General features: G+C 37.5%; 112 protein-coding genes and 2 tRNA genes (2 of these 114 running past the window's edge). 35 read left to right on the forward strand and 79 right to left on the reverse strand.

What is annotated here, in order from left to right; all coding sequences use genetic code 11:
• The 11 genes from AC58DT_RS07565 to porW form a co-directional block, all read right to left on the reverse strand.
• On the reverse strand, window positions 1-504 hold the 5' portion of the coding sequence (locus tag AC58DT_RS07565) for a hypothetical protein (protein WP_497216264.1). 9 nt of this gene lie to the left of the window's left edge; only the first 504 of its 513 coding nucleotides appear in the window; the start codon lies at window positions 502-504; the stop codon falls past the left edge of the window.
• Between the two features lie 106 nt (window positions 505-610).
• Window positions 611-1,486: an ATP synthase F1 subunit gamma gene (gene atpG, locus AC58DT_RS07570; protein WP_497216265.1), complete on the reverse strand. Its 876-nt coding sequence runs from the start codon at window positions 1,484-1,486 to the stop codon at window positions 611-613.
• 83 nt (window positions 1,487-1,569) lie between these two features.
• Entirely contained in the window at window positions 1,570-3,150 is a 1,581-nt protein-coding gene (atpA, locus tag AC58DT_RS07575) for a F0F1 ATP synthase subunit alpha (protein WP_497216266.1), read from the reverse strand.
• Between the two features lie 75 nt (window positions 3,151-3,225).
• Window positions 3,226-3,762 carry an ATP synthase F1 subunit delta gene (atpH, locus tag AC58DT_RS07580; protein ID WP_497216267.1) on the reverse strand — a complete coding sequence of 179 codons (537 nt, stop codon included), beginning with the start codon at window positions 3,760-3,762 and terminating at the stop codon, window positions 3,226-3,228.
• Window positions 3,763-3,768: 6 nt separating this feature from the next.
• Complete coding sequence (locus AC58DT_RS07585) at window positions 3,769-4,269, reverse strand: F0F1 ATP synthase subunit B (protein ID WP_497216268.1); 501 nt, start codon at window positions 4,267-4,269, stop codon at window positions 3,769-3,771.
• Between the two features lie 109 nt (window positions 4,270-4,378).
• Window positions 4,379-4,570: an ATP synthase F0 subunit C gene (atpE, locus tag AC58DT_RS07590; protein WP_034260124.1), complete on the reverse strand. Its 192-nt coding sequence runs from the start codon at window positions 4,568-4,570 to the stop codon at window positions 4,379-4,381.
• A gap of 78 nt (window positions 4,571-4,648) precedes the next feature.
• On the reverse strand, window positions 4,649-5,797 hold the full coding sequence (gene atpB, locus AC58DT_RS07595) for a F0F1 ATP synthase subunit A (RefSeq protein ID WP_497216269.1): 1,149 nt from the start codon (window positions 5,795-5,797) through the stop codon (window positions 4,649-4,651).
• A gap of 101 nt (window positions 5,798-5,898) precedes the next feature.
• The gene (locus AC58DT_RS07600; protein WP_497216270.1) at window positions 5,899-6,288 is read right to left on the reverse strand and encodes a DUF6168 family protein; all 390 of its coding nucleotides are present in this window, start codon (window positions 6,286-6,288) and stop codon (window positions 5,899-5,901) included.
• Between the two features lie 6 nt (window positions 6,289-6,294).
• Complete coding sequence (locus AC58DT_RS07605; RefSeq protein ID WP_497216271.1) at window positions 6,295-6,510, reverse strand: AtpZ/AtpI family protein; 216 nt, start codon at window positions 6,508-6,510, stop codon at window positions 6,295-6,297.
• Between the two features lie 12 nt (window positions 6,511-6,522).
• Window positions 6,523-6,999, reverse strand: a complete 477-nt coding sequence (locus AC58DT_RS07610; protein WP_497216272.1) for a bactofilin family protein — start codon at window positions 6,997-6,999, stop codon at window positions 6,523-6,525.
• Window positions 7,000-7,051: 52 nt separating this feature from the next.
• Window positions 7,052-9,601 (reverse strand): type IX secretion system periplasmic lipoprotein PorW/SprE, encoded by a 2,550-nt coding sequence (gene porW, locus AC58DT_RS07615; protein ID WP_497216273.1) that lies wholly within the window; start codon window positions 9,599-9,601, stop codon window positions 7,052-7,054.
• A gap of 192 nt (window positions 9,602-9,793) precedes the next feature.
• Between porW and AC58DT_RS07620 the strand changes: the two genes are divergently transcribed.
• Window positions 9,794-10,834, forward strand: a complete 1,041-nt coding sequence (locus AC58DT_RS07620) for a 2Fe-2S iron-sulfur cluster-binding protein (protein WP_497216274.1) — start codon at window positions 9,794-9,796, stop codon at window positions 10,832-10,834.
• Between the two features lie 490 nt (window positions 10,835-11,324).
• Here AC58DT_RS07620 and AC58DT_RS07625 read toward each other — a convergent pair whose 3' ends face one another.
• The 7 genes from AC58DT_RS07625 to AC58DT_RS07655 all read right to left on the reverse strand — a co-directional run bounded on the left by AC58DT_RS07625 (window position 11,325) and on the right by AC58DT_RS07655 (window position 16,466).
• Window positions 11,325-12,356 (reverse strand): glycosyltransferase family 9 protein, encoded by a 1,032-nt coding sequence (locus AC58DT_RS07625; RefSeq protein ID WP_497216275.1) that lies wholly within the window; start codon window positions 12,354-12,356, stop codon window positions 11,325-11,327.
• A 53-nt stretch (window positions 12,357-12,409) separates the two neighbouring features.
• Window positions 12,410-13,018 carry a DUF4254 domain-containing protein gene (locus AC58DT_RS07630; protein ID WP_497216276.1) on the reverse strand — a complete coding sequence of 203 codons (609 nt, stop codon included), beginning with the start codon at window positions 13,016-13,018 and terminating at the stop codon, window positions 12,410-12,412.
• Between the two features lie 74 nt (window positions 13,019-13,092).
• On the reverse strand, window positions 13,093-14,091 hold the full coding sequence (locus tag AC58DT_RS07635) for a DNA adenine methylase (protein WP_497216277.1): 999 nt from the start codon (window positions 14,089-14,091) through the stop codon (window positions 13,093-13,095).
• On the reverse strand, window positions 14,091-14,561 hold the full coding sequence (locus AC58DT_RS07640) for a PIN domain-containing protein (RefSeq protein ID WP_497216278.1): 471 nt from the start codon (window positions 14,559-14,561) through the stop codon (window positions 14,091-14,093). The genes AC58DT_RS07635 and AC58DT_RS07640 overlap by 1 nt, the downstream gene beginning before the upstream one ends.
• The gene (locus AC58DT_RS07645; protein WP_410006556.1) at window positions 14,545-14,772 is read right to left on the reverse strand and encodes a UPF0175 family protein; all 228 of its coding nucleotides are present in this window, start codon (window positions 14,770-14,772) and stop codon (window positions 14,545-14,547) included. The genes AC58DT_RS07640 and AC58DT_RS07645 overlap by 17 nt, the downstream gene beginning before the upstream one ends.
• A 102-nt stretch (window positions 14,773-14,874) precedes the next feature.
• Complete coding sequence (locus tag AC58DT_RS07650) at window positions 14,875-15,516, reverse strand: hypothetical protein (protein WP_497216279.1); 642 nt, start codon at window positions 15,514-15,516, stop codon at window positions 14,875-14,877.
• Entirely contained in the window at window positions 15,513-16,466 is a 954-nt protein-coding gene (locus tag AC58DT_RS07655) for a DUF6427 family protein (RefSeq protein ID WP_497216280.1), read from the reverse strand. The genes AC58DT_RS07650 and AC58DT_RS07655 overlap by 4 nt, the downstream gene beginning before the upstream one ends.
• Window positions 16,467-16,507: 41 nt before the next feature.
• Here AC58DT_RS07655 and AC58DT_RS07660 point away from each other — a divergent pair, with 41 nt between their 5' ends.
• Window positions 16,508-16,735 carry a DUF6341 family protein gene (locus AC58DT_RS07660; protein WP_497216281.1) on the forward strand — a complete coding sequence of 76 codons (228 nt, stop codon included), beginning with the start codon at window positions 16,508-16,510 and terminating at the stop codon, window positions 16,733-16,735.
• Between the two features lie 5 nt (window positions 16,736-16,740).
• On the opposite strand, the gene purD is transcribed toward AC58DT_RS07660, so the two are convergent.
• Window positions 16,741-18,012 (reverse strand): phosphoribosylamine--glycine ligase, encoded by a 1,272-nt coding sequence (gene purD / locus AC58DT_RS07665; RefSeq protein WP_497216282.1) that lies wholly within the window; start codon window positions 18,010-18,012, stop codon window positions 16,741-16,743.
• Window positions 18,013-18,131: 119 nt separating this feature from the next.
• Between purD and AC58DT_RS07670 the strand changes: the two genes are divergently transcribed.
• Window positions 18,132-19,442, forward strand: a complete 1,311-nt coding sequence (locus AC58DT_RS07670) for a phenylacetate--CoA ligase family protein (RefSeq protein ID WP_497216283.1) — start codon at window positions 18,132-18,134, stop codon at window positions 19,440-19,442.
• Window positions 19,443-19,455: 13 nt separating this feature from the next.
• Window positions 19,456-20,616, forward strand: coding sequence for a glycosyltransferase family 4 protein (locus AC58DT_RS07675; RefSeq protein ID WP_497216284.1), 1,161 nt, complete (start codon window positions 19,456-19,458; stop codon window positions 20,614-20,616).
• Here AC58DT_RS07675 and AC58DT_RS07680 read toward each other — a convergent pair.
• The 6 genes from AC58DT_RS07680 to AC58DT_RS07705 form a co-directional block, all read right to left on the reverse strand.
• Window positions 20,613-21,965 (reverse strand): exopolysaccharide biosynthesis polyprenyl glycosylphosphotransferase, encoded by a 1,353-nt coding sequence (locus AC58DT_RS07680; RefSeq protein ID WP_497216285.1) that lies wholly within the window; start codon window positions 21,963-21,965, stop codon window positions 20,613-20,615. The two genes, AC58DT_RS07675 and AC58DT_RS07680, sit on opposite strands and share 4 nt — an antisense overlap.
• 7 nt (window positions 21,966-21,972) lie before the next feature.
• The gene (locus tag AC58DT_RS07685) at window positions 21,973-22,962 is read right to left on the reverse strand and encodes a UDP-glucuronic acid decarboxylase family protein (RefSeq protein WP_497216286.1); all 990 of its coding nucleotides are present in this window, start codon (window positions 22,960-22,962) and stop codon (window positions 21,973-21,975) included.
• Window positions 22,959-24,272 carry a UDP-glucose dehydrogenase family protein gene (locus AC58DT_RS07690; RefSeq protein WP_497216287.1) on the reverse strand — a complete coding sequence of 438 codons (1,314 nt, stop codon included), beginning with the start codon at window positions 24,270-24,272 and terminating at the stop codon, window positions 22,959-22,961. Before AC58DT_RS07690 ends, AC58DT_RS07685 begins: the two co-directional genes overlap by 4 nt.
• Window positions 24,273-24,361: 89 nt before the next feature.
• A complete protein-coding gene (locus AC58DT_RS07695) occupies window positions 24,362-25,573 on the reverse strand; it encodes an O-antigen ligase family protein (RefSeq protein WP_497216288.1) in 1,212 nt (403 codons plus the stop codon).
• A 269-nt stretch (window positions 25,574-25,842) separates the two neighbouring features.
• Window positions 25,843-26,586 (reverse strand): WecB/TagA/CpsF family glycosyltransferase, encoded by a 744-nt coding sequence (locus AC58DT_RS07700; protein ID WP_497216289.1) that lies wholly within the window; start codon window positions 26,584-26,586, stop codon window positions 25,843-25,845.
• Entirely contained in the window at window positions 26,576-28,414 is a 1,839-nt protein-coding gene (locus AC58DT_RS07705; RefSeq protein ID WP_497216290.1) for a glycoside hydrolase family protein, read from the reverse strand. Before AC58DT_RS07705 ends, AC58DT_RS07700 begins: the two co-directional genes overlap by 11 nt.
• A 280-nt stretch (window positions 28,415-28,694) precedes the next feature.
• On the opposite strand from AC58DT_RS07705, the gene AC58DT_RS07710 reads away from it, so the two are divergent.
• Window positions 28,695-28,826 carry a hypothetical protein gene (locus AC58DT_RS07710; RefSeq protein ID WP_497216291.1) on the forward strand — a complete coding sequence of 44 codons (132 nt, stop codon included), beginning with the start codon at window positions 28,695-28,697 and terminating at the stop codon, window positions 28,824-28,826.
• Between the two features lie 170 nt (window positions 28,827-28,996).
• Here AC58DT_RS07710 and AC58DT_RS07715 read toward each other — a convergent pair whose 3' ends face one another.
• Window positions 28,997-31,144, reverse strand: coding sequence for a bi-domain-containing oxidoreductase (locus tag AC58DT_RS07715; protein ID WP_497216292.1), 2,148 nt, complete (start codon window positions 31,142-31,144; stop codon window positions 28,997-28,999).
• 351 nt (window positions 31,145-31,495) lie between these two features.
• Between AC58DT_RS07715 and AC58DT_RS07720 the strand changes: the two genes are divergently transcribed.
• A complete protein-coding gene (locus tag AC58DT_RS07720; protein ID WP_497216293.1) occupies window positions 31,496-33,031 on the forward strand; it encodes a T9SS type A sorting domain-containing protein in 1,536 nt (511 codons plus the stop codon).
• A gap of 58 nt (window positions 33,032-33,089) precedes the next feature.
• Here AC58DT_RS07720 and AC58DT_RS07725 read toward each other — a convergent pair whose 3' ends face one another.
• The 15 genes from AC58DT_RS07725 to AC58DT_RS07795 all read right to left on the reverse strand — a co-directional run bounded on the left by AC58DT_RS07725 (window position 33,090) and on the right by AC58DT_RS07795 (window position 49,479).
• Window positions 33,090-34,100: a glycosyltransferase gene (locus tag AC58DT_RS07725; RefSeq protein ID WP_497216294.1), complete on the reverse strand. Its 1,011-nt coding sequence runs from the start codon at window positions 34,098-34,100 to the stop codon at window positions 33,090-33,092.
• The gene (locus tag AC58DT_RS07730) at window positions 34,090-35,325 is read right to left on the reverse strand and encodes an O-antigen ligase family protein (protein WP_497216295.1); all 1,236 of its coding nucleotides are present in this window, start codon (window positions 35,323-35,325) and stop codon (window positions 34,090-34,092) included. The genes AC58DT_RS07725 and AC58DT_RS07730 overlap by 11 nt, the downstream gene beginning before the upstream one ends.
• A complete protein-coding gene (locus tag AC58DT_RS07735) occupies window positions 35,318-35,896 on the reverse strand; it encodes an acyltransferase (protein ID WP_497216296.1) in 579 nt (192 codons plus the stop codon). Before AC58DT_RS07735 ends, AC58DT_RS07730 begins: the two co-directional genes overlap by 8 nt.
• Window positions 35,889-37,097: a hypothetical protein gene (locus AC58DT_RS07740; RefSeq protein WP_497216297.1), complete on the reverse strand. Its 1,209-nt coding sequence runs from the start codon at window positions 37,095-37,097 to the stop codon at window positions 35,889-35,891. The genes AC58DT_RS07735 and AC58DT_RS07740 overlap by 8 nt, the downstream gene beginning before the upstream one ends.
• A gap of 75 nt (window positions 37,098-37,172) precedes the next feature.
• A complete protein-coding gene (locus tag AC58DT_RS07745) occupies window positions 37,173-38,495 on the reverse strand; it encodes an oligosaccharide flippase family protein (protein WP_497216298.1) in 1,323 nt (440 codons plus the stop codon).
• Between the two features lie 60 nt (window positions 38,496-38,555).
• On the reverse strand, window positions 38,556-39,764 hold the full coding sequence (gene wecC, locus AC58DT_RS07750; RefSeq protein WP_497216299.1) for a UDP-N-acetyl-D-mannosamine dehydrogenase: 1,209 nt from the start codon (window positions 39,762-39,764) through the stop codon (window positions 38,556-38,558).
• Between the two features lies 1 nt (window position 39,765).
• Window positions 39,766-40,890, reverse strand: coding sequence for a non-hydrolyzing UDP-N-acetylglucosamine 2-epimerase (gene wecB / locus AC58DT_RS07755; protein ID WP_497216300.1), 1,125 nt, complete (start codon window positions 40,888-40,890; stop codon window positions 39,766-39,768).
• Between the two features lie 44 nt (window positions 40,891-40,934).
• Window positions 40,935-41,903 (reverse strand): DUF2273 domain-containing protein, encoded by a 969-nt coding sequence (locus AC58DT_RS07760; protein WP_497216301.1) that lies wholly within the window; start codon window positions 41,901-41,903, stop codon window positions 40,935-40,937.
• 11 nt (window positions 41,904-41,914) lie between these two features.
• Window positions 41,915-42,778: a dTDP-4-dehydrorhamnose reductase gene (rfbD, locus tag AC58DT_RS07765; protein WP_497216302.1), complete on the reverse strand. Its 864-nt coding sequence runs from the start codon at window positions 42,776-42,778 to the stop codon at window positions 41,915-41,917.
• Between the two features lie 106 nt (window positions 42,779-42,884).
• The gene (gene rfbC, locus AC58DT_RS07770; protein WP_497216303.1) at window positions 42,885-43,448 is read right to left on the reverse strand and encodes a dTDP-4-dehydrorhamnose 3,5-epimerase; all 564 of its coding nucleotides are present in this window, start codon (window positions 43,446-43,448) and stop codon (window positions 42,885-42,887) included.
• Window positions 43,449-43,450: 2 nt separating this feature from the next.
• Window positions 43,451-44,308, reverse strand: a complete 858-nt coding sequence (gene rfbA, locus AC58DT_RS07775) for a glucose-1-phosphate thymidylyltransferase RfbA (RefSeq protein ID WP_497216304.1) — start codon at window positions 44,306-44,308, stop codon at window positions 43,451-43,453.
• 67 nt (window positions 44,309-44,375) lie between these two features.
• Window positions 44,376-45,386, reverse strand: coding sequence for a dTDP-glucose 4,6-dehydratase (gene rfbB, locus AC58DT_RS07780; RefSeq protein ID WP_497216305.1), 1,011 nt, complete (start codon window positions 45,384-45,386; stop codon window positions 44,376-44,378).
• A gap of 2 nt (window positions 45,387-45,388) precedes the next feature.
• Window positions 45,389-47,089, reverse strand: coding sequence for a DUF6909 family protein (locus AC58DT_RS07785; RefSeq protein ID WP_497216306.1), 1,701 nt, complete (start codon window positions 47,087-47,089; stop codon window positions 45,389-45,391).
• A 17-nt stretch (window positions 47,090-47,106) separates the two neighbouring features.
• Window positions 47,107-48,609: a GH3 auxin-responsive promoter family protein gene (locus AC58DT_RS07790; protein ID WP_497216307.1), complete on the reverse strand. Its 1,503-nt coding sequence runs from the start codon at window positions 48,607-48,609 to the stop codon at window positions 47,107-47,109.
• 6 nt (window positions 48,610-48,615) lie between these two features.
• Window positions 48,616-49,479, reverse strand: coding sequence for a M23 family metallopeptidase (locus AC58DT_RS07795; RefSeq protein ID WP_497216308.1), 864 nt, complete (start codon window positions 49,477-49,479; stop codon window positions 48,616-48,618).
• A 119-nt stretch (window positions 49,480-49,598) separates the two neighbouring features.
• Here AC58DT_RS07795 and tatA point away from each other — a divergent pair, with 119 nt between their 5' ends.
• Window positions 49,599-49,790, forward strand: a complete 192-nt coding sequence (gene tatA, locus AC58DT_RS07800) for a twin-arginine translocase TatA/TatE family subunit (RefSeq protein ID WP_497216309.1) — start codon at window positions 49,599-49,601, stop codon at window positions 49,788-49,790.
• 76 nt (window positions 49,791-49,866) lie between these two features.
• Here tatA and AC58DT_RS07805 read toward each other — a convergent pair whose 3' ends face one another.
• The 3 genes from AC58DT_RS07805 to AC58DT_RS07815 all read right to left on the reverse strand — a co-directional run bounded on the left by AC58DT_RS07805 (window position 49,867) and on the right by AC58DT_RS07815 (window position 53,806).
• Complete coding sequence (locus AC58DT_RS07805; RefSeq protein WP_497216310.1) at window positions 49,867-50,844, reverse strand: DUF4837 family protein; 978 nt, start codon at window positions 50,842-50,844, stop codon at window positions 49,867-49,869.
• 19 nt (window positions 50,845-50,863) lie between these two features.
• Window positions 50,864-52,432: a LysM peptidoglycan-binding domain-containing protein gene (locus AC58DT_RS07810; RefSeq protein WP_497216311.1), complete on the reverse strand. Its 1,569-nt coding sequence runs from the start codon at window positions 52,430-52,432 to the stop codon at window positions 50,864-50,866.
• Window positions 52,433-52,621: 189 nt separating this feature from the next.
• The gene (locus AC58DT_RS07815; RefSeq protein ID WP_497216312.1) at window positions 52,622-53,806 is read right to left on the reverse strand and encodes a phosphoglycerate kinase; all 1,185 of its coding nucleotides are present in this window, start codon (window positions 53,804-53,806) and stop codon (window positions 52,622-52,624) included.
• Window positions 53,807-53,958: 152 nt separating this feature from the next.
• On the opposite strand from AC58DT_RS07815, the gene AC58DT_RS07820 reads away from it, so the two are divergent.
• Complete coding sequence (locus tag AC58DT_RS07820) at window positions 53,959-55,113, forward strand: DNA polymerase III subunit (RefSeq protein ID WP_497216313.1); 1,155 nt, start codon at window positions 53,959-53,961, stop codon at window positions 55,111-55,113.
• A gap of 143 nt (window positions 55,114-55,256) precedes the next feature.
• On the opposite strand, the gene AC58DT_RS07825 is transcribed toward AC58DT_RS07820, so the two are convergent.
• The 4 genes from AC58DT_RS07825 to AC58DT_RS07840 all read right to left on the reverse strand — a co-directional run bounded on the left by AC58DT_RS07825 (window position 55,257) and on the right by AC58DT_RS07840 (window position 61,910).
• Complete coding sequence (locus AC58DT_RS07825) at window positions 55,257-55,895, reverse strand: class I SAM-dependent methyltransferase (RefSeq protein WP_497216314.1); 639 nt, start codon at window positions 55,893-55,895, stop codon at window positions 55,257-55,259.
• Window positions 55,896-56,132: 237 nt separating this feature from the next.
• Window positions 56,133-58,004 carry a tRNA uridine-5-carboxymethylaminomethyl(34) synthesis enzyme MnmG gene (gene mnmG / locus AC58DT_RS07830; protein WP_497216315.1) on the reverse strand — a complete coding sequence of 624 codons (1,872 nt, stop codon included), beginning with the start codon at window positions 58,002-58,004 and terminating at the stop codon, window positions 56,133-56,135.
• 104 nt (window positions 58,005-58,108) lie between these two features.
• Window positions 58,109-58,528, reverse strand: coding sequence for an rRNA maturation RNase YbeY (gene ybeY / locus AC58DT_RS07835; RefSeq protein WP_497216316.1), 420 nt, complete (start codon window positions 58,526-58,528; stop codon window positions 58,109-58,111).
• The gene (locus AC58DT_RS07840) at window positions 58,521-61,910 is read right to left on the reverse strand and encodes a hypothetical protein (protein ID WP_497216317.1); all 3,390 of its coding nucleotides are present in this window, start codon (window positions 61,908-61,910) and stop codon (window positions 58,521-58,523) included. The genes ybeY and AC58DT_RS07840 overlap by 8 nt, the downstream gene beginning before the upstream one ends.
• 162 nt (window positions 61,911-62,072) lie before the next feature.
• Here AC58DT_RS07840 and gltX point away from each other — a divergent pair, with 162 nt between their 5' ends.
• Window positions 62,073-63,590 (forward strand): glutamate--tRNA ligase, encoded by a 1,518-nt coding sequence (gene gltX, locus AC58DT_RS07845; RefSeq protein WP_497216318.1) that lies wholly within the window; start codon window positions 62,073-62,075, stop codon window positions 63,588-63,590.
• Here gltX and AC58DT_RS07850 read toward each other — a convergent pair.
• Window positions 63,581-64,237, reverse strand: a complete 657-nt coding sequence (locus AC58DT_RS07850) for a hypothetical protein (RefSeq protein ID WP_497216319.1) — start codon at window positions 64,235-64,237, stop codon at window positions 63,581-63,583. The two genes, gltX and AC58DT_RS07850, sit on opposite strands and share 10 nt — an antisense overlap.
• Window positions 64,238-64,321: 84 nt before the next feature.
• Here AC58DT_RS07850 and AC58DT_RS07855 point away from each other — a divergent pair, with 84 nt between their 5' ends.
• Window positions 64,322-65,314 (forward strand): SPFH domain-containing protein, encoded by a 993-nt coding sequence (locus AC58DT_RS07855; protein WP_497216320.1) that lies wholly within the window; start codon window positions 64,322-64,324, stop codon window positions 65,312-65,314.
• A gap of 94 nt (window positions 65,315-65,408) precedes the next feature.
• On the opposite strand, the gene AC58DT_RS07860 is transcribed toward AC58DT_RS07855, so the two are convergent.
• From AC58DT_RS07860 to AC58DT_RS07875, 4 genes are all read right to left on the reverse strand, one after another.
• The gene (locus AC58DT_RS07860; protein ID WP_045080550.1) at window positions 65,409-65,660 is read right to left on the reverse strand and encodes a DUF6327 family protein; all 252 of its coding nucleotides are present in this window, start codon (window positions 65,658-65,660) and stop codon (window positions 65,409-65,411) included.
• Between the two features lie 5 nt (window positions 65,661-65,665).
• A complete protein-coding gene (locus tag AC58DT_RS07865; protein ID WP_497216321.1) occupies window positions 65,666-66,112 on the reverse strand; it encodes a phage holin family protein in 447 nt (148 codons plus the stop codon).
• Between the two features lies 1 nt (window position 66,113).
• A complete protein-coding gene (locus AC58DT_RS07870; protein ID WP_497216322.1) occupies window positions 66,114-66,491 on the reverse strand; it encodes a YtxH domain-containing protein in 378 nt (125 codons plus the stop codon).
• A 168-nt stretch (window positions 66,492-66,659) separates the two neighbouring features.
• The gene (locus AC58DT_RS07875; RefSeq protein WP_497216323.1) at window positions 66,660-68,339 is read right to left on the reverse strand and encodes a glutamine--tRNA ligase/YqeY domain fusion protein; all 1,680 of its coding nucleotides are present in this window, start codon (window positions 68,337-68,339) and stop codon (window positions 66,660-66,662) included.
• A gap of 120 nt (window positions 68,340-68,459) precedes the next feature.
• Between AC58DT_RS07875 and folB the strand changes: the two genes are divergently transcribed.
• The 3 genes from folB to AC58DT_RS07890 all read left to right on the forward strand — a co-directional run bounded on the left by folB (window position 68,460) and on the right by AC58DT_RS07890 (window position 69,428).
• Window positions 68,460-68,816 (forward strand): dihydroneopterin aldolase, encoded by a 357-nt coding sequence (folB, locus tag AC58DT_RS07880; RefSeq protein ID WP_497216324.1) that lies wholly within the window; start codon window positions 68,460-68,462, stop codon window positions 68,814-68,816.
• A gap of 58 nt (window positions 68,817-68,874) precedes the next feature.
• Window positions 68,875-68,945: transfer RNA gene (locus tag AC58DT_RS07885), tRNA-Cys, on the forward strand.
• 54 nt (window positions 68,946-68,999) lie between these two features.
• Complete coding sequence (locus AC58DT_RS07890; protein WP_497216325.1) at window positions 69,000-69,428, forward strand: hypothetical protein; 429 nt, start codon at window positions 69,000-69,002, stop codon at window positions 69,426-69,428.
• A 2-nt stretch (window positions 69,429-69,430) separates the two neighbouring features.
• On the opposite strand, the gene AC58DT_RS07895 is transcribed toward AC58DT_RS07890, so the two are convergent.
• Genes AC58DT_RS07895 through rnr form a run of 3 tightly spaced genes read right to left on the reverse strand, consistent with a single transcriptional unit; the run spans window position 69,431 to window position 73,088 of the window.
• Window positions 69,431-70,144: a LysE family translocator gene (locus AC58DT_RS07895; RefSeq protein ID WP_497216326.1), complete on the reverse strand. Its 714-nt coding sequence runs from the start codon at window positions 70,142-70,144 to the stop codon at window positions 69,431-69,433.
• 46 nt (window positions 70,145-70,190) lie between these two features.
• Window positions 70,191-70,868 (reverse strand): head GIN domain-containing protein, encoded by a 678-nt coding sequence (locus tag AC58DT_RS07900; RefSeq protein ID WP_497216327.1) that lies wholly within the window; start codon window positions 70,866-70,868, stop codon window positions 70,191-70,193.
• A 12-nt stretch (window positions 70,869-70,880) separates the two neighbouring features.
• Entirely contained in the window at window positions 70,881-73,088 is a 2,208-nt protein-coding gene (rnr, locus tag AC58DT_RS07905; RefSeq protein ID WP_497216328.1) for a ribonuclease R, read from the reverse strand.
• A 269-nt stretch (window positions 73,089-73,357) separates the two neighbouring features.
• Here rnr and AC58DT_RS07910 point away from each other — a divergent pair, with 269 nt between their 5' ends.
• From AC58DT_RS07910 to AC58DT_RS07925, 4 genes are all read left to right on the forward strand, one after another.
• On the forward strand, window positions 73,358-73,489 hold the full coding sequence (locus AC58DT_RS07910) for a hypothetical protein (protein ID WP_497216329.1): 132 nt from the start codon (window positions 73,358-73,360) through the stop codon (window positions 73,487-73,489).
• Window positions 73,490-74,072: 583 nt separating this feature from the next.
• The gene (gene rpiB / locus AC58DT_RS07915; RefSeq protein WP_497216330.1) at window positions 74,073-74,504 is read left to right on the forward strand and encodes a ribose 5-phosphate isomerase B; all 432 of its coding nucleotides are present in this window, start codon (window positions 74,073-74,075) and stop codon (window positions 74,502-74,504) included.
• 9 nt (window positions 74,505-74,513) lie between these two features.
• Window positions 74,514-75,443: a cation diffusion facilitator family transporter gene (locus tag AC58DT_RS07920; protein ID WP_497216331.1), complete on the forward strand. Its 930-nt coding sequence runs from the start codon at window positions 74,514-74,516 to the stop codon at window positions 75,441-75,443.
• A gap of 16 nt (window positions 75,444-75,459) precedes the next feature.
• Window positions 75,460-75,900 carry a GNAT family N-acetyltransferase gene (locus tag AC58DT_RS07925; protein ID WP_497216332.1) on the forward strand — a complete coding sequence of 147 codons (441 nt, stop codon included), beginning with the start codon at window positions 75,460-75,462 and terminating at the stop codon, window positions 75,898-75,900.
• On the opposite strand, the gene AC58DT_RS07930 is transcribed toward AC58DT_RS07925, so the two are convergent.
• The 8 genes from AC58DT_RS07930 to AC58DT_RS07965 all read right to left on the reverse strand — a co-directional run bounded on the left by AC58DT_RS07930 (window position 75,890) and on the right by AC58DT_RS07965 (window position 84,213).
• Window positions 75,890-76,261 carry a hypothetical protein gene (locus tag AC58DT_RS07930; RefSeq protein ID WP_497216333.1) on the reverse strand — a complete coding sequence of 124 codons (372 nt, stop codon included), beginning with the start codon at window positions 76,259-76,261 and terminating at the stop codon, window positions 75,890-75,892. The genes AC58DT_RS07925 and AC58DT_RS07930 overlap by 11 nt on opposite strands.
• A 167-nt stretch (window positions 76,262-76,428) precedes the next feature.
• Entirely contained in the window at window positions 76,429-76,875 is a 447-nt protein-coding gene (locus AC58DT_RS07935; RefSeq protein WP_497216334.1) for a hypothetical protein, read from the reverse strand.
• A gap of 15 nt (window positions 76,876-76,890) precedes the next feature.
• Window positions 76,891-78,513 carry a S41 family peptidase gene (locus tag AC58DT_RS07940; RefSeq protein WP_497216335.1) on the reverse strand — a complete coding sequence of 541 codons (1,623 nt, stop codon included), beginning with the start codon at window positions 78,511-78,513 and terminating at the stop codon, window positions 76,891-76,893.
• Between the two features lie 84 nt (window positions 78,514-78,597).
• Window positions 78,598-79,413, reverse strand: a complete 816-nt coding sequence (locus tag AC58DT_RS07945) for a DUF4349 domain-containing protein (protein ID WP_497216336.1) — start codon at window positions 79,411-79,413, stop codon at window positions 78,598-78,600.
• Window positions 79,400-79,765 (reverse strand): ribonuclease P protein component, encoded by a 366-nt coding sequence (gene rnpA, locus AC58DT_RS07950; RefSeq protein WP_497216337.1) that lies wholly within the window; start codon window positions 79,763-79,765, stop codon window positions 79,400-79,402. Before rnpA ends, AC58DT_RS07945 begins: the two co-directional genes overlap by 14 nt.
• Before the next feature lie 72 nt (window positions 79,766-79,837).
• Entirely contained in the window at window positions 79,838-81,670 is a 1,833-nt protein-coding gene (locus AC58DT_RS07955; protein ID WP_497216338.1) for a M1 family metallopeptidase, read from the reverse strand.
• Complete coding sequence (locus tag AC58DT_RS07960; RefSeq protein ID WP_497216339.1) at window positions 81,667-83,337, reverse strand: S8 family peptidase; 1,671 nt, start codon at window positions 83,335-83,337, stop codon at window positions 81,667-81,669. The genes AC58DT_RS07955 and AC58DT_RS07960 overlap by 4 nt, the downstream gene beginning before the upstream one ends.
• Before the next feature lie 15 nt (window positions 83,338-83,352).
• Entirely contained in the window at window positions 83,353-84,213 is an 861-nt protein-coding gene (locus AC58DT_RS07965; RefSeq protein WP_497216340.1) for an MBL fold metallo-hydrolase, read from the reverse strand.
• Between the two features lie 139 nt (window positions 84,214-84,352).
• Here AC58DT_RS07965 and AC58DT_RS07970 point away from each other — a divergent pair, with 139 nt between their 5' ends.
• Window positions 84,353-86,221 carry a cation:proton antiporter gene (locus tag AC58DT_RS07970; protein ID WP_497216341.1) on the forward strand — a complete coding sequence of 623 codons (1,869 nt, stop codon included), beginning with the start codon at window positions 84,353-84,355 and terminating at the stop codon, window positions 86,219-86,221.
• A 36-nt stretch (window positions 86,222-86,257) separates the two neighbouring features.
• Window positions 86,258-86,485 (forward strand): hypothetical protein, encoded by a 228-nt coding sequence (locus tag AC58DT_RS07975; RefSeq protein WP_497216342.1) that lies wholly within the window; start codon window positions 86,258-86,260, stop codon window positions 86,483-86,485.
• Window positions 86,486-86,490: 5 nt separating this feature from the next.
• On the opposite strand, the gene lepA is transcribed toward AC58DT_RS07975, so the two are convergent.
• Window positions 86,491-88,287 (reverse strand): translation elongation factor 4, encoded by a 1,797-nt coding sequence (gene lepA / locus AC58DT_RS07980; protein WP_497216343.1) that lies wholly within the window; start codon window positions 88,285-88,287, stop codon window positions 86,491-86,493.
• A 220-nt stretch (window positions 88,288-88,507) separates the two neighbouring features.
• Between lepA and AC58DT_RS07985 the strand changes: the two genes are divergently transcribed.
• Genes AC58DT_RS07985 through AC58DT_RS07995 form a run of 3 tightly spaced genes read left to right on the forward strand, consistent with a single transcriptional unit; the run spans window position 88,508 to window position 92,684 of the window.
• Window positions 88,508-90,925, forward strand: a complete 2,418-nt coding sequence (locus tag AC58DT_RS07985; RefSeq protein WP_497216344.1) for a TonB-dependent receptor — start codon at window positions 88,508-88,510, stop codon at window positions 90,923-90,925.
• A gap of 60 nt (window positions 90,926-90,985) precedes the next feature.
• On the forward strand, window positions 90,986-91,978 hold the full coding sequence (dusB, locus tag AC58DT_RS07990) for a tRNA dihydrouridine synthase DusB (RefSeq protein ID WP_497216345.1): 993 nt from the start codon (window positions 90,986-90,988) through the stop codon (window positions 91,976-91,978).
• A 49-nt stretch (window positions 91,979-92,027) separates the two neighbouring features.
• The gene (locus AC58DT_RS07995) at window positions 92,028-92,684 is read left to right on the forward strand and encodes an FAD-binding oxidoreductase (protein WP_497216346.1); all 657 of its coding nucleotides are present in this window, start codon (window positions 92,028-92,030) and stop codon (window positions 92,682-92,684) included.
• A 38-nt stretch (window positions 92,685-92,722) separates the two neighbouring features.
• Here the strand turns inward: AC58DT_RS07995 and AC58DT_RS08000 are convergent, their stop codons facing one another.
• Window positions 92,723-93,928 (reverse strand): ABC transporter permease, encoded by a 1,206-nt coding sequence (locus AC58DT_RS08000; protein ID WP_497216347.1) that lies wholly within the window; start codon window positions 93,926-93,928, stop codon window positions 92,723-92,725.
• A 1-nt stretch (window position 93,929) separates the two neighbouring features.
• Window positions 93,930-94,343 carry a 30S ribosome-binding factor RbfA gene (gene rbfA / locus AC58DT_RS08005; protein WP_497216348.1) on the reverse strand — a complete coding sequence of 138 codons (414 nt, stop codon included), beginning with the start codon at window positions 94,341-94,343 and terminating at the stop codon, window positions 93,930-93,932.
• 87 nt (window positions 94,344-94,430) lie between these two features.
• Between rbfA and mce the strand changes: the two genes are divergently transcribed.
• Window positions 94,431-94,838, forward strand: coding sequence for a methylmalonyl-CoA epimerase (gene mce, locus AC58DT_RS08010; protein WP_497216349.1), 408 nt, complete (start codon window positions 94,431-94,433; stop codon window positions 94,836-94,838).
• 51 nt (window positions 94,839-94,889) lie between these two features.
• Window positions 94,890-94,963, forward strand: a tRNA-Ile gene (locus AC58DT_RS08015).
• Window positions 94,964-95,311: 348 nt separating this feature from the next.
• Here AC58DT_RS08015 and AC58DT_RS08020 read toward each other — a convergent pair.
• Window positions 95,312-95,899: a riboflavin synthase gene (locus tag AC58DT_RS08020; protein WP_497216350.1), complete on the reverse strand. Its 588-nt coding sequence runs from the start codon at window positions 95,897-95,899 to the stop codon at window positions 95,312-95,314.
• A gap of 56 nt (window positions 95,900-95,955) precedes the next feature.
• Here AC58DT_RS08020 and pdxA point away from each other — a divergent pair, with 56 nt between their 5' ends.
• The 9 genes from pdxA (at window position 95,956) to AC58DT_RS08065 (ending at window position 103,347) form a co-directional block, all read left to right on the forward strand.
• Complete coding sequence (gene pdxA / locus AC58DT_RS08025) at window positions 95,956-97,017, forward strand: 4-hydroxythreonine-4-phosphate dehydrogenase PdxA (protein ID WP_497216351.1); 1,062 nt, start codon at window positions 95,956-95,958, stop codon at window positions 97,015-97,017.
• Window positions 97,018-97,097: 80 nt separating this feature from the next.
• On the forward strand, window positions 97,098-97,643 hold the full coding sequence (locus tag AC58DT_RS08030) for a YceD family protein (protein WP_497216352.1): 546 nt from the start codon (window positions 97,098-97,100) through the stop codon (window positions 97,641-97,643).
• Between the two features lie 9 nt (window positions 97,644-97,652).
• Complete coding sequence (gene rpmF, locus AC58DT_RS08035; protein WP_062620449.1) at window positions 97,653-97,850, forward strand: 50S ribosomal protein L32; 198 nt, start codon at window positions 97,653-97,655, stop codon at window positions 97,848-97,850.
• Window positions 97,851-98,021: 171 nt separating this feature from the next.
• A complete protein-coding gene (locus AC58DT_RS08040) occupies window positions 98,022-99,020 on the forward strand; it encodes a beta-ketoacyl-ACP synthase III (RefSeq protein ID WP_497216353.1) in 999 nt (332 codons plus the stop codon).
• Window positions 99,021-99,054: 34 nt separating this feature from the next.
• The gene (accB, locus tag AC58DT_RS08045) at window positions 99,055-99,546 is read left to right on the forward strand and encodes an acetyl-CoA carboxylase biotin carboxyl carrier protein (RefSeq protein ID WP_497216354.1); all 492 of its coding nucleotides are present in this window, start codon (window positions 99,055-99,057) and stop codon (window positions 99,544-99,546) included.
• 75 nt (window positions 99,547-99,621) lie between these two features.
• Window positions 99,622-100,974 (forward strand): acetyl-CoA carboxylase biotin carboxylase subunit, encoded by a 1,353-nt coding sequence (accC, locus tag AC58DT_RS08050; protein WP_497216355.1) that lies wholly within the window; start codon window positions 99,622-99,624, stop codon window positions 100,972-100,974.
• A gap of 87 nt (window positions 100,975-101,061) precedes the next feature.
• Complete coding sequence (locus AC58DT_RS08055) at window positions 101,062-102,180, forward strand: NAD(P)/FAD-dependent oxidoreductase (protein ID WP_497216356.1); 1,119 nt, start codon at window positions 101,062-101,064, stop codon at window positions 102,178-102,180.
• Window positions 102,173-102,892, forward strand: a complete 720-nt coding sequence (gene mtgA / locus AC58DT_RS08060; RefSeq protein WP_497216357.1) for a monofunctional biosynthetic peptidoglycan transglycosylase — start codon at window positions 102,173-102,175, stop codon at window positions 102,890-102,892. The genes AC58DT_RS08055 and mtgA overlap by 8 nt, the downstream gene beginning before the upstream one ends.
• Entirely contained in the window at window positions 102,889-103,347 is a 459-nt protein-coding gene (locus AC58DT_RS08065) for a 3-oxoacyl-ACP synthase (protein WP_497216358.1), read from the forward strand. The genes mtgA and AC58DT_RS08065 overlap by 4 nt, the downstream gene beginning before the upstream one ends.
• On the opposite strand, the gene AC58DT_RS08070 is transcribed toward AC58DT_RS08065, so the two are convergent.
• Both AC58DT_RS08070 and AC58DT_RS08075 read right to left on the reverse strand, forming a co-directional pair.
• On the reverse strand, window positions 103,331-103,828 hold the full coding sequence (locus AC58DT_RS08070) for a hypothetical protein (protein WP_497216359.1): 498 nt from the start codon (window positions 103,826-103,828) through the stop codon (window positions 103,331-103,333). The genes AC58DT_RS08065 and AC58DT_RS08070 overlap by 17 nt on opposite strands.
• 32 nt (window positions 103,829-103,860) lie before the next feature.
• The gene (locus tag AC58DT_RS08075; RefSeq protein WP_497216360.1) at window positions 103,861-106,095 is read right to left on the reverse strand and encodes an FUSC family protein; all 2,235 of its coding nucleotides are present in this window, start codon (window positions 106,093-106,095) and stop codon (window positions 103,861-103,863) included.
• A gap of 164 nt (window positions 106,096-106,259) precedes the next feature.
• On the opposite strand from AC58DT_RS08075, the gene AC58DT_RS08080 reads away from it, so the two are divergent.
• On the forward strand, window positions 106,260-107,255 hold the full coding sequence (locus tag AC58DT_RS08080; RefSeq protein ID WP_497216361.1) for an NADP-dependent oxidoreductase: 996 nt from the start codon (window positions 106,260-106,262) through the stop codon (window positions 107,253-107,255).
• Here AC58DT_RS08080 and AC58DT_RS08085 read toward each other — a convergent pair.
• Genes AC58DT_RS08085 through AC58DT_RS08105 form a run of 5 tightly spaced genes read right to left on the reverse strand, consistent with a single transcriptional unit; the run spans window position 107,252 to window position 110,229 of the window.
• Window positions 107,252-108,205 (reverse strand): ABC transporter ATP-binding protein, encoded by a 954-nt coding sequence (locus tag AC58DT_RS08085; RefSeq protein ID WP_497216362.1) that lies wholly within the window; start codon window positions 108,203-108,205, stop codon window positions 107,252-107,254. The two genes, AC58DT_RS08080 and AC58DT_RS08085, sit on opposite strands and share 4 nt — an antisense overlap.
• 11 nt (window positions 108,206-108,216) lie before the next feature.
• Window positions 108,217-108,612 carry a hypothetical protein gene (locus AC58DT_RS08090; protein WP_497216363.1) on the reverse strand — a complete coding sequence of 132 codons (396 nt, stop codon included), beginning with the start codon at window positions 108,610-108,612 and terminating at the stop codon, window positions 108,217-108,219.
• A 2-nt stretch (window positions 108,613-108,614) separates the two neighbouring features.
• Window positions 108,615-108,779, reverse strand: coding sequence for a hypothetical protein (locus AC58DT_RS08095; RefSeq protein WP_497216364.1), 165 nt, complete (start codon window positions 108,777-108,779; stop codon window positions 108,615-108,617).
• Window positions 108,780-108,829: 50 nt separating this feature from the next.
• A complete protein-coding gene (gene pheS / locus AC58DT_RS08100) occupies window positions 108,830-109,849 on the reverse strand; it encodes a phenylalanine--tRNA ligase subunit alpha (protein ID WP_497216365.1) in 1,020 nt (339 codons plus the stop codon).
• A 23-nt stretch (window positions 109,850-109,872) separates the two neighbouring features.
• Window positions 109,873-110,229: a hypothetical protein gene (locus tag AC58DT_RS08105; RefSeq protein WP_497216366.1), complete on the reverse strand. Its 357-nt coding sequence runs from the start codon at window positions 110,227-110,229 to the stop codon at window positions 109,873-109,875.
• A gap of 137 nt (window positions 110,230-110,366) precedes the next feature.
• On the opposite strand from AC58DT_RS08105, the gene AC58DT_RS08110 reads away from it, so the two are divergent.
• The gene (locus tag AC58DT_RS08110; RefSeq protein WP_497216367.1) at window positions 110,367-110,924 is read left to right on the forward strand and encodes a CvpA family protein; all 558 of its coding nucleotides are present in this window, start codon (window positions 110,367-110,369) and stop codon (window positions 110,922-110,924) included.
• Between the two features lie 6 nt (window positions 110,925-110,930).
• Here the strand turns inward: AC58DT_RS08110 and AC58DT_RS08115 are convergent, their stop codons facing one another.
• The 4 genes from AC58DT_RS08115 to AC58DT_RS08130 form a co-directional block, all read right to left on the reverse strand.
• Window positions 110,931-112,778, reverse strand: a complete 1,848-nt coding sequence (locus AC58DT_RS08115) for a SulP family inorganic anion transporter (protein ID WP_497216368.1) — start codon at window positions 112,776-112,778, stop codon at window positions 110,931-110,933.
• 13 nt (window positions 112,779-112,791) lie between these two features.
• Window positions 112,792-113,424 (reverse strand): carbonic anhydrase family protein, encoded by a 633-nt coding sequence (locus tag AC58DT_RS08120; RefSeq protein WP_497216369.1) that lies wholly within the window; start codon window positions 113,422-113,424, stop codon window positions 112,792-112,794.
• 494 nt (window positions 113,425-113,918) lie between these two features.
• Window positions 113,919-114,668, reverse strand: a complete 750-nt coding sequence (locus AC58DT_RS08125) for a tetratricopeptide repeat protein (protein ID WP_497216370.1) — start codon at window positions 114,666-114,668, stop codon at window positions 113,919-113,921.
• 12 nt (window positions 114,669-114,680) lie between these two features.
• On the reverse strand, window positions 114,681-115,343 hold the 3' portion of the coding sequence (locus AC58DT_RS08130) for a BatD family protein (protein WP_497216371.1). It continues 1,110 nt past the right edge of the window; only the last 663 of its 1,773 coding nucleotides appear in the window; its start codon lies off the right edge, out of view — the gene reads right to left on this strand; its stop codon occupies window positions 114,681-114,683.

The following is a 115,343-nucleotide window of genomic DNA, read 5'->3' on the forward strand; positions in this document are numbered from 1 at the left end:
TTGATTCGGGTTTGCCTGCGGATAGGGAATCATTTCCTTTTGTGAAAGATTTTCAATTTTGTAATAATTTTTCTTTCCCCCAAACCAATACTCTATCACTGCTTGGTTTTCCTCCAATTGAAAAGGAAATTCCTTTTGGGGTGTGTTTTGTGCTTCTTTTATAGGATCTGAATCCATAATTATGTCGCGTTGCATCTCGTTTTTTAGATACCCCACAAAATGTTTTGGTTCGTTTATATTCCCTTTTGCTTCAAGAATATGCTTTCTGAAGTAAATATTTTGAATAACAACATCTGGATCTATTTCACTGAAAGTAATATGCACATTCGTTCCTGAACCACCTTCTTTTATACCTGCCACCCAGTTTTGGTAGTATGCTTCGGCAATTTTAAAGGGAGGGTTTTGCTCGAGTGTCATTTTTCCTTTATTATTCTGCGCTCCGCCGCAATTGGATAAACTGAAAAGTAAAATAGGCAAAGTCAAAATTATGGCTATGGTTTTCATATTTTTTATCATTTCATAAATTTACGAATAATATGAAACAAAAAACCTCACAGGTTTTGAAAACCTGTGAGGTTTGATGAAAATTTATCGATTGAAGCGGAAAATATTATCCTGCCAATGCTTCCGCACCACCAACAATCTCAAGGATTTCGTTTGTAATGGCAGCCTGTCGTGCTTTGTTGTATTGAAGTTTCAACGAATCGCGAAGTTCGGTTGCGTTGTCGGTTGCTTTGTGCATTGCCGTCATACGTGCTCCGTGCTCACTGGCAACGCTGTCGCGAAGTGCTTTGAATAACTGTGTTTTCAAGCTTTTCGGAATCAAGGCCTCAACAATCTCTTCTTTTGAAGGTTCAAAAATATAGAAGGTTTCGCTGGTTTTTGCTTCCTGTCCCTCAATTTGTTTTGGAGGCAGAATTGGCAAAAACTGCTCTGTCATTACCAATTGCGTTGCAGCATTTTTAAAGTGGTTGTAAACAACTACAATACGGTCGTATTTCCCTTCGGAAAAAAGAAGCATCAATTTTTCGGCGATTTCTGAAGTATTTTCAAAAGAAAGATCATCAAAAATACCGTTGTTGTTTTCGATAACCGTTCCTGTTTTCTTTAGAATATCGTTTCCTTTTTTTCCGAGGGTCATAAAATCCACTTGCTTCCCTGCGTATGTATTTGCAGCCAAATTACGTGCTTCCTTTATGATATTACTATTGAATGCTCCCGCCAAACCACGGTTACTGGTAATGGCAACAACCAAAATTTTGTTTGCCTCGCGCTGGTCTGAGTACTTACTGCCAGTATCGGCATCAAGCGTGGCGCTTAGGTTTTGCAATAGTTCGGTAAGTTTTTCAGAATAGGGACGCATTGCTGTAATGGCATCCTGCGCCTTTTTCAACTTTGCAGCAGAAACCATTTTCATGGCACTGGTAATCTGCATCGTTGACCCGACGGATGATATTCTGTTTCTAATTTCCTTAAGATTCGCCATTTCTTTTTATTGTGTTACTCTGCATTCTCTGCGCCTCTGCGGTGGAAAAATAACCGCAGAGGCGCAAAGGGCGCAAAGATTTCTTATTTCTTATATTTCGCTGAAAGGTCTGCGGCAACGGATGTCATTACATCAATTGCTTCATCTGTAAGTTTACCAGCTTTAAGATCGTTAAGCGTGTCTCTGTGCTTAAGGTTCAACATTTCTAGGTAATCTCTTTCAAATTCCTTAATCTTATCTACAGGAACGTTACGCATTAGGTTTTTGGAACCTGCGTAGATAACTGCAATTTGATCTTCTACAGTGTACGGATCGTTTTCAGATTGCTTCAAAATTTCTACGTTACGTTTTCCTTTTTCAATTACGTTAAGGGTTGCGGCATCCAAATCTGATCCGAATTTTGCGAACGCTTCCAATTCACGGAAAGCTGCTTGATCCAGTTTCAAAGTACCTGCTACCTTTTTCATAGATTTAATCTGAGCGTTACCACCCACACGCGATACCGAAATACCTACGTTAATAGCTGGACGAACCCCTGCGTTGAACAAATCCCCATCAAGGAAAATCTGCCCATCGGTAATCGAAATTACGTTTGTTGGGATATACGCCGAAACGTCACCCGCTTGTGTTTCAATAATAGGAAGTGCTGTTAATGAACCTCCTCCTTTTACGATTCCTTTTAATGATTCTGGAAGGTCGTTCATTTCCTTTGCAATATCATCATCGGCAATTACTTTCGCGGCACGCTCCAACAATCTTGAGTGAAGGAAGAACACGTCTCCAGGATACGCCTCACGTCCCGGTGGACGACGAAGCAAAAGGGAAACCTCACGGTATGCTACCGCTTGTTTTGAAAGATCATCATAAACAATCAATGCTGGACGACCTGTATCACGGAAGTACTCACCAATTGCAGCACCTGCGAAAGGAGCATAAACCTGCATAGGCGCAGGATCTGATGCGTTTGCAGCAACGATGGTTGTGTAAGCCAAAGCGCCTTTTTCTTCCAGAACCTGTGCAATGTTTGCAACAGTTGAAGCTTTTTGCCCAACTGCTACATATATACAATATACAGGCTCGCCTGCATCGTAAAATTCTTTTTGGTTCAAAATGGTATCGATACAAACGGTAGATTTACCAGTTTGACGGTCACCAATAACAAGCTCACGCTGGCCACGGCCCACTGGAATCATTGCATCAATAGACTTAATACCAGTTTGAAGTGGCTCAGTTACCGGCTGGCGGTAAATTACACCCGGAGCTTTACGCTCCAATGGCATTTCGTATGTTTCACCAGTGATTGGACCTTTACCGTCAATAGGCTCACCAAGGGTGTTTACCACACGGCCAACGATACCTTCACCTACTTTAAGCGAAGCGATACGCTGGGTACGCTTTACGGTTGAACCTTCCTTAATTTCTTTAGAAGGACCTAAAAGTACGATACCTACGTTATCTTCCTCAAGGTTCAATACAATACCTTCAAGACCGCTTTCAAAGGCTACCAATTCGCCGTACTGGGCGTTTGAAAGTCCGTATGCACGCACAATACCGTCACCCACGGTTAAAACAGTTCCTACTTCATCCAGGGAAGCGGTAGCTTCAAAGCCTGTAAGTTGTTGCTTTAATATTGCTGATACTTCAGCTGGTTTTACTTCTGCCATTTTATTTGTATTTATGATTTTACCCTTTGCTTCGGCTGCGCTCAGCACAAGCTCAGCTCAGGGTGACACAAAAAATTATATTGATTTACTGAATTCTCTTTTTAAATTTCCTAATTGGTTCGCGATGCTCGCGTTGTATTGAATATCGCCAACGCGGAGAACAAATCCTCCTATGATTGCTGGGTCAATTTCATTTTTAAGCGTTACTTTTTCGCTTCCCGTTAATTCCTTTACTTTCGCCATAACCTTACTTTCCAACTCTGAAGAAAGGGGAACGGCTGTAATTACGGTTGCAACTTTTACACCCTGTGCTTCATTGTAAAGATCAACATAGCTTTTTGCTACATTTCCTAATAATGAAGTACGTTTATTGTCAACCAGAATATTGATAAGCGAATGCGTAATTTCTGACTGTCCGCTGAAAATTTTCAGCAAAGCCTCCTTTTTATCGTTGGCCTTAATTACCGGGCTTTGAAGTACTGCTTGCAATTCGCGGCTGTCTTCAATGGTTTTGTAAACAGATTGCATATCGCCAAAAACAACAGCTTCTGTGTTGTTTTCGTTCGCTTTCTGCAAAATTGCTTTCGCGTATCTTATCGCTGCTCTGCTCATTGAATCTTAGTTTAATTTTGCGTCGCCCAACATTTCGTCAACAAGTTTCAATTGCTTGTCTTTATCGGAAAGTTCGTGTTTTACTACTTTCTCGGCAATTTCCAGAGAAAGACTTGCTACTTGTTGTTTCAATTCTGCGATAGCTGATTTCTTTTCGCTTTCGATAGCGGCTTGTGCTTGGGCAACGGTTTTGTCAGCCTCAGCTTTTGCTTCCTCTTTTGCGTCAGCAATCATTTTTGCCTTTATCTCGCGAGCTTCCTTCAACATTACTTCACGTTCTGCACGAGCTTCCTGCAATAATTTTTCGTTATCTGCCTGAAGGTTTTGCATTTCAAGTTTTGCTTTTTCAGCAGAATCCAATGCATTTTTAATTCCTTCTTCACGATCGTTAACCGCGTTTAGGATTGGTTTCCAAGCAAATTTGCGAAGCAACAAAAGCAACAACACAAATATGATTATTTGCCAAAAGAAAAGTCCGAATGAAAAGTCGTTAATTAATTTTTCCATATTAATGGCCGCCGTGGCGGATATTTATTTAATTTAAACTGTATGCTCAATTTTAAATGTAACAAACAGCTGTAACCAACCGTCACAGCCGTTTGTCAATTTTTTTTGATTACCCTGCGAAAATCGCAGCGAAACCAATACCTTCAATAAGCGCCGCTGCAATAAGCATTGCTGTTTGAATTTTTCCGTAAGCCTCAGGCTGACGTGCGATAGCTTCCATAGCTTTCCCACCGATCATACCGATACCGATACCGGCACCGATTACTGCTAAACCTGCTCCTACAATAGTTGGAATTGTCATAATATATATATTTAAAAATTAAACACTCTTTTTAATGCGAAAGGCTTCGACAAGCTCAGCCTGACAATTTATATGTTTTTACAAATGCTGTATCTCTCCTTCGTGCTCTTCGTGATGCTCGTGAGATTCACTCGCAAAACCAAAATACAAGGCTGCCAACATTGTGAAAATATATGCTTGTAGCAATGCTACCAATAATTCAATAAGCATGATTGCAAATGCAAGTCCGAAGGACAAGGGTCCGCCAATCCAACTTTTGAAAATAAATATCAACCCGATCAAGCTCATCATTACCACGTGGCCCGCTGTCATGTTTGCGTACAAACGTATAAGTAGTGCGAAAGGCTTAATAAACATCCCTAAAACTTCGATAGGAACTAGAATGATATATATGAAAATTTTACCGATCCAAGGCATTCCGTCACCCAATGGATCAAAAATATGTTTCCAGTAATCTTTTGTTCCGGTAAAGGTGGTAATCAAGAAAACGATGATTGCCAAAGCAGTGGTAACCGCAATGTTTCCAGTTACGTTTACACCAAGCGGCGTAAGGCCGAACATATTCAAGAACCATATAAAGAAGAATACGGTTAAAAGGAACGGCATGTATTTTTTGTATTTATTCTCGCCGATGTTTGCAATGGCAATGTCGTCACGAATGTAAAGCACGACAGGCTCGAAAAAACGACCAAGACCTTTTGGCAGACTTCCGTTTTTTGCATAGCTTTTGGCAAGACTGGTGAACAACCATACAAGTAAAAGACCAACAACAAGCATCATTAAAACACTTTTGGTAATTGAGAAATCTAAAGGACGAACATTTGTTGGGTGGTGATCCTCATCATAGTTGATGGTACCTTCCGCATCGGTCCTGTATATTTTACTGTGGTAAAGTTTGTAGTAATTACCGTTTGACTCAACAACATTCTCACCGTGGTGAAACTCTGAAGACATAAATGTGTGAAGACCGCCATCCCAAAGAATTACTGGAAGCGGGAAGCCGTAATGGTGTATCTTACCGGTTTCTTCATCTGTGGATCCGAAAAGATTAAAATCGTGCGAATCCATCAAGTGATGGTTTATAAATTCTTTTATCTCTTCCTTTTTTGTTTTGCCTTCTGGAAGGATTTCTTTTGCTTCCGCTGTGTGCTCATCTTGTGCCACAGCTGAAAAAGAAGTGATAAACAATAAAACTGAAAGTATTCTAACCAATGTTTTTCTTTGCATCTTTGAACAAATAACGGTGTCCTTAAAATCGGTGCAAAAATACATTTCTTTCTTAGAAACAAAAAACTATTTTTTGTGTTTTTTTCTTCGGAAGAAATCTGCTAAAAATCCTGATTATTAAGCTGTTTTGAAAGAAATGCCACTTCTAAAATCAAACAAGTGGCGTATGGAACAAAAAAAGCAGCAAATTCCGAAGTTGCCATTGTTCCGTCTTCGCGATAAAAAGGGTAGAAAATAAAGAAGAATACCAAAAACTTTAATCCACTTCCCCCTAAAAAAATAAATCCTGTGTGCGAAGATTTTTTGTTGAATTTAGATTGAATGAAGATTAAAATAGCTGCTGCCAATGCATAATTAATCACATAGGAAAGCACAATTCTATCTGCAAAAATAGGCAATTCCATATTTTGCAATATAAATAGGTGTGCGGCAAAAACTATAGCCAATACCAATAAAAGAATTGCCAAAAATTTGAAAGTAGCTTTTTTCATTAAAAATTAGGAATTCAATTTATTGGTCTGTTTAATTACCAAAAAAAGCGAAGCACCAACCCCTACAAGGGTACAAATAATAAGAAACGTTTTTCCGCCATCAGAATATTTGCCGTCCAGCCATTGGCCCAGTTTTACAAAAAGATAAATAATAACGCCCATTTGTATGCCGATACCCGACAGAATGGCCCATCTTTTAAGACTGTTGTCTCCCTTAGCCATAATTATTATAGATTAATCGTCGAGATCAGTCTCCACAGCTGCTTTTTTGATGCGCTGTTGGCGATCAAAAGGATGTGCTTTGGAATTTTCAGCGGTAGTTTGGTTTAAAGCTGTGGCGCTTTTCGGTTTCCCGTCCTGCATTACACAAGAGGCGTTCATAGTGGCACCTGGCTCAACAGCCAGTTTGCCAACAGTTACATCGCCTTCAATTACCGCCGTGGATCGTAAAGAAAGGGTTCCGGACACTTGAAGATTGCCTTCAAATTTGCCTTCAATGTCAGCATTTTCGCAAGTAAGCGTTCCTATAATAACGCCCGTCTTTCCCAAAACAACTTTTGAAGGGGTTTTTACGTTACCTTCAACTGTGCCGTCAATTCTAAAAAATCCCGTAGAAGAGACATCGCCTTTTAATTTGGTCCCCTCATTTATTCTATTTTGAGCGGCGCCAGGTTCGGCGGCAATTCGCTTTTCTTTTTTGTCTGAAAACATAGCAGTTGGTTTTAAAAGTTACTATTCTGTTGTTCGGTTTGTTAGTAGGCGTTTATTCGGTTACATCCTGCTGTAAATATTCGTCCAGGTTTTTATGGATTTGGATGATTTTATAATTTGGAGATGAAATTTCAAAGAATGGATGTTTGATTTTATATTCTTTCTTTTCTTTTAGCACATCGCCAAAACCACGAGCGCCCATTTTTGTATTCAGCCCATGAACAATCACAAATCTGGTTTGGGGATCGTAGTAATCCACAGAGGTTGTCATGTTTGTATAACGGAAATCTTCTATCGCTTTATCAAGTTTTTCCTTTAACTGTTGTGCTGCTTCAGCATCCTCCTTACTGAATTTATAAACTAATTTCCAGCTTTTGGTTCCTTCTTCGGGCACAAAATCCTTAACGGCCAGAAGCGGCAAGGTGTTGCTGTAAATTTGCTGTGCTTGTTTTCCTTCTTCGGTACTTGGATAATTAAGGGAAACAAAATTCAATGCTTTTTTATAGGCTTCAAAACCTTGCTGGCGACCAATGGCGGTAGCTTTTAAAAGCTCGAATTTAGGAACTATGTCGTTACCATTATATATTAACATATACTCATCAGCTTTTTGGATAACTTCGGCATATTTTGCAGCTTCAAATTCTTTGTACAATTGCTTATACTTGTACTCAGGGCTGGATTCATCTGTTGGCAACTGTGAGTTTGGATTACGAAGAATTTCAGCATAACGTGTGTCTGCATGGTTGGTCAAAACATCATTTCGGTATTTGTCTGCCGACGAAGGGTTTTCAAGAATTTCATAAATCTTCACCAAATTGTATTTTGCGGGTACTACCAATCGCTCTTCGGGATTGTAGGTAAGCAGTTTTTCAAGTCTATTGGCTGCTAGGTTATATTCCTTAAATTTTTCTTTGTAAATCAGTCCTAATTGATAGTAAGCAAAGTTTCTGTCTTTTGCCAAACTGTCAATTACCTTTTGGTCAGTAGGGATTTTCGCAATATAGGTTTGTGGTTTGTACAGCTCGTTTTCTGCAATTGGCGTAGTGTTGGCTATCTCATCATCATTGTCAATCAAAGAAGTTCTTTTACTTGAAAGTCTCCAATTGTCCTCTAGCTTTCTGTCTCCCCATACTTTTCTGAATTCTCCTTTACCATAAGCGACGGTTGAGGTGTTATAAAAGTAGAAGGTGCTTCCTTTGTTAGGACCCGCGGCAGTTTTTCCTTTTTCGTAAAACTCCTTATTTGCTATTTTTTGTTCAACTTTAACCGCTTCCAAAGAATCTTTTACGGCCTGCTCTTTCAGTTTTGTTGTATACTCTGTAAAATAAGCAAGCTGTTCTGCCTCGCTCATTTTGGTTAATTTCAGGATACTGTCGTTTGTTGTTGCAATGTCTTCATATTTGATAACATCGTCCAGGTTTTCACGTTTTTTGGTAATGCGTCTCCACTGGCGACTTTTAGCCTCAAGGAAAGTGAGGGTACTATCATAATAGGCTCCTGCAGTTTTATACTTTGCATTGTCAAAGTTTATTTCTGCAAGGGTTTGATAATTTACTGACTGAAGAATTCTATCCTGTTTAAAAGCTTTGATAGATTTGTTATAATATTTTACTGCAGTTTCTATACTGTCGCTGTTGCGGTAATAATCGCCAAACTGATTGTAAATTTTATCCAAGAACGGACGATTTTCACGATTTTTTTCAAGGTCTTGCAACAGTTCTAAAAATGCTAATCGGTCTCCTTTTTCGTAGTCAAAGTTTTTCCCTTTTTCTAAATAGGCATTGATCAAATAAGCCCTGGAAGTTTTGCGGTTCATATCAATTACCTCATCAAAAGCAATGTTTGCGCTGTCTTTTTCTCCTAAGCGGTTGTAAATTTGACCCTTTATAAAAGTATATCTTCCTTTCAGTTCTTTATCTTTTACGTTTTCAGAAGCCATTTTTATATACTCAAGGGCTGGCTGCAAAGAATCCAAATTGATAAATGCCTGTGACATCATTGCTGCACCATCAGCTATTTCCTCTTTTTTCAATTCTGCTTGGTCAAACATTTTTTGGAGATTCTCTATAGCAAATTCCTCATTGTTCAAACGAATATTTGTCTTCGCTTTCCAAACTTTTGCAATGTTAATATTGTTGCTAGTTGGGTAACGGTCCAAAATAAAGTTGAAAGCGTCCAATGCAGGAATAAAACGCCCGTCATAATAACGTGCTTTTCCCAACAGCATATAGGCTTCATCAATCTGTGGATTGTATTCCTTTCCATCAATGTACATGGAATGTTTTTGGATCGCTTTTGCGGCCTTTTCCTCGGCACGGTTAAAGCCTCCTGCGCCTTCACCTTTGGCTGCTCCGGGAGCTTTGGTTTCAGCTTCTTTGATTTCAATACGTTCTACGGGTAGTATTTCCCAAAAGTTGTCGCGAAATCCATAGGCCAGTTGTTCTTTGGCATCCGTAAAAGCCATTTCGCCATTGTATAATGTATTGTATTCAGTAGTAACCGCGTGAACGTTGCGGTTTAGGAATGTATTTTTTTTGCGTGAACACGCTGCCAAAAATAAAACAGCGAGAAAAAATAGTGTAATTTTATATGTGCCCTTCAAAACGGTTTCGATTTATATAATATTCAAACTTAAAAGGTTCTATTTTAGTATGTAGAATCACTAAAGAGCGGTAAAAATACATTTCTTTTTAATATCTGCTTACCCAAACGCCGAAAAAATGCTTCATATTAAGGGCGCTGAAGCTTTGTTTCCTTGATTTCCTTTGTACTTTTGCAGAAAAATTTCACAATTATGAGCGAATTTCACGCGCTTACTGTTTCCGAAGTAAAAAAAGAGACTCCAAATTCAGTTTCTATCAGCTTTCAAGTTCCCGATAATTTAAAAAATTTGTTTGCTTTTAAAGCTGGTCAATACATTACTATAAAACACCAAGCTGGTGGAAAAGAATTGCGCCGGGCCTATTCCATTTGTAGCTCACCCAAAAGCGGCCTGCTGAAGGTTGCCGTGAAAAAAGTGGAGAGAGGCGCTTTTTCAGAATATGCAAACAAAGACCTGAAAGCGGGCGATACGCTGCAAGTGATGCCGCCGACTGGGAAATTTATTTTGGAGCCAAATCTTAAAAATTATGTGGCCTTTGCCGCAGGAAGCGGGATAACTCCCGTGCTTTCCTTGATAAAAAGCACTTTGGAAGAAATGCCCAAAAGTTCGTTTTTACTTATTTACGGTAATCAGAACAAAAAGGAAACCATGTTTTATGACGAAATCGTTCAGTTGCAGGATAAATTCCCTGAGCGGTTTGATGTTGAATTCGTCTATAGTCGAGAAAAGTTGGACGATGCGCAATTTGGAAGAATAGGTCGCTCCCTAGTTAATTTTTATCTGAAAAATAAATACGGGCAGATTACTTTTGAAGCCTTTTATTTGTGCGGCCCCGAACAGATGATCGACGAAGTTTCCGCAACCTTGAAGCACAACGGCATCAATACAAAACAAATTCATCACGAGCTTTTTTCAACTGCTGAAAAAGGATTATTGGTTGAAAAGCATGATGGAAATACAAGTGTAACCGTATTGCTTGATGACGAAGAGGAAACTTTTGAAATGCCACAGACCAAAAGTATTTTGGAAGCTGCACTGGACGAAGGTTTGGACCCACCATATTCCTGTCAAGGCGGAATTTGCAGTACTTGCATCGCCCGATTGAAAGAAGGAAAAGCCGAAATGCGCAAAAACCAAATCCTCACCGAAGCTGAAATTGCGGATGGTTTGATACTTACCTGCCAAGCGCATCCCACTTCACCGAAAGTAGTTGTGGATTATGATGATGTGTAAAGGTTGAAATTCCAAATTTTTGAAATTCCAAATTCCAAAAAAATTTGGGCAGGGTTCCTGTGTCGTTATATAGCTAAGCTGGTATTTCATTCAAACCTTCTTCTTCTATAGGTTCTAAAAGAGGTTTTTCAAATGGTTAATCCCTATATATTTGATTTTGAAAAGAACTCAAGGGAGAGGCGAACTGTAATGACACCTGAGAAAAGGCATTTTACGGGGAATCTTGGGAGTATATATAAGTTATCTATGGGGTTGGGTCGGCATAGAGTCGACATACAGTCGGCATACAGTCGGCATACAGTCGGCATATAGTCGGGATAGAGTTATAATGGTGTGTCTAATATGTAAAATATCTTCTTGTTCTTTTTTTGGCGGGTAGCCACAGCAGTAAGGTAAGAGAAGAAGATGGTAGGGTTAAAGACTTGTAAATATAAATGATTTAGGAGCCGTTGTCAAGTTGAAGACCAAATTAGTTTAGTTAGTGTGGTAACTATATAACCTTTTCCACTTTCGATACCACTGTTTCAGGTGGTATCGTATTTATCACTAACTCATAATTGGGAGGATATTTATTGCCGTAAATGGATGTAGGAATTAACGGATATTTTTTTCTGTCAGCCATTAATTGATTGCTTTCCGGCTGATTAAAAGGGACAAATCCCGCAAAAGGGTGCGTCACGCCCCAAAGTGTAACCACTGGCACACCGTACATAGCTGCCAAATGGCCGTTGCCGCTATCCATGGAAAGCATTAGATCTAAATTTGAGATTAGGGCGAGTTCTTCCTCAAAAGTGAGTTTTCCGGCAACGCTGGTAACGTTTGCGAAAGGGTTTTCAAGTTTTTTAAGAAGTTCAATTTCTTTTTTTCCACCGCCGAAAAGAAAGATTCGGTATTTGTCAGTTTCATCTAGCTCGCGAATTACCTCAGCCATCATACCTAAAGGGTACATTTTACTTTGATGAGCGGCAAAAGGCGCAATGCCAATGATCTTTTTTGGCTCTACGCCAATAAGACCATTGAGTTTTGGGGTCAACCGTTTTTGTGGTGGGGCTGAAAAATCATTTAAATCCACTGGAAAACCGAGCTTTTCAAAAACATCGGCATAGCGCTGGTGGGTAGTCTTTAATTGTGAAATATTTTCACCTTTGGCAGCTATCAAGGCTTTCTTTTCAGCCCTGCCCTTATCGATTGTTGCGGTTTCAATTCCTTTAAACTTTAAATATTTTGTGATTATTTTGGAACGGATCACATTATGAAGATCTGCAACGGCATCAATTTTCAGATCCTTGGCTTCGTTTGCCAATTTAATCAATCCCAGTCGTTTGTGTTCGCCATACACATCGGCTTCCAAAAAATTGAGATTGGTTATTCCTTCAAAAAAAGGTTTGAAAAAGGGACGGGAAAGTACCGTGATTTTTAATTCGGGATAGGTTTGCGCCAAAACGCGAAGTACGGGAACGGTCATGGCCACGTCGCCCATGGCGGAGAGGCGGATTACTAGTATGTGGGTGGGTTTTGGCATTTTATTTCTAAAAACCTAACAGGTTTTGAAAACCTGTTAGGTTTAAAATAATATTATTTTTTACCGCGAAGCACTGGGTTTAGCTCTTCGTCATTGTACATTTTCATCTGTTTGTAAACTTTCATGTACTTTCTGCCGTGGGCAATATCGTCCAGCAATTGGTTGATGGCAGTGCTCAAATCTACACGTTGTTCCAGCAGAATATTCAACTTTGCTTTGCAGGCCATCAAATGTTCTTGGGAAGCGTCTGTTCTGGTTGCCTCTTCGTTCATATGATAGATTTTCAGCGCCAAAATCGATAGGCGGTCAATTCCCCATGCCGGACTTTCGGTATTAATTGTCGCGTTGTCATTCACTTTTACATCATTGAATTTTTCGAGGAAATAACTGTCAATATACTCAACCATATCGGTTCTGTCCTGGTTTGAGGCATCAATTTGTCGCTTCAACTTTAAGGCACCCACTGGGTCAATATTCGGGTCGCGGATTATGTCTTCGTAATGCCACTGCACGGTGTCTATCCAGCATTTCCGGTATAGTAGATGTTCAATTAAATCACTGTCCTTATCGTATGGATTGCTGAAAGGTTGGTCCACAGTGTTTATTTCGTGGTATTTATTTATTACCTCTGCGAAGATTTTGTTGGCTTTGTCTGAAAACATAGTTTTATTTTTATGAAAAAACATCCCCCTAGCCCCCTTCAAAGGGGGAATAAATCGGGATGTTAATTTCTATTTCATGATTTTTCTAAAATGTGTAAATATTCAAAAGTTTTTGAAGCTTTGTGGTTTCGGTTTTCGGTTTTATCTGCTTTGAAACGTTGGTATTTTTTGGTTTTCAACGTATATTTTCCGAAGCGTTCCATCACCGTTTGCACTTCCTTTTGGCCCATCAATCCTTCGTTGTTGTAACTTAGAAAAATATAGGGAAATTGTGCATTTTCAATTAATTCCCCAAAACTTTTAATCACTTCGCCGGTTTTGCACCAATCACTTTTGTAGTATTCGCGCAGGCCGGTTTTGCCCTTGGGTACAAAGGTATCATATTTTGCGATAGTATTCAGCAAATGATAGTTGGCGCCGTATTGACGGGCATTGTATGGCGGATCCAAATAGAGGATATCGCCTTCAATTTTCTTTATAAGCTCATTGCTGTCCTGCTGAAAAACTTGATGTGAGTTTGTTGTTTGCTGAAAAACTGCAGGTTTAATAACAAGACTTTTTGCTGCGGAAGTTTTTATGTGTTTCAAATACGCACCGTAAACCGAAGCAGTATTTGCAACTTTATCGGCGCTTTCCAATAATGAAGCAAGCAGAAAGAAAAACTTGTTTTCGGATATTTGAGAGGTTTTTTTCCATTCCTCAATTTGAATTCGGACTGCATCAATTTTCTGCCCATTTTCTGATGTGAAATAATTTCGGCCAGCTTTTCCTCCTTCGGAATAATTTTCAAAAATAAAGCCTTTTTTGCCTTTTAAAGCGTTCAATTCATTAATGAATTCTTCGTATTCAAAAGAAATATGATTGCCGATGTAGTTTCGGTTCAGCACAAAACTGTAATACTCCACATCATTGGCGATTACCTGTTTTACGTGGGGTTTAAAGTTTCGGCCAACGATTCCAGTTCCTGCAAAAAGGTCGCAAAATGTTTTTTGCGAAAGATCATTTCCGCAGGTTTCGGTAACTGTTTCAAAAATGAATTTGGAGAGTTTGTGTTTGGAGCCTATGTAGTTCATTAAGGCAGTTCTTTTGCTTGGCTAAGAGCTTCCGTTTCAAGTTCAAGAGAAATTCGGAAATCTGTTTGCTTTAATTTTTGCAAGATTGGTTTTAGTGAAGGAATTACCCCCTTCAGTTTTGCTTTTACTACTACTCCAATAGTTCCAGTGTAGGATATTCCCAAATGTTCAGCCATTTTTCTAGCCTTTAGGTCATCTAAAATAACTGTGCTGTTTTCAATTTCCAAAGCTAAAGCTATTGCACTGGATTCGCCCTTGTCTATTTGAACTTCTAAAATAGCCTGACGATAGTAGTCTGTTGCCGATTTTATAATTACCCATGCTGGCAGTGGCTCTCCGAATTCTGACGCCACTTCAGGTGTTGTTATTACTTCCCCATAAACTTTCTGCAAAATATCCAATTCCCCAATGTTTGTAAGTATAATAAAACAGCTGGTATCGGAAATAATAGTTTTAGGCATTGGCAACATCCTTTGCTAAATCTGAAGCGGGATAATTGAAGACGGAAACATTATAACGCCCCAAAAGCTCGATAAAAGTACGTTTTGTTAGGCCTGCCATTTCAGCTGCCTGGCCCAATGACAACTTACCATTTTCATAAAGGCGAGATGCCACAAATATTGCAAGTTCGCTTGGCCCTATATCAAGACCGTCAGGTATGTTTAAGGATAATGTTTTCATATTTCAAAGATAGTGAAATTCTTGTTGCCAATCTGGTTTAAAAAGAGTGCTTTAAATTTTCAAAAATGAAATTGGAGAGTTTGTGTTTGGAGCCTATGTAATTCATTTGGAAACCCAGATAATATCGGTTAAAGTTTGCTGTCCGGCAACAAAAGTAAATGATTGCAACTGCTCCGGCCTGAAAGTCGCTATATATTTTTGAATAGCATTTTTTAGCAAACCGATTTCAGCCTTCAATTTCCAATGTTCGCCATTTTCAGCATAAACCACAATAAAAAGACGGTTTTTGAAATGATGCCGTTTCTGGGTGCTTTGATTTTTGTAGAGCCATTCAATCAGTTCGGCTTTGTGGGTTTGGGCATATTCAAAGGTTTGGTTGAATTGTTTCGGAAAGACCGAGGTTTTATGGTCAAAGGGAATACCGAAGAGGTAAAAATCCTTTTCGGAATCTTTTGCTTCCGGAATAGGGTCGATACCTTCTATCTCAGTAAATATCTGCTCCACCGCCTGCGCGCTCCAGAAATTGTACCAACGGTTGGCGGCATACTGAAAGACTTGCAATTTGTCAAAATCATGCATTTCCACCAAAATTGCAAGCTTCCGAATAAGTGTGTCCCAACTGGAGGTTTGGTAGATGAAGTTTGTATAATTGTCCCACGTATCATTCTGCTTCCGAAACCATTTATAGGAATATTGGTGTCTGCGCTTAAGTTCCTTCTCAATATTTTCAAGTATCAAAGTCATAACAAGAGAAAAACAAATGGCAATATTAAAATTAGCCCAAGCATAATTTCCTTAAACCAAAATTCGGCAATATCTTTTTCGCGATAATGTTCCTTTTCTGAACTTTCAATATAATTAGCACTTATAATTGCAATCGGCGCCATTATAAAAAGCAATTCCGAACCTGTTTTTTCGGGAGCTCCCAACGCTATAAAAAAGGTTGTTATACTAACGTACAATAGTAAAAGATGATTGGGCCTTTCTTTTAAGGAAAGTTTTGAGATTTTTAAAATCCGGTAGATTGCAGTCCAAATGTAAAAGGCTAAAATGATGGTTACGGGAACTAAAATAGACGCAGAATTATAGGCAGAAAAGTCAAAACCCACCACATCTCTCCAATTCATAAACCAAGAAAAAGTATTGTTTACCAGCAATTGGTATGCGGTATTAATTACCAATACTGCCAAAAAACCCGTAAAGGGAACCAGCATTTGTTTGTAATTTGAATTGGGTTTTTGCACTACGGCAATCCACAGTGGGATAAAGAGTAAAATACTCCAAAAATAGAACAGGGAAGCTAGAGTAATCCAAATACTTGCATCCAGAATTTTTTTTTCTGAATTCTTATCGCTCCGTAAACTCATAAGTCGACGCAGTGCCAATAATAGAAAAGCATTTGCTAAAATTATTTTATGCTGAAGAAAAATAACGGGCAACATTATCAGAAAACAGGTGAAGAAAAATATAGCATAGGTATTGTTGCTGGTAAGATGGTTTTTCCGGATTATGAAATCCAACAGCAACATACTCAACACACTAATTATTATAAAGATGGCGTGTGTAAGCAATAAAGAAGGGGTTAAAAAAATTTCACTGTGCGAAATTGACCCCAATAAATAGCCTGCTACAATAAAAACCCCGAGGATTAAATAATTTATCGGGTTAGATTTTCCAAAAAAGCTTGTCAGCATACGGGGTAATTTTATATTTTTGCCATCTAAAGATTAAAGATATGACTTGGAAAGGTTTTTGGGAAGGAATAGCTTCCCTTTTTGAAGATTTTCTTTTTATCCCTTACGATGCATTGATGAAGCTTGAGCTTGACAGCTGGTGGCTTGCCAATATTTTTTCGTGGATATTTTTGTTGATTGGAGCTGCGGCTTTCATATATTGGTTGGGTAAACTTCGCGACTTTAACGAGAACACTGAAATTACATATACGTACGACGAAAATCCTTGATTTTTTTATAGGTCAAAACCTATGTCGCTTCGATACTGCATCCTGTCAAAAGATAGTTTTTCTATGTTTTGATAGGATTTTTTTAGCGCTTTTCTGAAATCATCATCCAAAGAAGTTACGGCCAAAACACGACCCCCATTGGTTAGCGTTTTGCCGTTTTCAGATTTTGTTCCTGCGTGAAAAACAATGGAACCGTCCACATTTTCCAAACCTGAAATTTCCTTTCCTTTTTCGTAATCTTCGGGATAGCCTCCGGAAACCAGCATTACGGTAGTTGCGGCCCGACCGTCAATTTCAATGTTGAAATTGCCCAAGTTTTGATGGTAGGTAGCTTCCAATAAATCAACCAGATCGGTTTTAATGCGCGGCAAAACAACCTCGGTTTCGGGATCGCCCATCCGCACGTTGTATTCTATCACGTAGGGTTCGTTATCCACTTTTATCAAGCCAATGAACACAAAGCCTTTGTAGTCTATCTTTTCTTCCGAAAGGCCGTTCACCGTTGGTTTAACGATTCTGTCTTCAATTTTTTTCATTAAAATCTCATCTGCAAACGGTACTGGGGAAACGGCGCCCATTCCACCAGTATTTAAACCAGTGTCGCCTTCACCTATGCGTTTGTAATCTTTTGCAGTGGGAAGGATTTTGTAGTTTTTTCCATCGGTAAGTACAAAAACACTGAGTTCAATTCCATCCAAAAATTCTTCGATTACCACTTTGGAACTCGCTTCGCCAAATTTACTGTGCGTTAGCATGTTTTCGAGTTCTTGTTTGGCTTCGTTTAAATCCTTCAAAATCAAAACACCTTTGCCGGCAGCCAATCCGTCTGCTTTCAAAACATAGGGCGGATTCAATTTTTCCAAAAAAGATTTTCCCGCTTCCAAGGATTCTGCAGTAAAACTTTCATACGCAGCCGTGGGTATGTTGTGCTGCACCATAAATTCCTTTGCGCGCTGTTTGCTGCCTTCCAGCAAAGCACCGCGTTTTGAGGGACCTATGAGCATTACATTTTTCAATTCCGCGGTTTCGGCAAAATAATCGGCTATTCCGTGTACCAAAGGATCTTCGGGGCCCACTACAACCATTTCAATATTATTTTCAACAACGCATTTTTTCACCCATTCAAAATCGGTTACTTTTAAATCTACATTTGTTGCTATAGAAGCAGTTCCCGCATTTCCGGGGGCTACGAAAAGTTTTTCGCAGCGGTTGCTCTGTGCAATTTTATATGCAAAAGTATGTTCGCGGCCACCGGAACCAAGGATGAGAATATTCATAATTGAGATGTTTTGTTTCGGTGTCAAAAATAATTGTTTGTACCTTGAACCGCTAATTTATTTGAAGCGAATTTGGCTTTGTGAAATTTTTTGGTTTCAACTTAATTGAAAAACATCTTTTGAGACTATTCGATATTTCCCTTTTTCTGAAACGTTTCCCTATAAAAGGGGCGAAGGAGGAATTGCATCAAATTTCTGGAATAAAAGAAGCAGGCTACGAAGCATTTTTGAAAGCGAAAAGGGCCGAAATTGTAACCTATCATTTAAAAAACAACCCTTTTTATCGCCAGAAGGTGAAGGGCGATTTTTCAACTTGGGAAACACTTCCAATTTTGAAAAAAGCAGATTATCAAATTCCGCTGAAGGAGCGACTTTCAAAAGACTTTTCGGAAAAAAATTGCTACACAAACAAAACCTCGGGTTCCAGCGGCAACCCCATTCGCTTTGCAAAAAATAAATACAGCCACGCCATGACCTGGGCATACCATATGGAGCGATTTGGGCGGCACGGCATAGATTTTAATAGTTCGTTGCAAGCCCGTTATTACGGAATTCCTTTGGATACTGTTAAAAATAAAACGGTACGCGTAAAGGATTTTTTAGCACATCGGCATCGGTTTTCCATAAACGACCTTTCGGAAAACGCACTCGATGAAATGTTGAAAGTCTATAAACAAAAGCCATTTGAGTACATTAACGGCTATACCAGTAGCATTGTGCTCTTTGCGAAATACTTGAAGGAAAAGAACATAATCTTAAAAAATGTCTGTCCAACGCTGAAGGTGTGTATCGTTACATCCGAAATGCTTTTTGAGGATGATAAAATTTTGCTTGAAAGCCAGTTGGGCGTTCCAATTGTGAATGAGTACGGCTGCTCGGAAGCGGGTGTGATTGCCTTTACCAACCCTCACGGCGAATGGGAAGTGGATTCCAAAACGCTTTTTGTGGAGATTTTGGACGCAGCCGATAAACCGCTTCCTTTGGGTGAAGAAGGGCGAATTGTAATAACTTCTTTGCATAACAAGGCACATCCGTTTATTCGTTATGAAATTGGTGATTACGGGGCGCTAAGCGAAAAAAGTACGTTTAAAAAACCAATTCTAAAAACGCTGGTTGGAAGAACAAATGATTTTGCGACACTTCCCAGTGGAAAGAAAGCGGCGGGAATGACTTTTTATGTGATTACCAAAAAGATAATGGAAGAGAGCGGAAACATACAGGAATTTAAAGTGATTCAAACAAAGATTGATACTTTTGAAATAAATTATGTAAGCAAAGAAGTATTAACGAAGGAAAAAAAGCAATCTATAACAGAAACAATTGAACAATTTTTAGAGCCTGGATTGACATTTAACTTCCACAGAAAAACGCAGCTGGATAGATCTGCAAGTGGAAAGTTGAAGCAGTTTGTTTCGTTGGTTAAAAATTAATCTCCCTCAAAACGTGCAAAAGGAAATTCTTATAATAACCAACTATTTCCCTCCTGAAAGAGGCGCAGCAGCTAATCGTATTTATAGCTTGGCAGAAGCAATGGGAGATGCCGATTTTAGGGTAACAGTTGTTTGCCCGTTGCCAAATTACCCAACAGGAAAAGTTTTTAGTGAATACAGTGGTAAAATCTCTTCAGTTGAAGCTGTTTCCTTTGGAAAAATAAAACGATTGTGGATTTGGCCCAGCAATTCTGCAAATAAATTTGTGAGGTTGCTCTCTATGGTTTCTTTTTCGCTCAGCTTGATTTTATTCTTCATTTTTTCCAAAACACCTAAAAAAGTTTTTGTTCAATATTCTCCCGTTTTTGTAGGGTTTACAGCGGTTTGTTTGGGACGTTTGTTCGCTAAAAAAATAATACTGAATGTTTCAGATCTTTGGCCTTTGGCTGGGTTGGAAATGGGAATTTTAAAGAAAGGAACCTATTATTCCCTTTTGCAGAAGATGGAAAAGTTCTGTTATAAGAATGCCGAATTGATTGTTGGCCAATCTGAAGAAATTCTTCAGCATATTTCAAATTATGTGAAGAAGCCAACTTTTTTATATCGAAATGTTCCAAACTTCGGCATTCCTAAGATTCAAGAGACCAGATCTTCAAATGACATTAAGATTGTTTACGCAGGTTTATTGGGAGTTGCCCAGGGAATCTACGGGATTTGTCAACGAATTTCATTTCCAAAGAATGTGAGTCTGCACATTTATGGAGCAGGGCCCGACATGGAAAAAATTCTAAAGTTAAAGAAAGAGAATATTTCTTTTTACGGTGAATTGGGCAGAGATGAATTACACAGGGAATTGCAAAATTATGACATTGCATTTATTCCTTTAATAAAACGAATTTACGGTTCCGTGCCCTCAAAAATATTTGAATATACACGCTTGGGGTTACCTGTTCTTTATGCAGCGGGTGGAGAAGGCGGGGAAATCGTAAAAAAGGAATCTTTGGGCTGGGTTGTTCCAGTAAATGATTTGAAGGCGTTGCAGGATTTTATAAATACCGTTCCCGTAACGGACTTAAAACTTTTTCCGAAAGAGGATGTCCAACGGAATTCGGTTTCCGCATTTAATTTTCACAAACAGTTTGAAGGTTTTACTGCTTTGATAGAAAGTATTTAATACGCTTTTTCTTCACCGCGAAGGGCGTTGTAGATGGTTTGAAATACAATTTTAATATCGAGAAAGAGGCTCCAGTTTTCAAGGTAAAAAATGTCATATTTCACTCTATTAATAATATGGTTATCATCTTCAACCTCACCTCTAAAACCACTTACCTGGGCCAATCCTGTAATCCCCGGTTTTATAAAATGGCGAACCATAAATTTATCGATGCGTTCTGCGTACATATGTGTATGGCTCACCATATGCGGTCTTGGCCCTACAACGGACATTTCACCTTTTAGCACGTTGATAAACTGTGGCAGTTCATCAATGCTAGTTTTTCTAATGATTTTACCGACACGCGTTACGCGTTCGTCCCCTTTTCTTATTTGCTCCAAGTGTGCCATGGGGTTGGGTCTCATGGAACGGAATTTATAGCAATAAAACTCCTTATAATCTAGCCCGTTTCTTTTTTGTTTAAAGAATACAGGTCCTTTTGATTCCAATTTAATCAACAATCCAAGAATTGGTGTAAGCCAGGATAAAAGCCCTACAATAACAAAAAGCGAAAGCATGATATCAAAACTTCGCTTTAAGAACTTATTAAAGGGTTCATCCATAGGAATTTTCCGCATGGAAAGAATGGGAAGCACTCCATAATATGTAAAGTCCAGTTTTTTGCTATATATTTCTTTATTGTCTGGAAGAAATTTTAAGACCTTAAGGTTGTTGTCAACAAAATCAATAAGCTTTAATAAATCTTTATTATTGATTTCCGCCACGGAAGAGTATACCTCATCTATTTCCTCAGTGAGGATATAATCCATACACTCTTCAATAGTAACTTTATCAGGTCCTTTTAAATCAAAGGTTTTGTACAGTTTATATCCATAAACCGGATTAGTAGTAAAAAACTTTCGTAACTGATCTGTTTTTTGGTTGAGCCCTAGAATCACAACTTTACGTACGTTTCCGCCTAAGTGTAAACGATATTTTTTTAAGAGAAAGAAAACACCCAATTTTACAATGGTAACACAAAGCATTACCAGAAAAATATATTTAAAAATTGTGGATGCAGATGTGGTCAACTCATTGTAAAAACCAAAAAAAGAAAACACAATCAATAGAAAAACAACACCCTGTTTCCCTATAAGCGACATGATTTTAGATAAATGGGTAAAGCGATAAATCTCATAAAATCCCAATCGTAAAGAAAGGATCAGCCATGCAATGGTTAAAAAAACTACATAATTGAAATAGGGGAAAGGATTTGCAAAAAATTCAAAAGCAAAAAAATGGATAAAGAAAAGATCTATTCCATATGAAATAGGCCTAAGAAATCCTGAATATCTTCCACTTCTAAACATTTAATTACTATCTGTTAATATGCTTTGAAAAATCTTTATGTTCACTTTTAAAAAGTTCTTCTTTTGAAAGGTTTTTAAAATATTCAAATGTTTTTTTCATTCCTTCTTCCCTTGAAATTTTCGGCTCCCACCCCAAGATCTCTTTAGCTTTTGAAATATCTGGTTCTCTTTGCATTGGGTCATCCTGCGGAAGAGGCTTAAAAACAATTTTTTGTTCAGTTCCTGTCAGTTTTACAATCTCCTTTGCAAAATCTAGAATGGTTATTTCTTCAGGATTTCCAATGTTAATTGGAAGTGGGTAATCACTCATCAATAAGCGGTAAAGCCCTTCCACTTCATCATCTACATAACAGAAGGAACGCGTTTGCATACCATCTCCAAAAACAGTTAAATCCTCATCTCGCAATGCTTGACCTATAAAAGCAGGAATTACACGGCCATCGTTAAGGCGCATACGTGGTCCGTAGGTATTAAAAATTCGAGCAATTCGCGTTTCCAATCCATGAAATCTATGATAGGCCATGGTTATAGATTCCTGAAAACGCTTTGCTTCATCATAAACCCCACGGGGGCCTATGGTGTTTACGTTTCCGAAATATTCTTCAGTTTGTGGATGTACCTGTGGGTCGCCATAAACTTCAGATGTTGAGGCAATAAGAATTCGAGCCTTTTTCTCCCTTGCCAATCCTAGAAGATTATGAGTGCCTAGAGAGCCTACTTTTAAGGTTTGAATGGGTATTTTCAAATAATCTATTGGGCTTGCTGGAGAAGCAAAATGAAGAATATAATCTACCTTTCCGGGAACATGTACAAATTTTGTAACGTCGTGGTGATAAAACTCGAAAGCTTCCAGTTTAAAAAGATGTGCAATGTTTTTAAGATCACCAGTTATAAGGTTATCCATCCCAATAACATGAAAATCTTCGGCAATAAATTTATCGCAGAGGTGTGAGCCTAAAAATCCAGCAGCTCCGGTTATTAGGACACGTTTCTTCATAAGTTAACCGTCTTTCTTCCTACGGAAACGTACGAAAATCCTTCAGCCTCCATATCATTTACATTGTATAAGTTTCTACCGTCAAAAACAACTGGATTGTTCAATAATTGTCTTAATTTACCATAGTCAGGAGTTCTGAAAATACTCCATTCGGTACAGATTAAGAGCGCATCTGCTCCTTCAAGTGCCGAATACATAGAATCTGCATATAAAAGTTTATTTCCGAACCGTTTTTCTATATTTGGCATTGCCTCAGGATCAAAGACCTGAATTTTTGCGCCTTTTTCAAGCAAAGCTTCCATCATATCAATGGATGGGGCCTCACGAATATCGTCTGTTTCAGGTTTAAATGCCAATCCCCAAAGGGCGATGGTTTTTCCTTTCAAGTTATTTTTGAAATAACTCTCAATCTTTGGAAGCAAGATTGTTTTTTGTGCGGAATTGATTTCAATTACTGAATTTAAAATCTTGAAATTATAGTTTTCGTCTTTTCCGGCTTTTTGAAGTGCTTTCACGTCCTTTGGGAAGCAAGAGCCGCCATAGCCAATTCCTGGGAAGAGAAAACGCTTTCCAATGCGGCTATCGGTACCCATACCAGCACGTACCATATCTACATCGGCGCCAACTTTTTCACAATAATTGGCTATTTCGTTCATAAATGTAATCTTGGTTGCCAAAAATGAATTTGCTGCATATTTTGTAAGCTCTGCAGATTTTTCGTCCATTATAATTATAGGGTTTCCAGAACGTACAAAGGGACTGTAAAGCTTTTTCATTAGTGCGGTCGCTCTTTCACTACTGGAGCCCACAACAATGCGTTCGGGCTTTAGAAAATCATCTACTGCAAAGCCTTCACGAAGAAACTCAGGATTGGAAACCACATCAAATTCACAAGAGGCATTTTTAGCGATTACGCTCTGTACCTTTTCTGCGGTACCAACGGGCACAGTACTTTTATCAACGATGACTTTATATTCCTTTATTTTCTTACCTATCTCTTCAGAAACATTCAAAACATACGAAAGATCGGCAGAACCGTCTTCATCTTCCGGCGTTGGGAGCGCTAAAAAAATAATATCTCCGTGCGCTAAACCTTCATCTAGAGAAGTAGTAAACTTTAAACGGTTTGCTTTAATATTTCTTTCAAATAGAACATCCAAATGTGGTTCATAAATCGGTACAATGCCATTGCGCATTTTTTCTACTTTGCTTTCGTCTATGTCTACACAAATTACTTCATTCCCTGTTTCTGCCAAACAGGTCCCCGTTACAAGGCCTACATAGCCTGTTCCTATCACTGAAATTTTCATTTATCTTCTTTTTTCTTTTCTAATATTGAAAAGGTTGGGTTTGTTATTAAAGCGCAAAAGTACAATTTGAAATTCTTTTTATAAGGGTTTTATTCTGTTGTTTTGTTCGTTTGGGTAGTTGTCATTAATACAATTAAAATGAAGCCCACATAATATGCTCCAATTTGTCTGTGAAACAGATTTTCAACCATACAGTACATTACCAATATTGATACCATAGCTATAGGAAAGAATTTTTTATGGGTAGCTATAAAGCTGAATATTATAAACACCAAAAACACCAACAATGCAATAAAACCAGCACTCAAATAAAAGTCTAAAAACTGATTATGAGTGTTATAGCGTTGAGATACGAACTTTTCTTTCTTCTTCGAATTGACTATTTGATCTTCATAACAAGAAACCAATTGATTTTTTGTGGCGTCAAAGCCAATTCCAGTAAGAGAAAAGCCTTGGTCTGAAATAATATTTTTGGCGCAATTCCACACAACAGCCCTTAGTTCATAAGTCATTGAATTTTCAATAAAAGCTGGAGGATTTTTATGGTTTTCTCTTTGGCTAGATTGAATAAATTTTTCGTTTTTGATAACATAAAACAGGCTGACGACCGCAAATATGGCAAATACCGCGATTAAGGCTTTCCATATTTTGCGTTTGCCATAAAACTGTCTAATCAATAATAATACGAAAAGCGAAACTACTGCAATTTTTGAGGAAATTAGGACAATAAATAGGGCGTTTATCAGAATATTTGCCAAATAATAATTGTTATTTGGGTGATATTTCTTTTTTATTGACTTATACGAAATCAAAATACTAAAGGTACTGAGTAGCCCTAGGTAAAGCCTGTCTATCAATAAAGATTCTATAACCTGTGGGGAGTCGCCCAGCGCAAAACTTCCAGTGGCATCGGTTATTAGCACAAAATTATATACCGAAAAAAGAATGGCCGCAAGGGACGAAAAAATTATTGCGCTATTAATTTTTTTTGCATCAGCTACGGGAATGTAAAGTACAGCCAAACCTACGGCAATCATTACTTTCTTAATAATATTGAAATCATCCGGTAATCTGCCACTAGCAAAGGAGTCAATCAATAAATAAATAAAAAGACCTAAAAAGATAACAATAGGAAGCGATTTTAGCTTTTGGAAATCATCTTTTTTAACAATAAATGGAAAGGCTATTAACAAAATTGCTAAAAGTATATTCGGTAAGGCACGAATATAATTATCAAAAGGAATAATAAGGTATAAAAGCAAAAAAGCATAAGGGTATATGGCGGAGAGCAGAATCCTCATTATTTAAAAAAATATGTTTTAAATTTTAGGGGAAGATAGAAAACTCTTGCGAGATATTGGATTTTAGATAGAAGATTTTGGACGGGAGGCAAGATATTCAGGTAAATTCTTATTTACAAAGCCAAGAATATTTAGAAGGTTATGGAAGAAATTTTATTTGTAGGAAAAAAGGGCTGTTTTCTTACAATTTAAGGACTTTGATACGGCTTTGCTATGGCTTTGGTATGGAGTATCCGTGGAGGTATTTTTTATGATGGAGTAATTCGCCTCTATTTTTTAGAAAAGTGCTCCCTTAACACTAGATATATAAACTTCGAATTACCAACCAAATAGCGTTTCCACATACGTCTCGGCTCTTGGGCAAAACGATAAAACCATTCCAGCCCCGCTTTTTGCATCCATATAGGTGCACGCTTAGTTTTGCCTGCCACTACATCAAAACTGCCGCCAACGCCCATAATTAGATTTACGTCTTTAAGGGTCTCGCGGTATTTATAGAGAAAGTTTTCCTTAATGGGTGATGAGATGGCCACAAACAACATTTGGGTACCGCTGTCTGCTATCTGTTGGGCAATTTCTTCCTCTTCAGAAGGGCTGAAATAACCATTACGATAACCTGCAATGATGTTGGGACTGTAAATTTCAGAGTATTTGTCAACAACGTTTTTAACCACTTCTTCCTTAGCGCCAAAAAGGAAGATTTTGTTGTTGTTTTTATGTGCCATTTCCACTAGGCTTGCCATTAGGTCTATTCCCGCAACGCGTTCTTTAAGTGGTTTCCCTAAAAAACGTGAAGCCCAAACTACTGCTTGTCCATCAGCGTTAATAATGTGACTTTGGTTGACGCTGTGGCGCAGTTCTGCATCCTTTTGCATTGCTACAACTTTTCCGGCGTTTACCACTACGTGATGTACTTGCTCACCAGTTTGTATTTTTTCTTCAACCAAGGCAAGGGTTTCCTGCATGGAGAGGTTATCTATAGTGGTGTTTAGAATTTGAATTCTAGTATTCATGTGTTTCTAAAAAATAGTATGAAAATGCGTAAAACATCCAGGCCTGCGCCCATCTCATATAAGGAATGTTTGAATTGAAATATTTATTCTTTTGATATTGGAAAAACCCTTTTTCGGATTGCATATTTTCAATGGTCCAATTCAAAACACGATCAATTAATTCTTTGTTTTCTTCGAAAACTTCCAACTTGCTCAAAGTTACAACCAATTGCGCAGGTGCGTGAATATCTATCGGAAAAACTGAGTTGTTATAATATTTTGAAATTCCTTCTTCGGTAAAAAAGGTTTTTAAAAAATAATCCAATCCTTTTTCAATAGGTTCTGAAAAAGAACTATCCCCAGATATTTTTTGGTAGATATAAATACATTCCAGATTGTAGCCAGTATGAAAATTATCTACCCATTGATGATACGGCAAAGTACCATAGGCCCAAGCACCATTTTCTTGTTGAAAATCAACAGCATACTGAACTGCTTTACGAGCTTCGGCAATTAAATTTTCATCTTTGGTAAACTCATATACCAAACTCAATAATTTAGCACCAAGCAATGAAGCATTAAAAACTTGGGTTTTATCCAATGGTGAATAGGAAAATGAAAAATTGCCTTTTTCATCATAGGTTCTGTTTAAGTCCTTTAAAATAAATTGCGTTGCACTTATTGCAACTTCCAAATATGCTTCGTTATTTGTGATTTTATAAGCTTCTAGTAAAGCTTCCGTGATAAAAGTAGTTGCAACTACCGTAGGCATTCCTTTGGGTTGAAAGAAAGCACGAGCCTGCCAGTCAAAATTATATCCCCAGCAAGCGCCTGAATAGCCTTCAGATTGCATATTAATTACTTGTGATGAAAGTTGATTAATTTTATCGAGATATTCAGATTTGGGGTCCGTTTTATAAAGATTGCAATACCCCGTGATAAAAAGACCGAGTCCCTTCGCATTATACCCTTTTTCTACGGAAGTAATTTGGCGTAAATTAATTGGGCTTCTTTTAAATATCTGAATCCACGCAAGTCTAAAAAAACGGCTTTTTGAAATTACAGGAATCGATTGGAACAATTTACTGTTCAAACCATCATAGGGGTCCCAACCTTTAAAGTTTTCCTTTTCGCAATAGGATTTCAATTTTTGGAAACTATTATGAATATTAGTTGTATCCATTCCTGACGCATAATTTTCAATTATCCCTTTATCGTGTTTTAATATAAAACCCAATGCAAAAAAGACTAACCAATAATAGGATGCCGAATGTGGCAATTCCAAAATCACATTAAAAAATGCCCAAACGGATAATCCTAAAAATGCGATAAAAAGAAAAATCTCTTTTTGATTATATCTGCAATTAGTTCTATTAAATAAAAAGTTTTTAAGAGGATACAATAATAGTAAAATGCTTAGTATTCCCAAATGAAATATCATTGTTATAAATGAGTTATGCGGTGGTACGATAAATATTTTTTCCGGGGAGGAAAAAACTGTCCAGTCTCCTAGATGTTTAAATAGATTGTTAAGTATTTCAACGCTATCTTCATTTAAATAGGGAACTCCAAAACCGTTTCCATAAAAAAGACTTCCGTTATTTAACATTGACATGGAAATATCTCTCCAGTAAATGATTCGCCAACTCATATTAACATCTGAAAAACCTGGAGCCAAAACCGATAATAATACTAAGCAAAGAATTAACAAGACCGAAATAACTATTTTAAGCCTCTTATGCGCCTTTAAAAAGTAAAAGGCTGCATACATAATAATTATTGCCAAATATGCAGAATCATGCCCTATTGTAAATGAAATTATTAGAATTAATAGATAAAGAATCTGCATCTTAAGACCTTTATATCTATTCAAAATAAAGGCTCCAGTAACAATAACTCCTAAAACAATAATTGGAGAAAAATAATTCCTTTCAAAAAATGGGAGTTCATTATAATAACTAAGATAATAACAGGAATAAAAAATTTGTAACAATATTGACAGAAAAGCTATAAAAACAATACTTTGATATAATAAAGTAGATCCATTCTTAAAATTAAATATGGCTTTTACGATAAAATAAGTGCCCGCCATATATCCAAAGAGCATGAACTGTCGAAAATAAAGCGGAATGGGAACTTCAGGATTATATTTTATTAAGGAGAAAGCTAAATATAATAACGTCAATACAATTAGAACTTCAATTGATTTTAATCTAAGAGAAGGTTTGAAAAAAAAGGACGAAAGAGCAATTAATCCATAAAAAACATCTTGTATGTAGAAGGTATCTGTTAATTGTAATTTTGAGTATTCTCTACCAAAAAACAACAAAAACAGAAAATTGATAAGGAAAAGAATTATAAATACTTTTTCACTAATTTTTAATGAAGAAAAATAACGTGGAAAAGAATTAATATTCAAGAATTCCATTTATCAATTGATTATATCCTGCGGTAATCCCGTTGTAAGTGAATCTAAGATTTTAAAAGTTGTAATTGTAGTTAGGTATATGGATTCAAAAGGAATTGGGGCTTCGGTATTTTGTTTTAAGGATTTTAAAAAGGCTTCAACTTCCTGTTTGTGGCCTTTGCCGTCCAATTTCAGTTTTATCTGTTTGTTGCCTTTGTGGATATCCCCTTTTCTGAAATCGTGGATTCTACCCACTTTTCCACCACTAAAAACTTCAATCAATTCTTTTGGAAGCGATTTGTCGCCATTGCCAAGATATAAAAGATTCCCGATAGAACCATCGCTAAAGGAAACGGTAATAGAAATATTATCTTCAGTTGTTAAGCTTTGATTGTCCGATTTAATGGAAGCTGCATAAACCTTTACAGGTTTTGCATCAGTAAAATATTGCATCAAATCAATAAAATGGCACATTTCACCAATAATTCTTCCGCCGCCAATATTTTTGTTCTGTGTCCAATGATCCTTTGGAATAAAGCCTGCATTTATACGAATGTTCACCACTTTTGGTTCGCCATTACCGGCAAATTCGGACTTTATCTTTTCAGCAATTGGGGAAAATCTTCGGTTGAAGCCGACCATTAATTTTTGGTTGTTTTCCGAATAAACCTTTTTAACCTCCTCTAGTTCGTCATAATTCATCGCCAAGGGCTTCTCAACGAAAACATTTTTTCCTGCTTTCAAAACCTCCATAGTGTATGAAGCGTGGCTGTTGTGTGGCGTTGCAATGAAAACCGTGTTTATTTTGCTATTGTTGATTACATCCTGCGCATCGGAAGAGGCATTGTTAAATCCGAACTTTGAAGCAACGTTTTTCGCAGTAATTCCCTTGGTTGTCACAACCGTATCTAGAGACGCTCCCTCTTTCTTAGTATAAGGAATCAAATAGCTCTGTGCAAAACTACCCGCGCCAATGAAACCGATGTTTACAGTTGAAATGGCATTTGACTTTACTGAAACAAGCGATGTTTTTTTCGTCTCACTTTCAGGATAGGACAGAAGAATACCAATATGTGGTTCTTCTACTTTGCCCAAAACAATGTCGTACGCTTTTTCAGCTTCAGAAATGTCAAAAGTATGCGTGATAAGGTCTTTAAGTTTTACTGTTCCTTGCGAAATAAGGTCCAAAAAGGTTTCCATATTGCGCTGCTCGGTGTAGCGCACGTATGCAAAAGGATAGTCAACACCATCTTCTTCATAAACAGTATCATATCGTCCTGGGCCGTAAGAACAAGACATTTTCAGTTCAAGTTCCTTTCTATAAAAATCTGGGTCGCGGGGAATGTCCATCTTTACGGCGCCCACTATAATAACTTTTCCTTTTTTACGGCTTATTACTGCGGAAAGCTCAATGGGGTCGTTGCTTGGCGCAGCGGCTGTGATAATCACACTGTCAAAACCATGGCCATCAGTAAAATTATCTATTGCTGTATTTAAGTTTGAATCGCTTCGCAACATTGCGGCATCCGCCCCACTTTTTATGGCGAGGTCAACCAAGTTTTTGGAAAGATCCACACCAAAAACACGGCAGCCGTTTGCTTTTAATAATTGCACGGTAAGCTGACCTAAAAGTCCGAGACCGATTACACAAACCTTATCGCCCAATCTGGGTTCTGCTTGGCGTACGCCCTGTAAGGCGATTGCGCCCAACGTAGTAAAACTTGCTTCTTCAAAAGAAACATTATCTGGGATTTTAACTACCAAGTTTTGTGGAATAGCAACTACCTCAGCATGCGAGGCATAATCCTGTCCCGCACAAGCAACACGATCTCCTGGCTTGAATTTACGATTGCTGTCCATAGAAGCGGCAACAACGCCAGCAGTACTGTAGCCAAGAGCTTTTAATGAATCAAGTTTGGTTTTTACTTTATCTATGGTCGCTTTTAGACCTTCTTTTTTTATATTTTGAAGTACTTGCGCAACAAGGTCGGGGCGTTGTTTGGCTTTGCCTATAAGATTGGCTTTCCCAACTTTTACGGTACCTCTTTCAGTTCCTGCGCTTATCAGCGAAAATTTGTTCTCTACCAGTACCATGTTTTCCGAAATGGATGGGTTTGGGACTTCATCTACATATAATTCTCCCGTTTTAAAGTTTTGGATTACTTGTTTCATTATCGTGAAATTTGGTGCAAAAGTAAGGTTTTTTAAGAAAGGAGAAATTCTTAAAACCTCAAGAATATTATCGTCGGCTATTTTTTTATAACTTTATTGGATACAACACTTTCATTACAATCTTAATATTTGGCTGTGCAATTCATTTTTATTATAATTAACGCATTAAATATTCAAATGTATAAGTTCTGCCATAGTTAAATGTGGCTTGAGAAGGGTAGTTCTGGATTACTTGTTTCATTATCGCGAATTTTGGTCCAAAAGTAAGGGCTTTTATGCAAAATGCTAGAGTTTACAATCTTTTAAAGCTGATAGCATAAAAAAGGTTATTTTATATAATTACCTCTGAAAATGATATCTTTACAAAAAATTTATTCTTATGAAAGGCTGTTTTCTCTTAACTCTTGTTTCTTAACAAATAATATTTATTCGCAAGATATTTCCTTAGTTTGGCAGCATTGTTATGGTGGTACATGGGACGATGAAGTTGGTTCGATTAGACAAACACCAGACGGCGGGTATATAGTTGCAGGATTCTCAGAATCAGATGATGGAGACATTACAGCCCATATTAACTTAGAGGATTATTGGATTGTAAAGCTTAATTCGTCTGGCATTTTAGAATGGGAAAAATCATTTGGTGGTTACTGGAGTGAAAATATTAGCTCGATAGAATTAACCCCAGACGGGGGGTATATTTTGGCTGGTAGATCAGCATCTTCTGATGGAGATGTTTCATTTAATCATGGAGAATATGACTTTTGGATAGTTAAGCTCGACGAATTGGCAAATATAGTATGGGAAAAGTCTTATGGAGGCACATTTGGTGATCATGCTGAATCCATTCAAATAACTACGGATGGGGGGTACATAGTTGTTGGTAGTTCATTTTCAAATGATGGAGATCTTTCAGAAAACAAAGGTTTATCAGATGGTTGGGCCTTAAAAATAAATGAAAATGGTGCTGTTGAATGGGAAATTTCCCTCGGGGGTTCGCACTACGATGAATTTCGCTCTGTTCGCCAAACGAATGACGGCGATTATGTAATTGTTGGTAACACTTACTCAAATGATGGAGATATTTTGAGCAATCATGGAGGGTATGATTTGTGGTTTGTTAAACTTAATGCTACGGGAGAAGTAATATTAAATAAGACAATGGGTGGTACTTCGCATGAGGGAGGTTTGTCAATCCAAGAAATGGCAGATGGAAGTTCCATTTTAGCTGGTTATAGCCAATCTATAGATGGGGATGTTTCTATTAATAACGGCTATGAGGATTTTTGGATTGTAAAAGTAGATATTAATGGAGATATTTTATGGGAAAAATCATATGGTGGAAGTGGTTTAGAAATGGCGGTATCTATTGTGAAAACTATTGACGATGGATTTGTTGTAGGAGGTATTTCAGAATCTAATGATGGTGATGTTACACAAAATTATGGTAGATATGATTATTGGGTAATAAAACTTAATAATATCGGAGAACTAGAGTGGGAAAAATCAATTGGAGGTGTAGATTGGGATACGCCAAAATCCGTAATCCAGAATAATGAAGGAAATTATGTTATTGCCGGAAGTTCTTGGAGCCCTTGTCCTGGGCGGGGATATTATAATTTTTCTATTGTAGAATTGACTGAATCGCCTTTAGGCTTAACAGAATTTACTAGCGGTGATTTTAACATAAATCCAAATCCTGTAAAAGATGTTTTGACAGTAAACAGTAAAGATGCTGTTGATTTCTTAAAGATATTCTCTACAAATGGTAAACTGCTTAAAGAAACTACAGCATCTAGTATCAACGTTTCTGAATTGGCTTCAGGTTTATATTTTGTAGTGGTTTCAATAGATGGAAGGAACGATACTAAAAAGTTTATTAAAATCTAAAATTAGATTGTATAATATGTAAATTCTATAGACAAATTATCGTTTTTAACATAATAATTTATTTAAGCTCTTTTAAATTTTCTAAATAAATAACCATTAAAGTTTCATGATACGTAAGTTCTTCTTTTTGCTTCAAGATTTCCGTTTTAGGGGTATTTAAAACATATTCTACTTTCTTTGAAAGATCTTCGAGATCGTTATCTTTAAAAAGGACTGCACCCACGGGTCTTTCACAAACATCACTAGCTACTGCTGGAACTCCCAAATCCATTGCTTCTTGAATGGAAACTCCATAACCATCCGATAAATTGGGGCGTAACAAAAACTTACATTGTTTTACATAATCAATTAGGTTTTCATTGTATATCACTTCTAAATCATTTTCAATCGAATAATCATCAATCATATTTCTTAAAAACTCCTTGTCTGAATCGAGTTCATTACCGATTAGAAATAGCATCTTAAATTTTGCTTTGTTTTTCTTTAAAAAAGTGAAGGCAAGTGGAACGTTGTAAATTTCCGTAGCAAGTTTTTTATTGAATTTCCATACACTAAAAAGGAAGATCTGTTTGTGAGAGACTACAGTCTTTTCATTTATTAGATTAGGTGGAACATAAGCCGGGAGAAATATGGTAGAAATTCCATTACTGTCTAAAAATCCCTTTAAATTTTTAGATACCGAAATAAGGGTCAATCTCTTTGTCTTGGACAAAAAAAACAGCGCTATTTTAAGTTTTAATCCTGAATAATTTAAAAGTCTTTCAGAATGAATCGTAACAATGATGTTCTCACTTCTTAAAAGAGAAAAGAGCCAATAATAAATAAAATGAAAATAAAAGAATTGGTGGAAATGAAACGCTTTGTATTTTTTTAGGAATAAAAGTTTCAGATACCATATTGGTTTCTTTCTTGTAGCGATTATATTTTCCTCTTGAGTAAATCCATGATTGTAAACGGTATAATCAATTTCTGCCCTTTTTAAATAATATTCAAGTCTTTTTATATGTACAGAGATGCCGCCTAGTGGAGGCGGGTATGGTCCAAATATGGCTAGGTCTTTATTCTTCATTTGTTTTAGTTAGAAAAAAACAATAAAAAAATGACAGGAAAATGATTCCCTGTGCTATAAAGAGCGTTTCAGTTATTGAGGTAATTGTAATAATCAAGGTGAAGGAAAGTAAAACTAGGTCGTCTTTTTTAAAGCTGTTCAGTAATAAAATTAGTAGTAGTAATAAATAGGAAATTAGCAGTACAATGCCTCCGCTTAATACTAATTCCAAATAACTATTATGTGCATTAAAACGCTTTTCCCAAAACAAAGTGTGATTTTCTTCCTTATATTTTTGAAGTAATACTTCTCTGGCAGATCCTGTACCGTACCCAAAAATAGGACGATCCTTAATCAAATCTAAAGCATCCTGCCAAAGCAATAATCTTCCTTGTTCTTCAGGGGCATTATTCTGTATAAATTCTTTATTATTAAATTTATAATCATATTCATATCCTATAGTATATAAGACTCTTTCTTTAACAATTGGGATATTAAAAGCTATAACAGCTATTGCTATTAAAGAAAGACTATAAATTGCAATGTATCTAATTCTGTTCGAACCTTTTCTTGACACAACATTTTTGAAAAAATATAACCCCATAATTATAAAGAAAATGATATATCCAATCCTACTTCCATATAAAATAATAGCTATTCCTTGAATCAAGCCAATTATGTAAAAAAGCTTATTGGGGTATGTTAATTGCTTTCTTAGAAATAAGAAAAAACTTAATGACAACAATGTAAACATTGATAAATAAGTAGGGTGTTGGTCAAATACTTCCAAGAAATCATACCTATAAAAATAATACCAATTAAAAATGCCCCCACGCCCCCAAAAACCTATTTGTCTAATAATTGCAGTAGCCAGACAAATTGTAAAAAAGATGGTCACTGAATGAATAAATATTTTAATTATTAAAACTCGTTCCTTCCTTTGGAATGGCTTAATAGTAGTAAAAATTAATGGAAATACTATAAAAGGAAGGTGCCTCACTATGTCTTTTTGTCCTTGGTTTAAATCGACTGAATAGAAAATTTCTAATATTAAGATTAAGAAAAACAAGCTCAGCAAATAAAGATTATTCCATTTTAATATGTTTTTAAAATTTAAGTTTTTAAAATTGAGAAGCCAAAAACCGATAAATAAAAACAACCCAATAGAGCCGGTTGCGATTGAAAATATATAGCCAATCGATGCGGCGGCAGCGCCATAGACCAAAAGTTTTCTATTTTTACCCAATTCCAGCTGATTTATAAATTTCCTTTATTTCCGTTAAAGTGTATTTGCTATTTACGTTTGCCAAAACGGCATTAAGTTCCTTATCATCAAATCTTCTTTTATAGCGTTTTGCTGGCACTCCAAATGCAATACAAAAGGGAGGGACAAAGCCATTTACTACTGCTCCACTGGCAATCACCGCCCCTTCACTAATAAAAGCATTGGATAATATAGTTGTGTTAGCGCCAATCCATACCCCATTTTCTATTTCTATCTTAGTATTCTCTACTTTCATTTCTGGGGCAAAACGTATATGTTTTTCAGCATATCGAAGATCGTGATCACCCCCAAATATTTTACAAAATGGTCCAAACATTATATCGTCGCCAATAAATACAGGAATGTATTTATTTGTTACGAAATAGCCGTACGGTCCCGAATAAAAATTATTTCCAATAGAAAAATATTGAGGGTTTTTAATTTCTGATCTATAGCCAAATTTGAAATTTGACCCCACTTTTTTTAATTTTATTTTAAGAATGGGTCTATTAAAAACAATATTGATTAGTCTATATATAAGCGCTTCAAACATTATGTAGTTTTTTGCTGAGGTTTCTATTTATTAAGAGCAAAAAAATGAAATGTAGGCCGGCAATACCGCTCTCAAAAAAGTGGCCAGCTGTTGCAATAATAATAGCAAGGGAAATTCCAAAAAATAGTTTAAAATCTTTCGGAAATGAAATCATTTTAAAAATATTATAAAAAATATATAGATATAGAATACTTCCGAAAATGCCAAAGAAAAGAAAAAGATCTATAAAGCCCATTTCAATATAATGACTAACTACATCCTGTCCGCCAAAAATAAAATTTGGAATAGTCCACTCTTCAAAAATCAACGGTTTCAGTTTCTCTCTAATATATGCTCCTCTGCCTGAAAGTAAAGCTCCCCAAAGCCCTTCTCTTTCATACATATACATAAATATATTGTATGAATTAATAAAAATCCTGTTTATAGCAGAACTGAATAAAAAATAACCGAAAATCAAAAAAGAAATTCCAAAAGTCAAAATATTTTTTAAAGAAACTCTCTTAAAAAGATGAAAGAGAAAAAGTAAAATTAAATATAGATAAACAGCTTTAGTAGCTACTATAATGGAGGGTATTATAACTATCCAGAAAAAATATTCTTTAATATTTAGATAGAATCTCCTATAATAAACCGTAGTAACTGCAAATATAAATATGTAAGATGCTTCATTCTGTGCAAAAATAAGTCCATCAAAACCAAATCTCCAGGGACCACTATAAGTACTTAAAACTTCAATATCAAATAAAAATCCTATGACTATTAGACAACTATTAAGTATGATAATAAACCTATAAAATTTAAATATTTTAAGTGGATAATGATTAAAGCTTAATATATCTAAAGCGGCTAATGCAACTATTAAAGGAAAAAAATATTTAAAAAGAGTGTTGAAATTTTCATAAAATAGGAGATTTTCAAAATTTAGACTTAAAAAGAATTGCCCTATGAAAAATCCAAATAAAAGGATGACAATACTTATAAGGATATTAATCTTGGATCTATTTAATGCGATTAGCGAAAAAATTAAAACCACTATTTCAAAAAACCCCTTTAAAAATGCACTGTATCTATAAAATCCAGACCCTCCTCTTTGTAGTATTTTACCGAGTCCATCCGTGAAATAGAATATAACAAAAGCCACCGCCAACAACCATATTGAAAAGCTCAATAAAGTTGTTTTTTTTATTACTAGATTATTCACCACCTTTTTTTGATCATTTAAGAAAATTGATTATCAAACAGAATTAATCTATTCATTTGGTAATTAAAAAATTCTTTATTTAATATATTGATGATATAAGGTTTTAAGATCGTTTATACTAAACCAAGATAAAACATATAATTTTTTATAGATAAAGTAGCTTCCGGCTATTGTCCATAGACTTATTCCAATAAAACTGGCAAGAGCAATGCCATTTATACCCCATAAGTTTACCAAAGTAAAAGCCAAAATTAATTTGATTACAAATGTTGACAAAAGTATATTCTGAAAAAGCCTTTGGTAGTTGGTCATTTGCAATAATAAACTTACTGGACCCAAAATACCATTTATAAATTGTGCCGCAGTGAGCAATAAAAGCACAATCCAGCCATTTTCAAATTCACTGCCGAAAAAACCTAGTAATTGTTTGCTAAATAAAAGAATTATTAAAGTGGGCACAAACAATAATGGAAGTACTAAAATAAAATTTTGTGTCAATACCATTTGAAGTTTTTTAGTATCTCCTTCGGCATAAATTTCAGAAATTCTTGGAGCTAAAAAAGCATTAAAGGCTAAAAAGCTAAAGGTCACTAAATTGGATAATTTTAATGCAACACTGTATATGCCTGCTTGATCTTCATCGAGATAAATGTCAATAATAATGAAATCTACCCAAAGAAGTGTAATAATTAGTATGGAGGAGAAGAAAAATTCTTTGGAACTTTTAAATATTTCTAATAAGGAGTAAGCTGTTCGTTCCGATGTTTTAGTATAATTAGAAAACTTATTGAAATTTATTCTTAATAATACAAAAGAAAATATTGCATTTAGAAGAAGGCTTAATAAATAAATGAAAATTATTTCATCTTGATTTCCTTCAAAGATTGGTAATAAAAATAGGATTACTGTAACAAAGTGTTTTGATAATTGTGTAAAAAAACTGTACCATTCAGCTTTTTTCATTCCTCTAAAAACCGCGCTATTTATGTCAATAAATACATTAATTACAAGACCCAAGCCTACCATTACAAAGATAAACTCATTAAAATATAAATAGAGTGCGTAGGCAGTAAATAATATTCCAATACTTATAGGGACGAGATAGCTCTTGAGTATTTTATAATAGAGATTTTTTATGTCGCCGAGAAAAAAATCTTTCATTAAGATGGAAACTTGTTTTACTAAAAAAACATCCAATCCAAAATATAAAACAGTACTTAGGATTACAGTGTAGGTAAGGAATAATGCAAAAGCCCCATTTCCTTCTGCACCATATTTTTGAGCTATTAAATAGGATAAGGCATAGTTGGCAAGTGCTCCAAATACCTTTATTATAGTGGAAGTTAATCCCTTTTTGAGGATGTTATCTTTACCGCTAAGTGTACTTTTAATATTCATAAATGTATTCTTAACAAGTAATTTTTATTGATTTTAATTTAATTCTTAAAAGAATAAAAATCAATTTCTCACACCGCAAAAATCCAAAACCTGCATCTGGATTTCTCCATTAAACCCTTTAAATTCTTTATGCGCTACCAAAAACACCATAATGTCAGATGTTGCTTTAGCATCTGATAATGATGTTAAATTAAACTTATCATGAGATTCTAGGTTGGGCTCCACAAACAAAACTTTATAACCATCTGTTTGCAATTGCTCCGCAACATGAAGGGCGGGAGATTCTCTTAAATCGTCAATATTAGGCTTAAAGGCAAGTCCCATACAAGCTATTACTGCATCCCTTCCATTTTCAATTTTAAATTGAAGAGCCGCATTTTTAACTTTTTCAATGGCCCACTCTGTTTTGTAATTATTGATTTCGCGGGCGGAGCGGATTATTTTTGCTTCTTCCGGAAATTCAGAAACAATAAACCAAGGATCTACCGCGATACAGTGGCCGCCAACGCCTGTTCCGGGTTGCAAAATGTTTACGCGCGGATGTTTATTGGCCAAACGGATCAATTCCCAAACATTAATATTCGCTTTATCACAAATCATAGAAAGTTCATTGGCAAAGGCAATTTGTACGTCGCGAGAGGAGTTTTCAACCAATTTGCACATTTCAGCGGTTTGTGAATTTGTTTTGTGAAGTTCGCCTTTTACAAAATGTTTATAAAAGCCAACAGCTTTTTCAGTGGAAGCTTCGTCAACCCCACCTATTGCACGATCATTCTGTTCCAATTCATATATCACATTTCCAGGCAATACACGCTCGGGACAATAGGCAATGAAAATTTCGCCTTTTAAATCGGGACGTTTATTAAAAATTATTTCTTGTATTTTATGGGTAGTGCCAACGGGGCTTGTAGATTCCAAAATAACCAAAGCTCCCTTTTGAAGGGTAGGAATTATATTATTGACCGCGCTTTCCACATAAGAAATATCTGGGGTGTGATTCTCTTTAAAAGGGGTTGGAACAGCTATCAAATAAACATCTGCCTTTAGGGGCTTCGTTGAAGCTTTAAGGTAGCCTTGCTTAACCACATGGTGAACCAGGCCATCAAGATCTGGTTCCACTATGTGAATTTTCCCTTCATTTATAGTATTTACTACACGCTGAGAAATATCAACACCTGTAACATTTAATCCTTTGCTCGCTATCAGTGCTGCAGTGGGCAGGCCTATATAGCCCAAGCCCATCATTACCACTGTGGGTTTATTTTCCATGTTATAATTGTTCAATAAAATTTACGATTCGTTCTGTTGATTTTCCATCGCCATAGGGATTGTGCAACATACTCATAGCGTTATAGTATTCTATATTATTCAATAGTTTTTCGGTTTCAGTTACAATTCTACTTTTATCCGTTCCTACCAAAAGCACTGTTCCTTCATCCACCGCTTCAGGGCGTTCGGTGGTTGTGCGGGTTACCAATACAGGTTTTCCTAAACTAGGTGCTTCCTCTTGAATTCCACCACTATCGGTAATGATTAGGTATGATTTTTCCATCAACCATATAAATGCGGGATAGGCTAATGGTGATACGAGATGGATATTTTCGACTCCGCTAAGTAATTCATGGACTGGACCAACTACATTCGGGTTTAAATGTACCGGATATATTATTTCAACATCGGGATTGTTCTCTGCGATTGTTTTTAACGCAGCGCAAATATTTATAAGTCCGTCCCCGTGATTTTCCCTGCGATGGCCAGTTACAAGTATAATTTTTTTCTGAAAATTTAAAATAGTTTTTAAATTTTCAATTTCTGCATCCTTAAAATTTTCAGTATTTACTTTTTCAATGCCATAAAGCAGGGCATCAATAACCGTATTACCTGTAACCAAAATATTTTGCTCTTTGGTATTTTCAGTTAAAAGATTTTTCTTGGAAAGCTGCGTGGGTGCGAAATGGTAATCGGCAATTTTTCCCGTAAGCTGACGGTTGAATTCTTCCGGGAAGGGATATTGGCGGTCAAAAGTTCGTAAACCTGCCTCGACATGACATATTTTTGCGCCACTGTAAAAGGCTGCAATGCCAACAGCCATAGATGTTGTTGTATCTCCATGAACATATACATAGTCTGGTTTTACCTCATCCAAGACAGGCTTCATGTTTTCGATTATTGTGGCAGTCAAGGAGTAAAGATTTTGATTGGGGCGCATTAAGTCGAGGTCAAAATCTGGAATAATTTCGAAGAAATCCAGCACTTGGTCAAGCATTTCGCGATGTTGGGCAGTAACGCAAACTTTGGTAACAAAATTTTTGTTCTTTAAAAATTTTTGGACCAAGGGCGCCATTTTTATGGCTTCGGGGCGAGTGCCAAATACTATTAAATTCGTTTTAGACATTAATTTTTTTGAAGAATCAGAAAGAGTTATATTATTTCACTAATTTAATTAGCTGTATTAGCATAATTTTTCAACTTTTTTAAAATATAAAGGATGAAAAAAACTAAAGAAAACAAAAAGACAAACAATAGCGGATATTTAACTTTATTTGAAATGTGCAAAATCCTTTCAGGTTCCATATTGTAATTGGCACTAACTAATTTGATAATTTCATGTTGATCTATAAATTTGGTCTGTAACTTGAATCTATTATTAAGTAGAGCTTGTTTAGTATTTATCATTTGATACAGATCACTTTGGGTACTAATATAAACTGATTGTGCTTGCTTTGAATCCGTATTTTCCGAAACAGCTTTCATAACGGAATCAATTTGAGAAACCATTTTTTCGTTTTGGGAAATTTGTATTTCAGTATCTCTAAGACCAACTTGTTGATAAAGCTTAAAATGTTCATTACTGTTGAAATATTCAAGAATGCGATTTGAAATTTGCTCTGAATTATCGCCTTTGCAGATAATATTAATCTTATGATATTTATAATATTTACTTATAGTTTTGTCTTTTAGAAATTCTTCAGGATCTTTATCATCATATAAAATTTTTAAAGTTTCTAAATAGTCTTTCTTTTCCGCCATGAAATTATAAATATCGACTATTGGTTCAATTTCAATATTAGCGAAATCTAGATAATCTTCACCTAAAATAGATTTAAAAAAAATTGAATCCTTTGCGTCTTTTTTTAAATTAAAAGCTTCTACTTTTTCATATAAATAATCTGTACTTTCAAAATTGGGAATTACTATTAATTCATTTTGAAAAACTGGTTCACTAACACTGTCTAAATAATAACCTATTCCAAAACCTATGATAATCAAAACTAATGTTACAATTAGATATTTTTTAAAGAAAGAAATAACAAGAAATAATACTCTTGCCAGCTTTTTAAAAAGCCCTCCAATTGACCTAAACAAATACCCCAAATCAACCTCTTCCGATGAATTTTGCTGTGCCATATAAACTAATATTATAAATTAATGACTGTCTTTTTTAATACAGATTCTAGGCTTTCCTGCCAATCTATCTGCTTAATACTTAAATTGTTCAATGCCTTTGCGTTATCTAAAACGCTATATACCGGGCGTGCGGCAAAAGTACGGTAATGGTTTGTTTTTGCAAGATTTGCATCTTTTAATTTTTCCGTTTGCTTAAGTATCTCCTCGGCAAAGCCAAACCAGGTGGTTTTGCCGCTGTTGCTGTAATGGTAAACGCCATAATTTGTTGAATCTTGCGCAATTACCTGTAATAGCGCTTTCGCCAAATCATTTGCGTTCGTGGGCGTTCCCGTCTGTTCGGTTGTGATTGTAAGTGATTTTCCTTCTTCAGCGTATCTTAAGATCGTTTTCAAAAAATTATGCCCGTATTGCGAATACAGCCACGAGGAGCGAAATATAAAATACTTAGTGCATATTTCTTTTATATTTTTTTCTCCTTTCAACTTAGAAGCCCCGTAAATATTGATGGGGTTTGTAGCGTCAGTTTCGAAATAAGGTGATTTCTTTTTTCCATCAAAAACGTAATCTGTGGAAACGTGCAGTAAAACAACATCATTATCTTTGCAAATACTCGCCAAATTTTTTACGGCTTCAGCGTTGATAGCAAACGCTTTTTCAGATTCACTTTCTGCCTTTTCAACATTGGTATATGCTGCAGTATTAATACAGTGTGAAAAATTATTTTTTTTAAAGAATTTCCTTAATGAATCTTCTTCTTGAATATCAAGTTCTTCCTTTGAAACAAAGACAAATTCAAGGTCGGGAAAACTGGCAGCTGCATCTTTTATGCATCTTCCCAATTGTCCGTTTGCGCCTGTAACCAATATTTTTTTCATAGCCCCTAAATCCCCGAAGGGGACTTTTACCCTATCCTTTTAATTATATTATCAATAAAATAAGACAATTATCATTGTTTTAAACTCAATTCTCGCAGCCTTCCCTTTAAGAATTGCTAGGGTAATGACTTACCGCTTCTCCAAAATTGGGAAGTTCCAAATCTTTTTCTGAAATAATAAATTCTTCCTTTGGAAGATACCAATCTAATGCCAAGGTTGCGTCATTATAGATTATTCCGCTTTCCGAAGCATTATCGTAATAATTATCACATTTATATGAAAAAATGGATTGTTCGGAAAGTGTAATAAAACCATGTGCAAACCCGCGGGGAACAAATAATTGCAGATGTTCCACATCATCCAAAACCACCGAAAATGATTTTCCGAAGGTTTCTGAATCTTTTCGGATATCCACCACAATGTCCAAAACCTTGCCTTTCACAACACGAACCAACTTGGCCTGGGCCATTTTTCCATTTTGAAAATGAAGTCCGCGCAACACTCCTTTTGAAGAAACCGACTGGTTATCCTGCACAAAATCAATATTAAGTCCAGTAACTTTTTCAAAAACTTTTTGATTGTAGGTTTCATAAAAAAGTCCGCGTTCGTCCCTAAAGACATTCGGTTTCAAAATAAAACAATCTTTTAATGGGGTGTGTTGTATTTCCAAATCTAATTTAGTTGAAGTAAATGTTTTCCGTAGCCGCTTTTCAATAAAGGTTCTGCCAAAGCCACTAATTGTTCTTTTGAAATATAGCCCATTTCATACGCAGCTTCTTCGATGGCGCCAATTTTTAGGCCCTGTCTTTCCTCAATAACCTCAACAAATTGGGCAGCCTGCATCAAGGAAGCAAAAGTTCCGGTATCCAGCCAAGCGGTACCTTTGTCCAGTATGCTGACACTCAGTTTTCCCTTTTTTAAATATTCGTTGTTTACATCGGTTATTTCCAGTTCGCCACGGGCGCTGGGTTTTATGTTGGCCGCAATTTCCACAACGCTATTGTCGTAAAAATAAATACCCGGAACCGCGTAATTTGATTTTGGGCTTTTGGGTTTTTCCTCAATGGAAAGCGCTTTTCCGCTTTTATCAAACTCCACAACCCCATATCTTTCGGGGTCTAAAACGTGGTATGCATAAATCACGCCCCCATCGGGATTGTTGTTTGATTGCAACAATTCCTTTAAACCAGAACCGTAAAAAATATTGTCGCCAAGTATCAATGCCACTTTATCATTTCCTATAAAATCCTTTCCAATAATAAAAGCTTCCGCAAGGCCGTTTGGATTTGCCTGTTCGGCGTATTGAAAATTACAGCCCAATTTTTTACCATCGCCCAAAAGTTGTTTGAAAAGCGGAAGATCCTGCGGTGTAGAAATAATCAAAATATCCCGAATACCAGCATACATAAGGGTTGATAGCGGATAATAAATCATCGGTTTGTCATACACCGGCATCAACTGCTTGCTCACAGCCAAGGTGATGGGGTGCAAACGGGTGCCCGAACCTCCTGCTAAAATTATTCCTTTCATTTGTGTTTATTTTGCCACGAATTCACGAATACTTTTTTACAATTATTCTTGAACTCGTGGTTTTAAATTACAATCTATCTCTATTTTTCAAATACCAAGCAATCGTTTTCCGAATGCCTGTCTCAAAATTTTCTTTCGCCTTCCAACCAAGTTCATTTTCTATTTTTGAAGCATCAATAGCGTATCTAAAATCGTGGCCTGGACGGTCTTTTACAAATGTTATTTGTTCTTTATGCGGCGAATCCTTCGGAAGCATTTCATCCAGCAATTCACAGATAACGTTTGCAATATAAAGGTTTTCACGTTCATTGCGACCGCCGATGTTATAGGTTTCGCCGAGCTTTCCATTTTTCAAAGCCAAATAAATTCCGCTGCAATGGTCCATCACGTAAAGCCAATCGCGCACGTTTTTTCCGTCGCCGTAAATTGGGATGGGTTCACCCGAAATTGCTTTGCGAATAATCGTTGGAATCAATTTTTCCTTATGCTGATTGGGTCCATAATTATTTGAGCAATTTGTAGTTACAACCGGCAAACCATAAGTGTGAAAATAACTGCGCACAATAAAATCTGAGGATGCCTTTGAAGCACTGTACGGACTATTCGGCGCATAAGGCGTTTCTTCCGTAAAAAGTCCCGTTTCTCCCAAAGTGCCGTAAACCTCATCTGTGGAAATGTGCAGAAAACGGGCATTTTTAAATTCATCTTTCAAATCATTCGGGCCGTTCATCCAGGTTTTGTAAGCGCTCTGAAGTAAATTGAAGGTGCCCACTATATTTGTTTGAATAAATTCCGAAGGTCCCGAAATGGAATTGTCCACATGGCTTTCCGCTGCGAAATGTACTACTTTTTGAAATTTATGTTTTTCAAATAAATCCTGAATAAAAAAAGCATCACAAATATCTCCTTTTATAAAGGTGATTTTATGTGAAACAGCTTCCAAATTCTTCAAATTTCCGGCATAGGTTAGCTTGTCCAACACGAAAATGTCATCTTCTGAATTTTTAAGGACGTATTCCACATAATTGGAACCTATAAATCCTGCGCCTCCCGTAATCAGTACTTTAACGTTTTTCAAAATTAATTTTTAGTAGTGTCTAAAATCTGTTTTAACATCTTTTCGGTAATTAAATAGGTGGGTTTTACACCTGTTGTTCCCAATCCCCCCGAAGCCAAAGTGCTTCCGGTTTCCAATGGATTATCTGAGGCGTAATAGGCATAGCGCACCTTCACTTTTGGGCTGATGCTTCGCCTAATTTTGGAAGCTGCCTGAATCGCTTTTTGATAATGTGCGCCTTCCATTTCAAGTCCAATCACATTCCACGTTGAATTGTGAAAGAATTTCAGCAAATCCCTATTTTGAAGCGAAGTTCCCAGCACCGAAATCATCGTTCCTGTACAAACCTTAACGTCATCATCCTTAAAAAGTGATTTGTCCAATTTATTTTTGAATGGATAATTGTCTGCAGTACCTTCAAAAACATGGGCTGACGGAATCATAATATCGCCCTTTCCACCTTCCAAAATTCCTGCTTTTCCCATTATAGAGACTGAAGCCACATTTAAGAAATGCCGCACTTTATTAGCATCCACAAATGGTTTTAAAAGCTCGTCCATTGTTTCATAGGCTTGCTCGCCAAATGCATAATCCATCACAATTATGACAGGTTTTTTTGAGTTCTCAACCTCCTTCAACCCTTCTATATAGGGACTTTGTTTAATTTTGGAGGTATCAATTATTTGCACATCAATATTTGTCCCGCTTTGGTCCTCAATAAACATCATTCCTTCCGCGAGCGCGGTTTTGTTTACTTTTTCACGGAGCTTACCGTTGGAAGCAATACTGAGTGCCTCAAAAACCTCCATCGCTTTTTTCTTTGAGAATTCTGCCGAAAGCGCCTTTGGACCATATAAACTGTTCATTACGCTGTGCATATTGGCACTTATAATATGCAACGGACGCTCCAATAAGCCTTTATCTTGAAGCGCGTGTTTTATAGCATAGGCCCACAGTTCGCCGTGAATGTGATGTCCCAGACGCTCGCGCAAAACCGGACTAAAAGTAATTATACGTTTATTATCTTCAATAATTTCATCTATGGCAAGCTTTCCTAAAAAATAGATAATATTAAAGAAACGGTTCTCGTTCTTTTCACTTGCGAAAAAGGGATATACGCTTTTTACTTCTTCAAAGGTTCTTCCCAGAAAATTTGCAGTGTGCGTAAGGGCCACTTCCTTTTCCTCCTGTGAAAGTTTCCCTTTTTTGAGAACAGCTTGTTCTAGCTTTTTCCAATCGCGAATCACTTCGCCGTTCTCGTTAATGAGCACCTGCTTCATAATTTTGTGCGACTCTATGAAAAGAAAGGTAAGGTGCGTTAGAATATCATAGATTTCCGAACGGCCACGCGTAATTTCAATATTCATTTGTTCCGAATCTATTCGGTAACAATTTCGGCGGCGTTTTAGGGGAATTATGGGTTCAAAATGTGAGTTTTTGTAACCTTCATCACTGGTTAAGTTAATAAATCGGCATTCCTCAATTCCGTACGGCAAACGGTCCATCACGTAAAGCAGACCCTGCAATTCAATTTTTTCTTCTTTTATAGAGCCATAGATTTCAGGACGAAGGGTTAATAATGATTCACGAAGTGTTTCTCCCGAAACTCCCATAGGCTTGTAAAACCCCCGATTAAAGAGGTGGCGCATTGTTATATAAAGCCGCTCAATGGCCTGCGTGCTCTCTTGGGCACGTGTTCTTGTATGTGATTTCAATTTATTCATTGGGTGCAAAGATAACACTAATTTTGGGGCTGTATTTGAAGTAGTGCATCAGCAATTTTACGATCGTTGGAAAGTCGCGGCACCTTGTTTTGGCCGCCCAGTTTGCCCTGTGATTTCATATATTGCTGAAAACTATCCCGTTTAAGTGATGAAATCTTTAATGATTGAAGTACTTTTCCTTCAATTAAATCGAAATAATAAGAGTTTTGTTGTTGCATTTCGGCATCAAGAAATTCAGCTACTTTTTGAAGGTTTTCAGGTAGAGTTTCAAATTCTACTAGCCATTCGTGATATGGAAGGTTTTCTTCGGAAGGCGTAATTTGCGGGGCAACGGTAAATTCGGTAATCGAAAAATTGAATTTTGAAATAGCCTTGTTCATCGCTTCTTCCACTTCTTTTCCAATCACGTGCTCCCCAAAAGCCGAAATAAAATGTTTTATTCTTCCGGAAACAATTACACGATAGGGTTTCGTTGAAGTAAACTGCACGGTATCGCCCAGATTATAGGCCCAAAGCCCTGCGTTTGTTGAAATTATCATTACATAATTCACGCCCATTTCAACTTCGCCAATTGTCAATCGTTTCGGGTTTTCATCAAAAAATTCACCTGCTTTAATGAATTCATAGAAAATTCCCGAGTTTAAAAGCAGCAACATTCCTCTTTCCTTTTGGCTATCCTGAAATGCAAAAAAGCCCTCACTGGCAGGAAACAATTCGATGCTGTCAACCTTTCTTCCTATTAAATTTTCAAACTTGGCGCGATAGGGTTCAAAATTGACACCGCCGTAAATGAAGAGGTTGAAGTTTTTAAAAAGGTCGCCCACCTTCTTCCCGGTTTTTTTCTGAAGTTTTTCAAAATACATCTGCACCCACGAGGGAATGCCGCTGATAACGGTCATATTTTCATCCTTAGTTTCCTCAACAATGGCGTCAACTTTAGTTTCCCAATCGTCTATGCAATTAGTTTCCAAGCTTGGCAAACGGTTTTTTTGAAGATATGCGGGAACGTAATGTGCAACGATGCCAGAAAGCCGGCCTACCTTAATTCCGTTCTTCTCCTGCATTTCTGGGCTTCCCTGTAGAAATATCATTTTACCATTTACAAATTTGGCGTTACCAGTTTCGTTTATGTAACATAAAATTGCGTTGCGGGCGGCTTCAATGTGATATGGCATAGATTCCTTGGTAAGTGGAATATATTTCGCGCCTGACGTTGTGCCGGAAGTTTTCGCAAAATAGAGCGGTTTTCCGTTCCATAAAATATTTTCTTCCCCAGCAACCACACGTTCTACATAGGGCTTTAAATCTTCATAATCGCGAATTGGAACCTTCTTTGCAAAATCTTCAAAAGAATTTATATTTTCAAAATCGTGATCTTTTCCGAAGGCAGTATTTTTTGCATCCGCAATTAAAGCCTCAAAAACCTTTTGCTGGGTTTCAACAGGTTTTGTGGCCCAGTTCTGGATTCTGTTTACAACAATTTTGGCAAATATCTTTGCGCCGAGTGATTTTATGAACATAGGCTATCAGTCAAAGTCGATGAAACTTGTTGGGTTAACGGGGAAGCCATCACGCCAAAGTTCAAAATGTAAATGGGGGCCAGTAGTGAGTTCGCCAGTATTTCCTACTGTTCCAATCACTTCACCCGCTTTAACAATTTCGCCCTGTTCCTTAGTGAGCATTGCATTATGCTTATAAGCGGAAATCAGGTTGTTGTCATGTTTCAAAATTATAACATATCCCGTTGCAGCGGTCCATTCAGCAAAAATAACCGTCCCATCGGCAACAGCCTTCACTGGTGAATCCTTGGCTGTAACCACATCAACTGCGTAGTGTTTTGACCTGGAATCATAATTTTCCGAAATAGCGCCTTTTACAGGTGCAAAGAGTGCATATTGTTGGACTTGTGGAGCAATCAAAGGGTTGTATTTATCTTCTTTGGCAACTGCTTGTCTAAGCAAAGAGTCTTTTCTGGAAGTACGTATTAAAACGGAAGGGTCTGTTTTGGCTACCTCAATGAGTGAATCTTTGTTGAAATTTACAGTTTTTACGTCGCCTGTAAGGACTTTTTTGATAGAAGCAAGGTATTGCTCATTTACATCAAGAATCTGCTGTAATGAGTCTGTTTTATACGCTAAACTTGTGGCTTTCTTTTTTAAAGCCGTGGAAGAATAGCCCGGAATATATTCACGAAGAGGCGTAAAAGCAATTATAAAAGTAGTTGCCAATATAAGAAATAAGGCAAAAAGAGTACTGAAAACAAACACATTCAGTCTATTCAGTTTAAACGAGAAGCGTTCTTCAAAAGTTTCCTCGTTTAGAATTACCAAGCGGTATTTGTGCAAAAGCTTCTTTTTGAACTTTTTGGTTCTTTTTTCTTTTTGGGTCATAATCTGCAATTGCTTTTTACAAATATAAAATAAACTGAAGCCCCACACGCTAAAGTTAATGTCAAAACGTTGTATCTAAACATTTCTTGTTACCTTTGCGTAATTAAATTTTTAAAATTATGAGTGCATTGTTTCTTCCTTTAGGTGTTATTGGCCCTTGGCAAATTGTATTGATTGTTGTGATCGTGTTATTGCTTTTCGGGGGAAAGAAAATTCCAGAGCTTATGCGTGGACTGGGAAGCGGCCTTAAAGAATTCAAAGATGCGTCTAAAGACGATTCTACAGATAAAAAGATTGACGATACCAAGTAAAATAGCATTTCGTCAAAAAAAAGAGCCTTTCAGTTTAAACTGAAAGGCTCTTTTTTTTGAAATATTTTTCTATGATTTACTCAATTTTGGCAGAGTTTAATATTGATTCCAGCTCAAATTGCAAGTCTCTTTTCGACACTGCGGGTGCATAAGTAAAACCTTCCAGAATTAAATAACGGTTGTTTTTCTCGTCACGAACGGCATAATTTACAAAGGGTCCGCCCATCCAATCGTCCTTTACTTCCCAGGTACCCTTAGTTTCATAAGCAAACTTTCCGTCAATTTTTGTTGTGAAAAGATAGGGTGCATAGGCATCTTCAGTAATAAATTCACCGTCATCCTCCACGGGCAACAGTCTGCTCCCTATGGAATCACGGATTTTAATTATATCTCCCACAGCTGTGCTGTCGTTGGTTATCATCTTTAAAGGAACCTCGTATACCAAGATGTTAGTCGTTCCGTCTTTTAAGTCTTTTCGCATCCAGAAAAAACTATCCGTTGCCTTTGCAATTCTATAAGCACTTGGTATTTGTAGGCTAACACCCATCACTTTTTTAAGTGAATCTGTTTTCATCAATGAAATAGCTGTTCTGCGTTGGCGCTCCTTTATTTCAGATTTGTGAAAGGTTTCAATTATCTGCGTTGCATTTTTATTTATAAGCTCAACCAATTTTTCTTCAGAAGATGCCTTTATTATTGCCCCAGCCTGAGGTTTGGCGTATTCATCCGTAGCAATGGTAACTTTGTCTTCTTCACTCAAAACCACATATAAAAAAAGCCTGTTACTACGAGCAAAACCCGTAAAAGCGTCGGGTGGCATTTGATTCATTGAAAAAAGTGGTTCATCTTGCGGGAGACCATCGGTGGGCGCTGCAAAGTTATTGCGTATAGCTTCACCAACAATGCCGTTCCAGAGGTCGTTTGGTGTGATAATCTGTAAGGCATTTATATTACCAACAGAATTGGGAACAAGTGATTTGTCTCTCTTACCGTTATTGTTGCAAGAAGCAAATGCAACAACAAACGCTAATAATGCGATCTTAATTATTTTCATTTAAAGGATGTTTTTGGAACTATCCTTTATATATTTTTAGTTTAGTTCCGGGCTTTATGTTATTGCCACTAATATCGTTCCAATTTTTGATATTTTGGACTGAAACTCCAGGAAATTTTTGCGAAATGCTCCATAACGAGTCTCCATTGCGCACAGTATATGTCTTTTCCGAAGATACATTTTGAGATTGTGCAGGAGTATTGCTGGCAATGTCCTGAGCGCTCTTCTTAGGATAAATAATTAAGTTCTGTCCTGCCCTAAGTGTATTGCTTCGCATACCGTTCCAACTCTTAATCTGGCTAACGCCCACGCCATATCTTTCGGCAATTCTACCTAAATAATCACCACGTTTTACGCGATAGCGGATTTTTTCAGGTTGCTCGTATAGTTCTGGCGCTGGCTTTTCTGCTTCTTCCTGCTCTTCCTGTGCAAAGGCGTAGATGGCGTTTTCATTATTCACAAAAGTACCTACCGCAGTCAATGGAAGGCGTAACATGTAGTTTTCATTTTTCACTACAGGTATAATGCCTAACTTATATGATGGATTCAAAAACTCTAGTTCTTCTTTATCGAGATTTGTAAGTTTTGCTACCTGATCTAAAGTTATCTGCTGCTTAACCCTAATAGTATCAGTTGCTATATAAGGAATTCTGGACCCCTGCTTTTTAAAGCCATGCTCTTGTGCATATTCAAAAATGTACATAGTAGCCAAAAATGCAGGAACATATCCCGCTGTTTCACGTGGAAGGTAATTGCGAAGATTCCAGTAATTGGTCTTGCCCCCGGAACGGCGTATCGCTTTGGAAACATTGCCTGGACCGGAATTGTATGCCGCAAGTGCCAAATCCCAATCATTGAAACTGGTATTTAAACTCTTCAAATATTTGCAGGCAGCTTCCGTTGCCATAATGGGATCGGAACGTTCATCAACATAAGAGCTTACGTCCAGCCCAAACATTTTGCCAGTTGGATACATAAACTGCCAAAGTCCAGTTGCGCCAACCCTTGACTGAGCGCGTGGGTTTAACGCAGATTCTACAATGGCTAAATACTTTAATTCCAAAGGTAAATTATGTCTGTCCAGTTCCTGTTCAAACATTGGAAAGTAATATTCACTAAGACCCATAAGTCGCTCTAAACTTCCGCGACGGTTCTTTAAATAATGTTTGATAACACTTTCCAATGAGGGATTGTACTCTACTTTGAAGGGAGTGCGGGCATCAAGGTCTTTTAGGCGTTGTTTCAAAACTTCGGTTGGAAGTTCATCATAATCTACCAAATCGTATTCCTGATTTACGACACTGTTATATATATCTTCAAAAAGATCTGATTTGTAGAGTTCTTTCAGCCAAAGACTATCTTTTTTTCGAGCCAAGGCCATATCTTTCAGGTCAAAGACAGTACTATCTTTAAGAGAGGTAGCCACTATGGTAGAAGGTAATTCTTCAGCAATTTTTGTAACTTTTATAGAATCAATTACCTGAACTTTTTTTGTGTTCAGCTTTTTGCTGTTCTTTTTGCCCTGTTGGGCAAAACTTATACTGCAGGCCAGCAACAGCACAAGGGGGAGGATTTTGTTTAGTTTCATCAGCTTCTTATTGCGTTTGGGGATTATAACAAACTCGCTTGATTAATACCTTTTCAAAGGGTTAATTTATTTGAATTCTTCAAAAAATGTAACGCCTTTTTAAATAAAAAATTTTATCAAAAATAATGATTTCGCGAAATTACGCAAATTTTAGGCTCAAAAGTCTAATATTGTGATATTTAACTTTTTCTATAACAAGGCTTTAATGCCTGGAAGCGTTTTGCCTTCCAGCATTTCCAGCATTGCGCCACCACCAGTGGATACATAACTCACTTTATCTGCAAGATTAAATTTTTGGACCGCAGCAACAGAATCACCCCCACCCACGAGTGAAAAAGCACCATTTTGAGAAGCTCTGGCAATATTTTGTCCTAAAATCTTGGTCCCCTCAGCAAATTTCTCCATTTCAAAAACACCCACGGGACCGTTCCATAAAATAGTTTTGGAATTGGCAATTACATCCGCAAAAATTTCATTGGTTTTAGGCCCTGCGTCAAGCCCCATCCAGCCTTCGGGTATATTGTCAACTGCGGAAATCTGCGTGTTTGCGGAATCTGAAAATGCATCAGCAATCACAGCATCAACAGGTAGATGTACAGAAACGTTTTTCTTTTTTGCTTCTTCTAAAATTTCCAGTGCAAGATTTTGTTTATCATCTTCCACCAGCGAACTGCCTATTTTTCCGCCCTGTGCTTTTATAAAAGTGAAGGCCATTCCCCCGCCAATTATGAGGTGGTCAATTTTATCGAGAATATTTTCAATAATTGTGATTTTTGAGGAAACTTTTGCGCCGCCAATTATTGCAGTGACGGGCTTTTCGCTGGTTTCCAATACTTTTTTTACATTTTCTATTTCCGAAGCGAGCAGGAGGCCGAAGCATTTGTTTTCAGGAAAAAATTCAGCAATTATAGCCGTAGAGGCATGGGCGCGATGTGCGGTTCCGAAAGCGTCGTTTACATAGACATCTCCGAGCTTTGAAAGTTTTTCGGCAAAAGTACGATCACCCTTCGTTTCTTCTTCATAATATCGCAAATTTTCAAGCAGGAGGATCTCACCAGATTTTAAATCTGCTACTGCTGTTTCTACCTTTTCGCCTATGCAGTCATCAATAAATTTTACCTGAACGCCTAAAATAGCTGATAAAGGCTTAACAATATGCTGAAGTGAAAATTCTGTTTCCTTATTTTTTGGCCTTCCGAGATGGGACATTAAAACACAGCTTCCGCCATCTTCCAAAATTTTTAAAATCGTTGGTTTGGCGGCACAAATACGGGTATCATCGGTAACGTGAAAATTTTCATCCAACGGCACGTTGAAATCCACGCGTATCAATGCCTTTTTGCCTTTAAAATCTATGTCGTGTACTGTTTTCATCTTTCAAAATTTTATCCAGCAAATATAGCCTTTTTGATATTTATCGTTTGGCGAATAATTCCATTTAAAAATAATTTTCAAACGTTTACATAGTAAAAAATGAATCAGGAATTTCATCAGGAATTAAAGCGAAGAAATGTTTAGATTTGCGAATGGATTTTTCAGAAGTAATCGGTCACCAAAATTTAAAATCACATCTTTCAAAAACCGTTGAAAACGGCCGAATTCCGCATGCACAGCTATTTTCGGGCGTTAACGGCAGTGGTTTATTGCCAATGGCCATTGCGTATGCCTCAGAACTTCTTTGCAGCCAATTTGAGAAAGGAAGCCCCGAATATATTTCCTGCAAAAACAAAGTTTCAAAATTGATACATCCCGATTTGCATTTTGTTTATCCGGTAAATACAAGTGATATTGCAAAGAAAAATGCTATTTCTGATAATTACGCTGAAGGATGGCGCAGTTTTGTTTTAAATAATCCCTACGCATCTCTTTTTGAATGGCTGCAAAGTTTAGGTCTGGAAAAAAAACAAGGTAACATTAGCAAATTTGAAGCAGAGAACATTTCGAAAAAATTATCATTAAAAGCTTTTGAAGGAGGCTACAAAGTGATGATCATTTGGATGGCCGAGAATATGAACGGTGAATGTGCCAATAAAATCCTGAAATTGGTTGAAGAACCTACTGAAAAGACACTACTTCTGCTTCTGACGGAGCGGGAAGAGCAGATTATCACTACAATTCGTTCTAGGTGCCAAAAGTTAACCTTCCCATTACTTTCTGAAGCAGATATATCTGAAGCATTAACATCTAATTTAAGAGTAAAAGAACAGTTAGCTGTCCAAACTGCCCGTAGAGCGCGAGGTGATTACAATAAAGCACTGCAGTTATTGGACGAAACTGGCGAAGATGAAGTTTTTGAGAAATGGTTTATAAGTTGGGTGCGTACTGCTTTTAGGGCGAAAGGCAATAAAGGTGCTATTAATAATTTGTTGGACTGGAGTGATGAACTTGCCGGACAGGGAAGGGAAACCCAAAAAAAATTTCTGAATTATTGCATTGAAGTTTTTCGACAGGCGCTTTTAAAAAATTACGGTGCCAATTCGTTATTATTTTTTGATGCCAATGACGCCACTTTTTCATTACCCAAATTTTCTCCATTCGTGCACCAGAATAATATTTTTGAAATTAATTCAGCTTTGGAAGATGCTTCTTATCACATTGAGCGAAATGGTAATGCCAAAATTATTTTTACAGATCTCTCCATCAAATTGACTCGATTGATTCATCAACCCGAACTCACATAAATTTATCTTATAAAAATAAATTTCTAATCGATTTTTATTATTAAAAGCAAGCGCTTCTTCTTCCTTCTAAGCGAAGAAAACATTTCAGCTCTACCTCAGGCGCCTTTTGGGGCCGACTGTGCCTTAAAGGCGCCCAAACAGGCTTAATTATGTTTTTTGAAGCAGTAAATATGTGAAGAATATTCTTTTGTAGCTTTTGCTTTAATATTTGATATAAAACCAATCCAAAACGCTTTAAAAGAAAAATTATTCCCGGTTTTATATTTTTCAGAAAGAAGGCTTACATAAAACGAATCAAAAATCATTGGTTTTATTTTTTTAAGTTGAAATTTTTCAGCAAATAGTTTTTCAATGGAATCTTTAGAAAAATGCCAAAGATGACGAGGCACATCAAAAGCCGCCCAAAACCTTCCGTAATGTTTTGCATCAAAGCTTTTAAAATTTGGAACTGCAATGATCAGTGTACCGTTTGGTTTTACCAAATTTGATAGTTCTGAAATAGTTTCTTCTAAATTTGGAACATGCTCAAGGACATGCCAAAGTGTGATAACATCAAATTGCTTTCCGGCAAAATCCTTTAATGAGCTCTTTAAATTAATTCCCTTTTTATTTGCCAGTTTCAATGCATTGGGATTAGGCTCCATTCCATAAACCTCCCAACCTTTTTCTTTAGCAATCTTTAAAAAATCTCCAGTGCCAGCCCCGACATCCAATAAAGATCCAGCTCCATTATTTTGAGCATAAATTAATTTTGCTTTTTTCTGAAGTGACCATTTTTTCACCAATTGATATAGATTGGAAAGCAAGCCGCGCTTTTCGTCGGTATGTGAAATGTACTCCTCGCTTTCGTAATATTTTGGGAGATCTTCAGTTTTTGGAACGGGTTCGGTTATAAGCAGATCCAACTCTTTTGAATAAATTAAATCAAAAGTTTCCCCTGAGACTAAAAAATCTTTAACCGATAAATATTTATTTTCTGATTCTTGCAAATTTAATAGTGTTTCACGTGAAACAATCGTCTAACGCCCCATATAAACTAACAGCACCGAAATATCGTTTGGAGAAACGCCACTTATTCGGGAAGCCTGCGAAACCGTTGCGGGTTTAATTTTTGAAAGTTTTTCCCGTGCTTCATAGGAAAGTGATTTCAATTTTGAATAATCAAAAGAAACGGGGATTTTTAAACCTTCCAACCTATTTAGTTTATCTGCATTATTTTTTTCTTTTTCAATATAGCCGGAATATTTCACTTGGATTTCCGCCTGTTCAATCATTTCAGAGTCCAAATCATTTTCTGCTATATAATTCTCTACAGAAGTAATTGTTTTCATATCCGCCATTGTGACTTCCGGACGTGAAAAGAATTTAAACATTTTGTCGCTTTGATTTACCGTAGCAGAATCGCGAGCTAAAAATATCTCGTTAATTTCTTCCGGCGAGACGCTGGTTTCTTTGAAAAATTGCACAAAAGCTTCAGATTTAATCTTTTTCTCCTCCATTTTTCGCATTCTCTTTTCATTGGCCAATCCAATTTCGAATGCTTTAGGAGTTAATCTGAAGTCAGCATTATCTTGGCGCAAGAGCGTTCTATATTCCGCCCGTGAAGTAAACATTCTGTAAGGCTCTTCCGTGCCTTTTGTTATAAGGTCATCTATCAAAACACCAATATACGCTTCATTTCTTTGTAGCGTAAAAGGATCTTTATCCTGAACTTTAAGATGCGCATTTATACCGGCCATTAATCCTTGTGAGGCTGCTTCTTCATAACCGGTTGTTCCATTAATTTGTCCGGCAAAATAGAGACCCGAAACAAGTTTAGTCTCCAAAGTATGTTTTAATTGCGTTGGCGGAAAATAATCATATTCAATTGCATAACCGGGACGGAAAAACTTTACATTTTCAAAGCCCGCAACTTGGCGCAATGCTTTAAATTGTACATCCTCGGGAAGGGAGGTTGAAAACCCATTTATATAATATTCTACCGTATCCCAACCCTCTGGCTCCACAAAAAGCTGATGTCTATCTTTATCTGCAAATCGATTGATTTTGTCCTCAATTGAAGGACAATATCTTGGGCCGAGACTTTTAATAGCACCGTTAAACATTGGCGATCTGTCAAACCCTTCACGTAAAATATCGTGTACATCTAAACTAGTATAACTCATATGGCATGAGCGCTGGTTCTTTAAAGGTGCAGTTTCATCAGAAAAAGAAAACTTTTCAGGAACGTCATCACCGGGCTGTTCAATCATTTTGGAAAAATCCAATGAGCGACCATCTACTCTCGGAGGCGTCCCCGTTTTCATTCTTCCTGCCTCAAAACCTAAATTTATTAAATCCTGGGTTATACCAGTGGAGGCTTTTTCACCAGCTCGTCCACCCCCAAATTGCTTATCCCCGATATGAATTAATCCATTTAAAAAAGTTCCGTTTGTTAGGACAACACTTTTAGCTTTAATTTCTAAACCCAATGAAGTTCTAACCCCTTTAATCCTTCCATTTTGAACGATAATTCCTGAGATCATTTCCTGATAAAAATCAAGATTCGGAGTTTGCTCAAGCATAATCCGCCAAGTTTCGGCAAAACGCATGCGGTCGCTCTGAACGCGAGGACTCCACATAGCGGGTCCTTTTGATTTGTTGAGCATCTTGAATTGAATTGCAGTTTTATCAGACACAATTCCGCTATAACCGCCAAGCGCATCAATTTCTCGAACAATCTGTCCCTTGGCTATGCCCCCCATTGCCGGGTTGCAACTCATTTGTGCTATTGTCTGCAAATTCATTGTAACCAATAGGGTTTTGGAGCCCATATTGGCGGCAGCGGCAGCGGCCTCAGATCCTGCGTGGCCAGCACCGACAACAATTACATCGTACTCTTTTGGAAACATATCACTATTGTTCCACGTGGAACATTTTTGTTAAATCAATTTTTAAAAGGGGTGCAAAATTACAATAAATATCTAATTATAAAGCAAATAAAGAATGAAACTATTTAATCGATTTCTGAGAGCTTTTGAAGTGATTCATCCTCCTTTTTGCGCATACATTTTTCCTCATTATCACTTTTGTCTTTATAACCACAAAAATGAAGTATCCCATGGATCATGACTCTGTGTAATTCGTCTTCAAATTTGGTTTTGAAATCTACTGAGTTTTCCAACACTCGTTCTATAGAAATATAAATCTCGCCATTTATTTGTTTGCTCATTCCATAATCAAAACTTATGATATCGGTGAGCGTGTCATGATTTAAAAATTCAACGTTTAGTTTGTGTAAATAATTATCATCACAAAAAATATATATAATGTCTCCTTCTTCCCGTCCTTCAGAATTGATAATATTCAGAATCCAATCCTTAACATTAGATTCATTCTTCAATCTGAAATCGGTTAAATAATTAAACTCAATCATCTTTTTCCTCAAAGTATTCCTGAACTTTTGTCTTATAATCCTGTTGTAAAGGTAGGGCCTCGCGATTCAAAATTTCAGTAGTGTTAAAGTATTTTTTTATATCATCAGGGGCGAGCTGGACATTATTTCGAAAATCTTTTTTATTAGTTTGTGATTCTCTTCTATTTTCCTGTCCCTGTTCCAAATCTGCTTTGTCGAGTTTTAGTAATTCATATTTTAGATTGAGCATTTGTTGAAGGGTATTCTGGTTAAAACCCTTATCCAGCAATTGTTGTTCAATCCCTTCCATTTTCTTTAGCAAATCTCCTCCCTTTCCATTTAAGCTCTCTTTACTTAATCTGTCTTGAAGTTGATTTCGGAGATCTTGTTGTTGCTTAAAAATTTCGAAAAGCTCTCCATTCAAATCTTCACTGTTCCCATTACCTTCTTTGTTATCTCCCTTTTCATTTCCATTTTTTCCATCTCTTCCGTTCTCTCCATTCTCACCATTACCGTCGCCACTACCATCACCATCGCCCTCTCCTTCACCTTCGCCTTTAGAGCCCTTTTTTCCTTTATTTATTCCTTCCTTCATCTTTTCACTTAAGCTTTCCTGTTTTTTTATAATATCAGGAAGCTGAAATCCGCCACTACTTCCAGAACCAGGTTTTGGAGTTCCCTTTCCAGAGCCAGACCCCATAGACATAGACATCTGCATTTGCATATTGCTCAATATTTCACTCAGCATCACCGCCAAATCATTGGCGCCTGTAATTGTATATTGTTGATTACCAATACCTTGTCTTGATTGATTTTGAGCCAATCGTTCTAAAGATTTGTCAATATTGTATTGAATTTCAGTTAAGGAAGTGTTTATTTGTGTGCCAATCATAGGCTGTCTGAGAGAAAGCGCAAATATGCTGTCATCTATATGTTCAAAATTGGTTTTAAGATCGTTTTGAACATTCAATTTTTTACCAAAAATAGGATTTCCATATTCTATTTTTTTAAAGGTTTCCATCAAATCTTCTTGTTGAAATGAAAAAACAACAAGATTGTCAACGATCTGCCGTAGCATTTTGGCATCTTCCTCAATAGATTCCATTTGCCCAGATTTCATCTGCATTTGCATAGCCTTACTCATCTGTTTCATCTTTTGGCCAGCCTTTTTCTGGTTTTTTCCAGCATCGTTAGGTTTTTGTTGCTTTAACTTATCGGTTGCTTTTTCTTGTTCTTCATCAATTTGCTGTTCTGTCGGTTTATCCTCAGGAATATCTATAGGTTTTTTCAGATCATCATTTTCCTTCTGAAGTTCGTCCATCTCTTTTTTATAATCTTCAAATTTTTTATTGAGTTCCTCTTGGGCCTCTTTGGTGTTTTCATCAGCGGGCTTGTCTGCTAATTTCTCCTGCTCTTCACCCATTTCAAAAAGTTCCTCAGCTAACTTCTCTGCTTTCTTTTCAACATAATATCTTTTCGTTAGTTCGAGTAGTTGCTCGAGATTTTTCTCTTGATTTTTATTTTGTTTTGAAAGTTTTTCAAGTTTCTCTGTCAATTCTTCCTTGGCAATCTTATCCTGCAATTTCTCAAGCTCCTCCAGCAGTTTTTCATTTTCCTTTATACGCTCTTCATTTTCGTCCAAACGTTTTTCAAGTTCTTCCTTAAATGGATCTTTTTCTTGATTTTCAGGCTGAAAATTCTGAAGTTCTTCTTTCATTTCCTTTGAAAAGTTCTTCATCAATTCCTCTTGTTGCTTTTGGCGCTGTAGAAAGTTTTCCAACTTCTTTTTATCATTGTAGTTGAGCTCATTCTTCTCTTTCTGTGTTCGCGAAAGTTCTTCGAGTGTTTGCTTTTGGTCCTTGAATTCCTCCAAAGATTTGTCCAGCCCCTTTATAGCGTTTTGTTGATTTTGAAGTTGCTCGTTTTCCAACTCATCCTTTGTAAGTTTTCTAAAGGAATATATTCCAGATTTCGAAGATTTGTAATTATGAATGGCGTCATTATCAAAAACCTCAAAATAATATTCATATGAAACTCCTTCGGTCAATGGTAGGTTACCGGGAAATGTATATGTGAATTGATCAAAATTTGTCTTATTGAGTGGAAGCGCCTGTGTTTTGGCCTGCTTTTCTCCACCTTCGGGAAAATATACCAAACGAAGTTTAGTAAGCCCATAATCATCTGAAATCTGTCCCAAAAAGAATACACGTTGGGTATTAGTGCTATCCTGTTTGGACTGTACATCAATCTCGGGATACTGATCTTTTACCACATTCAGCGTGAATGCTAGATTTTCATAATCCTTCAATTTTTCGTTGGAAGTGGTAATGGCATAATCAAATTTATTATAAACACCCTTTTCAAAATTGAATGATTTGCTTTTTGAAGTAAAGGAAAATGAAGTATCGGCAGTTTTCAAAGTAACTGCATCTGTATTCTTAGTAGCCACATTCCATTTTACCAGCGTTCCTTCGGGAATAGTTGCATTTCCGGTACTTTTCAAGGTTTCGTCTCTTTTCCCTATGTAGGAAGGATAATCCAGAACCATTTCAAAATTGAGCAAGGTGGGGGTTTTTACAACATCTAGTGTGTATTCACGGGAACTCACTTTATTCGCCTTTAAACTGAAATCAATAGATTCCACAGGCTGCTGAAAAGTATATTCAAACAATCCCGGCGCTGTCTGCTGCATATAATAGGTTTCACCGCCGTAATTTATACTCGCATTTTCAGGAATGGCTGTTCCTTGCGTACGGATTTTTAAATTGAAAGGTTTGTTTTCAACTGCGTTCAAATCGCCATTCATCACAATAAAAGAGAAAGGTGCAGGCGGCTCAAAGGCAGTGTCATAATGCACTACTCGCGTGTAACTGCTTGAAAAAATATCCATTCCTCCCAAGGCGCTGAAGAGAATAAATACCAAGATAGGAATGGCAGCATATTTCAAGTATTTGGCGTTATTTTTAAAATTCACCGCGCTTTTAAAAGGAACCGGTTGCAGTTCGGTAGCTTTTTGATCGATACTCGCAGCGAGCAATTCACTTTCACGTTGATTTTGATTAAGCTGAATTACGTTTAGCAGTTTATCATTTACCTGCGGAAAATGGTTTCCAATTATTTTGGAAGCCTGCATATAATCTATTCCTTGTTGAAGTTTGAAAAGTTTGGCAAGCGGAAAAGCGATAAACCGAATAAATAAGCCCAATTCCACAATTACAAAGGCCCAAAATAAAATGCGCCTTCCCAACGGATTTAGCCAAAGAAAATATTCAACGAGCAACGTTATCAACAAATACAGTAGCCCAATGGCAAAGAAAAGGATAGCGCCTTTTATAAGCTCATTGGTGTAGTATTTCTTGATAAACTCCTCCAGTTTTTGCTGGATTATGCTAAAAGTGCTCATAGGTTTGATTCCTTCTTTTGAAAACTTCTAAAATACAATAATATTTTGTGCTAACCACGCCACAAATATTGCTCCAAAAAAAGAAAAAACCGCACTCCCCAATAACTTTAAAATGCGCTTTCAGAATTGTACCTTTGCCACTTCACAAAAAGAATGCAGATTATGTCTCAAAAAATTAGGGTTCGTTTTGCCCCCAGTCCAACAGGTCCTTTACATATTGGCGGTGTTCGCACGGCTTTGTTCAATTATTTATTCGCAAAAAAACACGGCGGAGATATCCTTTTGAGAATTGAAGACACCGACCAAACCCGTTATGTGGAAGGCGCCGAGTCATACATTATTGAAGCTTTAAATTGGTTAAATATCCCCGTTGATGAAGGTCCGGGGAAAGAAAAAGATTGTGGTCCATACCGCCAAAGCGAGCGCAAAAACCTCTATAAACAATACGCAGACGCGTTAATTGAATCCGGAAATGCATACTATGCATTTGATACTGCCGAAGAACTTGATGCACACAGAAAAGACCACGAGGCAAAAGGGAAAACCTTTATTTACAATTGGCATAATCGATTTAAACTTAAAAATTCCCTAGTTTTTTCTGCGGAAGAAACGCAGCAGAAAATCGCAAAAGGCGAAGAATACGTAATCCGTTTTAAATCTCCAGAAGATGAAACGCTTCATTTAAAAGATATCATTCGTGGCGAAATGCAAGTGGAGACAAGCATTCTTGATGATAAGGTATTATTTAAAAGTGATGGAATGCCAACCTACCATTTGGCGAATATCGTGGATGACCATTTAATGAAAATAACCCACGTTATCCGTGGCGAAGAGTGGCTGCCATCATTGGCACTTCATGTTTTGTTGTATCGCGCATTTGGTTGGAATGCTCCGCAATTCGCTCATTTACCGTTAATTTTAAAACCAACTGGCAACGGTAAACTAAGTAAGCGCGATGGTGACAAAATGGGTTTTCCCGTTTTTCCATTGGAATGGAAAACATCTGAAGGCGATGTGTTTTCAGGCTATCGCGAAGACGGTTATTTGCCCGAAGCTGTTGTAAATATGCTCGCCTTTTTGGGCTGGAACCCCGGAACGGAGCAGGAAATTTTCAGTCTAGAGGAATTGGTGGAAGCTTTTGAATTGGAAAGAGTTCACAAAGCTGGGGCAAAATTCGATCCCGAAAAAACAAAATGGTTTCAGCATCAATATATGCAAACTGTTGATGATTTAAAACTTGCAGGAGAGTTTGGGGAATTTTTGGAAGCAAAAAAGGTTTCGACTGAGCTCAACCTGACAAAAATCGTTTCCTTACTTAAAGAACGAGCAACATTTGTAAGCGATCTGTGGGAACAGGGAGGTTTCTTTTTTAAAGCACCAAAAACATACGATGAAAAAGCTTCGGAAAAAGCTTTTAAAGTTGAAACACCTGATTTGCTTCAAAAAGTGGTTTCACATTTAAATAGTTCCGAAGACTTTTCAGCAGAAAATCTTTCAGCGCAAATAAAAGGATGGGTTACTTCGGAAAATATTGGTTTCGGAAAAGTGATGATGCCTTTGCGGTTGGCGCTAGTGGGCGAAATGAAAGGGCCGGATGTGTTTGATATTCTTTCAATTTTAGGAAAAGAAGAAAGTATTTCACGAATTGAAAAAGCGATACGATTTATGGGTCAAAAATAAATAACGGCCATCAAAACGATTGTGGAACTGTTTCCCTTAAAATCTTCGTTTTCCAAACCTTTATCGTTTAAGCTTCCCAGTATATTGGTTACTCCGTACTGATACTGTGCGCTTACGCGAAAATGTTCCAAACCAGCGGTAAGCCCCCCAGCAAGACGTACATTAAATTGTGAAATATCCTGAATATCCTTTGCTTTAAGTGAATTGTAACCCGTTAGTGTATAATTTTCATATTTATCATCATCAAGCTTCATCTTGCCGGTAATATCGAATACAGGCCCGAATTCAAGACTCAAATGCTTAACGACAATGTTATAACTTCCAAGAAAATTAAGCTGTACGCCCTGAATGGTATAGCCTATATTTTCGGTATTGCCCAAAAGACCTCGCCCTTCCGCGCCTACAGATGCACTTTGAAAACTCAGTCCATAAATTAAGTCGAAGTTATTTCGAAAAGCACCACGGGTGGTGAAACCAGCTGTAAATCCCTCTTTTTGCTGGGTTACCAAATCGTCTGTTATGATATCAAAAAAGGTAATTCCGCCCTGTATTCCAAGAAAATTGTAACCGTCATAATTGCGCTGGCTATAGCTTTGTTGAAGTGCGAAAAGAAAAAGTGTAGCAAAAATTAATTTTTTAAGACTCATAACTGGGGATATATTTTAGGGGCGTGAAAATAGCTTTAATTTTGTATCTTCCACAAGATATAATCATTAAATATTTTAAAAATTATGGGCGGATTTATTTTAGTGCCAGTGCTGATTGTTGGATTATTTATACTATTGGCAAGTTTTTTTACCGTAAAGCAGCAGACCGCGGCAGTAGTAGAACGTTTTGGAAAGTTTCAAAGTATACGAAATTCGGGTTTACAGTTGAAAATACCCTTAATTGACCGTATTGCTGGGCGAATTAATTTGAAAATTCAGCAATTGGATGTAATTGTTGAGACCAAAACAAAAGATGATGTTTTTGTGCGCTTAAAAATTTCAGTACAATTCCAAGTTTTAAAATTGAAGGTTTACGATGCTTTTTACAAACTTGAAAATCCGCATGACCAGATAACCTCGTACGTTTTTGATGTGGTACGGGCCGAAGTTCCAAAGATGAAATTGGACGATGTGTTTGAAAGAAAAGACGATATTGCCATAGCCGTTAAAGCTGAATTGAATGAAGCAATGAGCGAATATGGCTATGATATAATCAAAACCCTTGTAACGGATATTGATCCTGATATTCAAGTGAAAGCAGCAATGAACCGTATAAATGCTGCAGAAAGGGAAAAAGTAGCTGCTGAATATGAAGCAGAGGCAGAACGAATTAAAATTGTTGCAAAAGCCCGTGCAGAAGCTGAAAGCAAGCGTTTACAGGGGCAAGGTATTGCAGACCAGCGTCGTGAAATTGCACGCGGTTTGGAGGAAAGTGTAGATGTTTTAAACAATGTGGGTATCAACTCACAGGAAGCTTCGGCATTGATTGTAGTTACACAGCATTATGATACACTGCAATCCATCGGCGAGGAAACAAATACAAATCTCATTCTTTTACCAAACTCTCCACAGGCTGGCAGTGACATGCTCAACAATATGATTGCTTCGTTTGTAGCCAGTAATCAAATTGGTGAACAGATGAAAAAACAGAACGTGGAAAAAGGAATAATACCTAAAAAGAGACCTAAGCGCCAAGCACCACCACGTCCGGAAGAAGGTGAAGATTTGAATTATTAATTTAATTCAGGAATTACTGTAATAAAAAACGCGCCAATCAAAATTGATTGGCGCGTTTTTTATTTTTTTCGTTTACTATAAATGGATTAGATTATCAATCATCTTCATAGTCTTTTTTCTTAACGGGCTTTATTCCTATTAATTTATCCACAACTTTTAGAACAAAAGCTTTTTTAAGAATAGAACCGACAGTGCTGGCTATGATATTGATGGGAGAAAAGGTTTCATTCAAGGTTTCTTTACTCTGGTTTAACCCTAATTTTACCTCTTCAAGATCAATTTGTGACTTAAGCCGTAGATATTTCAAATCTCTATCTATTTCTTCAAAAGTAGTATATCGTTTCATAAATATTAATTTGAAATTTTCTCGTTTTGAATTTTTTCTTCGGAAAGCGTTTCTTGATATTCGTTTAATTCATTTTCAGTAGCAACTTTAGGCTCCAAATCATTTTCGTCATACAAAAGACCTGAAAACTTGTACAACAAATTGCGCTCAATTATTTTTCTTCCAAAAATGAACATGAATATAAGAATGATGCCGTAAAATGCACCTATCAATAAAAAGCCAACATACATATGTTCAAAAAAGGTTCCTAGCCAATAAGCTGCGCCTATTGAAAGAAAGAGCATTACAAATAAGGAAAGGCTCCCGTAAACTAATAAGTTTACCAAAGACACCGCACCTTTCATAGTAGATTTAAACAGGCGGAGTTTATAATACTCCGCCATGCTTACACTATAATCTTCTATTCTGTCGGTTACTTTATGGAGGCTCTCTTTTAGGCTACTAAATGCCATATTACGAAGTTACTTTTTTTGCTGTCGCTTTAGCCTTATTGGTTTGAGTGTCTATCTGTAATTTAGCGTTTTGCTTTCTCAAAGCTTCTAATTTATCTTCCATTGCCAAAAGAATATCATCGGCCTTGTAGCTTGCGGAAGATAGGGTTTCATTTAGTTTTTGTTCAAAACTAATTTTTGCTCGCTGCGCTCTGTCACTAAGCGTACTGCTGGTTTCCTGAATTTGTTTGTTCAGTTTCTTTTGTGCTTTTTTAGCTTCCTTGCTAAGTTTATCTCTTGTTTTTGAACCTTTATCCGGAGCGTAGAGAATTCCTATTCCGGCTCCAATAGCTGCTCCGGTTAATAATGCAAGTAATGTTTGACCTGTATTTGATGCCATTATTCTATGTTTTTATTGGTTAATAATATCAAAGGTACGTATACACTTTCCGCATTGCTGTTAACAACCGGTTAATAGTTATTTTTCAATCTATAAAGTTGTCTTAAAAAGATAAAATTATAGCCAATTTCTCTTAAAAAAAGGAGTATTTTTTAAAGTAAATGTTAATTATTCGGCTAATTTAGCCCAAGAGTCACGTAAAGGAACCGTGCGGTTAAATACAATTTTTTCTGAAGTAGAATCCTTATCAACCACAAAATATCCCAAACGTTGAAACTGAAACTTATCTTCGGGGTTTGCGTCTTTAATACTCGGTTCAGCATATCCTGTTATTACTTCCAAAGAATTAGGGTTTATAAATTCCATAAAATCCTTTTCTTTATTGGTATCTGGTGAAGCTTCTGTAAAGAGACGGTCGTAAAGCCGAACTTCAACAGGTAGGGCATATGATGCGGCAACCCAGTGAAGTGTTCCTTTTACTTTTCGTAATGATGCTTCTGAGCCACTACCTGACTTGCTATCGGGATCGTAGGTACAATGTATTTCAGTAATATTGCCTTCAGAATCCTTTACTACACTTTCGCCTTTTATGATATAGGCATTTTTTAAACGCACCTCTTTTCCAAGGGTCAATCTAAAAAACTTACGGTTTGCTTCCTCAAGAAAATCTTCTCTTTCAATTAACAGTTCTTTTGAAAAAGGAACTTCGCGACTTCCGGCAGTTTCATCCTCTTGATTGTTTTCAGCTTCAAGCCACTCGGTTTTTCCTTCGGGATAATTGTCAATTATCAACTTTACAGGATCCAAAACCACCATGATTCGCGGTGCAATCTTGTTCAAATCCTCACGAACGTTGAATTCAAGATGCGAAACATCTATTAAATTTTCACGTTTTCCCACGCCAATGCTGTCTGCAAAATTCTTAATTGAATCCGGCGTATAACCTCTTCGACGCAGCCCGGAAATAGTGGGCATTCGCGGATCGTCCCATCCTGTAACAACGCCGCTGCTTACCAGCTGTGCAAGTTTTCGTTTGCTCACAACGGTATGACTTAAATTTCTACGGGCAAATTCGCGCTGTTTTGGACGCAATTTCTTGGGATCGACCACTTGGTCCAAAAACCAATCGTAAAGCTCTCTATGCGGCAGAAATTCAAGTGTACAAAACGAATGCGATACTTGTTCAATGTAATCGCTTTCGCCGTGGGTCCAATCGTACATTGGGAATATTTTCCAATCAGTTCCCGTACGGTGGTGGTGTTTAAAAAGCGATCGGTACATAACCGGGTCGCGCATCAACATATTGGGCGATTCCATATTTATTTTTGCACGCAGCACATGCTCGCCTTCCTTTGTTTCGCCATTTTTCATCTTTTCAAGCAAATCCAGATTTTCTTCAACCGAACGGTTTCTGAAAGGACTCGGCTTTCCGGGAGTGTTGGGCGTTCCTTTTTGTTCCGCAATCGCTTCGGAAGTTTGGGAATCAACATAGGCTTTCCCGTCCTTAACCATTTGAATTGCCCAATCATACAGCTGCTGAAAATAATCAGAAGCATAGCATTCCGTAGCCCATTCATAGCCCAACCAAGAAATATCACGCTTTATGGCATCAACAAATTCCTGCTCTTCCTTTGCGGGGTTTGTATCGTCAAAACGAAGGTTTACGGGAGCATTATATCTTTCGCCCAAACCGAAATTCAAACATATGGATGAAGCGTGGCCAATGTGCAGGTAACCATTGGGCTCTGGTGGAAAACGAAAACACAATTCTTCTTTTTTGTATCCTTTGGAAAGGTCTTCCTCAATGATGTGTTCTATAAAATTCAGCGGCGCGGCTTCGTTATTCATATGGTAAATTTTTTAAGCGGTACAAAGGTAACCAATTAAGTGAAAAAGAAGTTGTCCAAAAAAAGGTTTCGACTGTGCCTAAACCTATATTCTCTTTTATCTTTGCTAAAAATTAGTTTTATGGGAACCATTCGTTTAAAAAACATAAAAATCTACGCTTTTCACGGATGTTTGTTGGAGGAAGGACAAATAGGTTCTGATTATTTGGTAAATCTTTCAGTAAAGGCAGATTTAAAAAACGCTTCCGATACAGATAATCTTGCAGATACTGTGGATTATGTTTTGTTGCAAAAAATTGTTGTGGAAGAAATGGAATTGCGTTCCAAGCTTTTGGAACACGTTGCAAAACGAATAATCGATTCTATTTTTTTAAAAGTTGAAATGGTTACACACGTGAAAGTAAGCGTTGCCAAAAAGAATCCGCCCATTGGTGGCGATGTGGCAGAAGTGAGCGTAACGATGAAAAGGAAACGGTAATTTGTTTTTTAAATAGGATTTTTAAGTATAATTTTTTTTACATTTGCAAGCCTAATAGGGTATCGTGGCCGAGTGGCTAGGCTCAGCTCTGCAAAAGCTGCTACAGCGGTTCGAATCCGCTCGATACCTCTAAAAACCTTCAACAAAACGTTGAAGGTTTTTTTAATACTTAATATTCTAAGAATGCGTAAATTAGCTATACTCCCAATAATTTGTTCTTTATTTATTGCCTGCACAACATATACAATTCCGGTAGAAAGTTTTCGGGAGCAAATGATGAAGGAAACTTCAGAAACTATGAAACAGGTGAAGATTGATAATCCTCTGTTTTATAGAAATATAAAATACAACTCCAACAACATTAAACGAATCATTGTTACAGAAAAAGATGGTAAACGTACTTATTTAGACAATTCTCCCTCAATAGAAATGCGGGTTACACAGGTTAATGGTAAAAAATATCATTTTTATTTTGACACCGTTATTCTGGAAAATGATACTTTAAAAGGTAGCCGCGCGCGGTTGGCAAAAGGTTTTGACCGTGAAATACCCTTGGATAGTATAGTAACAATTGAAGTTCAGGATGGTGGAAAAAATTATAAATACAAATAGTTTTATAAAGGTTCCTCTACGGGCGGAATGGGTTTTTCAGTTTGTTCTTGCTGTCCCGGTATCCTTTCAAGCCCTGCTTCTACTCCCTTTGGAAAAATACCTTGGATAAGCAATAAAACTCCAAATCCCAGTATTAAAATACTTACCCATTTTTTTGTTCTGAAAATGAAACGAGGGGTCATTTTGTTTTTAAGTTTTTTAGCCAATACCATTTTCAAAAGATCCGTCAAAAAGAATGTTGCCAACACTGTTGAAATAAAAAGAAAAACGCCATTATCTGAAGTGGTAAGTGCGTTTGCCATAATCAAAGTACCTATCCAGCCCGCCAAAACACCGAAGTTTACAAAATTCAAAAGAAAGCCTTTTAGGAATAATCCGCCTAGGTTTTTTTTCACTTTTACGGCGTAATGCTCCCTGACAATCTTAAAAATTGATTTGTTGGTGCGTATGTATGAAATGATACCGTAAGCTATGAGGATTGCACCCCCAAAAATAAGTAGTCCCGGATCGTGTTTTACTTTTTCAAGAATTCTACTAGTACTGAAAAAAGCTATTATAATGAAAATTATATCGGCAAAAATAGCTCCGAGATCAAAAAAAATTGCTGCCTTAATACCTTTTGTAATAGCAGTTTCAATCAGTGTGAAAAACACTGGGCCGACTGCAAAAGCCAATAAAAATCCGTAAAATGCCGCGTAGGGTAATCCGTCAAACATAGTGAGGTAAAAATACAAATTACTTTTACCCTATTACTCTAAAAAATTAATTTTCACCTTTAACTATTTCAATTTTTCCGCCTGCAAATTTCTTCTTTTTCACATTTTTCGGATTTCCGTAAACTTTTATATTTCCACCCGCTGTAACCTTAGCTTCAATTTTCTCTGAGCAGTAAATTGTTACTGCACCGCCCGCTGTTACGGTAACATAAGATTCCTGAGAAATAAGCTCTTCAGCATCATAAACACCTCCAGAATTGATGTTAATATCTTGTTTTTGTGAAGCTCCCTTGGCTTTAATTACCCCTCCAGAAACAGATTTAACTTCAAGATTTTCACTAGCAACTATTACGCTTATTTTACCACCTTCCTGGGCTTTAAGTTCAAGTGAAGATTCTTTTATTTCAGTTTCAGAATAAATTTCAGATCCTTCATTTGCATCAATAATTGAAATATTCGTAAAGTAAAGGGTAACTGTTGTAGCATCTCCATCAAAATGTTCCTCAAGTTCCATTCTAATCTTTAAAACTCCATTGTCGTTTATGGTTTTTACAAACTCTGTATTCTCACCTTCCACAACTACTTTATTTTCGTCGGAAGGAACAAGTTTCACGGTAATAAGATCGTAAACTTTCAATTCACTGAAATCACCAACTTCAGTAGTGTGCTGCGAAAAAGAAATAGCTGACACACAAAGTATTGCAATAAAAATTAGATTTTTCATCTATATAAAATTTTAGTTTTTATAATCCTTTCGATGCCCAAGCATTGTAAAATCAAGATGTTTCTTCACTAAATCTGCATTCTTCACTTTTACATAAACTTCATCACCTAATTGATAAGCGTTTTTGGTGCGCTGGCCAATTACTGCATATTCATCTCTGTCAAATTCGTAACGGTCGTCGCTTAAATCCTGCAAACGGACCATACCTTCGCATTTATTCTGAATAATTTCTACATAGATCCCCCATTCGGTAACTCCTGAAATTACTCCCAAAAATTCCTGGTCTTGGTGATCCTGCATATACTTCACCTGCATATACTTGATGCTATCGCGTTCTGCATTGGTGGCGAGATTTTCCATATCGCTGCTGTGGCCGCATTTTTCTTCGTATTCCTCTTCCTTGGCAGATTTTCCGCCATCCAAATAATGCTGAAGCAATCGATGCACCATTACATCGGGATAACGACGGATTGGCGAAGTGAAATGTGTGTAATAATCAAACGCGAGACCGTAATGGCCAATGTTATGCGTGGTATACATTGCCTTGCTCATACTGCGGATGGCGAGCGTATCAATTAAATTCTGCTCTTTTTTGCCCTGTACATCCTTTAAAAGTTTGTTCATGGATTGGGCGGTGGAATGGCGATCCTTGGTGTTCAGTTTATAGCCGAAACGTTTGATAATATTTTCCAAAGCGGCAATCTTTTCGTCGTCCGGTTCGTCGTGAACTCTGTAAACAAACGTCTTTTTAGGTTCCTGTTTTCCTATGAATTCGGCAACACTTCTGTTTGCCAAAAGCATAAATTCCTCAATCAGTTTGTTCGCATCTTTGCTTTCCTTGAAATAAACTCCTTCGGGATTGTTATTTTCATCGAGAATGAATTTCACTTCCACTTTATCAAAAGAAATTGCGCCGGCGCGCATACGCTTGGTTCGCAACGTTTTTGCAAGACGGTCCATTTCCAGAATGGCCTCGGCAATTTCTGGTTTAACCGTATATTCCTTATCGGTGATTGAAATTTTTGAGGGAATTGTATGTGTTTCATCCTTCGAATTTTCAATAATATGCTGCGCCTCTTCATAAGCAAAACGGGCATCACTGTACGTTACGGTTCTTCCAAACCATTGTTTTTTAACCTCTGCCTTTGGGGTTATTTCGAAAACTGCGGAAAAAGTATATTTTTCCTCATTTGGGCGAAGGGAACAAGCGTTGTTTGAAAGGATTTCCGGAAGCATTGGCACTACTCTATCTACTAAATACACTGAAGTTGCACGTTCATAAGCTTCATCATCTAGTTCTGTTCCAGGTTTTAAATAATGCGAAACATCTGCAATGTGGATTCCGATTTCGTAATTGCCATTTTCAAGTTTTTCAAAAGAAAGCGCATCGTCAAAATCCTTTGCGTCCTTTGGATCTATCGTAAATGTGAGCACGTCGCGCATATCGCGACGCTTTTTTATTTCAGAAGCTTTTATTGAAGTATCAATTTTATTGGCAAAATCCTCCACTTCCTTTGGAAATTCATACGGAAGACCATATTGCGCAAGTATAGAATGGATTTCTGTATTATGCTCTCCAGGCATTCCGAGAACTTTAAGAACGCTTCCAGTTGGTGAATCGGCCTTTTCGGGCCAATCTTCCATGGCTACTAAAACCTTTTCACCATTTTTTGCACCGTTTATTTTATTCTTCGGCACAAAAATATCTGTGTACATTTTATAATCGGTAACGTCAACAAATGCAAAGTTTTCCTGCACTTGGATGGTACCGACGAATTCTGTTCGTTTTCTTTCTATAATCTTCGTTACTTCACCTTCCGTCTTTCCACCTTTTTTACGCTTAAAAACATATACTTCAACAATGTCGCCGTTTAAGGCTTTATTTAGGTTTTTGCTTTTCACATAAATATCGTCCTCTAAATCCTCAACGATTATATAACCTTGGCCACGGCCTGCTATATCTACTTTTCCGGTGTAATAATTTTGCGAAGGGGTAAGTATATATTTGCCACGTTCAATTTCTTGGATGCTACCCTTGCCCTGCAGATCCTTTAGTTTTTTTACAATTTGGTTTCTGCTGCTGGGATCGTCCAATTGCAATTTTGCGGCAATTTGCTTGTAGTTGAAAGCTTGTGAATGATCTTTCCGAAGAATGTTCAGTATGGTTTGGGAAAGATTTTCAATTTTATTGTTTTTCTTTTTTCGTTTATGTCTTGGCATAGTTGTTTTTGTAATTAGCGTAAAAGTACTACTTCTCAAAGAATGACGTGTTTACATTAGGAAAGATTTAGTACCTTGGGAAGGGTTAATAGGTTATTAAGTTAATAGTTATTAGCTGCATTTCTAAATAACTTAGTAACTTAATAACTTCTGTTTAAAAATGAAGCACTTTAAGACCATAGCTATCTTTCAATATCCTGCAGAATACGCGGTGCTTCAGCTATTGTTCGACCAGGCAGAGATCCGCTATTTTTTTCAAAATGAAACTAATGATCAGTGTTTTTCCTTTCTATTCCAACGCTATTGGTGGAATTCGCCTGCAAGTACATATTGACGACATTGAAGAAGCAGCGGAAATTATCAAAAATCTGGACCATCCTTCCAACTTGAAAATAGTTTAAGAAATATCAAAAATTCATTTCAGCAAAATTTATTGTTATCAACATATAATTATACATCATTTCTTTTTTTTAAATTTTTAAAATAAAAAATGGTGATGATTATAGGGTGTTAATATGTGGAATAACTTTTTTGAGTTTTGTTTTGAAATCAATTTATCGCCTTTTAATAAAACGTTGTTAACATAAATTTAAGATTTAAAAGCCTTGAAAATAATGGAATAGCAATAGTAGTTAACAACGGTTAACAACCTATTTTGACAACCTAAATCTTATAAGTTTTTATGGAAATGTTGTTTGAAACGAAAGAAATGCTGCTAATAAATTACACGTAAAAAATGAATTAAATTTTTGGTATTCTGCAAATTTTAAACCTATTGTAAATAATCCCCGAACGTGCAATTTTAATTGTCGGTTTTCCGCAAACAAATATCAACAATGTTGTTAACCAAATTATGAACCCACCGTTAAGAAATCGTTATTAATTGAAAATCAATAGGCAATGAACACAGTTGCTGCTATAATTATACATGTATTTCTACTTAAATAAATACACGATGTTTTATCTTTGAAAAAAATTAGCATCATGAAAATCTCCATCGGCAACGACCACGCAGGCACAGAGTATAAATTTGAAATCGTTTCCTTTCTTGAAAAAGAAGGCCATACAGTTATTAACCACGGAACCGATAGCGAAGCAAGTGTAGATTATCCAGATTTTGTACATCCCGTTGCGGCAGATGTTGAAAACGGAAAAGTAGATTTTGGTATCATAATCTGCGGCAGCGGAAACGGTGCAAATATGACCGCCAATAAACACCAAAAAGTGCGTTCCGCCCTTTGTTGGACCAAAGAAATTACCGAGCTCGCCCGTCAGCACAACGACGCCAATGTTTTGAGTATTCCCGCACGTTTCACCAGCAAACCACAAGCTGTTGAAATGGTGAAGACTTTTCTAAAAACCGAATTTGAAGGCGGCCGCCACAAAAATCGCGTTGAAAAAATAGCCTGTTCCTAATTATTAAAAATGGCTCACAACCACGCACATTCCCATAACGATTCGCATAGGCATTCGCACCCAGATTTGAAAGGAAGAAAGCTATTACTTTCCATTCTTTTAAATATTGGTATTACAGTTGCGCAAGCAATTGGAGGCGTAATTTCTGGGAGTCTATCATTACTTTCAGATGCACTTCATAATTTCAGTGATGTACTTTCTTTAATTGTAAGTTACATTGCCGACAGATATTCAAAAAAAGATGCTTCCGTAGAAAAAACCTTCGGTTACAAACGCGCTGAAATTATTGCCGCTTTCGTAAACTCTGCTACTTTGATTATAGTTGCAATTTACCTTATTTACGAAGCTATCCTTCGTTTTTTCAATCCCCAGGCCATTGAAAGCGGCTTGGTAATCTGGCTCGCTATTTTAGGAATTTTCTTTAACGGTTTTAGTGTTTTGTTGCTTTTTAAAGACTCTAAAAGCAATATGAACATGCGCTCGGCCTATTTGCATTTGCTTACCGATATGGCAGCATCGGTCGCCGTTTTGATTGGTGGTTTGCTTATGAAATATTTTGAATGGTTTTGGGTAGATAGCCTTTTGACCGTTTTGATAGCGCTCTACTTATTGATAATGGGTTATGATTTGTTGAAAAGCTCTTTCAAGGTTTTGATGCTTTTCACGCCCGATGACTTAAATTTGGAAGTAATAAACAAAGCTGTTTGTACAATCCCGGAGATAAAGAATATGCACCATATTCACATTTGGCAACTGAATGAACAGGAAACCCATTTGGAAGCGCATATCGATTTTTATGAAGACGTCACCCTTTCAGAGTTTGATGCCGTGTTGATAAAGGTTGAAGAATTACTGTATCACGACTTTGGAATAAACCACGTAACCATCCAACCGGAACACCAAAAAGACGATCCAAAAGATATTATTGTTCAGGATTGATTTTATTTAAAATGCTATGGAAATTGAAGTAAAGAATTTTGAAGAATTAAGCACGAATGAATTGTACGCTATTTTACAATTGCGAAGCGAAGTGTTTGTGGTGGAGCAGGATTGCGTCTATCAAGATATTGATGGAAAAGACGAACGCGCCTTACATATTATGGGTTGGGAAAACGGTATTTTAGTTGCTTACACACGCTGTTTTCAAGCTGGCGATTATTTTGACGAAGCCTCAATTGGAAGGGTTTTGGTGCGCGAGAACTACCGAAAAATGGGCTATGGCCACGCAATTACCAAAGCATCAATAGAAGCCATTAAAACAAATTTTAAAGCCGATAAAATAAAGATATCGGCTCAAGTGTATTTAGTTATTTTTTATGAAAGCCATGGTTTTAAAACCTTTGGCGATCGCTACATGGAAGATGGCATCCCACACATCGCGATGCTTAGAGCTTAATTAAGTTCTTTTCAAGATTAAGATCTTTAAGCATTTCATCCGTGAATTTATAATGTCCACGACGGGTAATGATTTTGAAACGCTGGTTACGCATGCGCGTTAATGTATCCAAAAACTGCCATTTCGATTTTAGCAAGCGCGGTTTTTCAGATTTTAGGCTTATTTCAAAATAATGCTTAATTCCCGCACGATCCGCTACTATGTCTGGCGTAATAACTACATCGCTATCTTTTTTGTGATAGGATTTTGGAGTTTCATAACCTTCCACATCGGCCTGGATGTGTTCAAAACCCCGGTTCTCTAAATAGGCCACAGATTCCTTTAGAATCTCCTTGTTTTCGTCTCTGTCTACTTTTACCATAACTGCTAAAGTACGAAAATATTGATAAACAGGCAGTTAAGGTTTTGTTAAGTGAAATTTAGCAGTGTTAATTTTCTTTTATGTAGAAATTCTTAGCAGCTTTCATTCAAACGGGCATTGTTTCGAAGAGGGTTAGGAAGGATTGCATGATTTTTCTTGTAAGAAATTCAGTTTCTTAGTTTGATTTCTTCTTTAGTAGCTTGAAATTCTTGAAAGGCTAGTTTTAAATCTTTTATTTGTCCATAAAGATTATTCCAGGGTTCAGCGTTTATTCTATAAGTTTGAATAATTTTTCCTAAACTAGATTTATATTTTATGATTAAACCTTTGTAGAAATCTATTTCAATAATTTGATCCAAATTTATACTTAATTCTTTTTGACCCATTAGAATTGAATAATATGATATAATTACCTCTTCATCAGAATTATTAATTTCTAAAATAATTTTTTCATTTTTAAGTAATGAATAAATAGGGTAAATTGAAAGTAAAATTATCAAATACCAATCAATATTTTTTGAAACCAAATAATAAAAAATCACTAAAAAACACACATACTTTAAGAATGTAAAAACTATCCAAAGTCTATGGTTTTTTATTAAATGTTTATTCATGGTAATTGTATTAATTTACTTCAAAATCTTAGTATATCGCCCAGAATCATTCAAAACAGCAACCGCCTCCAAAATCTCCGGATTGTGCTCAATTTGGTAATTATACAAACCTTCGCGATAAAAATAACGCTTTAAAATTTCATCGGTCAGTAAGGATTCTATTTCCACTTTTTTGTCGACAATAGCCTTATCCTTAGCAGCGTCTATTGCCGCCATAAGTTGGTTGTAGCTCGCTGAAATATCTTTGCCCATATCATCTTCTTCAGAGATTTTTAAACCTTCGGCAAACTTCTTTTCGGTCTCGGTTTCGTATTCAAAATTGTTTTCCTTCAAAAACTTCAGAAAATCCTGAAAGTCTGCTTCAGTAAATTTGAAGTTCTTCCAATCCGTCATTTGATGGCTGTAATAAAATTTGGTAGCATAATCAAAAATGGCGTTGTCCCTTAATAAAGCTGTGGTAATTGGGCTAAAAACAGCCGATTTCAATTCCACATCGGGAAGGATTCCGCCACCGTCATAAACCGTTCTGCCGCCTTTGGTTTTAAAAGCGTTGTACTCTTTGGCATCTTTCCGCAGTGGGTCGCCATTTTCATCGCGGTGCCAGTAATCCAAAGCTTGTATGCAACGTCCGCTGGGTGTGTAATAGCGGGAAATGGTAACTTTCAGCTGAGTTCCGTAGGTCAATTTTTTTGGACGCTGTACGAGGCCTTTTCCGAAACTTCGTGCCCCCACAATCACGGCGCGGTCCAAATCCTGCAATCCGCCCGAAACAATTTCACTGGCGGAGGCACTTCTTCCATTTACTAAAACTACGAGGGGAATTTCAGTATCTACGGGGTCGCTTTTGGTTTTATAGGTTTGATTATACTTTTCAATAACCGATTTTGTCGTGGTAATTACTTCGCCTTTATCTACAAAAAGGTTTACCACATTTATGGCTTCATTCAATAAACCTCCTGGATTTCCGCGTAAATCCAAGATGATTTTTTTTGCGCCTTGCGATTTTAAATCAACCAGCGCAGCTTTGGTCTCAATAGTAGTTTTTCGGTTGAATTGTGAAAGAACAATGTATCCAATATCGTTATTTATCAATTTGTAAAACGGAACCGCTTTAAGGTCTACGGCCCCTCTGGTGATGGTTGCAGTTGCAGTTTTCCCTTGTCTTTTATAGGTTACATCAACGGTTGAGCCGGGTGCGCCTTTTAACAATTCGCCGGCATCGTCTTCCAAATCTGCAATATTTATGTTGCCGATTTTTATTATTTCGTCCCCAGCCTTTAAACCGGCTTTATCGGCCGGATAATCTTGGTAGGGTTCAACGATAATAATTTTATCTTTTCTACTTTGTGCGGTTGCACCAATGCCAGTATAAATGCCGGAATTGTTGATTTTGGCATCCTCTACCTGTTGTTCGTTCCAATACACCGTGTATGGATCCAAATCTTCTAACATTCCTTTAATGGCTTTGTCCATAAGGGTTGCGGGCGTTACTTCGTCCACGTAATTCATGTTCAATTCCTTGAAAAGTGTGGTAAAGATTTCAATCTGCTTTGCAATTTCAAAAAAGTCACTTTTGAAACTTACGGTAGTAAAAAATATACCGACAGCGATGATGGGAACTATTATTCTTTTTTTCATCATTTTAGGTTAATGGGTTATTAGTTATTGAGTTATTAAGAGTTTATGGTTAAAAACTTAGTAACCCAATAACTAAATAACTTTTTAATTTTTCTTTCTTCTCTTCAGAAATATACGAAGAATGATAACAACAATTATTGCAACGAGGAATAAAGGCCAAAGGTATAAAATGCCCAGGAAAAATACCGAAATACCGTTCCAACCCCCTTGCAGCGCGTTTTTCATTTTTTGCCCGTAAGATTGGGTGATGCCTGTTTCCGCAGTGGTTTTGTAAAACTCAATATTTACCGTGCTCATTGAAACCTTGTTTTCAAGATACTGTAAGCGACCCTGTTTTGCTTCAATTTCCTCACGAATGTTGGAAAGTTCGCGTTCTATTTCAAGCATTTCCTTAACGTTATTTGCTTTTTTAAGCAATTCTAGGTAGCGGTCTTCCAGCGTGCGTTTTGCTTTTAAACGCGCTTGTAGATCCACAAATTCTTCGGAAACATCCTGTCGGGAAATATCACGTTGATCAAAATAGTCAACCCCTTCGGAAATACCGTCAATAAACTTTTGAAAATTTTCAGTCGGTACGCGAATTGTTAAATATTTATAAATTCGGTTGTAATCTTTTCCACTGTTGTCGTTTTGCACCAAGCCTTTGTTCTGTGAAGCCAGTTGTAGGATTTTCTTATGTGTTGCTTCCACATCCTTTGTTTCAAAAGCCAAACGGGCTGTTTTGATTATTTTTTGTTCACTTTCTTCAGATGAAGGTGGTGGAACAAGTTGCTGTGTTACTACGGCTTCTTCGGCCATATCCATTTCCGCCATAGCAGAACCTGCTTCGTAATTTTTGTTGGAACTTCCGTTTGAACATCCCAAAACGAACAATAAAAGTAAAGTGCTAATTGTTTTCATCCCGTAATTTTTTAAGCAGCTTTACCATTGCTTTTTCAAGTTCGGTGTACTGCGGTTTAACTTTTCCTAAAAAAAGAAAGAGCATCACAAATTTCTTGCCGTGAATTTCATCAAGTAAGTGTTTGTTAAGCCGATAGGCTTCGCGAAGCTGTCTTTTTACGCGGTTTCGATCCACAGCCGATTTAAAATTTCTCTTTGGTACAGCAAAAGCAGCGAGATTTGATTCAAGGTTTGTCTTCGGAAGAAAAAGTACTTTTATTGGAAATTTGGAATGTGTTTTCCCTTCCAAAAACAAATTTTCAATTGTTTTAGAGCTTTTAAGCTTTTGGCTTTTGGGAAATTTTTGGTTCACACTGTAAATATATAAAAAGACCCCGCAGGATTTAGCACTTGCGAGGTCTCTTTGAAAAAAGGAAAGTAAAGATTATCGTTTTTCCCAAATATTGTTTTCAGGATTAATATCTGCCATTCTTCGCGTGGCGTCAATCATCATATTTTTTACTTTTTTTTCATTCTTTATTTCAAAGGAATACGTGGGATATGCCCAAGCCCAATCCGTCAAAACAGTGCGTTTTAAATCGGTAAATGGGTTTGGTTTTTCACCCCACATCATTCGCAATGGGATGTAAAACAATTCTTGTGTACCGTCTTCATAGGTTACGTAAAGGTCTATAGGCATTGGCATTAAGCCAATTCTTTCTAAAGTTACTTTAGTGTTTTCCCCTTCACTTTCTACAGATTTTATTCCGTAATCGATAGTATTGGTAGTCTGCGCCCAATCCGTTAAGTACCAATCCAATTCAAAACCAGAAACCTTTTCCGCGGTGCGGATAAAATCATTTGGTGTTGGGTGCTTAAATTTGAAATCTGAATAATAACGCTTCAATGTTTTTGAAAGATTTTCAGGCCCGATAATGTATCCCAATTGCGTTAAAAATACTGAGCCTTTGCTGTATGCATTTATACCATAAGAGCGGTTGCTGGCGTACCTATCTGCGTGGGTGCTTAATGGCTGTTCTGCCCCGCTTGTAGCCATATAAAAATAACTTCTGTACGAACCAGCATGTGGATTTGGCTTGTTTTCTTCCATCACATAATTCATAGCTTCATCTGAAATATAGGATGTAAAACCTTCATCCATCCATTCGTGTTTGCTCTCGTTAGTAGCCAAAACAAATTGAAACCACGAATGCGCCAGCTCATGAGCGGTTACGCCTACAAGACTTCCAAACTCACGCTTTCCAGTAATCATCGTGCTCATGGCGTATTCCATTCCGCCGTCACCGCCTTGAATTACAGAATATTGTTCATAGGGATATTCCCCAATTTGCTCATTGAAAAACTCCATCAATGCAGCAGTTTTTGGTTGAAGATTTTTCCAATTCTCGGCAATTTCAGGATCGTTTTTATAAAAGAAATGCAGCTTTACACCATTAGGGCCAGGATATGTGTCGTGTATATATTCATCATCTGCGGCCCAGGCAAAATCGTGTACGTCTGGCGCTAAAAAATGCCAAGTGTATTTTCCTTTTTTGGGTTTCATCCATTTCTGTCCGGGTTCGGTGTAACCGTGACCCACTTCAGCTGGATTTTGAAGATAACCGGTTCCGCCAATTGTATAATCGGCATCAATGGTTATAGTAACGTCAAAATCGCCCCAAACACCGTGAAATTCGCGTGCTATGTACGGATCGGCGTGCCATCCTTCAAAGTCGTATTCTGCAAGTTTTGGGTACCATTGGGTCATAGTCAGTGCAACGCCTTCTGAGCTATCACGTCCTGAACGACGAATTTGTAAGGGAACCTGTGCATCCCATTCCATATTGAAAAGAGTGCTTTCACCTGGCAAAATAGGTTTGTTCAGCATAACCTGCATCACCGTACCTCTAATAGTATAGTTTGCGGCAACGCCATCTTGGGTGAACAGCGTTGGTTTTATGTATCCAATTTCTGAAGGTGATAGTTTTGAAATCCTATCCATCACGCGGCTATCCGGATCTGCGATGGTGCGCGAACGCACGTCCATTTCACTACCCGGCTGAAAAGCATTAAAGTAAAGATGGTAGAAAACCTTATTCAAAGTGTCGGGAGAATTGTTTGTGTATTTCAACTCCTGTGTTCCTTTATATTGAAAGTTTTTTACGTCCACATCGACGTTCATTTTATAATCAACTTGCTGTTGCCAATAGCTGCTATTCTGTGCAAAGGCGGAAAAAAATACAGAAATAAAGAATAAGCTAGTTAAAACATGCCTCATAAGTTAGCCATTTTATCTGCCATAATTAGGGCATTATACATATTCACCATTTTACCCGATTTTGAAATATTCGAGAAAGATTCAGTGTTCGAAGATTCTCCGCCCAAAACAACCTGAGTGTTAATTGAAAGACCGCTATCCATCAAAATTTGTTTTACCTGTTGTGCGGAAAGGTTGGGGTAATAGGAACGAATCATTGCGGCAACGCCTGCAACTTCTGGGGCAGCCATTGAGGTTCCCTGTAAAAATTCATAGGTATTTAAAGGGGTAGTTGCCCAAATTTTAACGCCTGGCGCAAAAACATCCACGTTGGTTTTTCCGTAGTTTGAAAAGTTTGCAACCATTTCGCTTCCATATTTGTAATTAAGAGCTCCAACAGTCAAAAATGAATCTGCCATTTCGGAACCGTTATCAAATTGATCGTTTGGATAAACGTTTACGGTATCTAAATCGAAACCATCGTTTCCGGCTGCATTCACGATTAAAACATCTTTTGAAGCTGCATATTTAATGGCGTCATAAACCCAATCTGCTTGTGGAGAATAATATTTTCCGAAGCTGGTGTTAAGCACTTTTGCACCATTGTCAACCGCATAACGAATGGCCAATGCGATATCTTTATCATATTCATCACCATCGGGTACTGCCCGAATAGCCATAATTTTCACGTTGTTTGCAACACCGTCCATTCCGATGCCGTTGTTGCGCTCTGCTGCAATAATTCCTGCCACGTGGGTTCCGTGTTTTACGTTTTCTTTTGTGGGATCTGGACCGGCCACGTTATTGTCGCCGTAAATATTGTCTGCAATATCTTCAGGATTATCGCCCAAAACGCCCCGAAAATCTTTAGTCATATTGAAATTGTTATCCAATCTATCGGTAAAATACTCAATGCCTCCCTCCAGTTCTTCCAAAACTTCCGGAACCGAATCTGCAAAATTCAGCATTTGGCTAAGCATCGCTATTTGCTGTTGTTCTTGTGGTGATGGGTTTTGTAATGCAGAAAGATCTTCCTTGGTATAATTTTCTTTTCCAAGCTTTTTGACCATTGCCTCATGTGTTGGCTTTAATTGCGAAAGAATCTGCTCGTAACGCGCCTTGTTTGCCGTTATTTCTGAAAACTCCTTCTCATATTCAGCTTTGGCTTTTTGATAAGTTGCATAATTCTCTCGGTCTGCAGCGCTGATTGAAGCTTCACTCTTTCCTTCAAACTTCGGTTTAAATTTTCTGATGATGCGAACGTACTCCATGTTTTCACCAACAATATCTCCTAGAAAATTCCAACCGTGAACATCATCCACAAAACCATTCTTATCATCGTCAATACCATTTCCTGCTATTTCGCCAGGGTTGGTCCACACTACATTTTTAAGGTCTTCGTGGTCAATATCCACACCACTGTCTATTACCCCAACGATAACGATTTCGCCTTTGCGCTTTTTTATGATTTCGCTGTAGGCTTTGTCCACACTCATCCCGGGCACGGTATCTTTTACTAAATCCATTGCCGGCCAGTGCTTTAACTGCTCGTCAGTAAGAGGAGTTGTTTTTAATGGATTGGAATCAATATTTTGAATGGGAGTTGCAATAATAGCGGCTCCGCTTCCGCATCCTGTCAAAACAGTTGACATTGCAACCGCAAATAAGGTAATCTTAAATAGTTTCATTTTAGAAATTATAAGTTAATTAAAAAATTCGTTGAGTGATAACGTTTCGTTTAAACGAACACCTTTATCAGTATTTTGAACCGTTATTATTGGGTTGTGGGCATCGTGTTCAAGAAAGAGGTAAAAATTGTTTTCCGCAGCATTATTAAGAAATTTCTCCTTTTCGGGAAGGGTTAATAAGGGGCGGGTATCATAACCCATCACAAAAGGTAATGGTAAATGGCCGGCTGTAGGAAGCAAATCTGCCATAAAAACCAAGGTTTTCCCTTTGTACTTGATATGCGGAATCATTTGTTTATCTGTATGCCCATCTACAAAAAGGATTCCAAAATCAAGTTCATTCGCTTCTGCATAATCTGAATTGGGCTGTGCAACAAATTTAAGTTGCCCGCTTTCCTGCATCGGCAAAATGTTTTCCTTTAAAAAAGAAGCTTGTTCCCTTCGGTTTGGTTCCGTAGCCCATTGCCAATGGCCTTTGTTGCTCCAGAATGTAGCATTTTTAAAAGCTGGCTCATAGCCTGTACGGTCTTTGTTCCACTGAACACTGCCGCCGCAGTGGTCAAAGTGGAGGTGGGTCATAAAAACATCGGTAATATCATCGCGATGGAAACCATGTTTTTTAAGTGAGTCGTCTATGTTGAAATCTCCCCATCGGTAATAATAACCAAAAAATTTCTCACTTTGCTTGTTACCCATTCCGGTGTCAATCAATGTAAGCCGATTCCCGTTTTCAATAAGAAGACAGCGAGCAGCAATATCTATCATATTATTGGCATCGGCAGGATTGGTCCTGTTCCACAGGGTTTTTGGTACAACGCCAAACATGGCGCCGCCATCAAGTTTAAAATTGCCAGCTTCAATAGGGAATAATTGCATAATATGAAGAAATGAGTCGCAAATTAATAAAAGCGTTACAGACCAAACCCCGAAGAATTAATTAATTATGCTATTTTTAACAAATCATTAATAATCCGGCGGAATTAAATATGCTTAAATTCGCCCAAAACCCAACCATATGGTAGAACTTGCCGGAATTATAATTTTAGGGATATTGGCCCAATGGGTGGCCTGGAAATTCAAGATACCCGCTATTTTACCCCTAATTTTAATCGGTCTTTTTGTTGGCCCTATTTCTACACTTTTTTCTGAAGATGGAACCCAATGGATACAACCTATCTATAGTGATGGCAAAGGTTTATTCCCTGGAGAAAACCTCTTTTATTTTGTTTCCCTAGCCATAGGTATTATTCTTTTTGAAGGCGGATTGACTTTAAGGCGTGGTGAAATTTCAAAAGTAGGGCCGGTAATCGTGAAGCTTATTAGTTTGGGCTCAGTTATTACTTTTTTGGGAGCTGGCGTTGCTGCCTACTACGTTTTTGGCCTTAGTTGGAAAATATCTTTCCTATTTGCTGCTTTGATAATTGTAACCGGCCCAACTGTAATTACTCCTATTTTGAGAAATATTCCATTGAAGAAAGATGTTTCAGCAGTGCTAAAATGGGAAGGAATATTGATAGACCCCATAGGCGCATTGGTAGCGGTATTGGTGTTTGAATTTATTAGTGTTGAGCACGACAGCGGGTACACCAAACAAGCTATTATTGAATTTGGAAAAATTATATTAATAGGCTTTGCCTTTGGTATTTCTGGAGGATATGCACTTTATTTTGCTATTAAAAAGAAATTGATTCCGCACTACCTATTGAATGTAGTTTCGCTGTCGGTTGTATTACTGATTTTTGTAGAAAGCGATCTTTTTGCGCACGAATCAGGTTTGCTTTCGGTCGTAGTAATGGGAATGTTTTTGGGTAATAGTGATCTGCCCAGTTTAAAGGAATTGCTGTATTTTAAGGAATCACTTAGTGTTTTGTTGATCTCAATTTTATTTATCCTTTTGGCTGCAAACATTAGCCTGGATGATCTCTTGCTGGTTTATAATTGGAAAACCGCCATTTTAATGGCAATTGTAATATTCGTTTTAAGACCCTTGGGAGTATTTCTCAGTACCGTTAATTCGTCACTTAAAATAAATGAAAAAATATTCATAAGCTGGGTGGGCCCACGAGGTATCGTAGCAGCGGGTATTGCCTCACTTTTTGGAACTAAATTGGTATTAAAGGGTGAGCCGGGTGCAGAATATATTACTCCATTAGTATTTGCCGTTGTTTTGGTAACAGTTTTGTTGAACGCCACAACCGCAAGACCCGTTGCCTCAATGGTTGGGGTATTCCTAAAAAAATCTGATGGAATTTTGATTGTGGGGGCATCTAAGGTATCAAGACTTATAGCATCTTATCTTCAAAAAAGTGGAAGGCATGTGGTTTTGTTGGATTCAAACAGATTAAATGTGAATAAGGCCAAAGAGCTGGGCCTTGAGGCAATTACTGCAAATATTTATTCAGATGATCTTACGGATAATATTGAGCTGAACGATGTGGGCTATTTGCTTGCCATGACAGGCAATGATGAAATTAATAAGCAGGCTATTAGCCGTTTTGGAAAATATTTTGGAGAAAACGGAACCTTCCGTTTGATGACTTCGGAAGAAATGCGGGAGCGCCAACATCTTTCTGCTCGGGAATTGTTTTCATATACCCACGACTATACCCGGTTTACCGAAGTTGCACACGACTTTCCTTCAATTCAAGAAATTCCCGTGGGAAGTGAAAGCCAATTTTTACGAGTACTAAATATTATTGGTGAAAATGAAAGTGCCATTCCTCTTTTTCTAAAACGCCCTAATGGATTTTTGGATTTAACAACTGCGCCCGACGAACTGGAAGTTGAAGAAGGAAGCGCGTTAGTCTATCTAGGCAAGCCGATGGATTTTGAAGATGTGGCAAATGCAACCAAAACCAAAAAAGAGGTTGCTGCCCCAAAATAATTACTGCTACAAACCGTTTTCAACAAAACCTTTCCAATGAAAAAACTCTTTTTTATTATAGCTATAATCTCAGGATTCACTGTGTTTTCCTGTAAAAAAGACGACGGAAGAGGCTGTACTACCTGCTCTTCTCCTGAAACCACGAGCTTTCAAGTATGTGAGGAAGGTGATGGCAATGCTTCAGTTAACGGACAAAACACGGGAACGCCTTATGATGTCTATGTTTCTGGTTTAGTGGAAGCTGGGGCAAGCTGTAATAATTGAGCTAATTAATCATTAAGCTTTAACACCGCCATAAAAGCTTCCTGCGGAATTTCCACATTGCCCACTTGGCGCATACGTTTCTTTCCTTTTTTCTGCTTTTCCAAAAGTTTTCTCTTACGCGAAATATCGCCACCGTAACATTTTGCTGTAACGTCTTTTCTAAGTGCTTTTACGGTTTCGCGGGCAATAATTTTTGCGCCGATTGCCGCTTGTATTGGAATGTCAAATTGCTGTCTTGGGATTAATTGTCGCAATTTTTCACAAATTTTCTTTCCAATATCATATGCATTATCACGGTGAAGTAAGGCCGAAAGTGCGTCCACAATGTTTCCGTTTAAGAGAACATCTACTTTTACAAGGTGCGACTGGCGCATTCCTATTGGGGAATAGTCAAAAGACGCATAACCTTTGGAAACGGTCTTTAATCTATCATAAAAGTCGAAAACAATTTCCGCCAAAGGCATGTCAAAAGTAAGTTCAACCCTTTCGGTGGTTAAATATGTTTGGTTGGTAATTTCACCTCTTTTTTCAATACAAAGTGACATTACAGAACCGACGAAGTCTGATTTTGTAATGATTGTAGCTTTAATATATGGCTCCTCAACACGGTTGAGCTTTGAAGGATCGGGAAGGTCTGAAGGATTATTAACCAAGATTGGTGTATCCGGTTCTTTGTTTGTATAAGCGTGATAGGAAACGTTTGGAACGGTGGTAATTACCGTCATGTCAAACTCTCTTTCAAGTCTTTCCTGAATAATTTCAAGGTGAAGCATTCCCAAAAATCCACAGCGGAAACCAAAACCAAGTGCAGCAGAACTTTCAGGTATAAAAACCAGCGAAGCATCATTTAGCTGTAGCTTTTCCATGGAGTTTCTCAACTCTTCGTAATCTTCGGTATCCACGGGATATATTCCTGCAAAAACCATGGGTTTTACATCTTCAAAACCTTCAATCATATTGACGGTCGGGTTTTTGGAATCTGTAATTGTATCACCCACTTTTACTTCTTTCGCTTCCTTTATTCCTGTAATAATATAGCCAACATCGCCTGTTTTTACTAGGTCTTTTGGCTGTTGTTTCAGTTTTAGCGTACCCACTTCATCGGCAAAATAACTTTTTCCGGTAGCCATAAACTTGATGTGCTGCCCTTTTCTGATTTCACCGTTAAGAACCCTAAAATAGGTTTCAACGCCCCGAAAAGGATTGTAAACCGAGTCAAATATCAAAGCCTGCAAAGATTCGTCTGGGTTGCCTTTTGGCGGAGGAATACGCTCAATAATGGCACTCAAAATTTCATCTATTCCCAATCCGGTTTTGGCACTTGCCGGAATTACTTCTTCGGCTTTACAGCCCAAAAGATCCACAATATCATCGGTTACCTCCTCAACATTTGCAGATGGAAGATCTACTTTGTTCAAAACTGGAATTATTTCCAAATCGTTTTCCAAAGCTAAATATAAGTTAGAAATGGTCTGCGCCTGTATACTTTGTGCGGCATCTACAATCAACAAAGCACCTTCACAAGCGGCGATGGACCGGGAAACTTCATATGAAAAATCCACGTGACCGGGAGTATCGATTAAATTTAGGGTATATTTTTCACCATTATATACGTAATCCATTTGTATGGCGTGACTTTTAATGGTGATGCCGCGCTCGCGCTCCAAGTCCATATTGTCAAGCAACTGTGCTTGTTTTTCGCGATCGGTCACGGTGCCAGTGGCGTCCAATAGACGGTCTGCCAAGGTACTTTTTCCGTGGTCAATGTGGGCGATGATGCAAAAATTGCGAATGTTCTTCATAAAAATTCCTTCTCGTGCTACAAGTTGCAAATATAGATTAAAAGAGTGATTATATGTGCTATCATTAAAACACTTAAAATAATTGTGTTGAGATTGTTTTTGTTTAATAAATTTTTAACATATTTGTAGTGTAAAGCTGTATTTCAGCTATACAAACTTAGTTTTCTCCCCAGATAAAGAATCATAGTAACGGGTGTCGCCCCAGATATCTACTTATGTTATGACAAGACTTATTATGTTTTTTTCCTGCCTTCAAGCAGGAGTTTTGATGGCACAAGACTTTTCTGTCTCTGGGAATGTATTGGATACAAATAACGCCCCACTATCATTTGTGAATGTTTTGGTTTATGAAAATGAGGGAGAAAATCCATTAAAAGGTACTACTACGGATGAAGACGGTTCTTTTGTTCTGAAAAATTTAGAAGCAGGAACCTATATTATAAACTTCAGCTATATTGGCTTTGAAGATAAGCAACAAACCATTCAACTTTCTTCAAATAAAAATTTAGGCAACTTAGTTTTAAGGGAAAACCAACAAATGCTAGATGAAACGGTAGTTGTTGCAAAACTGCCAACCATACGTAAAACCCCTGGCAAACTTGTTTTTGAAGTGGAGAACACTTCACTTTCCACGGGCAGTACCGTAGATCTTTTAAAGAAAACACCGGGTGTTATCGTTACAAACGAAAATATCCAAATAAAACTATCTACTCCGGTTATTTATATTAATGGCAAGCGGGTGTATCTTTCCGCAGAAGAAGTATATTCACTATTGCAGAATACCGATGCGGCGGCCATTAAATCTGTTGAAGTAATTACAAATCCTTCCTCAAAATACGATGCGGACGCAGGAACGGTACTGAATATTATTACTTCCAAAGCGATTTCCATTGGTTATAAAGGCTCCGTAAATGCGAACTACGAGCAAGGAATATACCCAAAATATAATTTTGGGACTTCGCATTTTTATAAAAATAATTGGGTAAACATTTATGCGAGTTATTCTTATGCAGATAAAAAAGAATATAAGGAAGATGAAAACTACATTCGCTATTTTCAGCCAGACGAGGTCTCCACTAAATCTATTTGGGAAACCGACTTTAACCGAACTACGGAGCGTAGCAATCACAACGGAAATGTTGTATTGGACTTTACGCTAAACGATAAAAACACAATCAGCATTACTTCAAACGTTTCACTTACGCCTGAAGTTAAATACCATAACAATGGCAACTCTTTAATTTTTAACCCACAGCGTCAGTTAGATTCCACAATCACTACCTTAAGCTATGTGGATTACGGAAAACAAAATTTGACATTTGCCTTGGACTATAACCGTGTTTTAAATGAAAATGGCGCAACATTGGCAATCTCGGCTAATTATATTTATTATGACAACACCCAAAACCAAAGCGTGAGTTCCGATTATTTATTACCAAACGGCAATCTTTTGAGGAACAATAGTTTTTACACAGATTCTGGACAAACAAGCGACATTTTTACGGGACAGGCCGATGTTTCCTCGGAATTGTGGGGCGGAACCTTTGAAGCAGGGTTCAAATTCAGCAGTATTGACACTGAAAGCAAATTAGACTTCTTTGATGTATTGAGCAACAACACAACTTTCAACAATTCACTTTCAGATAATTTCAACTATAGAGAGAATATTTTTGCAGAATATATAAATTTTGAAAAAGATTGGGAAAAATGGAGCATTGCCGCTGGTCTTCGTGGGGAATATACAGACATTGATGCCATTTCCCGTTCTTTTGGGCAGGTGAACAACCAGCAGTATTTTGATCTTTTCCCCTCAGCATCTTTTCATTATATAATAAACGATAACAACGGGATTGGACTGAGTTACAGTCGCAGTGTGGAAAGACCCCGCTATCAAAGTTTAAATCCATTCAAATATTTTATTACAGAACGAAACTTCAATGGGGGTAACCCAAAACTGGTTCCTGCAATTGAAGATAAAATCACACTTACTTTTGATCACAAGGGCAAACTATTTTTTGAGCTCTACTACCAAAATGTTGAGAATAGTCTAGACATATTGGTACTTCAAAACAACACAAACAGCACGCTTAGCAGTATAGATGCCAATATGATCAAAAGCTATCAATATGCTTTTGATATAACGTATTTTAGTTCGCTCAACCCTTGGTGGTGGCTTCATTTAAATACCTCTTCCTTTTATTTGGCCAATGAATTTTACGCGCTGCAAAGCGCAGCAGAAACCAACACTAATGATACTTTTGGACAATATATTTTTCTCACCAATCACTTTACTCTTTCCAAGGATCGTTCCTTTACGGCTGATTTAACTGGAGTTTACATTTCAAACTTCGTGTTTGGTAACCGTTTTTTTGAAAACCAAAGCTATGTTAACGTATCGGTTAGAAAGGATTTTTGGGACAAGCGTGCAAGTTTGACCGTGGGAGTAGATGATGTTTTTAACACCCTTAATAACACCGCGTCAGTTTCAAATTATTATAACCAAGACAACTATTATTATGCAAATACTGAAAGTAGATTGCTCCGAGTAGGTTTCAAATACAACTTCGGAAATGCCCGACTTCGTGATAACAGCAAAAAAATAGAAACCGACGAGGGCGACAGGCTAGAGGGCAAATAAATTCTTTTAAAATTTCATATTACTGATATTTACTACTTTTGCAGTTCCAAAACTTAAGAATTGCCAAAAATAGGAAACATACAATTGCCAGACTTCCCGTTGCTGCTCGCTCCGATGGAAGATGTGAGCGACCCACCTTTCCGCGCGCTATGCAAGGAGCAGGGAGCCGATGTGGTTTTTACGGAATTCATCTCTTCGGAAGGTCTCATTCGCGATGCCGCCAAAAGCGTGATGAAGCTCGATATTTACGAAAAGGAACGTCCCGTGGGAATTCAAATATTTGGCGCCGTGTTAGAGTCGATGCTGCGCAGTGTTGAAATAGTTGAGGCCAGTGGTCCAGATATGATCGACATCAATTTTGGCTGTCCGGTAAAAAAAGTAGTTTCAAAAGGTGCTGGCGCAGGTATTTTAAAAGATATCGATTTAATGGTAAGCCTTACCGAAGCCATGGTAAAACACACCAAACTACCCGTTACCGTAAAAACACGCTTGGGTTGGGATCACGATTCCATAAAAATTGTTGAGGTTGCCGAACGTTTGCAGGATGTGGGCTGCCAAGCACTTTCCATTCACGGTCGTACGCGTGCGCAGATGTATAAAGGCGAAGCCGATTGGAAACTAATTGCAGAGGTAAAAAATAACCCGCGAATGCACATTCCTATCTTCGGAAATGGCGATGTGGATACGCCGGAAAAAGCGATGGAAATGCGCGATAAATACGGGTTGGACGGCGCGATGATAGGTCGTGCTAGCATTGGTTATCCATGGTTTTTTAAGGAAGTAAAACACTATTTTGAAACCGGGGAGCACTTATCTCCACCCTCAATGGCAGAGCGCGTGGAAGCCGCAAAACGTCATCTGCAAATGGCGATAGACTGGAAAGGTGAAACCCTCGGTGTTTTTGAAACCCGCCGTCACTATACCAACTATTTTAAAGGAATTCCCAACTTTAAGGAATACCGAATGAAAATGGTAACCAGCGATGATTCTGCTTCCGTTTTTGAAGCATTTGATGAGGTTTTGGAAGCGTTTGGGGATTATGAGTTTGCTTAAAGGGATTATGTACTTTAATTGTCTTTATCTTTGAAGCTCAACTATCACAATGAATAAGCTCAAAATACTAAACACATATTACATTACCCATAACGTTAAGCGTTTCGTATTAGAAAAGCCTAAAGATTTTGAATATACTCCGGGGCAATCGGTGCTCATATCCATCAATCAACCGGGTTGGGAGGATCAAGTTAGGCCGTTTTCCTTTACTTCATTGCAACATTGGGATCATTTAGAATTTATTATTAAAATATATGATGACCACAAAGGTGTAACATCCCAAATGGGCAAGCTGAATACCGGCGATGATTTGTTACTTCATTCTGTCTATGGAACAATTCAATATAAAGGTCCGGGAATATTCATTGCGGGCGGTACTGGGATTACCCCTTTTATCGCAATTTTCAGAGCGCTTTTCGAAAGTGGAAATCTGCGCAATCTTGCGCTTCTGTATTCAAATAAAACCAAGGAAGACATCATTTTACACGATGAATTAACTAAATTATTGGGTCCGGCCTACAGAAATGTATTTACTCAAGAAGGAGTAATCGGTTTTCGCGAACGCAGAATTGACCGTAAGTTTCTTATAGAGACTATTGGTGATTTTAGCTCTCGTTTTTACGTTTGCGGTCCTGAGATTTTCACGGAAGAGATTTGTAATGCATTGATAAGTTTGGGTGCAGATCCAGAATATTTAATCGTTTAAATATTTACCAACATTAAAAGGAATTGTAATTTTCTGGATTAAACCAACAACTTCTCCCGAACTCTGCTGGAAGCAATTTTTGAAGCTATAATCCCTAAAACACTAATCGTTATAAAAACAATTACAATATTCAGCAACTCCAATTTCACAGGATAGGGCAGGGTGCTGGTTATAGCTACAAACTCAAATTTCAGTTGCGCCATTACGGCAAGAATTCCCAAAATAATCCCCAACAAACCACCAAGCACGGTCATTAGCGTGCCCTGCAGGAAAAAGATGCTGCGAATTTCGGGCAAAGAAGCACCTAGATTGAAAAGTGTTTTAATGTTTTTCCGTTTGTCCAAAACCATCATAATTATGGAGCCAATTACGTTGAAAAGTGCGATTATCAATATCAAAGTAAAAATTAGATAAACCGCAATATTTTCGGTATTCAGCATTTTATAGAGCGCATCATTTTGTTGAATTCGGTTTTTGATGATAATTCCTTTAGGAAAGATTTTTTCAATCTCTTCACGCACCAATTCTTCAGAAGCGGTGGACAACAATTTCATTTCAATGGAAGAAATCTTTGTAGTGTCCAAAGAAAGAAGGTTTCGGGCAAAATCCAAATCTGTAAAGACATATTTTGCATCAAGATCTTCATTTACTTGATACACGCCGGAAACAACCATATTTTCCTTACTAAATGCATCCGATGGGTCAAGCGCATTTAGCTGGCCCGTTCCAGGTTTTGGCACGTAAATTTCCAACGGTGCGCCATAATCACGAACGCCCATCGATAGTTTTGCAATGGTAGAAAGCCCCACCACCACTTCGTTTTGGTTTTCAACAAACCAATCACCGTAATATAGTATGCTATCCAGCTGCGTCACTTTGCCATACAGCGAATCCACTCCTTTTATGTATGCAATATGGTTTTTGCCTTTGTAATGGAGAAAAACGCGCTCTTCAATTATTTTTGATACGGTTTCAATTTCTGCTATAGCATTCAATTGCTCTTTTTGGGCTTCGGAAAATGTTATTGTTTTTCCACTTGAAGGAAGAATTTTAAGATCGCTGTCAAAAACATTCGTGAACTGAAGACTAAAATCCTTTAAGCCCGAAAAGCCCGAAAGCACTATAAATAGTGACATTGCGCCAACCACTACACCCACCGCGGCAATGCCCGTGATAATATTTATGGCGTTGTTGCTGCTTTTTGAAAATAAATAGCGTTTGGCGATGTAGAGCGAAAAATTCAAGCTATGATTTTTTTCGTTTCGGAAGTAAATCTGGATTTTTCAACGGGTTTTCCTCACCCTTTACTGCTTTGTCAATATTTTCAATGTATTCCAATGAATCATCATTATAAAATGAAAGATTTGGCATTTTACGCAATTGGTGCTTGGTTAATTGGGCAATTTGATGTTTAATGTTTGGCTTTAATTTATTGAGTTCAGCCACAATGGCTTCGGCTTTATCTGCTGGAAAAACGCTTACATAAACCTTCGCAATGGAAAGGTCTGTAGTTACGCTCACTTTACTTACCGAAATAATAATGCCCATTTGCCCTGCTTCGCGAAGCATATTCTGCAGCACGTTTGCAAGGTCGCTCTGCAGAACACCTGCTATTTTCTTTTGTCTGTTGCTTTCTTCCATACTGCAAAAATATAACATAAAACCGTACCGAATGTTAATGAAGCCACAAGCTTAATGAAATTCAATGGTATTAAGTTTGTATTTTTGAGCAATCAACTTATTAATATGAAAAAAATAGAACACATAGGCATTGCGGTAAAAAATATTGTTGAAGCCAATAAAATTTATGAAGCTTTATTGGGAAGTGGGCCCTACAAAAGCGAAAAGGTGGAAAGCGAAGGAGTTGAAACTTCCTTTTTTCGTTGTGGCGAAAGTAAAATAGAACTTTTGGAAGCTTCAAACCCTGAAAGCCCAATCGCAAAGTTTATAGAAAAAAGAGGGGAGGGAATTCATCACATTGCTTTTGCGGTTACTGATATTTTAAATGAAATGGAGCGCCTTAAAAATGAAGGTTTTATATTGCTGAATGAAGAACCAAAAAAAGGTGCTGACAATAAGCTGGTGGCGTTTCTTCACCCTAAATCTGCAAATGGTGTGTTGGTAGAGCTGTGTCAAGAAATTGAGAATAACTAAAAATAGTTTTGCTGTATTTATAAAGTGTTTTACATTTGCAAACTATTATCGGGTCCCATAGCTCAGCTGGTTAGAGCACCTGACTCATAATCAGGGGGTCCATGGTTCGAGCCCATGTGGGACCACTTTTTTTCAAAAGGCTTATAACGAGCTACATTAAAACCTAAATTAAAGGCAATTTTCACATTAAAAATGAGTTATTAATCATCCGATAACTCATTTTTTTATTTGAGGATAAAAAAAAATTATTACTTTAGGCGCATAAACACGATCCCCAAATCGTTAATGAACAACCATGGTAACATTTATTTATAGTTTTATAATGCTTGCTATTCAGTCGGCTTCTGCTGGGCAGGGACCGCCTCCGCCTTCTCAAAATCGTGGGCCTGGACTACCAATAGATGACAATTTGTGGGTTTTGCTCGTAGCGGGAATTCTGTTTGGAGCCTATATACTTTTTAATAGAAACCGTTCTACAAATAAGGCTTCATAATATTTTTGACATATTTCCCAATTATGTCAAACTCAAGATTTACTTCGGTCCCCACTTCAATTTTCTTAAAATTTGTGTTCTCAAAAGTGTAAGGGATAATCGCTACACTAAATGATCCTTTTTTAGAATCAACTACCGTTAGACTCACGCCATTTACCGTAATGGAACCTTTTTCAACAGTACTGAATTCTGAATTTTTATATTCAAAAGTAAAAACCCAACTGCCATTTGAATTTTCCACTTTTTTACAAATAGCAGTCCCGTCCACATGACCCTGGACTATATGGCCGTCCAGCCTGTCACCCAGCTTCATGGCTCTTTCCAAATTCACCAAAGAACCTTTTGTTAGTGTTTTTAGATTTGTTTTATCCAATGTTTCTTGAATGGCGGTAACCACATAAGATGAATCCTTAACTTTTACCACCGTTAAACAAACCCCGTTGTGTGAAACGCTTTGGTCTATTTTCAGCTCCCGAGCCAAAGGAGCCTCGATTTCTATATGAAGATTTTCACCTTCCTTGGTAAGTTGGACTATTTTGCCAACCGTTTCAATAATTCCTGTAAACATCGTAGTATTTGGTTACATTTGTACTGCAAAAGTAACAATTAAAAAAGCCAAACAGAATGAGCATAGCGGATAAAATAACAGTCGGTATTTCCATCGGTGATATTAATGGAATTGGAAGCGAAATAATCCTAAAAACGTTTGAGGATTCGCGTATGCTGGAGTTTTGTACGCCCGTTATTTTTGCATCGGTCAAGCTAATGTCTTTTTTCAAAAAACATTTTGAAACAGATATCAATTTCCACGGAATTGATAAAATAGAAGACCTAGTTCCAAAGAAAATAAATGTACTTAATGTTTGGAAGGAACACGTGGATGTTACATTTGGCGAAGAAAATCCAACAGGAGGCGAATATGCCATTAAATCCTTAAAAACTGCGGTATCGGCTCTAAAGAATAAAAAGATAGATGTTTTGGTTACGGCGCCCATCAACAAGAGTAACATTCAATCCGAAAGCTTTAATTTTCCAGGCCATACAAATTATTTGGCGCAGGAGCTGGAGGGCGAGAGCTTAATGCTTTTAATTTCTGAAAATTTACGCGTTGGACTTTTAACTGACCATGTAGCCGTAAAAGACGTGGTAAAAAATATTACACGAGAACGAATTGATAAAAAAATAAATACAATACACCATACCTTAATTGAAGACTTCGGAATAGAAAAACCGAAAATTGCCGTCTTGGGAATCAATCCACATACGGGCGATAATGGTGTGATTGGCGATGAGGATGACACACTTTTGCGCCCCGCGTTAGACAATATTCGTAAAAATGGCAAATTGGTTTTCGGCCCGTATGCCGCAGATAGTTTTTTTGGCTCAGGCAATTACAAAAACTTTGACGCCATAATAGCCTCCTATCATGATCAAGGTTTAGTTCCTTTTAAAACATTGGCTTTTGGCAAAGGTGTAAATTTTACTGCAGGGCTTAACCGCATTCGCACCTCCCCCGATCATGGAACAGCATTTGATTTAGCCGGAAAAAATGAGGCAAATTTTGAATCCTTTCGCGAAGCGGTATTCAGTGCGGTTTCCATTTTTGAGACTCGGGAAGAGTACCGTGAAATTTCCAAAAATCCACTACAGACAAACCGGAAAAGAGGTTTCTCAAAAAAGAAATAAAAAACTAATTGCTATTCAAATAATTTTTTATCTTTGCACCCGCCTTATCCGTAAGGTTAAGGTCTTAAATAGGTGTGAAAATGAAGGATTTGAAAGAGTTTACCATCCCTTTCGTAGGGCTGAAATTAGGAAAACACCAGTTTAACTTTGAATTAAAAAAAGCGTTCTTTGAGCATTTTGAGTATGACGAATTTAATGACGCTGCCATTAATCTCGATGTACTGCTGGAAAAAATGAGCACGTTATTAGAGTTCACATTAACATTTAATGGAACCGTTAACGTTGCTTGCGATATTACAAATGAACCCTTTGATCAAGAGATTTCGGGTACTTATAGTTTCGTTGTAAAATTCGGTGAGGAATATAATGATGAAAATGAAGATTTGCTCATTTTGCCCCACGGAAGCTATGAAGTGAATATCCAGCAATATGTTTATGAAACTATTGTGTTGGCTTTGCCCTCCAAAAGAATTCATCCCGGGGTAAAAGACGGCACATTAAAAAGTGACATACTCGACAAACTTGAAGAATTAAGTCCGAAAGCGATAGATGAAAAAGAAACGCCCGAAGACGAAAATACCGATCCCCGGTGGGATTCATTAAAAAAACTATTAACGGATAAATAATAAATAGCAATGGCACATCCTAAGAGAAAAATCTCGAAAACAAGAAGAGATAAGAGAAGAACGCATTACAAAGCTACTGCCCCAACACTTGCAACAGACCCAACAACGGGTGAGTCACATCTTTTCCACAGAGCGCACTGGCACGAAGGAAAAATGTACTACCGTGGTCAAGTTGTAATTGATGCAACTGAGCAAGTAGAGGCTTAATTCTATATATTTTATTGAAAAACTCTCACAGTAACGTGAGGGTTTTTTTGTTTTTTTACTTCACAAAAAGTCAAAAACAACTTAATTAGTGCCGAATTTCAAGTAAAATTTAGTAATTTTCACTCTTTTTAAAAGATTTTTGGTCTTTTTTGTGAATTTTAATTCAGCTTTATGAATACTATCACGGCAGCTATCACCGCTGTAGGGAGTTACGTGCCAGATTACGTTCTCTCAAACAAAGTTTTGGAAACAATGGTAGATACCAACGATGAGTGGATTACTACCAGAACCGGAATCAAAGAGCGGAGAATATTAAAGGATAAAGACAAAGGCACCTCCTATCTTGCTATCCAAGCCGCAAAAGACCTACTTCAAAAAAGCAACACAGACCCAGCTGAAATCGATATGGTTATCATGGCAACTGCAACGCCAGATATGCCCGTTGCAGCAACAGGAGTTTATGTTGCAACCCAAATTGGTGCCGTAAACGCTTTTTCTTATGATTTGGTTGCGGCCTGTTCCAGCTTTCTCTTCGGAATGTCAACAGCAGCACGATATATTGAGTCCGGAAAATATAAAAAAGTACTCCTAATTGGTGCCGATAAAATGTCGTCAATCATTGATTATACAGACAGAACCACCTGTATCATTTTTGGTGATGGTGGCGGAGCAGTTCTGTTTGAGCCGAATACCGAAGGCTTAGGGGTTAAGGACGAATATCTTCGTACCGATGGAGTAGGAAGACCTTTCCTTAAAATTGACGCCGGCGGATCTTTACTTCCACCGTCTATTGAAACAGTAAACAATAAACAACATTATGTTTTTCAAGAAGGGAAAACAGTTTTTAAATTTGCAGTTTCAAACATGGCAGATGTTTGTGAAAAAGTTATGCAAAAAAATAACCTTACAGGTAAAGATGTGGACTGGTTAGTGCCCCATCAAGCCAATAAACGAATTATCGATGCAGCTGCCTCACGAATGAAACTGCCCGATGAAAAAGTAATGATGAACATTCATAAATACGGCAATACAACTTCTGCTACTTTGCCGCTATGCTTGGCTGATTACGAAAAACAACTCAAAAAAGGAGATAATTTGATTTTTGCCTCCTTCGGAGGAGGCTTTACTTGGGGTGCCGTTTATTTGAAATGGGCCTACGATTCAAAATAATTTTAACCAACCCAAAAGACTAAAATTTCTAAATATGGATTTAAAGGACATACAAAACTTGATCAAGTTTGTGGCAAAAAGTGGTGCCAGTGAAGTAAAACTTGAAACGGAAGACATAAAGATCACTATAAAAACGGGATCTGAGGAAAGTAAAGGCGAAACCACATACATTCAGCAAATACCCGCCATGTCTCAACCGCAAATGCAAATGCAGCCACAGACCGCTGCAGCTCCTCAGCAGGCCGCAACGGCAACTGAAGCACCCCCTGAAGCTGCTGATTCTAAACTGATAACAATAAAATCTCCAATTATTGGCACTTTCTACAGAAAACCATCACCGGACAAACCCGTTTTTGTTGAAGTAGGTAGTACTATCAGTACCGGAGATGTACTTTGTGTGATTGAGGCAATGAAACTTTTCAATGAAATAGAAAGTGAAGTTTCCGGTAAGATTGTTAAGGTTTTGGTGGACGATTCTTCTCCGGTAGAGTTTGACCAACCATTATTTTTAGTAGACCCATCATAAGTATAAATCTCAAATTTCAAAGTCCAAATCCCAACTTTGGAATTTGGTGCTTGTAATTTGTAATTTCAAAACATTATGTTTAAAAAAATATTAATTGCAAATAGGGGCGAAATAGCATTGCGAATTATTCGCACCTGCCGCGAGATGGGTATTAAGACCGTAGCGGTTTATTCAAAAGCTGATGAAGAAAGTCTTCACGTTCGCTTTGCAGATGAAGCCGTATGTATTGGCCCACCGCCCAGCAACTTGAGCTATCTGAAAATGTCAAATATTATCGCTGCTGCTGAAATCACCAATGCAGATGCGATTCACCCGGGTTACGGATTTCTTTCAGAAAATTCCAAATTTTCAAAAATCTGTCAAGAGCATGGGATAAAATTTATAGGTGCTTCCCCAGAAATGATTGAGCGCATGGGCGATAAAGCTTCAGCAAAAGCTACCATGAAAGCGGCAGGAGTGCCAACCGTTCCTGGAAGTGATGGCATTATAGAATCTTACGAAAAATGTGAAATACTGGCTGAAGAAGTAGGCTATCCCGTAATGTTGAAAGCCACTGCAGGTGGTGGAGGGAAAGGAATGCGCGCCGTTTGGAAAAAAGAAGACCTTAAAAAAGCTTGGGAAAGTGCCCGCCAGGAAGCTTCGGCTGCTTTTGGCAATGATGGAATGTATATGGAAAAGCTCATTGAAGAGCCACGCCATATTGAAATTCAAATTGTGGGTGATAGCACTGGAAGAGCGTGTCATTTAAGTGAACGCGACTGCTCCGTTCAGCGTCGTCATCAAAAGCTTACCGAGGAAACTCCAAGTCCGTTTATGACTAAGAAGCTACGGACAGATATGGGTAATGCCGCTGTAAAAGCAGCAGAGTATATTAAATATGAAGGTGCGGGAACCATTGAATTTTTGGTAGATAAACACCGAAATTTCTACTTTATGGAAATGAATACCCGTATACAAGTAGAACACCCAATTACAGAACAAGTAATTGATTACGATCTTATTCGTGAGCAAATCTTGGTGGCAGCTGGAGTGCCAATTTCAGGAAAGAACTACACACCGCAACTACACTCCATAGAATGCAGAATTAACGCAGAAGATCCATATAACGACTTCCGCCCTTCACCAGGTAAAATTACCGTTTTACATGCACCGGGAGGTCATGGAGTTCGTCTGGACACACACGTTTACGCAGGATATACCATTCCACCGAATTATGATTCGATGATAGCGAAACTAATCACAACTGCGCAAACTCGTGAGGAAGCAATAAACAAGATGAAGCGTGCTTTGGACGAGTTCGTAATTGAAGGTATAAAAACTACAATTCCGTTTCACCGTCAATTGATGGATGAGCCTGATTATGTAGCCGGAAATTATACTACGGCGTTTATGAATACTTTTAAAATGAACGAACCGGAAGAGGAATAGCGTTCGCAAACTCCAAAAAATATCAAGCACCAATTTCCAATAGGTTATCTTTGGAATTTGGTGCTTTTAATTTGGAATTTATACAATATGAATTTATCCTATTGGGAACATAAAACGTGGCTTTCAGACATAGATTTTGCAGTAATTGGCAGTGGAATTGTCGGTTTGAACTGCGCTTTGGAACTGCGAAAAAAGCATCCCACAAGTAAAATAGCGGTATTTGAACGCGGCATGCTTCCCAGTGGCGCGAGCACCAAAAATGCTGGCTTTGCCTGTTTTGGTAGTATTTCAGAAATATTGGAAGACTTAAAAAACCATTCCGAAGAAGAGGTTATCCATCTTGTAAAAAACAGGATTGAGGGCTTAAATTTGCTTCGAAATACTTTAGGCGATGAGCAACTGGACTACAAAGAATACGGTGGCTACGAACTTTTTACTAATGAGGATACTGAACTGTTTGAAAACTGCAAATCAAAGATTGGCTTTGTAAATGAGTTGTTGAAACCTATTTTCAACGCGGCTGTTTTTTCAGAAAAGGAAAACCATTTTGGCTTTAAAAATATTCAACCAAAATTGATTTATAGTGAATTTGAAGGACAGATTGATACTGGAAAAATGATGTACGGTCTCATCAAAAAAGCTTCGGAAGAAAATATTTTGATACTGAATTCTTCAGAAATTACAAGTATTTCGGATAATGGCGAAAGTGTTTCCCTTGAACTAAATTCATCGGCAGACATTTCAGTAAAAAAAATCTTTATTGCAACAAACGGATTTGCAAAGCAATTTTTAAAAGAAGATGTAAAACCTGCAAGAGCACAGGTTTTGGTGACTAAACCCATTGAAAACCTTCAAATAAAAGGAACGTTTCATTTGGATAAAGGCTATTATTATTTCAGAAATATTGAAAATAGAATTCTTTTTGGAGGAGGCAGAAACCTTGATTTTAAAACTGAGGAAACTACCGAAATGCAATTGACGGAATTAGTCCAAAACAAGTTGGAGCAATTGCTTAAAACCGTAATTTTACCAAACCAATCCTTCGAAATTGAACATCGCTGGAGCGGTATTATGGGTATTGGAAATCAAAAGAAACCTATCTTAAAATCTGTTTCAAAAAATATTTTTTGCGGCGTTAGATTGGGCGGAATGGGCGTAGCAATTGGCAGTACTATCGGGAAACAATTAGCAAATCTGTATGATTAAAAAACTATTCAAATTTATATTTAAACTTTTCCTTTGGTTTATTGGACTTACCGTTTTATGGGTACTTCTTTACAAATTTGTCCCCGTGCCCTACACACCTCTTATGGCAATCCGCTCTATTGAAGGTGATGAAGAATATGAAACTAAACACGATTGGGTTCCTATTGAAGAGATTTCACCCTATCTGCAACTTGCCGTTATCTGTGCCGAAGACCAAACCTTTTTAAGCCACAGCGGTTTTGACCGAAAAGCGATTGAAAAGGCTTTGGAAAACAACGAAAAGGGAAAAAAATTACGCGGTGGAAGTACCATATCGCAACAAACGGCAAAAAATGCCTTTTTATGGCCCGGGCGCACTTGGTTTCGCAAGGGTTTGGAGGCTTATTTTACATTGTTGATTGAAACGCTTTGGAGCAAAGAGCGCATTTTGGAAGTGTATTTAAACAGTATTGAAATGGGCGATGGTATTTTTGGCGCCGAAGCCGCTTCGCAATATTGGTTTAAAAAATCAGCTAAAAACCTGCGTGCGGAAAATGCTGCCGCAATTGCCGCAATTTTGCCGAGTCCACAGCGATATAAGGCAAATCCCCCAGGACCATACGTAGCTCGAAGAACACAATGGATTGTTAGACAAATGCGCTATTATGGGCCATTTACTTTGGAAAAACAAGAGCCAAAAGAGGACCAAAAGAAAACGAAAAAGAAGAAATGACCACAGTAGAACTTAAGACTGAATTGCTTCAACATTGCCAAAAACAGGTTGACAACCGTTATTCAAAAATAAAACAAACCATCGTCGATATTGAGGAGTCTTTGCTGGAAGAATCCAAAAGCAGCAGCGGCGACAAACACGAGACTGGCCGGGCGATGCTCCAGATTGACCGTGAAAATGCCGGAAAGCAATTACAGGAAATTGAAAAAATTGTTCAGCTACTGAAAAAAATAGATGTGAGCGCAACATCAGATTATGCGCGTTTGGGGAGCTTGGTTTATACGTATAAATTCACCTATTTCATCAGCATCTCGATTGGCAACGTTACCATTGGCAAATCAGACTATCTTTGCGTGGCATTAAATTCACCCGTCGGGTCGCTTCTGTCGGGGAAGAAAAAAGGTGATGAATTCAGTTTTAACGGAAACGTTTATAAAATTACAAGCGTGAAGTAACAGTTATCCATTCTTTTTCTGGCTTCGTTGCGTCCAGAATATCCAGCTCCAAGACAGTTGCTATATGTTTGGCTACAGAAAAAGCATCTTCAACTTCATCACTAATATACGCTTCAATATGTTGATTCTTGTTGTAAAACATATTCACTTTAAAAACCTCAAAACCTAACGTTGCTTCTGCAGTGATTACGCGACTTCTACTATTTTTAATTGTTTTGAAAACGGAAATGTATTCTATATCTGGCAATTTTTTCCAAAATCCAAAATTGATTGCAAAAATGGAATATACGTTACGATATTTCTTATCCTCTAAATTTAGCTCAAAACCCTCCCTTAGAGAGAGTTTTAATGCCCCGCCCAGCAAAATGATACCGAATAGTGTTCCTGCAAAAAACAAATAGACTGAAAACAAGGAAAGAATTATTGCAAAAATTATTTTTATGTTAGCTACGGGTTGAAGATGGCGGATATTTTTATGCATAGAGTATTTTAATAATTTCAAATATAAAATTTTTAAAACTGTGTTTCCTTTAAAATTTTCGGCATTTTTTCACTCATCGCCAAAAGCCATTTTAGCTGTTCCCGTACCAAATGCGCCTCTTCAATTTTTAAATGAAAGCCATCAGATTTTGAACTTTTTTCTTCTTCTGAAAAAGTAATATTTTTCCCAAAAGCTGCATCAAAAATATCTTCGGATTCATACATTTCACCTTCATTTTCTGAAGTAATTTCTTCTTTTAGAATAGCTTCTGCATCCGAAAGATTTTGAACTATTTTTTCGGAAACCTTGTTGAAATTTTTGGAGGCGGGTGTTGTGGGATTCGACAAAATATAGGTGCTCAATGACGCCAATGATGATAGAAATGTATGGTTGAGCACGGTTATTTCATAAACCTTGTCGAGGTTTTTCTGTTTCGATTTGGGTTCCTGCGTCATCCGTTGAAAAGCCGTGCTGAGATTAGACATTTCCAAAAATGCCTTTTTACGCGTTACTTTATATTCAGATGGAATTGCACCTTTTTTGTTGTAATAACCGATGATTTCTTCCAAATAAAGTCTGTTGGCTTTCAAGGTTTCCAATAGTGTTTTTTGCATTCCCTGAATTTCCCAAGCGGGCCAAAGGAATAAATTCCCAAGGGTGGCCAGCCCAGCTCCAATTAGCGTATCCATTACGCGATACTGAATTACGTTAAAAATATCTGGCCGCATAAGTGCGTATATAAAAACCACACTCAGCGTAATAAAAGTCGCCCCGGCTTTATAATTGCGCTGCACCATGGAAAAAGCAATAATGAGCGAAGCAATTGCCAAAATTCCATAAACCGTCGTATTCTGTGTAATCAAGACGATGCCTACCGCCAGCGCGCCACCAATCAAGGTTCCGATGGTACGCTCTTTTGAACGTGTTTTTGTTAGTCCGAAAGTGGGACGCATAATCACGATTAAAGTGAGTAAAATCCAATACGGATTTTGTACTGAGAACAACATACCCACTCCATAACCAATCATTGTTATTACCGCAAGCCGCAACGAATGCTTAAAGATAGGTGAGCGCAGGTTTAAGTTTCCGGTAAGCACTTCAATATCATAATTCTGCTTGGTAAGAAACCGGCGGGAATCTTCTTTTTTTAACAGTGATAGCTCACGTTGGGCAGGGTTTTTCAGCAACCACTCTATCTTTTGGATTTTTTTGATCTGCTCTTTTTGGTATTTAAAAAGGTTTTTTAGCAGCAGCAGGTTTTCATCAAAAGTTTTTTTGGAAGCGGAAGAATATTCAGCAATATCACGCTTAATCTTTTTCTGGAATTCCTCTATATTACTATTATTCCGAAGCTTTTTTGGGGTCGAAATATTTGCGGCTATGGCATTCATCCTATTGCTCATCGCAAATAACAGTCCTTGAAAATCTGCCAATTGCTCAGGTTTCCTTTTAAAAAAATCGTCGGTTTTTGAATAGTTAACGGGGTTTGCCATTGCCAGTTCCAGCATATCTACCAATTGTACAAAAATAAGCAGACGTTTCCCTTCATAATTACTTTTTCCCGAACCTGTTCTGCTTTCAATTAAAATATCGCGCAAGGTTTCGTGAATGGCCGTGAGCTCTGTTTGTATGCTTAGTAATTTTTTTAAAAGAGCGGTTCTGTCTGTGGTTTCGGCCACCAATTCGCCTCGCGTTCTTAAATAATCTGCGGTTAGTTTTATCGTTTTTGAAAGATAATATTCCGTTGGAGCTTTCGGAAAGATATAGTGCCACAATAATACCAGTAGTGCATACCAAAGACCGCCAAGACCAATAAGTAGCATTCTATAATAGGGTTCCATTCCTCCGGAAACATTAGAAAAACTTAGCACCAGCGCAAAAAGCCCCGAAAAACTGATAAGCGACGCCCGAAAACCATAAATTGAAATATAGGAAATACCAAACATTAACACCCCTAAAACAGGAAAAAGCAACCAAAGGGAAAGGTGAAGATAACCCCCTATCAAACTGACCATCATGGCCAATAGCGTTGCTAACAAAATTCCGGTGACTTTATTGCGAATACTGCCGCTTACATCGCTGGGAGAGGCGAGAAGCGCTCCAACCGTAATCGTGATACCAATTTGAAGTGCGTCTAATTTTATGCCTGCAATTATGGGAAGCGTAAGTGCAATTCCCAAAAGTATAGCTTTAGAAAAATCGGTACTTTTAAAATATTCCGACAGGTCTTTAAAAATGTCAGCGATATTATTTTTTAAAAATTTCAAAAGCATTTGGTTTCAGAAATTGCAAAGATATTGCGCTGAAAAGCTAAGTTCGTTAATCTTATCAGAAATATAACTCTGTTATACTTTTATTAAATAAATAGCTGTGTTGTGGCGGTTGTACTTTTAAAATTTAATTTTATAAAACTGAAATAAAAACAGGAACAATGAACAAAGTAATTCTTTTAAAAAACCGCCCAAAAGGACGTCCCTCGCTTGAAGATTTTGAATTTACCAAAGAAGAAAAACCAAAACCAAAGGAAGGCGAGATACTGTTAAAAACTAAATATGTTTCAGTAGATCCGTATTTGCGTGGACGGATGCGCGATGAAAAATCATATATAGAACCTTTTGAAATTGGAAAGCCTCTTGAATCTGGCATTATCGCTGAAGTTATTGAATCTAATAACAAAAATTTTGAAAAAGGAGATTTCGTAAACGGAATGCTTCAATGGAAACAATTTCAAGTTTCAAACGGGAATGGGCTAAACAAGGTTGATAATGAAAAAGCCCCACTAAAAGCCTATTTGGGCATTTTAGGACTAACCGGACTAACCGCATATTTAGGTTTGGATAAAATAGGAAAACCCCAAAAAGGTGAAACCCTTTTAGTTTCCGGGGCCGCGGGTGCGGTTGGAAGCGTTGCCGGCCAGATAGGGAAAATAAAAGGCTGCCGCGTTGTGGGAATTGCAGGAAGTGAGGAAAAAATTGACCGTATTCAAGAAAAGTTTGGTTTTGATGCCGCCATCAATTATAAAACTACTGAAAATATGAAAAAGGCAATCGCGGAAGCTTGTCCCGACGGTGTGGATGTTTATTTTGACAATGTGGGCGGTGAAATTTTGGATGCTGCGCTTGATAATATGAACAAATACGGAAGAGTAATAAACTGCGGCGCTATTTCACTCTACAATAAAACGGAAACACCTACAGGTCCGCGGGTGGAAACAACGCTCATAAAAAACAGTATTTTAATGCAAGGCTTTACCGTACGCGATTTTGTAAAGGACTTTGGTCCCGCCCAAAAGCAATTGGCCGCATGGATGGAAAAAGATAAACTAAGTTATTTAGAAACTGTTGTTGAAGGTTTTGAAAACATTCCAAAAGCGTTTATAAACCTGTTTGATGGGAAGAATAAAGGGAAAATGATCGTTGTGGTTTAATCTTTTTCTGAAATTTTCAAATAATAATTTTCACCTTTTTCCAAGAGAATTGAATGGTTGAAGAAAATGGTTTTATCACTAAAATTTGCTTCAATCAAATAGTAATTTCCTTTGAAATAGCTTTTTTTCACGGTTACTTCAAACGGTGTTTTTTTTTCGGAAATTTTAATTTGATGTGGAAAAATGATGGTTTCTTCGAAAGCTTTTTCAGAAGAAAAAAGATTTTTAGGAAGTAAGTTCGCTTCGCCGAAAAAGCCAGCTTGATATTCCGTAGAAACTTTTTTGTAAATGATTTCCGGAGTTCCGTATAGTTCTTCGGTACCGTTTTTCAACATTAAAATTTGGTCTGAAAAAGCCAAAGCTTCATCGCTGTCGTGGGTAGCGGTGATGCAACTGATGCTTTTCTCTTTTAGATAATTGAAAATTTTTCGCTGTAATTTATTTTTTCTGAAAACATCAATATTGCTGAAAGGCTCGTCCAGCAAAAGGATTTCGGGTTCGTTTGCCAACGCTTTTGCCAAGGCCACGCGCTGTTTTTGTCCACCGCTGAGGTTTTTCACCATCGTATTTTTGAAGGCTTCCATTTCAACAACCTCCAACAGTTCGTCAATTCTTCTTTCATCCTTTTCTCCATCCAAACCAGAAAGGTGCGAACCCAAATTTTCAGCAACAGTAGTAAACGGCATAATGTTGAATTCCTGAGCAACGAGTTTCATAAAAGGTTCGCCGGGAACGAGGGTTTTTGTTGGACCGAGCAATTTATTTTCGTTGTAAAAAATAGTGCCATTTTCTAAATGGAGCAAGCCGTAAACAAGATGTAAAAGGGTGGATTTTCCGCAGCCACTTTCGCCAAGAATACTGAGATGCTCGCCGGGTTTTAGTTTGAACTGTATATCCTTTAAAATGATTTTTTCAGAATAGGAAAAGGAATCGATTTCAACTTTTAGCATCACCAAAAAAATTATTTTGCAAAAATTCCTTCACTATCCAAAACTGGAAGCGAAACCACTTTTTCTTCTGAAATACTATTTGGTTCAAAAATGAATCTGCGTTCAAAAAGTTTGTTTTCAGCAAAAAAAGTGAGCAAATATTCGTTGGTAAAACCCAAAACCTCGGTAGGAATAAATTCAACTTTTGCAACGGTTTTCGGCTTTATATTTCCCAATCCATGGCGTAAAGTTGAAGTTTTTTTGTCTTCGCTTTTTCCGCGCGACATTACCAAAACCGTGGTGATTTCATCTGTTCGATTGTTTATCAAATAGATGTTCCATTGTTGTTCGGTAAATTCTTTGTCCCATTCCTTTACGGCAACAATATACACGTTTTCAGCTTTGGGTATTTCAATATCTTTTCGCATAATCAATCTTCAATTTTCCACATAATCCAAACTGCTAAAAGTGCAATTGCCGAAACGCCAAGCAAAATAGTCCCTATTACAATTTTTAGTGCTGCAATCACAAAAGTAAGGTACGCTACTACAGCGGCAACAATTACCAAAAGAGCAATAACAAGGTATTTTTTCATAATGTTTTATTTAAATCTTATGTCTTAAGCGCAGAGGTCTTACGTCTTTTTTAAAGCACACTTTTAAATTGTTCCAAAAAGCGAACGTCGTTTTCGCTAAACATTCTAATGTCTGGAATTTGGTGCAATAACATCGCGATACGGTCAATACCAACGCCAAACGCAAAACCTGAATATTCCTCGGGATCGATACCACAGTTTTTAAGCACGTTTGGATCTACCATTCCGCAACCGCCAATTTCCAGCCAGCCGGTTCCTTTGGTGATTCTGTAATCTGCTTCGGTTTCCAGCCCCCAGTAAACATCAACTTCGGCGCTTGGTTCGGTAAACGGAAAATAGGAAGGGCGAAGACGGATTTTTGATTTTCCGAACATTTCAGTAGTGAAATATTGCAACGTCTGCTTCAAGTCTGCGAAGCTTACGCCTTTATCTACATACAAACCTTCCACTTGGTGGAAAAAGCAGTGTGAGCGCGCTGAAATGGCTTCATTTCTATACACACGACCCGGCGAAATGGTACGAATGGGCGGTTTGTTGTTTTCCATATACCGAACCTGTACCGAAGAAGTGTGCGTACGCAACAAAACATCGGGGTTGGTTTGGATGAAAAAGGTATCCTGCATATCGCGCGCAGGATGATATTCGGGTAGATTCAATGCGGTGAAATTATGCCAGTCGTCTTCAATTTCGGGCCCTTCGGAAACGTTGAAACCTATTCGTAAAAATATGTCGATAATTTTGTTTTTTACGATGGAAATAGGGTGGCGCGAGCCCAACGGAACCACTTCGCCCGGACGGGAAAGATCGCCGTAAACGCTTTTGGATTCTGAGTTGTTTTCAATAGCATCCTTAAGCGAATCTACTTTTTCCTGCGCTGCGTTTTTAAGTGTGTTTATAACCTGTCCAAACTCTTTTTTCTGCTCGTTGGGCACGTTTTTGAATTCGGCGAAAAAGTCATTCAACACCCCTTTTTTGCCTAAATATTTTATGCGAAAGTTTTCTATTTCTTCTTTATTGGTTGAAGAAAAGGCTTGTACCTCGGCTATGTGGTTTTTTATTGTTTCTATCATTACAAAATCTTCTCTAAAATATTTTAGTTTATCACTTTTTTCTCCCAAAAATACTGCACAATAGCCTCCTTCATTAAAACGCTTTGTTCGCCAGCTTTTAGCGGGGGTAATTGTTCCAAAACGGTGTAATGCGGCCACCCCTCCTCGTCGTAATAATCAAACTGATAATACCCGTAAGGCTCCAAAAGGCGGCAAATGGCAATGTGCATCAGGTTTAGCTTTTCGTCTTTTTTAAATTTCCGGTGCAGTTGGCCCAGCTCTTGAACGCCTATTAAATAGATGATGGCGTCCAAATCCAAAACTTGGTCATCTGCAAAACGGGCGCCCAGCATTTTTACTACTGCTTCCCATCGTTCCTTTAATTGTTCGTCGCGTGCCATTTTTTGAAAAAAATTAGTTTGCAAAGATACGGCTTTCAATTTCCAAATAGCAAACTTCAAATTCCAAAAGCCATCCTTGGAATTTTAAAATAAATTGTCAATTCAGAAAGTGCTATATTTAGGAAAATTTTCAGTTAATGAACACAATAGACATTGTACTCGGGATAATTTTTATCATCGCTTTTTTTGTAGGTTTTAAAAAAGGATTGCTGCGCTCGCTCGCATCATTAATAGGTTTGGTGGTCGGTGTTTACTGCGCTATGTACTTTTCTGATTATGTAAGGGTTTATGTTGAAAAATGGTTTGATTGGAGTGCAGATTTAACGAGAATAGCATCATTTTTAATTACCTTTTTCTTAGTAATGTTCCTTTTTAGTTTATTGGGAAGACTTCTAACCAAAGTTGCGGATTTTGCGATGTTGGGAATTTTCAATAAGCTGTTGGGTGGAGTTTTCAACGTATTGAAGTTTGCTTTTTTAATAAGTGTAATTTTTATGTTTGTAAATGCTTCAGAAAATTATAGAATCCTTACCGAAGAAAAGCGGGAATCATCGCTTTTCTACACACCGGTTGCGGCCATTGCTCCGGCGGTATTGCCCACAATAATGGAGGAAGTTGACAATTTAAACATTGAAGATTCTGAAATTACCCCAAAAGAAAACCCCGATGAAACGGGGCTTCCTGCAGAGCAATAAAATAGCTTACACTACATTTTTTATATTATTGCGTGCGTATTTTACAGCTTCTTTAAAGTCGCTGAAAATAAGTTCCTTCGGTACTAAGTCTGGAATAATATCAATTCTTTCCATCATTACACGGGGCTGTGCCGGAAGATCTTCAAAAATAGGCGTAATACCTTTTTTGGTGATGTTCATTAACACTTCTTCCAGCGCATAAAGCCCTGATTGGTCTATATAAGGAGTTTTTCCCATTCGTATAATTACATGGGTTGCCGTATCGGGAATTTGATTTGCCAACTGTTGAAAATCTGAAGTATAACCAAAAAACAAGGGCCCTTCCAAACGTTTTATGAATACTTCTTCTTTCAGTTTTTCTGGAAAATTCAATTCATCGCTCCAAGCCAGGGTAAGTTCGTCAGCATTTGCTAAAGGAACAACTTTAGACTGATCGGCTGTAAGGTCTCCAATTTTCTTCATAAAAATGATAGCAGCCAAAACCAATCCTATTCCTACTGCATAAACAAGATTCCAAAATACGGAAAGCAATAGTACCACAATCATAATAGTAACTTCAGCTTTCTGCATTTTAGGGATTGCTTTCAGTCCTTTATAATCCATTACGCCTATACCAACGGTTATCAAAATTCCCGCAAGTACGGCTGCAGGAATCTGTGATGCTACCGGGCCTAAAGCCAATAAAATCACAAGCAATAGCACAGCGGCAATCATCCCAGAAAGTTTGGTTGTACCTCCAGATTTAATGTTTACAACCGTACGGATCGTCGCTCCTGCTCCAGGTATTCCGCCAAAAATTGCAGCGACACTGTTACCAATACCTTGGCCCAACAATTCTTTGTTTGGGTTGTGTTTGGTTTTTGTCATATTATCTGCTACCACGGAGGTTAAGAGGGAGTCAATAGCACCTAAAAACGCTAAAGTTAGCGCTGTAAAAATATAGGGTGAAATCTGTCCAAATTGGAATTCTGTAAAAATATTCAAATTCGGAATAGGGAAACCACCCGGAATCTGGTCAATAGGCTGATAATTTAATTTCAGAAAATATGCACCAACCGATACAAGCAGTAATGCCACCAATGTACTTGGAACTTTAGTGGTTACTTTTTTGAACCCGTAAATAATAAAAATGGTTAGTGAAGCGAGAATGAATTCCAACCAATTAATATTAGCGATTGCTCTGGGCAAAGCTTTTATAGCACCGGCAACTCCTGATGTTTCAGATTTTGCAAGCACTTTTGCTTCCTGAAGAATCTCTTCTTCTGAAATCTGTTCGGAACGACTAATGGTTTCCTCAAAATCCTCAAGGACCAAAATCCCTTCACCCGCTTCATCACTCAAAATATTGGTCATTATTGCCTCTTCAGCCTGGGGCTTAAAACTTTCGATGAATGCGGTATCGTCTTCGGTATAATAACCCAAAACCGGCAAAAGCTGAGTAATTAAAATAATTACTCCGATGGCCGTCATAAAACCTGAAACCACGGGATAGGGAATGTATTTTATATATTTTCCCACTCCTGTGACGCCCAGCAAAATTTGCATTAATCCAGCCAGTAAAAAAACCAATAAAATATATGGTAAGGCTTGTTCTACGCTACCATTGTGTGAAGCAATTATACCCGCAATAACAACCATGGAAACGGCCGTCATGGGCGCTGTAGGTCCAGAAATCTGGGTGTTTGTTCCACCGAATAGTGAAGCAAAGAAACCTATAAAGATAGCACCGTATAATCCGGCATCGGGCCCAAGTCCCGATTGGACACCAAATGCAAGTGCTAGGGGCAGAGCAACAATTCCGGCGGTTATTCCACCGAAAAGATTACCTCTTAAATTTGTAAATATGTTTTTCATGTTTTAACTGGTTTTATTCGTGAAAAAAGTTTACTTCACCTGTATTAATATCATACATGCCACCATAAATCTGTATTTCATTATTGTCTTCCATCTCTTTTAAAATGGGACTCATGGAGCGGATATTTGCAATGGCCATATGAACATTTGTTTCAGAAACGGTATCTACAAACTCACTATTTTTAGAATTTCTCAGACTTTCATCTTTAGGTTCTTCCACAGCTTCTACAGCAGGTTTAATTTTGCTTATCATCGCCGTCAAATTGCCCATTTTTGCATCATCGCAAGCTCCTTTTATTGCCCCGCAGGCGGTGTGGCCCAATACCAAAACAATTTTGGAACCGGCCAGTTTACAGGCAAATTCCAAACTTCCCAAGATGTCTTCATTTATAAAATTGCCTGCTATCCGCACGCTGAAAATATCGCCAAGACCTTGGTCAAAAACCAATTCTGCAGAAACTCGAGAATCTATACAACTTAATATTGTGGCAAACGGAAACTGACCGTCGCTAGTATCATTTACTTGTTCCAATAGGTTTCGATTCGCCTTTAGGTTATTCTGAAATCGAATGTTACCTTCCTTTAAATATTGAAGGGCTTTTTCAGGGGTCATGGTTGCCTGGGTTTCAAATGTATGTGCTTTCATAATATGATTATTTTTTATACTGAAATTATATGAATTGTTCCCAAAGCCAATAAAATTGGCACATCTTTCCAGATTGCAAATGCAACGGAACTATTTCTGGGAAATAGATTAAAAAGGTATTGTGGGAAAAGACTAAGCTTTTCGGGGAGGAGGCGATACTACGTCTAGAAAGACGTTTGAGTATCTGTCTATTTGAAAACCATCTCGGTTTTTATGTTTTTTCAGAAATTCTAAGCTTTCACAATTGGAATGTAACTTTTCAATATCGAAAACGAAATTGGGCTTGGGCATTTTGTTCGAATTTTCTTCCTCGTTCATTGAAAAAAATGTAGAAACATCAGCCTGATTACCAGAAAGGCTTATAATGGCTGGCGTTACAAGAAAACTTGTAAAGACGAGCAACAATAAAATACTGGTTAACCGCAAGCGTGTTTTTTTTAAGAAAAGCAAAAATAGCAGAATTTGGCTAAAATCCTGTTAACTAAATATTAATTCTAAAGCTGTTTTAAGTCTGAAGCAGGAATCCAACCGTCTTTTCCATCGGCCAAACTGATGCGAAACCAGTTTCCGTCCTGTGCCAAAATCTGGACTTTTGTTCCTTCGTGTAGCGTGAAGGCTACATTGCTGCCCATTGTTGGTTCCGTTTTAACCTCTATTTCGCTTGCAAAAATAATAGCGGGTTGATTTTTTGAATAATCACCGTAAGACAGAAAAGCCATTGTCAACGAAGCGATTAATAAAAAACCTGCAAACATGGAGCCCACAAAAAGCAAGCGTTTTCTTCTTTCGGAAAAAGCAAAGTAATAAAAGAGGAACAGCGCAACAAAAAAGATTGAAAAAACAATTGCCGCGATTGCCCAGCCATCAAAAGTAAAAAAGCCAGCAATGCTTTTGTACCATTTCGAAAAGACCGTTTGTGGCAAAGGTTCTATTGAATCAATCCTTGCATTTTCGGCAAAAGCAAGGTTGTTTTTTATGTCTTGGTCATTCGGTGAAAGCTGAAGCGCTTTTTCATAATAATAAACACTCGGGCCAATGTGATTTAGTTTATACTGCGCATTACCCAAGTTGAAATAAAGCTCCGCAGAATGCTCCCCTTTGTCCAAAATTTGCTTCCAGGCGTTGATTGCCTGTTGGTATTTTCCGTTCTTATAAAGCTCTTTTCCTTGTTCAAAAAGTTTTTCATTTTGTCCAATACCAGAGAAAGAAAGAAGTAAAATTAGTGTGTACAGCAGCTTTTTCATCGTCCTCAATTTTTACTGTATTTGTTTGTCAATGTTTGAAATCACTTCCACCGCTTTGCCATAATCCTGTTGTACAGAAGCCGTTGAAGAGGAGGCATATCGGGCAAATTCACAGCTTTTTAACAAACTGATAAAACGCTCTACCGTTGGTGCTTCCACATTTCGTTCAAGCAACATTTTTGAAATAAGGCCCTTTTCCATTTCAGAAGTCTCAATATTCAGCTTTGCTTTCAAATAATTGTGAAGCGCACGCTCCAAAGCTTCATAAAATGCAATGGGGTTTTGAATGTTCCGTTTTGCTTCGGAAAGGTATTTTTTGGCAAGTTTATTTGCACGACGCAGTTTGTTTCCTTCCACATCGTCCATACGTTGCTTTCGCTTTTTCCCCGCAAGAATAAACAGCGGAATTAACAAAAATGGACCGCCCAAAAGCGACCAAAATAATGGGGATTTAAAGAAATTTTTCTGTGCAATCGGCTCTAGGTTAGCATCTAGTTTTATATACTTAAAATTGTCTTTTGAGAGAACAACTTGCTTTTTTGCATCGTTGGAATTTGCAATTGGATTTGCCGAACTTATGGGCCCATTTTCAACTTCAATCGTAAATTCTTTTGAAGTAATGGTTCTATATTTTTCGGTCTTTGGATCGAAGAATGAAAACGTGATTGGATTCAC

It is taken from the genome of Aequorivita sp. CRS11, from assembly GCF_059693805.1.

Bases quoted from the DNA above. Each gene is read 5' to 3' on its own strand.
- atpG (WP_497216265.1), bottom strand. From the start codon at position 1,486: ATGGCGAATCTTAAGGAAATTAGAAACAGAATATCATCCGTCGGGTCA.
- atpA (WP_497216266.1), bottom strand. From the start codon at position 3,150: ATGGCAGAAGTAAAACCAGCTGAAGTATCAGCAATATTAAAGCAACAA.
- atpH (WP_497216267.1), bottom strand. From the start codon at position 3,762: ATGAGCAGAGCAGCGATAAGATACGCGAAAGCAATTTTGCAGAAAGCG.
- AC58DT_RS07585 (WP_497216268.1), bottom strand. From the start codon at position 4,269: ATGGAAAAATTAATTAACGACTTTTCATTCGGACTTTTCTTTTGGCAA.
- atpE (WP_034260124.1), bottom strand. From the start codon at position 4,570: ATGACAATTCCAACTATTGTAGGAGCAGGTTTAGCAGTAATCGGTGCC.
- atpB (WP_497216269.1), bottom strand. From the start codon at position 5,797: ATGCAAAGAAAAACATTGGTTAGAATACTTTCAGTTTTATTGTTTATC.
- AC58DT_RS07600 (WP_497216270.1), bottom strand. From the start codon at position 6,288: ATGAAAAAAGCTACTTTCAAATTTTTGGCAATTCTTTTATTGGTATTG.
- AC58DT_RS07605 (WP_497216271.1), bottom strand. From the start codon at position 6,510: ATGGCTAAGGGAGACAACAGTCTTAAAAGATGGGCCATTCTGTCGGGT.
- AC58DT_RS07610 (WP_497216272.1), bottom strand. From the start codon at position 6,999: ATGTTTTCAGACAAAAAAGAAAAGCGAATTGCCGCCGAACCTGGCGCC.
- AC58DT_RS07620 (WP_497216274.1), top strand. From the start codon at position 9,794: ATGAGCGAATTTCACGCGCTTACTGTTTCCGAAGTAAAAAAAGAGACT.
- AC58DT_RS07625 (WP_497216275.1), bottom strand. From the start codon at position 12,356: ATGCCAAAACCCACCCACATACTAGTAATCCGCCTCTCCGCCATGGGC.
- AC58DT_RS07630 (WP_497216276.1), bottom strand. From the start codon at position 13,018: ATGTTTTCAGACAAAGCCAACAAAATCTTCGCAGAGGTAATAAATAAA.
- AC58DT_RS07635 (WP_497216277.1), bottom strand. From the start codon at position 14,091: ATGAACTACATAGGCTCCAAACACAAACTCTCCAAATTCATTTTTGAA.
- AC58DT_RS07640 (WP_497216278.1), bottom strand. From the start codon at position 14,561: ATGTTGCCAATGCCTAAAACTATTATTTCCGATACCAGCTGTTTTATT.
- AC58DT_RS07645 (WP_410006556.1), bottom strand. From the start codon at position 14,772: ATGAAAACATTATCCTTAAACATACCTGACGGTCTTGATATAGGGCCA.
- AC58DT_RS07650 (WP_497216279.1), bottom strand. From the start codon at position 15,516: ATGACTTTGATACTTGAAAATATTGAGAAGGAACTTAAGCGCAGACAC.
- AC58DT_RS07655 (WP_497216280.1), bottom strand. From the start codon at position 16,466: ATGCTGACAAGCTTTTTTGGAAAATCTAACCCGATAAATTATTTAATC.
- AC58DT_RS07660 (WP_497216281.1), top strand. From the start codon at position 16,508: ATGACTTGGAAAGGTTTTTGGGAAGGAATAGCTTCCCTTTTTGAAGAT.
- purD (WP_497216282.1), bottom strand. From the start codon at position 18,012: ATGAATATTCTCATCCTTGGTTCCGGTGGCCGCGAACATACTTTTGCA.
- AC58DT_RS07680 (WP_497216285.1), bottom strand. From the start codon at position 21,965: ATGTTTAGAAGTGGAAGATATTCAGGATTTCTTAGGCCTATTTCATAT.
- AC58DT_RS07685 (WP_497216286.1), bottom strand. From the start codon at position 22,962: ATGAAGAAACGTGTCCTAATAACCGGAGCTGCTGGATTTTTAGGCTCA.
- AC58DT_RS07690 (WP_497216287.1), bottom strand. From the start codon at position 24,272: ATGAAAATTTCAGTGATAGGAACAGGCTATGTAGGCCTTGTAACGGGG.
- AC58DT_RS07695 (WP_497216288.1), bottom strand. From the start codon at position 25,573: ATGAGGATTCTGCTCTCCGCCATATACCCTTATGCTTTTTTGCTTTTA.
- AC58DT_RS07700 (WP_497216289.1), bottom strand. From the start codon at position 26,586: ATGAATACTAGAATTCAAATTCTAAACACCACTATAGATAACCTCTCC.
- AC58DT_RS07705 (WP_497216290.1), bottom strand. From the start codon at position 28,414: ATGCAGATTCTTTATCTATTAATTCTAATAATTTCATTTACAATAGGG.
- AC58DT_RS07710 (WP_497216291.1), top strand. From the start codon at position 28,695: ATGGGAACTTCAGGATTATATTTTATTAAGGAGAAAGCTAAATATAAT.
- AC58DT_RS07715 (WP_497216292.1), bottom strand. From the start codon at position 31,144: ATGAAACAAGTAATCCAAAACTTTAAAACGGGAGAATTATATGTAGAT.
- AC58DT_RS07720 (WP_497216293.1), top strand. From the start codon at position 31,496: ATGATATCTTTACAAAAAATTTATTCTTATGAAAGGCTGTTTTCTCTT.
- AC58DT_RS07725 (WP_497216294.1), bottom strand. From the start codon at position 34,100: ATGAAGAATAAAGACCTAGCCATATTTGGACCATACCCGCCTCCACTA.
- AC58DT_RS07735 (WP_497216296.1), bottom strand. From the start codon at position 35,896: ATGTTTGAAGCGCTTATATATAGACTAATCAATATTGTTTTTAATAGA.
- AC58DT_RS07745 (WP_497216298.1), bottom strand. From the start codon at position 38,495: ATGAATATTAAAAGTACACTTAGCGGTAAAGATAACATCCTCAAAAAG.
- wecC (WP_497216299.1), bottom strand. From the start codon at position 39,764: ATGGAAAATAAACCCACAGTGGTAATGATGGGCTTGGGCTATATAGGC.
- wecB (WP_497216300.1), bottom strand. From the start codon at position 40,890: ATGTCTAAAACGAATTTAATAGTATTTGGCACTCGCCCCGAAGCCATA.
- AC58DT_RS07760 (WP_497216301.1), bottom strand. From the start codon at position 41,903: ATGGCACAGCAAAATTCATCGGAAGAGGTTGATTTGGGGTATTTGTTT.
- rfbD (WP_497216302.1), bottom strand. From the start codon at position 42,778: ATGAAAAAAATATTGGTTACAGGCGCAAACGGACAATTGGGAAGATGC.
- rfbA (WP_497216304.1), bottom strand. From the start codon at position 44,308: ATGAAAGGAATAATTTTAGCAGGAGGTTCGGGCACCCGTTTGCACCCC.
- AC58DT_RS07785 (WP_497216306.1), bottom strand. From the start codon at position 47,089: ATGAATAAATTGAAATCACATACAAGAACACGTGCCCAAGAGAGCACG.
- AC58DT_RS07790 (WP_497216307.1), bottom strand. From the start codon at position 48,609: ATGTTCATAAAATCACTCGGCGCAAAGATATTTGCCAAAATTGTTGTA.
- AC58DT_RS07795 (WP_497216308.1), bottom strand. From the start codon at position 49,479: ATGACCCAAAAAGAAAAAAGAACCAAAAAGTTCAAAAAGAAGCTTTTG.
- tatA (WP_497216309.1), top strand. From the start codon at position 49,599: ATGAGTGCATTGTTTCTTCCTTTAGGTGTTATTGGCCCTTGGCAAATT.
- AC58DT_RS07805 (WP_497216310.1), bottom strand. From the start codon at position 50,844: ATGAAAATAATTAAGATCGCATTATTAGCGTTTGTTGTTGCATTTGCT.
- AC58DT_RS07810 (WP_497216311.1), bottom strand. From the start codon at position 52,432: ATGAAACTAAACAAAATCCTCCCCCTTGTGCTGTTGCTGGCCTGCAGT.
- AC58DT_RS07815 (WP_497216312.1), bottom strand. From the start codon at position 53,806: ATGAAAACAGTACACGACATAGATTTTAAAGGCAAAAAGGCATTGATA.
- AC58DT_RS07820 (WP_497216313.1), top strand. From the start codon at position 53,959: ATGGATTTTTCAGAAGTAATCGGTCACCAAAATTTAAAATCACATCTT.
- mnmG (WP_497216315.1), bottom strand. From the start codon at position 58,004: ATGTTTCCAAAAGAGTACGATGTAATTGTTGTCGGTGCTGGCCACGCA.
- ybeY (WP_497216316.1), bottom strand. From the start codon at position 58,528: ATGATTGAGTTTAATTATTTAACCGATTTCAGATTGAAGAATGAATCT.
- AC58DT_RS07840 (WP_497216317.1), bottom strand. From the start codon at position 61,910: ATGAGCACTTTTAGCATAATCCAGCAAAAACTGGAGGAGTTTATCAAG.
- gltX (WP_497216318.1), top strand. From the start codon at position 62,073: ATGTCTCAAAAAATTAGGGTTCGTTTTGCCCCCAGTCCAACAGGTCCT.
- AC58DT_RS07850 (WP_497216319.1), bottom strand. From the start codon at position 64,237: ATGAGTCTTAAAAAATTAATTTTTGCTACACTTTTTCTTTTCGCACTT.
- AC58DT_RS07855 (WP_497216320.1), top strand. From the start codon at position 64,322: ATGGGCGGATTTATTTTAGTGCCAGTGCTGATTGTTGGATTATTTATA.
- AC58DT_RS07860 (WP_045080550.1), bottom strand. From the start codon at position 65,660: ATGAAACGATATACTACTTTTGAAGAAATAGATAGAGATTTGAAATAT.
- AC58DT_RS07865 (WP_497216321.1), bottom strand. From the start codon at position 66,112: ATGGCATTTAGTAGCCTAAAAGAGAGCCTCCATAAAGTAACCGACAGA.
- AC58DT_RS07870 (WP_497216322.1), bottom strand. From the start codon at position 66,491: ATGGCATCAAATACAGGTCAAACATTACTTGCATTATTAACCGGAGCA.
- AC58DT_RS07875 (WP_497216323.1), bottom strand. From the start codon at position 68,339: ATGAATAACGAAGCCGCGCCGCTGAATTTTATAGAACACATCATTGAG.
- folB (WP_497216324.1), top strand. From the start codon at position 68,460: ATGGGAACCATTCGTTTAAAAAACATAAAAATCTACGCTTTTCACGGA.
- AC58DT_RS07890 (WP_497216325.1), top strand. From the start codon at position 69,000: ATGCGTAAATTAGCTATACTCCCAATAATTTGTTCTTTATTTATTGCC.
- AC58DT_RS07895 (WP_497216326.1), bottom strand. From the start codon at position 70,144: ATGTTTGACGGATTACCCTACGCGGCATTTTACGGATTTTTATTGGCT.
- AC58DT_RS07900 (WP_497216327.1), bottom strand. From the start codon at position 70,868: ATGAAAAATCTAATTTTTATTGCAATACTTTGTGTGTCAGCTATTTCT.
- rnr (WP_497216328.1), bottom strand. From the start codon at position 73,088: ATGCCAAGACATAAACGAAAAAAGAAAAACAATAAAATTGAAAATCTT.
- AC58DT_RS07910 (WP_497216329.1), top strand. From the start codon at position 73,358: ATGATCAGTGTTTTTCCTTTCTATTCCAACGCTATTGGTGGAATTCGC.
- rpiB (WP_497216330.1), top strand. From the start codon at position 74,073: ATGAAAATCTCCATCGGCAACGACCACGCAGGCACAGAGTATAAATTT.
- AC58DT_RS07920 (WP_497216331.1), top strand. From the start codon at position 74,514: ATGGCTCACAACCACGCACATTCCCATAACGATTCGCATAGGCATTCG.
- AC58DT_RS07925 (WP_497216332.1), top strand. From the start codon at position 75,460: ATGGAAATTGAAGTAAAGAATTTTGAAGAATTAAGCACGAATGAATTG.
- AC58DT_RS07930 (WP_497216333.1), bottom strand. From the start codon at position 76,261: ATGGTAAAAGTAGACAGAGACGAAAACAAGGAGATTCTAAAGGAATCT.
- AC58DT_RS07935 (WP_497216334.1), bottom strand. From the start codon at position 76,875: ATGAATAAACATTTAATAAAAAACCATAGACTTTGGATAGTTTTTACA.
- AC58DT_RS07940 (WP_497216335.1), bottom strand. From the start codon at position 78,513: ATGAAAAAAAGAATAATAGTTCCCATCATCGCTGTCGGTATATTTTTT.
- AC58DT_RS07945 (WP_497216336.1), bottom strand. From the start codon at position 79,413: ATGAAAACAATTAGCACTTTACTTTTATTGTTCGTTTTGGGATGTTCA.
- AC58DT_RS07955 (WP_497216338.1), bottom strand. From the start codon at position 81,670: ATGAGGCATGTTTTAACTAGCTTATTCTTTATTTCTGTATTTTTTTCC.
- AC58DT_RS07960 (WP_497216339.1), bottom strand. From the start codon at position 83,337: ATGAAACTATTTAAGATTACCTTATTTGCGGTTGCAATGTCAACTGTT.
- AC58DT_RS07965 (WP_497216340.1), bottom strand. From the start codon at position 84,213: ATGCAATTATTCCCTATTGAAGCTGGCAATTTTAAACTTGATGGCGGC.
- AC58DT_RS07970 (WP_497216341.1), top strand. From the start codon at position 84,353: ATGGTAGAACTTGCCGGAATTATAATTTTAGGGATATTGGCCCAATGG.
- AC58DT_RS07975 (WP_497216342.1), top strand. From the start codon at position 86,258: ATGAAAAAACTCTTTTTTATTATAGCTATAATCTCAGGATTCACTGTG.
- lepA (WP_497216343.1), bottom strand. From the start codon at position 88,287: ATGAAGAACATTCGCAATTTTTGCATCATCGCCCACATTGACCACGGA.
- AC58DT_RS07985 (WP_497216344.1), top strand. From the start codon at position 88,508: ATGACAAGACTTATTATGTTTTTTTCCTGCCTTCAAGCAGGAGTTTTG.
- AC58DT_RS07995 (WP_497216346.1), top strand. From the start codon at position 92,028: ATGAATAAGCTCAAAATACTAAACACATATTACATTACCCATAACGTT.
- rbfA (WP_497216348.1), bottom strand. From the start codon at position 94,343: ATGTTATATTTTTGCAGTATGGAAGAAAGCAACAGACAAAAGAAAATA.
- mce (WP_497216349.1), top strand. From the start codon at position 94,431: ATGAAAAAAATAGAACACATAGGCATTGCGGTAAAAAATATTGTTGAA.
- AC58DT_RS08020 (WP_497216350.1), bottom strand. From the start codon at position 95,899: ATGTTTACAGGAATTATTGAAACGGTTGGCAAAATAGTCCAACTTACC.
- pdxA (WP_497216351.1), top strand. From the start codon at position 95,956: ATGAGCATAGCGGATAAAATAACAGTCGGTATTTCCATCGGTGATATT.
- AC58DT_RS08030 (WP_497216352.1), top strand. From the start codon at position 97,098: ATGAAGGATTTGAAAGAGTTTACCATCCCTTTCGTAGGGCTGAAATTA.
- rpmF (WP_062620449.1), top strand. From the start codon at position 97,653: ATGGCACATCCTAAGAGAAAAATCTCGAAAACAAGAAGAGATAAGAGA.
- AC58DT_RS08040 (WP_497216353.1), top strand. From the start codon at position 98,022: ATGAATACTATCACGGCAGCTATCACCGCTGTAGGGAGTTACGTGCCA.
- accB (WP_497216354.1), top strand. From the start codon at position 99,055: ATGGATTTAAAGGACATACAAAACTTGATCAAGTTTGTGGCAAAAAGT.
- accC (WP_497216355.1), top strand. From the start codon at position 99,622: ATGTTTAAAAAAATATTAATTGCAAATAGGGGCGAAATAGCATTGCGA.
- AC58DT_RS08055 (WP_497216356.1), top strand. From the start codon at position 101,062: ATGAATTTATCCTATTGGGAACATAAAACGTGGCTTTCAGACATAGAT.
- mtgA (WP_497216357.1), top strand. From the start codon at position 102,173: ATGATTAAAAAACTATTCAAATTTATATTTAAACTTTTCCTTTGGTTT.
- AC58DT_RS08065 (WP_497216358.1), top strand. From the start codon at position 102,889: ATGACCACAGTAGAACTTAAGACTGAATTGCTTCAACATTGCCAAAAA.
- AC58DT_RS08070 (WP_497216359.1), bottom strand. From the start codon at position 103,828: ATGCATAAAAATATCCGCCATCTTCAACCCGTAGCTAACATAAAAATA.
- AC58DT_RS08080 (WP_497216361.1), top strand. From the start codon at position 106,260: ATGAACAAAGTAATTCTTTTAAAAAACCGCCCAAAAGGACGTCCCTCG.
- AC58DT_RS08085 (WP_497216362.1), bottom strand. From the start codon at position 108,205: ATGCTAAAAGTTGAAATCGATTCCTTTTCCTATTCTGAAAAAATCATT.
- AC58DT_RS08090 (WP_497216363.1), bottom strand. From the start codon at position 108,612: ATGCGAAAAGATATTGAAATACCCAAAGCTGAAAACGTGTATATTGTT.
- AC58DT_RS08095 (WP_497216364.1), bottom strand. From the start codon at position 108,779: ATGAAAAAATACCTTGTTATTGCTCTTTTGGTAATTGTTGCCGCTGTA.
- pheS (WP_497216365.1), bottom strand. From the start codon at position 109,849: ATGATAGAAACAATAAAAAACCACATAGCCGAGGTACAAGCCTTTTCT.
- AC58DT_RS08105 (WP_497216366.1), bottom strand. From the start codon at position 110,229: ATGGCACGCGACGAACAATTAAAGGAACGATGGGAAGCAGTAGTAAAA.
- AC58DT_RS08110 (WP_497216367.1), top strand. From the start codon at position 110,367: ATGAACACAATAGACATTGTACTCGGGATAATTTTTATCATCGCTTTT.
- AC58DT_RS08115 (WP_497216368.1), bottom strand. From the start codon at position 112,778: ATGAAAAACATATTTACAAATTTAAGAGGTAATCTTTTCGGTGGAATA.
- AC58DT_RS08120 (WP_497216369.1), bottom strand. From the start codon at position 113,424: ATGAAAGCACATACATTTGAAACCCAGGCAACCATGACCCCTGAAAAA.
- AC58DT_RS08125 (WP_497216370.1), bottom strand. From the start codon at position 114,668: ATGAAAAAGCTGCTGTACACACTAATTTTACTTCTTTCTTTCTCTGGT.